Source organism: Saccharothrix ecbatanensis (genome assembly GCF_014205015.1).
GTDB lineage: Bacteria > Actinomycetota > Actinomycetes > Mycobacteriales > Pseudonocardiaceae > Actinosynnema > Actinosynnema ecbatanense.
Window position 1 is genome coordinate 8360050 of sequence record NZ_JACHMO010000001.1, and the last position, 114419, is coordinate 8474468.

General features: G+C 70.9%; 113 protein-coding genes and 2 pseudogenes (2 of these 115 only partly in view). 74 read left to right on the forward strand and 41 right to left on the reverse strand.

The window, feature by feature from the left end; genetic code table 11:
- A protein-coding gene (locus tag F4560_RS37035; RefSeq protein ID WP_184927724.1) for a cytochrome ubiquinol oxidase subunit I crosses the window boundary here: on the reverse strand, positions 1 to 705 show its 5' portion. It extends 462 nt beyond the left edge of the window; only the first 705 of its 1167 coding nucleotides appear in the window; it begins with the start codon at positions 703 to 705; its stop codon lies off the left edge, out of view.
- Between the two features lie 89 nt (positions 706 to 794).
- On the opposite strand from F4560_RS37035, the gene F4560_RS37040 reads away from it, so the two are divergent.
- The 4 genes from F4560_RS37040 to F4560_RS37055 are packed head-to-tail and all read left to right on the forward strand — an operon-like array spanning position 795 to position 2739.
- Positions 795 to 1133, forward strand: a complete 339-nt coding sequence (locus F4560_RS37040; RefSeq protein WP_184927725.1) for a PadR family transcriptional regulator — start codon at positions 795 to 797, stop codon at positions 1131 to 1133.
- Positions 1115 to 1792: a permease prefix domain 1-containing protein gene (locus F4560_RS37045; RefSeq protein WP_184927726.1), complete on the forward strand. Its 678-nt coding sequence runs from the start codon at positions 1115 to 1117 to the stop codon at positions 1790 to 1792. The genes F4560_RS37040 and F4560_RS37045 overlap by 19 nt, the downstream gene beginning before the upstream one ends.
- A 25-nt stretch (positions 1793 to 1817) precedes the next feature.
- On the forward strand, positions 1818 to 2183 hold the full coding sequence (locus tag F4560_RS37050; protein ID WP_184927727.1) for a DivIVA domain-containing protein: 366 nt from the start codon (positions 1818 to 1820) through the stop codon (positions 2181 to 2183).
- Positions 2170 to 2739: a DNA-3-methyladenine glycosylase I gene (locus tag F4560_RS37055; RefSeq protein WP_184927728.1), complete on the forward strand. Its 570-nt coding sequence runs from the start codon at positions 2170 to 2172 to the stop codon at positions 2737 to 2739. The genes F4560_RS37050 and F4560_RS37055 overlap by 14 nt, the downstream gene beginning before the upstream one ends.
- Here F4560_RS37055 and F4560_RS37060 read toward each other — a convergent pair.
- On the reverse strand, positions 2726 to 3505 hold the full coding sequence (locus tag F4560_RS37060) for an enoyl-CoA hydratase-related protein (protein ID WP_184927729.1): 780 nt from the start codon (positions 3503 to 3505) through the stop codon (positions 2726 to 2728). The two genes, F4560_RS37055 and F4560_RS37060, sit on opposite strands and share 14 nt — an antisense overlap.
- Before the next feature lie 13 nt (positions 3506 to 3518).
- Complete coding sequence (locus tag F4560_RS37065) at positions 3519 to 4298, reverse strand: PaaX family transcriptional regulator (RefSeq protein ID WP_184927730.1); 780 nt, start codon at positions 4296 to 4298, stop codon at positions 3519 to 3521.
- A 262-nt stretch (positions 4299 to 4560) separates the two neighbouring features.
- Between F4560_RS37065 and F4560_RS37070 the strand changes: the two genes are divergently transcribed.
- Together F4560_RS37070 and F4560_RS37075 are read left to right on the forward strand one after the other, a co-directional pair.
- On the forward strand, positions 4561 to 4728 hold the full coding sequence (locus tag F4560_RS37070) for a DUF3117 domain-containing protein (RefSeq protein WP_012783412.1): 168 nt from the start codon (positions 4561 to 4563) through the stop codon (positions 4726 to 4728).
- Positions 4729 to 4917: 189 nt separating this feature from the next.
- Positions 4918 to 6384, forward strand: coding sequence for a leucyl aminopeptidase family protein (locus F4560_RS37075; RefSeq protein WP_184927731.1), 1467 nt, complete (start codon positions 4918 to 4920; stop codon positions 6382 to 6384).
- Positions 6385 to 6413: 29 nt separating this feature from the next.
- Here F4560_RS37075 and F4560_RS37080 read toward each other — a convergent pair whose 3' ends face one another.
- Positions 6414 to 7277 carry a DUF4386 domain-containing protein gene (locus tag F4560_RS37080; protein WP_184927732.1) on the reverse strand — a complete coding sequence of 288 codons (864 nt, stop codon included), beginning with the start codon at positions 7275 to 7277 and terminating at the stop codon, positions 6414 to 6416.
- 151 nt (positions 7278 to 7428) lie between these two features.
- Between F4560_RS37080 and F4560_RS37085 the strand changes: the two genes are divergently transcribed.
- Positions 7429 to 8160: a TetR/AcrR family transcriptional regulator gene (locus tag F4560_RS37085; RefSeq protein ID WP_184927733.1), complete on the forward strand. Its 732-nt coding sequence runs from the start codon at positions 7429 to 7431 to the stop codon at positions 8158 to 8160.
- Here the strand turns inward: F4560_RS37085 and F4560_RS37090 are convergent.
- Positions 8142 to 9008: a LysR family transcriptional regulator gene (locus tag F4560_RS37090; RefSeq protein ID WP_246479072.1), complete on the reverse strand. Its 867-nt coding sequence runs from the start codon at positions 9006 to 9008 to the stop codon at positions 8142 to 8144. The genes F4560_RS37085 and F4560_RS37090 overlap by 19 nt on opposite strands.
- Before the next feature lie 56 nt (positions 9009 to 9064).
- Here F4560_RS37090 and F4560_RS37095 point away from each other — a divergent pair, with 56 nt between their 5' ends.
- Positions 9065 to 10378: an MFS transporter gene (locus F4560_RS37095; RefSeq protein WP_184927735.1), complete on the forward strand. Its 1314-nt coding sequence runs from the start codon at positions 9065 to 9067 to the stop codon at positions 10376 to 10378.
- Between the two features lie 1307 nt (positions 10379 to 11685).
- Here F4560_RS37095 and glgA read toward each other — a convergent pair.
- Complete coding sequence (gene glgA, locus F4560_RS37100) at positions 11686 to 12843, reverse strand: glycogen synthase (RefSeq protein ID WP_184927736.1); 1158 nt, start codon at positions 12841 to 12843, stop codon at positions 11686 to 11688.
- A gap of 103 nt (positions 12844 to 12946) precedes the next feature.
- Here glgA and glgC point away from each other — a divergent pair, with 103 nt between their 5' ends.
- Positions 12947 to 14161 (forward strand): glucose-1-phosphate adenylyltransferase, encoded by a 1215-nt coding sequence (gene glgC / locus F4560_RS37105; protein ID WP_184927737.1) that lies wholly within the window; start codon positions 12947 to 12949, stop codon positions 14159 to 14161.
- Between the two features lie 210 nt (positions 14162 to 14371).
- Here the strand turns inward: glgC and F4560_RS37110 are convergent, their stop codons facing one another.
- Both F4560_RS37110 and F4560_RS37115 read right to left on the reverse strand, forming a co-directional pair.
- Positions 14372 to 15214 carry an alpha/beta fold hydrolase gene (locus F4560_RS37110; RefSeq protein WP_376775384.1) on the reverse strand — a complete coding sequence of 281 codons (843 nt, stop codon included), beginning with the start codon at positions 15212 to 15214 and terminating at the stop codon, positions 14372 to 14374.
- Positions 15215 to 15568: 354 nt separating this feature from the next.
- A complete protein-coding gene (locus F4560_RS37115; protein WP_184927738.1) occupies positions 15569 to 16195 on the reverse strand; it encodes an O-methyltransferase in 627 nt (208 codons plus the stop codon).
- Between the two features lie 218 nt (positions 16196 to 16413).
- Between F4560_RS37115 and sigE the strand changes: the two genes are divergently transcribed.
- From sigE to F4560_RS37150, 7 genes and pseudogenes are all read left to right on the forward strand, one after another.
- Positions 16414 to 16989 carry an RNA polymerase sigma factor SigE gene (gene sigE, locus F4560_RS37120; protein WP_184927739.1) on the forward strand — a complete coding sequence of 192 codons (576 nt, stop codon included), beginning with the start codon at positions 16414 to 16416 and terminating at the stop codon, positions 16987 to 16989.
- Positions 16986 to 17594, forward strand: a complete 609-nt coding sequence (locus tag F4560_RS37125) for an anti-sigma factor (RefSeq protein ID WP_184927740.1) — start codon at positions 16986 to 16988, stop codon at positions 17592 to 17594. Before sigE ends, F4560_RS37125 begins: the two co-directional genes overlap by 4 nt.
- Before the next feature lie 259 nt (positions 17595 to 17853).
- Complete coding sequence (locus F4560_RS37130; protein WP_184927741.1) at positions 17854 to 19380, forward strand: S1C family serine protease; 1527 nt, start codon at positions 17854 to 17856, stop codon at positions 19378 to 19380.
- 48 nt (positions 19381 to 19428) lie between these two features.
- On the forward strand, positions 19429 to 19803 hold the full coding sequence (tatB, locus tag F4560_RS37135; RefSeq protein ID WP_184927742.1) for a Sec-independent protein translocase protein TatB: 375 nt from the start codon (positions 19429 to 19431) through the stop codon (positions 19801 to 19803).
- 156 nt (positions 19804 to 19959) lie between these two features.
- Positions 19960 to 20394 (forward strand): SRPBCC domain-containing protein, encoded by a 435-nt coding sequence (locus tag F4560_RS37140; protein ID WP_184927743.1) that lies wholly within the window; start codon positions 19960 to 19962, stop codon positions 20392 to 20394.
- Positions 20384 to 20749 (forward strand): ArsR/SmtB family transcription factor, encoded by a 366-nt coding sequence (locus F4560_RS37145; RefSeq protein ID WP_184927744.1) that lies wholly within the window; start codon positions 20384 to 20386, stop codon positions 20747 to 20749. Before F4560_RS37140 ends, F4560_RS37145 begins: the two co-directional genes overlap by 11 nt.
- A gap of 37 nt (positions 20750 to 20786) precedes the next feature.
- Positions 20787 to 21443 (forward strand): annotated as a pseudogene (locus F4560_RS37150) (DUF899 domain-containing protein); the annotation flags it as partial.
- 613 nt (positions 21444 to 22056) lie between these two features.
- Here the strand turns inward: F4560_RS37150 and F4560_RS37155 are convergent.
- The gene (locus F4560_RS37155; RefSeq protein ID WP_184927745.1) at positions 22057 to 23226 is read right to left on the reverse strand and encodes an Mrp/NBP35 family ATP-binding protein; all 1170 of its coding nucleotides are present in this window, start codon (positions 23224 to 23226) and stop codon (positions 22057 to 22059) included.
- Positions 23227 to 23323: 97 nt separating this feature from the next.
- Here F4560_RS37155 and F4560_RS37160 point away from each other — a divergent pair, with 97 nt between their 5' ends.
- Positions 23324 to 23785, forward strand: a complete 462-nt coding sequence (locus F4560_RS37160) for a MarR family winged helix-turn-helix transcriptional regulator (RefSeq protein ID WP_184927746.1) — start codon at positions 23324 to 23326, stop codon at positions 23783 to 23785.
- A 49-nt stretch (positions 23786 to 23834) separates the two neighbouring features.
- Here the strand turns inward: F4560_RS37160 and F4560_RS37165 are convergent, their stop codons facing one another.
- From F4560_RS37165 to F4560_RS37180, 4 genes are read right to left on the reverse strand one after another with little or no spacing between them, the layout of a single operon-like run.
- A complete protein-coding gene (locus F4560_RS37165; protein ID WP_184927747.1) occupies positions 23835 to 24398 on the reverse strand; it encodes a DUF1003 domain-containing protein in 564 nt (187 codons plus the stop codon).
- A complete protein-coding gene (locus tag F4560_RS37170) occupies positions 24391 to 25644 on the reverse strand; it encodes a magnesium transporter MgtE N-terminal domain-containing protein (protein WP_184927748.1) in 1254 nt (417 codons plus the stop codon). The genes F4560_RS37165 and F4560_RS37170 overlap by 8 nt, the downstream gene beginning before the upstream one ends.
- A gap of 4 nt (positions 25645 to 25648) precedes the next feature.
- Positions 25649 to 26566, reverse strand: a complete 918-nt coding sequence (locus F4560_RS37175; RefSeq protein WP_184927749.1) for an aminoglycoside phosphotransferase family protein — start codon at positions 26564 to 26566, stop codon at positions 25649 to 25651.
- Positions 26563 to 26898 carry a hypothetical protein gene (locus tag F4560_RS37180; protein ID WP_312869697.1) on the reverse strand — a complete coding sequence of 112 codons (336 nt, stop codon included), beginning with the start codon at positions 26896 to 26898 and terminating at the stop codon, positions 26563 to 26565. The genes F4560_RS37175 and F4560_RS37180 overlap by 4 nt, the downstream gene beginning before the upstream one ends.
- A 114-nt stretch (positions 26899 to 27012) precedes the next feature.
- Here F4560_RS37180 and F4560_RS37185 point away from each other — a divergent pair, with 114 nt between their 5' ends.
- The 5 genes and pseudogenes from F4560_RS37185 (at position 27013) to F4560_RS37200 (ending at position 30025) form a co-directional block, all read left to right on the forward strand.
- Positions 27013 to 27972, forward strand: coding sequence for an HpcH/HpaI aldolase/citrate lyase family protein (locus F4560_RS37185; protein WP_184927750.1), 960 nt, complete (start codon positions 27013 to 27015; stop codon positions 27970 to 27972).
- A gap of 43 nt (positions 27973 to 28015) precedes the next feature.
- Positions 28016 to 29098, forward strand: a complete 1083-nt coding sequence (locus tag F4560_RS37190; protein WP_184927751.1) for an AAA family ATPase — start codon at positions 28016 to 28018, stop codon at positions 29096 to 29098.
- Positions 29099 to 29163: 65 nt separating this feature from the next.
- Positions 29164 to 29298: pseudogene (locus F4560_RS45850) on the forward strand (DUF4276 family protein); the annotation flags it as partial.
- Between the two features lie 74 nt (positions 29299 to 29372).
- Positions 29373 to 29756, forward strand: a complete 384-nt coding sequence (locus tag F4560_RS37195; protein WP_281391981.1) for a DUF4276 family protein — start codon at positions 29373 to 29375, stop codon at positions 29754 to 29756.
- A gap of 107 nt (positions 29757 to 29863) precedes the next feature.
- Positions 29864 to 30025, forward strand: a complete 162-nt coding sequence (locus F4560_RS37200) for a hypothetical protein (protein ID WP_184927752.1) — start codon at positions 29864 to 29866, stop codon at positions 30023 to 30025.
- A gap of 48 nt (positions 30026 to 30073) precedes the next feature.
- Here F4560_RS37200 and F4560_RS43835 read toward each other — a convergent pair whose 3' ends face one another.
- Positions 30074 to 30364: a DUF4190 domain-containing protein gene (locus tag F4560_RS43835; protein WP_221483778.1), complete on the reverse strand. Its 291-nt coding sequence runs from the start codon at positions 30362 to 30364 to the stop codon at positions 30074 to 30076.
- Between the two features lie 145 nt (positions 30365 to 30509).
- Here F4560_RS43835 and F4560_RS37210 point away from each other — a divergent pair, with 145 nt between their 5' ends.
- The 9 genes from F4560_RS37210 (at position 30510) to F4560_RS37250 (ending at position 38623) form a co-directional block, all read left to right on the forward strand.
- Positions 30510 to 31706, forward strand: coding sequence for an acyl-CoA dehydrogenase family protein (locus F4560_RS37210; RefSeq protein ID WP_184927754.1), 1197 nt, complete (start codon positions 30510 to 30512; stop codon positions 31704 to 31706).
- Between the two features lie 195 nt (positions 31707 to 31901).
- The gene (locus F4560_RS37215) at positions 31902 to 32429 is read left to right on the forward strand and encodes a YflT domain-containing protein (protein ID WP_033440178.1); all 528 of its coding nucleotides are present in this window, start codon (positions 31902 to 31904) and stop codon (positions 32427 to 32429) included.
- A 205-nt stretch (positions 32430 to 32634) separates the two neighbouring features.
- Positions 32635 to 33882, forward strand: coding sequence for an ABC transporter substrate-binding protein (locus F4560_RS37220; RefSeq protein WP_184927756.1), 1248 nt, complete (start codon positions 32635 to 32637; stop codon positions 33880 to 33882).
- Positions 33883 to 33953: 71 nt separating this feature from the next.
- Positions 33954 to 34862: a carbohydrate ABC transporter permease gene (locus F4560_RS37225; RefSeq protein ID WP_246479077.1), complete on the forward strand. Its 909-nt coding sequence runs from the start codon at positions 33954 to 33956 to the stop codon at positions 34860 to 34862.
- Complete coding sequence (locus tag F4560_RS37230; RefSeq protein ID WP_184927757.1) at positions 34862 to 35707, forward strand: carbohydrate ABC transporter permease; 846 nt, start codon at positions 34862 to 34864, stop codon at positions 35705 to 35707. Before F4560_RS37225 ends, F4560_RS37230 begins: the two co-directional genes overlap by 1 nt.
- A 4-nt stretch (positions 35708 to 35711) precedes the next feature.
- Positions 35712 to 36893, forward strand: a complete 1182-nt coding sequence (locus F4560_RS37235; protein ID WP_184927758.1) for an ABC transporter ATP-binding protein — start codon at positions 35712 to 35714, stop codon at positions 36891 to 36893.
- Positions 36894 to 37150: 257 nt separating this feature from the next.
- Positions 37151 to 38038 (forward strand): SDR family NAD(P)-dependent oxidoreductase, encoded by an 888-nt coding sequence (locus F4560_RS37240; protein ID WP_184927759.1) that lies wholly within the window; start codon positions 37151 to 37153, stop codon positions 38036 to 38038.
- Between the two features lie 55 nt (positions 38039 to 38093).
- Entirely contained in the window at positions 38094 to 38267 is a 174-nt protein-coding gene (locus tag F4560_RS37245; protein ID WP_184927760.1) for a type IV toxin-antitoxin system AbiEi family antitoxin domain-containing protein, read from the forward strand.
- Positions 38249 to 38623: a nucleotidyl transferase AbiEii/AbiGii toxin family protein gene (locus F4560_RS37250; RefSeq protein ID WP_312869698.1), complete on the forward strand. Its 375-nt coding sequence runs from the start codon at positions 38249 to 38251 to the stop codon at positions 38621 to 38623. Before F4560_RS37245 ends, F4560_RS37250 begins: the two co-directional genes overlap by 19 nt.
- On the opposite strand, the gene F4560_RS37255 is transcribed toward F4560_RS37250, so the two are convergent.
- The gene (locus tag F4560_RS37255; RefSeq protein WP_184927762.1) at positions 38582 to 39139 is read right to left on the reverse strand and encodes a sugar O-acetyltransferase; all 558 of its coding nucleotides are present in this window, start codon (positions 39137 to 39139) and stop codon (positions 38582 to 38584) included. The genes F4560_RS37250 and F4560_RS37255 overlap by 42 nt on opposite strands.
- Positions 39140 to 39274: 135 nt before the next feature.
- Here F4560_RS37255 and F4560_RS37260 point away from each other — a divergent pair, with 135 nt between their 5' ends.
- The gene (locus F4560_RS37260; protein WP_184927763.1) at positions 39275 to 40246 is read left to right on the forward strand and encodes a hypothetical protein; all 972 of its coding nucleotides are present in this window, start codon (positions 39275 to 39277) and stop codon (positions 40244 to 40246) included.
- Here the strand turns inward: F4560_RS37260 and F4560_RS37265 are convergent.
- Together F4560_RS37265 and F4560_RS37270 are read right to left on the reverse strand one after the other, a co-directional pair.
- Positions 40243 to 41082 (reverse strand): chromosome partitioning protein ParB, encoded by an 840-nt coding sequence (locus F4560_RS37265; protein ID WP_184927764.1) that lies wholly within the window; start codon positions 41080 to 41082, stop codon positions 40243 to 40245. The genes F4560_RS37260 and F4560_RS37265 overlap by 4 nt on opposite strands.
- A gap of 51 nt (positions 41083 to 41133) precedes the next feature.
- Positions 41134 to 41802: a metallophosphoesterase family protein gene (locus tag F4560_RS37270; RefSeq protein ID WP_184927765.1), complete on the reverse strand. Its 669-nt coding sequence runs from the start codon at positions 41800 to 41802 to the stop codon at positions 41134 to 41136.
- A gap of 106 nt (positions 41803 to 41908) precedes the next feature.
- Here F4560_RS37270 and F4560_RS37275 point away from each other — a divergent pair, with 106 nt between their 5' ends.
- Positions 41909 to 42994 (forward strand): DUF2332 domain-containing protein, encoded by a 1086-nt coding sequence (locus F4560_RS37275; RefSeq protein ID WP_184927766.1) that lies wholly within the window; start codon positions 41909 to 41911, stop codon positions 42992 to 42994.
- A 135-nt stretch (positions 42995 to 43129) separates the two neighbouring features.
- Here F4560_RS37275 and corA read toward each other — a convergent pair whose 3' ends face one another.
- On the reverse strand, positions 43130 to 44209 hold the full coding sequence (corA, locus tag F4560_RS37280; protein WP_184927767.1) for a magnesium/cobalt transporter CorA: 1080 nt from the start codon (positions 44207 to 44209) through the stop codon (positions 43130 to 43132).
- Positions 44210 to 44498: 289 nt separating this feature from the next.
- On the opposite strand from corA, the gene F4560_RS37285 reads away from it, so the two are divergent.
- Positions 44499 to 45005: a MaoC family dehydratase gene (locus F4560_RS37285; RefSeq protein WP_184927768.1), complete on the forward strand. Its 507-nt coding sequence runs from the start codon at positions 44499 to 44501 to the stop codon at positions 45003 to 45005.
- A 68-nt stretch (positions 45006 to 45073) separates the two neighbouring features.
- Complete coding sequence (locus F4560_RS37290; protein WP_184927769.1) at positions 45074 to 46159, forward strand: DUF2332 domain-containing protein; 1086 nt, start codon at positions 45074 to 45076, stop codon at positions 46157 to 46159.
- A gap of 27 nt (positions 46160 to 46186) precedes the next feature.
- Here the strand turns inward: F4560_RS37290 and F4560_RS37295 are convergent, their stop codons facing one another.
- Positions 46187 to 46600 (reverse strand): NUDIX hydrolase, encoded by a 414-nt coding sequence (locus tag F4560_RS37295; protein WP_184927770.1) that lies wholly within the window; start codon positions 46598 to 46600, stop codon positions 46187 to 46189.
- A 143-nt stretch (positions 46601 to 46743) separates the two neighbouring features.
- Here F4560_RS37295 and F4560_RS37300 point away from each other — a divergent pair, with 143 nt between their 5' ends.
- From F4560_RS37300 to F4560_RS37320, 5 genes are all read left to right on the forward strand, one after another.
- Positions 46744 to 46902 carry a hypothetical protein gene (locus F4560_RS37300; RefSeq protein WP_184927771.1) on the forward strand — a complete coding sequence of 53 codons (159 nt, stop codon included), beginning with the start codon at positions 46744 to 46746 and terminating at the stop codon, positions 46900 to 46902.
- Positions 46903 to 46940: 38 nt separating this feature from the next.
- Entirely contained in the window at positions 46941 to 47501 is a 561-nt protein-coding gene (locus F4560_RS37305; protein ID WP_073896001.1) for a PH domain-containing protein, read from the forward strand.
- Between the two features lie 44 nt (positions 47502 to 47545).
- Complete coding sequence (locus F4560_RS37310) at positions 47546 to 48403, forward strand: PHP domain-containing protein (protein WP_184927772.1); 858 nt, start codon at positions 47546 to 47548, stop codon at positions 48401 to 48403.
- Between the two features lie 97 nt (positions 48404 to 48500).
- Positions 48501 to 49340: a RecB family exonuclease gene (locus F4560_RS37315; protein ID WP_312869699.1), complete on the forward strand. Its 840-nt coding sequence runs from the start codon at positions 48501 to 48503 to the stop codon at positions 49338 to 49340.
- Positions 49341 to 49350: 10 nt separating this feature from the next.
- The gene (locus tag F4560_RS37320) at positions 49351 to 49653 is read left to right on the forward strand and encodes a hypothetical protein (RefSeq protein WP_184927773.1); all 303 of its coding nucleotides are present in this window, start codon (positions 49351 to 49353) and stop codon (positions 49651 to 49653) included.
- A 59-nt stretch (positions 49654 to 49712) separates the two neighbouring features.
- On the opposite strand, the gene F4560_RS37325 is transcribed toward F4560_RS37320, so the two are convergent.
- The 4 genes from F4560_RS37325 to F4560_RS37340 form a co-directional block, all read right to left on the reverse strand.
- Complete coding sequence (locus F4560_RS37325) at positions 49713 to 50180, reverse strand: RICIN domain-containing protein (protein WP_184927774.1); 468 nt, start codon at positions 50178 to 50180, stop codon at positions 49713 to 49715.
- 230 nt (positions 50181 to 50410) lie between these two features.
- Complete coding sequence (locus tag F4560_RS37330; protein ID WP_184927775.1) at positions 50411 to 51283, reverse strand: alpha/beta fold hydrolase; 873 nt, start codon at positions 51281 to 51283, stop codon at positions 50411 to 50413.
- 98 nt (positions 51284 to 51381) lie between these two features.
- Complete coding sequence (locus tag F4560_RS37335; protein ID WP_312869701.1) at positions 51382 to 52698, reverse strand: Rv3212 family protein; 1317 nt, start codon at positions 52696 to 52698, stop codon at positions 51382 to 51384.
- A gap of 578 nt (positions 52699 to 53276) precedes the next feature.
- Complete coding sequence (locus F4560_RS37340; protein WP_184929623.1) at positions 53277 to 54944, reverse strand: DEAD/DEAH box helicase; 1668 nt, start codon at positions 54942 to 54944, stop codon at positions 53277 to 53279.
- 352 nt (positions 54945 to 55296) lie between these two features.
- On the opposite strand from F4560_RS37340, the gene F4560_RS37345 reads away from it, so the two are divergent.
- Positions 55297 to 55995 carry a ferritin-like fold-containing protein gene (locus F4560_RS37345; RefSeq protein ID WP_184927777.1) on the forward strand — a complete coding sequence of 233 codons (699 nt, stop codon included), beginning with the start codon at positions 55297 to 55299 and terminating at the stop codon, positions 55993 to 55995.
- A gap of 41 nt (positions 55996 to 56036) precedes the next feature.
- On the forward strand, positions 56037 to 56267 hold the full coding sequence (locus F4560_RS37350) for a DUF3107 domain-containing protein (RefSeq protein ID WP_184927778.1): 231 nt from the start codon (positions 56037 to 56039) through the stop codon (positions 56265 to 56267).
- 87 nt (positions 56268 to 56354) lie between these two features.
- Here the strand turns inward: F4560_RS37350 and F4560_RS37355 are convergent, their stop codons facing one another.
- Together F4560_RS37355 and F4560_RS37360 are read right to left on the reverse strand one after the other, a co-directional pair.
- A complete protein-coding gene (locus tag F4560_RS37355) occupies positions 56355 to 56651 on the reverse strand; it encodes a DUF4873 domain-containing protein (protein ID WP_184927779.1) in 297 nt (98 codons plus the stop codon).
- On the reverse strand, positions 56651 to 57397 hold the full coding sequence (locus F4560_RS37360) for a TetR/AcrR family transcriptional regulator (RefSeq protein WP_184927780.1): 747 nt from the start codon (positions 57395 to 57397) through the stop codon (positions 56651 to 56653). The genes F4560_RS37355 and F4560_RS37360 overlap by 1 nt, the downstream gene beginning before the upstream one ends.
- A 65-nt stretch (positions 57398 to 57462) precedes the next feature.
- Here F4560_RS37360 and F4560_RS37365 point away from each other — a divergent pair, with 65 nt between their 5' ends.
- A complete protein-coding gene (locus F4560_RS37365; protein WP_184927781.1) occupies positions 57463 to 58362 on the forward strand; it encodes an AurF N-oxygenase family protein in 900 nt (299 codons plus the stop codon).
- Positions 58335 to 59240, forward strand: coding sequence for an alpha/beta fold hydrolase (locus tag F4560_RS37370; protein ID WP_184927782.1), 906 nt, complete (start codon positions 58335 to 58337; stop codon positions 59238 to 59240). The genes F4560_RS37365 and F4560_RS37370 overlap by 28 nt, the downstream gene beginning before the upstream one ends.
- 46 nt (positions 59241 to 59286) lie before the next feature.
- Here F4560_RS37370 and F4560_RS37375 read toward each other — a convergent pair whose 3' ends face one another.
- Complete coding sequence (locus F4560_RS37375; protein WP_184927783.1) at positions 59287 to 59949, reverse strand: TetR/AcrR family transcriptional regulator; 663 nt, start codon at positions 59947 to 59949, stop codon at positions 59287 to 59289.
- Positions 59950 to 60087: 138 nt separating this feature from the next.
- Here F4560_RS37375 and F4560_RS37380 point away from each other — a divergent pair, with 138 nt between their 5' ends.
- From F4560_RS37380 to moeZ, 3 genes are all read left to right on the forward strand, one after another.
- Complete coding sequence (locus F4560_RS37380) at positions 60088 to 61071, forward strand: alpha/beta fold hydrolase (RefSeq protein WP_184927784.1); 984 nt, start codon at positions 60088 to 60090, stop codon at positions 61069 to 61071.
- Between the two features lie 91 nt (positions 61072 to 61162).
- On the forward strand, positions 61163 to 62203 hold the full coding sequence (locus F4560_RS37385; protein WP_184927785.1) for a DUF3152 domain-containing protein: 1041 nt from the start codon (positions 61163 to 61165) through the stop codon (positions 62201 to 62203).
- A 105-nt stretch (positions 62204 to 62308) separates the two neighbouring features.
- Entirely contained in the window at positions 62309 to 63481 is a 1173-nt protein-coding gene (gene moeZ / locus F4560_RS37390; RefSeq protein ID WP_184927786.1) for an adenylyltransferase/sulfurtransferase MoeZ, read from the forward strand.
- A gap of 54 nt (positions 63482 to 63535) precedes the next feature.
- Here the strand turns inward: moeZ and F4560_RS37395 are convergent, their stop codons facing one another.
- On the reverse strand, positions 63536 to 64522 hold the full coding sequence (locus tag F4560_RS37395) for a serpin family protein (RefSeq protein WP_184927787.1): 987 nt from the start codon (positions 64520 to 64522) through the stop codon (positions 63536 to 63538).
- Between the two features lie 242 nt (positions 64523 to 64764).
- Between F4560_RS37395 and F4560_RS37400 the strand changes: the two genes are divergently transcribed.
- From F4560_RS37400 to F4560_RS37460, 13 genes are all read left to right on the forward strand, one after another.
- Positions 64765 to 65562, forward strand: a complete 798-nt coding sequence (locus F4560_RS37400; protein WP_184927788.1) for a TIGR02569 family protein — start codon at positions 64765 to 64767, stop codon at positions 65560 to 65562.
- A 152-nt stretch (positions 65563 to 65714) separates the two neighbouring features.
- A complete protein-coding gene (locus F4560_RS37405) occupies positions 65715 to 67688 on the forward strand; it encodes a molybdopterin oxidoreductase family protein (RefSeq protein WP_184929624.1) in 1974 nt (657 codons plus the stop codon).
- Positions 67685 to 69127 carry an FAD-dependent oxidoreductase gene (locus F4560_RS37410; RefSeq protein WP_184927789.1) on the forward strand — a complete coding sequence of 481 codons (1443 nt, stop codon included), beginning with the start codon at positions 67685 to 67687 and terminating at the stop codon, positions 69125 to 69127. Before F4560_RS37405 ends, F4560_RS37410 begins: the two co-directional genes overlap by 4 nt.
- Before the next feature lie 100 nt (positions 69128 to 69227).
- A complete protein-coding gene (locus F4560_RS37415) occupies positions 69228 to 70580 on the forward strand; it encodes an MFS transporter (protein ID WP_184927790.1) in 1353 nt (450 codons plus the stop codon).
- Between the two features lie 119 nt (positions 70581 to 70699).
- On the forward strand, positions 70700 to 73210 hold the full coding sequence (gene nirB, locus F4560_RS37420; RefSeq protein WP_184927791.1) for a nitrite reductase large subunit NirB: 2511 nt from the start codon (positions 70700 to 70702) through the stop codon (positions 73208 to 73210).
- Positions 73207 to 73527, forward strand: a complete 321-nt coding sequence (gene nirD, locus F4560_RS37425) for a nitrite reductase small subunit NirD (RefSeq protein WP_184927792.1) — start codon at positions 73207 to 73209, stop codon at positions 73525 to 73527. The genes nirB and nirD overlap by 4 nt, the downstream gene beginning before the upstream one ends.
- Positions 73524 to 74639 carry a uroporphyrinogen-III synthase gene (locus tag F4560_RS37430; RefSeq protein WP_184927793.1) on the forward strand — a complete coding sequence of 372 codons (1116 nt, stop codon included), beginning with the start codon at positions 73524 to 73526 and terminating at the stop codon, positions 74637 to 74639. Before nirD ends, F4560_RS37430 begins: the two co-directional genes overlap by 4 nt.
- Positions 74636 to 75304: a sirohydrochlorin chelatase gene (locus F4560_RS37435; protein ID WP_184927794.1), complete on the forward strand. Its 669-nt coding sequence runs from the start codon at positions 74636 to 74638 to the stop codon at positions 75302 to 75304. Before F4560_RS37430 ends, F4560_RS37435 begins: the two co-directional genes overlap by 4 nt.
- Before the next feature lie 90 nt (positions 75305 to 75394).
- A complete protein-coding gene (locus tag F4560_RS37440; RefSeq protein WP_184927795.1) occupies positions 75395 to 75703 on the forward strand; it encodes a hypothetical protein in 309 nt (102 codons plus the stop codon).
- On the forward strand, positions 75700 to 76656 hold the full coding sequence (locus F4560_RS37445; RefSeq protein ID WP_184927796.1) for a hypothetical protein: 957 nt from the start codon (positions 75700 to 75702) through the stop codon (positions 76654 to 76656). The genes F4560_RS37440 and F4560_RS37445 overlap by 4 nt, the downstream gene beginning before the upstream one ends.
- Entirely contained in the window at positions 76653 to 77114 is a 462-nt protein-coding gene (locus tag F4560_RS37450; RefSeq protein ID WP_184927797.1) for a YbaB/EbfC family nucleoid-associated protein, read from the forward strand. Before F4560_RS37445 ends, F4560_RS37450 begins: the two co-directional genes overlap by 4 nt.
- Positions 77115 to 77205: 91 nt before the next feature.
- Positions 77206 to 78168, forward strand: coding sequence for a pirin family protein (locus F4560_RS37455; RefSeq protein ID WP_184927798.1), 963 nt, complete (start codon positions 77206 to 77208; stop codon positions 78166 to 78168).
- The gene (locus tag F4560_RS37460) at positions 78165 to 78554 is read left to right on the forward strand and encodes a tetratricopeptide repeat protein (protein WP_184927799.1); all 390 of its coding nucleotides are present in this window, start codon (positions 78165 to 78167) and stop codon (positions 78552 to 78554) included. The genes F4560_RS37455 and F4560_RS37460 overlap by 4 nt, the downstream gene beginning before the upstream one ends.
- Here F4560_RS37460 and F4560_RS37465 read toward each other — a convergent pair.
- Positions 78517 to 78843, reverse strand: a complete 327-nt coding sequence (locus F4560_RS37465; RefSeq protein ID WP_184927800.1) for an MGMT family protein — start codon at positions 78841 to 78843, stop codon at positions 78517 to 78519. The genes F4560_RS37460 and F4560_RS37465 overlap by 38 nt on opposite strands.
- A 142-nt stretch (positions 78844 to 78985) precedes the next feature.
- Between F4560_RS37465 and F4560_RS37470 the strand changes: the two genes are divergently transcribed.
- Together F4560_RS37470 and F4560_RS37475 are read left to right on the forward strand one after the other, a co-directional pair.
- A complete protein-coding gene (locus tag F4560_RS37470; protein WP_184929625.1) occupies positions 78986 to 82144 on the forward strand; it encodes an ATP-dependent helicase in 3159 nt (1052 codons plus the stop codon).
- A gap of 118 nt (positions 82145 to 82262) precedes the next feature.
- The gene (locus F4560_RS37475; RefSeq protein WP_184929626.1) at positions 82263 to 85796 is read left to right on the forward strand and encodes an ATP-dependent helicase; all 3534 of its coding nucleotides are present in this window, start codon (positions 82263 to 82265) and stop codon (positions 85794 to 85796) included.
- Here F4560_RS37475 and F4560_RS37480 read toward each other — a convergent pair whose 3' ends face one another.
- Positions 85797 to 86330 (reverse strand): hypothetical protein, encoded by a 534-nt coding sequence (locus tag F4560_RS37480; protein WP_184927801.1) that lies wholly within the window; start codon positions 86328 to 86330, stop codon positions 85797 to 85799.
- Positions 86331 to 86409: 79 nt separating this feature from the next.
- On the reverse strand, positions 86410 to 86790 hold the full coding sequence (locus tag F4560_RS37485) for a DoxX family protein (protein ID WP_184927802.1): 381 nt from the start codon (positions 86788 to 86790) through the stop codon (positions 86410 to 86412).
- Positions 86791 to 86848: 58 nt separating this feature from the next.
- Here F4560_RS37485 and F4560_RS37490 point away from each other — a divergent pair, with 58 nt between their 5' ends.
- Complete coding sequence (locus F4560_RS37490) at positions 86849 to 88261, forward strand: M20/M25/M40 family metallo-hydrolase (protein WP_184927803.1); 1413 nt, start codon at positions 86849 to 86851, stop codon at positions 88259 to 88261.
- The gene (locus tag F4560_RS37495; protein WP_184927804.1) at positions 88258 to 89325 is read left to right on the forward strand and encodes a potassium channel family protein; all 1068 of its coding nucleotides are present in this window, start codon (positions 88258 to 88260) and stop codon (positions 89323 to 89325) included. Before F4560_RS37490 ends, F4560_RS37495 begins: the two co-directional genes overlap by 4 nt.
- 74 nt (positions 89326 to 89399) lie before the next feature.
- On the opposite strand, the gene F4560_RS37500 is transcribed toward F4560_RS37495, so the two are convergent.
- Together F4560_RS37500 and F4560_RS37505 are read right to left on the reverse strand one after the other, a co-directional pair.
- Positions 89400 to 90803, reverse strand: a complete 1404-nt coding sequence (locus F4560_RS37500) for a sensor histidine kinase (protein WP_312869709.1) — start codon at positions 90801 to 90803, stop codon at positions 89400 to 89402.
- Positions 90800 to 91477 carry a response regulator transcription factor gene (locus F4560_RS37505; protein ID WP_184927805.1) on the reverse strand — a complete coding sequence of 226 codons (678 nt, stop codon included), beginning with the start codon at positions 91475 to 91477 and terminating at the stop codon, positions 90800 to 90802. Before F4560_RS37505 ends, F4560_RS37500 begins: the two co-directional genes overlap by 4 nt.
- Before the next feature lie 959 nt (positions 91478 to 92436).
- Here F4560_RS37505 and F4560_RS37510 point away from each other — a divergent pair.
- On the forward strand, positions 92437 to 92874 hold the full coding sequence (locus F4560_RS37510; RefSeq protein ID WP_184927806.1) for a hypothetical protein: 438 nt from the start codon (positions 92437 to 92439) through the stop codon (positions 92872 to 92874).
- On the opposite strand, the gene F4560_RS37515 is transcribed toward F4560_RS37510, so the two are convergent.
- Both F4560_RS37515 and F4560_RS37520 read right to left on the reverse strand, forming a co-directional pair.
- A complete protein-coding gene (locus F4560_RS37515) occupies positions 92844 to 93749 on the reverse strand; it encodes a neutral zinc metallopeptidase (protein ID WP_184927807.1) in 906 nt (301 codons plus the stop codon). The genes F4560_RS37510 and F4560_RS37515 overlap by 31 nt on opposite strands.
- A 15-nt stretch (positions 93750 to 93764) precedes the next feature.
- The gene (locus F4560_RS37520) at positions 93765 to 94757 is read right to left on the reverse strand and encodes a neutral zinc metallopeptidase (protein ID WP_184927808.1); all 993 of its coding nucleotides are present in this window, start codon (positions 94755 to 94757) and stop codon (positions 93765 to 93767) included.
- A 579-nt stretch (positions 94758 to 95336) separates the two neighbouring features.
- On the opposite strand from F4560_RS37520, the gene F4560_RS37525 reads away from it, so the two are divergent.
- The 6 genes from F4560_RS37525 (at position 95337) to F4560_RS37550 (ending at position 102831) form a co-directional block, all read left to right on the forward strand.
- On the forward strand, positions 95337 to 96980 hold the full coding sequence (locus F4560_RS37525; protein WP_184927809.1) for a DUF2207 domain-containing protein: 1644 nt from the start codon (positions 95337 to 95339) through the stop codon (positions 96978 to 96980).
- A gap of 97 nt (positions 96981 to 97077) precedes the next feature.
- Positions 97078 to 98400 (forward strand): M16 family metallopeptidase, encoded by a 1323-nt coding sequence (locus F4560_RS37530; RefSeq protein WP_184927810.1) that lies wholly within the window; start codon positions 97078 to 97080, stop codon positions 98398 to 98400.
- Entirely contained in the window at positions 98397 to 99785 is a 1389-nt protein-coding gene (locus F4560_RS37535; protein WP_184927811.1) for a M16 family metallopeptidase, read from the forward strand. The genes F4560_RS37530 and F4560_RS37535 overlap by 4 nt, the downstream gene beginning before the upstream one ends.
- Positions 99782 to 100732 carry an NAD(+) diphosphatase gene (gene nudC, locus F4560_RS37540; RefSeq protein ID WP_184927812.1) on the forward strand — a complete coding sequence of 317 codons (951 nt, stop codon included), beginning with the start codon at positions 99782 to 99784 and terminating at the stop codon, positions 100730 to 100732. The genes F4560_RS37535 and nudC overlap by 4 nt, the downstream gene beginning before the upstream one ends.
- Positions 100733 to 100824: 92 nt before the next feature.
- Positions 100825 to 101481, forward strand: coding sequence for a GNAT family N-acetyltransferase (locus F4560_RS37545; RefSeq protein ID WP_312869710.1), 657 nt, complete (start codon positions 100825 to 100827; stop codon positions 101479 to 101481).
- A gap of 147 nt (positions 101482 to 101628) precedes the next feature.
- Positions 101629 to 102831 (forward strand): ROK family transcriptional regulator, encoded by a 1203-nt coding sequence (locus F4560_RS37550; protein ID WP_184927814.1) that lies wholly within the window; start codon positions 101629 to 101631, stop codon positions 102829 to 102831.
- Here the strand turns inward: F4560_RS37550 and F4560_RS37555 are convergent.
- Positions 102828 to 103901, reverse strand: coding sequence for an alkene reductase (locus tag F4560_RS37555; protein ID WP_184927815.1), 1074 nt, complete (start codon positions 103899 to 103901; stop codon positions 102828 to 102830). The genes F4560_RS37550 and F4560_RS37555 overlap by 4 nt on opposite strands.
- A 113-nt stretch (positions 103902 to 104014) precedes the next feature.
- Between F4560_RS37555 and F4560_RS37560 the strand changes: the two genes are divergently transcribed.
- Positions 104015 to 104398: a MerR family transcriptional regulator gene (locus F4560_RS37560; RefSeq protein WP_184927816.1), complete on the forward strand. Its 384-nt coding sequence runs from the start codon at positions 104015 to 104017 to the stop codon at positions 104396 to 104398.
- A 28-nt stretch (positions 104399 to 104426) separates the two neighbouring features.
- Here the strand turns inward: F4560_RS37560 and F4560_RS37565 are convergent, their stop codons facing one another.
- Genes F4560_RS37565 through F4560_RS37575 form a run of 3 tightly spaced genes read right to left on the reverse strand, consistent with a single transcriptional unit; the run spans position 104427 to position 111084 of the window.
- Positions 104427 to 108440 carry a TIGR02680 family protein gene (locus F4560_RS37565; RefSeq protein WP_184927817.1) on the reverse strand — a complete coding sequence of 1338 codons (4014 nt, stop codon included), beginning with the start codon at positions 108438 to 108440 and terminating at the stop codon, positions 104427 to 104429.
- Positions 108437 to 109603 (reverse strand): TIGR02678 family protein, encoded by a 1167-nt coding sequence (locus F4560_RS37570; RefSeq protein ID WP_184927818.1) that lies wholly within the window; start codon positions 109601 to 109603, stop codon positions 108437 to 108439. Before F4560_RS37570 ends, F4560_RS37565 begins: the two co-directional genes overlap by 4 nt.
- Entirely contained in the window at positions 109603 to 111084 is a 1482-nt protein-coding gene (locus F4560_RS37575) for a DUF2397 domain-containing protein (protein ID WP_184927819.1), read from the reverse strand. Before F4560_RS37575 ends, F4560_RS37570 begins: the two co-directional genes overlap by 1 nt.
- Before the next feature lie 51 nt (positions 111085 to 111135).
- Between F4560_RS37575 and F4560_RS37580 the strand changes: the two genes are divergently transcribed.
- Positions 111136 to 112104, forward strand: coding sequence for a cobalamin biosynthesis protein (locus F4560_RS37580; RefSeq protein WP_184927820.1), 969 nt, complete (start codon positions 111136 to 111138; stop codon positions 112102 to 112104).
- Here the strand turns inward: F4560_RS37580 and F4560_RS37585 are convergent.
- The 3 genes from F4560_RS37585 to F4560_RS37595 all read right to left on the reverse strand — a co-directional run bounded on the left by F4560_RS37585 (position 112046) and on the right by F4560_RS37595 (position 114000).
- Positions 112046 to 112852 (reverse strand): SURF1 family cytochrome oxidase biogenesis protein, encoded by an 807-nt coding sequence (locus F4560_RS37585; protein ID WP_184927821.1) that lies wholly within the window; start codon positions 112850 to 112852, stop codon positions 112046 to 112048. The two genes, F4560_RS37580 and F4560_RS37585, sit on opposite strands and share 59 nt — an antisense overlap.
- A gap of 16 nt (positions 112853 to 112868) precedes the next feature.
- On the reverse strand, positions 112869 to 113432 hold the full coding sequence (locus F4560_RS37590; RefSeq protein ID WP_184927822.1) for a DUF1349 domain-containing protein: 564 nt from the start codon (positions 113430 to 113432) through the stop codon (positions 112869 to 112871).
- A 112-nt stretch (positions 113433 to 113544) separates the two neighbouring features.
- Positions 113545 to 114000 (reverse strand): low molecular weight protein-tyrosine-phosphatase, encoded by a 456-nt coding sequence (locus F4560_RS37595; RefSeq protein WP_246479085.1) that lies wholly within the window; start codon positions 113998 to 114000, stop codon positions 113545 to 113547.
- A gap of 82 nt (positions 114001 to 114082) precedes the next feature.
- On the opposite strand from F4560_RS37595, the gene F4560_RS37600 reads away from it, so the two are divergent.
- Positions 114083 to 114419, forward strand: the 5' portion of a protein-coding gene (locus F4560_RS37600; RefSeq protein ID WP_221483782.1) for a hypothetical protein. The gene runs 137 nt beyond the window's last position; 337 of the gene's 474 nt are visible here — the first part of the coding sequence; it begins with the start codon at positions 114083 to 114085; its stop codon lies off the right edge, out of view.

Below are 114419 nucleotides of genomic sequence, written 5' to 3' on the forward strand. Positions count from 1 at the left end.
GAACCCGATCAGCATCGGCGTGGCCAACGCGGTGAGCACCACGCCCAAGCGGAGCGACCGGCGGAAGAAGTCGACCTCGGTGGTGCGCCGGATGAAGTGGTAGGCGCTGACCCCGGTCACGAACACGCCGCCCACGGTCAGCGCGGCGAAGCACACGTGCAGGAACGCCGTCACGAACGTCGGGTTGGCGAGCAGCGCGGAGAAGTCGACCATCCGCAGCACGCCGTCCCGCAGCTCGTGCCCGACGGGGTTCTGGAGGAACGCGTTCGCCATCATGATCCAGAACGCCGACGCGAACGCCGTCAGCGCCACCAGCCAGATCAACGCCAGGTGCGCCCACTTGTTCAACCGGTCCCAGCCGAAGATCCACAGGCCGAGGAACGTCGACTCCAGGAAGAACGCCACCAGCGTCTCCATCGCCAGCGGCGCGCCGAACACGTCACCCGCGAACGTCGACAGGCCCGACCAGTTCAGCCCGAACTGGAACTCCATGACGATGCCGGTCGCGATGCCGAGCGCGTAGTTGACCACGTAGAGCCGTCCCCAGAAGCGCGTCATCCGCGCGTGCACCGGGTCGGCGGACAGCGTGGCCCGCGTCTGCGTCACCGCGACCACCGTCACCAGCCCGAGCGTGAGCAGCACGAACAGGAAGTGGAACGACGTGGTGGTGGCGAACTGGAGGCGGGCCAGTCCCAAGGCATCCATGAGTAGGGAAGTTATATGTAGGCAGGCAACGTAACATCGGGGATGTCCCCGATTCCGACCCCGGTCCGGAATCCGTAAAGTCACCGAACATGAAGTCCGACGCGCTGCGAGGCCACCTCGACGGGCTCCTGCTGGCCACGCTCGACGGTGGCCGGCTGCACGGTTACGCCATCATCGAGGCGTTGCAGCGGCGCAGCGGCGGCGCGCTCGACCTGCCCACCGGCACCGTCTACCCGGCCCTGCGCCGACTGGAGACGGCCGGTCTGGTCGCCAGCGAGTGGAGCACCGTCGGCGGAAGGCAGCGCCGCACCTACCGGCTCACCCAGGCCGGCCGGCGGGCCCTGGCCGCCGAACGCACCGCGTGGCGCGAGTTCACCACCGCGATCGAAGGCGTGCTGGGAGGTGGACCGTGGCCGGCACAGGCCTGATCGACGACTACGTCACCGCGCTGGACCGGCGGTTGCGCGGCCCGGAGCACGTGAAGGACGACCTGCTCGCCGAAGCGCGCGACAGCCTCCACGACGCCGCCGCCGCGCACCGGGACGACGGGCTCGCCGAGGACGCCGCCCAACGCCGCGCCGTCGCCGAGTTCGGTCCCGTCACCGAGATCGCCCGCGAGTACCAGGGCCTGCTCGGCCTGGCGCACGGCACGCGCACCCTCCGCGCGGTGATGCTGGTCATCCCGCTCGTGCACATCATGTGGGAGCTGAACCGCCGGTTCTGGATCGGCGCCTGGAACGACTTCGACGCCCCGCCGCCCGACTGGTACCTGCTGGTCGCCCGCCTCAACGACACCTCGGCGTGGGTCGTGGCCGGCGTGGCCGTGCTCGCGCTGCTCGTCGGTCGGCGGCTCGCCCGGACGGCGGTCAGCACGGTGACCCTGGCCAGGCTCGCGGGCGTGGTCGCCGTCGGCGCGGTCGCAGTCACCGCGTCCGGCAACGTGGCGATCCTGGCCGCCACCGCCTACCTCGACGCGGCGAGGCTGCTCATGTCGCCACCGGTGGCCGCCGCGACCGTCGTGTCGTTCGTCGTGGTGCTCCGGCTGGCCGTACTCGCCCGCCGGTGTGTGGTGTTCTCGTCGGTGTGACCGGCGGATGTGTCACGATCGTGTCGTGACCTCAGCGCTCATCTACATAGTCGTCATGGCACTCGTGGCGGCCGTGGTGTTCCTGCTGGCCGCGCTGGTGTTCGGGCGCGGCGAGGAACTGGCCCCGCTGCCGCCCGGCGCGTCGCCGACCCGGCTCCCGGCCGAGGACGTGACCCCCGACGACGTGCGCGACCTGAAGTTCCAGCAGGTCCTGCGCGGCTACAAGATGACCGAGGTGGACTGGGTGCTCGAGCGCCTGGCCGGCGAGGTCGAGCGGCTGCGCGGCCGGGTCGACGAGCTGGAGGCCGAGCTGGGGACGAGCCCGCAGCTCGAAGCCGAAGCCGAAGCCGAACCCGAGCGGGTGCTGGAGCCCGAACGTGACCCGGCCTGACCTCGCGCGGTGCCCGTGGGGCGAGAGCACGCCCGACTACGTCGAGTACCACGACACCGAGTGGGGCGTCGAGCTGCACGGCGAGACGGCCATGTTCGAACGCATGTCGCTCGAGTCGTTCCAGTCCGGCCTGTCCTGGATCACCATCCTGCGCAAGCGGGAGAACTTCCGGACCGCGTTCGCGGGCTTCGTGCCCGAGGTGGTGGCGGAGTTCGGGTCGGACGACTTCGACCGGCTGATGGCCGACGCGGGCATCGTCCGCAACCGGGCGAAGATCAACGCGACGATCAACAACGCCCGCGCGATCGCCAAGCTGGACGTGCCGCTGGACGACCTGCTGTGGTCGTTCGCCCCCGAGCACCACGAACGGCCCGCCACGATCGCCGACGTGCCCGCCGTCACACCCGAGTCGAAGGCGATGGCCAAGGAGCTGAAGCGCCGCGGCTTCGTGTTCCTCGGCCCCACCACCTGCTACGCGTTGATGCAGGCCACGGGCATGGTCGACGACCACATCGCGACCTGCTTCCGCGCCACCGCCGCCTCTACCGCCCCGTGAAGCCGGGCTTCCGCTTGGCCACGAACGCGGCGACCGCCTCCCGGTGGTCCGCCGTGGCGCCCGCCTCCGCCTGCGTGCGGGCCTCCACCTCCAGCGCCGCCTCAAGCGCGCCGGTGAACGCCATCGCCTCCTTGATCTTGGCGTAGGCGGTGGTCGGCCCGGCGGCCAGCTTCCGGGCCAGCGCCTGCGCCGTGGACAGCACCTCGGCGTCCGGCACGACCTGGCCCACCAGGCCGATCCGCAACGCCTCCTCCGCGCCCACCGGCTGCGCGAGCAGCATCATCTCCATCGCCCGGCCGTGCCCGATCAGCCGCGGCAGCGTCCAGGACGCGCCCGAATCGGCGGTCAGGCCCACGTTGGCGAACGCCATCAGGAACTTCGCGCCCGCGGCGGCCACCCGCAGGTCGCTCGCGAAGGCCAGCGAGGCGCCCGCACCCGCCGCCATGCCGTTCACGGCCGCGATGACCGGCTTCGGCATGCCCACGATCGCCTTGACCAACGGGTTGTAGTGCTTCTCCACCGTGTTCAGCGGCGCCGGGTCGCCCGCCTCCAGCAGCGCGATGTGCTCCTTCAGGTCCTGACCCGCGCAGAACGCCTTCCCGGCGCCCGTGACGACCACCGCGCGCACCTCGTCGTCCTCGGCCGCCTCGACCACGGCCTCCAGGAACCGCTCCTTCAGCGCCAGCGTGAACGAGTTGAACGACTCGGGCCGGTTGAGCGTGAAGGTGCGAACGCCGTCAGCGTCGTCGATGAGGAGTTCGGACACGGGGGACCTCCGGTCAGTGATGGGCAAGGCTGTCGTCGACGAACGCGGCCACCGCGGGCGCGAGGCGGTTGGTGTGCCGGTCGAAGAACTCGGCCGCGTCGGTGCCCGGCCAGTCGGCGGGCAGCAGCTCGCGCGGCAGGCCGGGATCGCGGAACAGGAACTTGCGCCAGGCGTGCAGGAACCGCTGCGACGCCGCGAACGCCTCGGCCGGCGACGTACCGTCCACAGCGGACACCAAGGGCTCCCACTCGGCCACGAACCGGGCGTAGTCGCGCCCCAGCGTCGCCAGGTCCCACGCGCGTGCCGCCAGCTCCGCCGGGTCGCCCTCGTGCTCGCCGAGGAACGTGCTCGCCCGCACACCCTCGCCGGCCAGCACGTCCGCGAGTTCCGGGGAGGGGCGCGGTGCGATCCACGTCACCGGGCCGAGCGCGCCGTAGCCGAGCAGTTGCAGCGAGGAGGCGAGCCGGTCGCGTGCCTCCCGGGCGGGCAGCTCCTCCAGCACCACCACGTGCCACCGACCGTCCCAGGTGGACGGCCGGGTGCGGTAGATGCGGGCCGCCGCCTCGTCCAGCCGCCGTTCCGCGCGGGGTGTCATCGCGTAGCCGGGGCCGTCCGGCAGGCGGACGGGTTCGAGCCAGCCCTGCCGGACCGTGCGCGACACGGCGGTGCGCACGGCGGGCGCGGCGAAGTCCAGCGGCTCCAGCAACCGGACGAGCGCGGCGATCGTCGCGGCGCCACCCCGCTCGCGGAGGTGGCCACCGTAGACGTCGAAGAGCGCGGAACGGGCTCGCACGAGAGCCGAGTCTGTCAGGGCGACCCCGCGACACGCCACAGAGCCGTAAAGGGTCACGACCGGGTGACGATCGGCGGTGGGTACGAAAGTCGTTGGGGCACGGTGATCCTGGCTGTGGTCGGCGGCTTCGTGAAGATCGCCAACTGGCACCCGGCGGGCCGGAAAGATCGGTTCGGTTTCGCTGCCGAGTCCGCATAGGGGAGAATGGGTCCCGTATCCGGCCCTGGTCGGACGGGGAAGATGTTGACGGAGGGAGCACGCGATGGCGGCCATGAAGCCCCGGACCGGCGACGGTCCCCTCGAGGTGACCAAGGAGGGGCGTGGCATCGTGATGCGCGTTCCGCTCGAGGGTGGTGGGCGCCTCGTCGTCGAGATGTCGGCGGATGAGGCCAACGCCCTGGGCGATGCCCTCAAGGCAGCCGCCGGCTGACCAGCCGGACCGAGAAAGCGTCGAGGCCCCGGTTTCCACTGTGGAACCGGGGCATCGCTACGTCACGACGCGCCCGGTCACCCGGGCTTGACAGATCTTGTTCTTGACCGGCCTTGACACCCGTTTATCGGCCTTTATTCGACTTTTTGACCCGTTTTTCGCCCCTGTTCGGCCCTTCGGAGGTCTTCCGTGCGAGCACCCCTGCCCACCCCGCTGGTCACCGTCGAGGTGGCCGACACCCTCCGGCGAGGTGTGCCCGCGGTGCTCGTCGCGTTCCCCGGCGACCCGGTCCGGCTCGGGCCGGGCGCGGAGGACCTGGACGTGGACGTGGCCGAGGTGAGTGGCAAGGCGGGGGCGACGTCCAGGCAGGGGCGGACGTGGGTGGTGGGGGTTGGTGACGGTGCGCCGGGTGACTGGCGCAAGGCGGGGGCGTCGCTGGTGCGGGCGCTGCACGCCGACGCGGAGAAGTCCGGTGGGACGACGTTCGACGTGCGGTTGCCGGAGGACGTGACAGCGGGTGCGGTGGCGGCGTTCACGCTGGGTGCGGCGGTGGGCGGGTACCGGTTCAAGGTGACCGGGGAGGAACCGCCCAAGCGGGTGAAGTCGATGCGCCTGGTGGCCGGGGATCCGGCGTTCGCGGAGGTCGTGCGGAAGGCGAACACGCTGGCGGCGGCGACGTCGTTCAGCCGTGATCTGGCGAACATGCCGTCAAATGTGAAGGATCCGTCCTGGCTGGCCGCGGCGGCGGTGAAGGCCGGGCGTGCGGTGCCGGGGCTCCAGGTGGAGGTCCGGGACGAGAAGTGGCTGGCCGAGCAGCGGTTCGGCGGTGTGCTGGCCGTGGGCGGCGGTTCGGCGCGTCCGCCCAGGTTCATCGAGCTGACGTGGCCGGGGACGGACGCCGGCCAGCCGCACCTGGTGCTGGTGGGCAAGGGCATCACGTTCGACACCGGTGGGATCTCGATCAAGCCGGCCGACGGCATGCACCTGATGCGCACGGACATGTCCGGCGGCGCGGCCGTGATCGCGGCCCTGGTGGGCATCGCCAAGCAGAGCCTGCCCGTTCGAGTGACAGGCCTCGTGCCCGCCGCCGAGAACCACGTGTCCGGCACGGCCTACCGACCGGGTGACGTGATCACCCAATACGGTGGAATCACCACCGAGGTGACGAACACCGACGCCGAAGGCAGGATCGTCCTGGCAGACGCCCTCGCCTATGCCGTTCGCAACCTGAAGCCGGACGTTCTGGTGGATGTCGCCACCCTGACCGGTGCGATGAAGGTGTCGCTGGGTCTGCGCACCGGTGGCCTGTTCGCCACGGACGACGACCTGGCGGCCCGCGTTGCGGAGGCCGGGGTGGAGGTCGGCGAGCGCTGGTGGCGCATGCCGTTGTTGGAGGACTTGGCGGAGGACGTCCGGAGCGACATCGCCGATGTGCGGCAGTGCCCGCCGGGGCCGGGTGGGATTACGGCGGCGCTGTTCCTGCGCGAGTTCACCGGCAATGTTCCGTGGGCGCACCTGGACATCGCCGGTCCGGCGCGGGCGGACAAGGTGTACGACGAGGTGGTGGCAGGCGCGACGGGCTTCGCCGCGCGGACCCTGATAGAACTGGCCGAGACCTACGCCCGCACGCAGGCCTCGGCGAACACGATCGGGTGATCATGGCCCGAAAATGTACGGAAACACCGTTACGGTCCCTCGGTTGAAACGAGGAACCCAACCCGCCGACCACCGCCATCCTGGACATCGCCAGCCCCACCACCACCAGCCCCACCACCACCAGCCTCACCACCACCAGCCTCACCACCACCAGCCGCACCACCGCTCCGAGCCACCGGGAACCCCCGCACGATGAGCAGGACTCCCAAGGCGATCTCGAAGAGCCCACCGGGAACGGCCAGCACCACGCCCACCCCGTACCCGAACACTTCGAGAACGGCACCGACCAGGAAGACGGCGTACCCGGCCAGTCCCCAGACCGCCATGAAGCGCGGCACCAGTCGCGCGCGGAACAGGACTCGGCAGAACACCACGCCGACGATCGCGACGGACATCATCGCGATCTGGTAGCTGTAGTGGTTGCCGGCCACCACGACCCGCGCCACCCCGGCCAGCGCCGATCCGGCGTCTGACCCCGCGTCGGACCCGGCCGCGCCAGCCGCGCCGCCCGCGCTCGCGTGCTCCCGGGCGAGCGGCACCAGGAGCAGCAGGAAGACGACCCCGACCGCCAGCAGCGCCGCCTCCACCGCGCGGCCGATCAGGTAGGCCTGCGCGGAGATCTCGCTGTGCGGCTTCAGGACGGGGAACGCCAGCACGCCGATGCCGACGACGGCGGCCGAGTTGATCAACATCAACAGCGCACCCGCCGCGATCCGCGTCGGGTTGTCGGCGACGTCGGCCAGGTAGTCGGCCAGGTAGTCGGGCAGGTAGTCGGGCAGGTCGCCGCTGCCGCCTCCCGACTCCGCGCCGATCAGGGCGCCGCCTCCGGCGTATGCGACGAACGCCAGCAGGAACAAGGCGCCCATGGTTCGTCCGATGGCTCTCGATGACATGGATCTTCCCTCCATCGCGGGCGATCGGGCCCGTTCCCGTACTTAGTAAGGCGCACGGTAACGTACTAAGTACGAACATGTCACCCGATCGTGTGGCCCAATGGTGTGATCCAGTCGTGTTGCCAGTCGTGTTGCCCAGTGAGGAGTCCGGATGTCCGACCACGTCAGCGACCGAGCACGGGGCGGCCGGGTAGGAGATGGCCGGGCGGCGCTCAGTCGGGAACGGGTGCTGCGCGCCGCCGTCGCGATCGTCGACGCGGGAGGCCTCGGGTCGCTGACGATGCGCTCGCTCGCGGGCGAGTTGGGGGTCAAGCCGATGTCCCTCTACCACCACGTGGCCAACAAGGACGAGATCCTGGACGGGATCGTCGACCTCGTCTTCAGCCAGATCGAGTTGCCCTCACCCGGCGGCGACTGGCGCCGGGAGATGCACCGGCGGGCGACCTCGGCGCGCGAGGTGCTCGGACGCCACCCGTGGGCGATCGGGCTGCTGGAGTCGCGGGCCACCCCCGGCCCCGCGACGCTGCGACACCACAACGCGACGATCGGCACCCTGCGCCGAGGCGGCTTCACGGTGGCGATGACCGCCCACGCCTACGCCCTGCTCGACAGCTACGTGTACGGGTTCGCCGTCCAAGAGGCCGCGCTGCCCTTCCACGGCCCCGACACCGCCGCCGAAGTCACCGAAAACATCGCCCAGCAGCTCTCCGCCGACGACTACCCGTACCTGCTGGAGATGGCGACCGACCACGTCCTCCAACCCGGCAACGACTTCGCCGACGAGTTCGAGTTCGGCCTCGGCGTGATCCTCGACGCCCTCGCCAGGTGGATTCCCGAGGGCGGGGCACCGGGTGGAGCGGGTGCTCAGACGCCCAGCGCGTGATCGCGGAACGCGCGGACAGCCGGTGGGAGAGGGATGTCGGCCACCCAGACCAGGGCGATTTCCCGTGCCGCGCGGGGATTCAGCGGGATTTCCGGGAGGCCGGACGGGGAGTCGGCGTGGGGGAGGAGCGCTACGCCCAGGCCCGCCGCGACGAGGCCCCGGACGGTTTCGGTTTCCTGGCCTTCGAAGGCCAGGGTGGGGGTGAACCCGGCTTCGGCGCACAGGTCGTCGGTGATCTGCCGCAGGCCGTAACCCGGTTCCAGGCCGACGAAGTCCTCGCCCGCCAGCTCCGCCACCCGCACCGACGGGCGACCGGCCAGTCGGTGGCCCGGCGGGACCACCAGGATCAGCTCTTCCTCGCGGAGAACGGCGTGGGCGAACGTGGCGTCGGTGGGCGGCGGCGAGACCAGGGCCAGGTCCACCACGCCGTTGACCAGGTGGTTCAGGATGTCCTGGCGTGAGTTCTGGACCAGGCGGAATCGCACTGACGGGTGGGACTCGCGGAAGCCGCTGACCAGGGCCGGGACCACCGACCTGCCCAACAGGTGGAGGAAGCCCAGCGCTACCTGGCCGCGTTCGGGTGAAACCTCCTCGGCGGCGGCACGGTGGCCGGCTTCCAGGGTCGCCAGCGCGCGGTCCGCTGCCTCGCACAGCAGTCGGCCCGCCCTGGTCAGGCGTACTCGCCGGCCGGATCTCACTACCACCGGCGCACCCAGCGACGTGCCCAGCGCGGCCAACCACCGGCTCACCGTGGGCTGCGGCACGCCTACGGACTCGGCGGCGTGCGTGACGTGCTCGTCCGCGGCCAACGCCCGCAGCACGGCCAGTCTGGGCACCAATTCATCCATCACAGCATCGATTGTGGCAAACCACCGTATTGGACGCATGGATTAGCGTCGTAGACGTGCCCAGTCGCCGTGTTCCGAGCCGCCTCACCACCTCCGTCGCCGCAACCGGACTGGCCACGTTCGCCCTGCTCTACGCGCCGCAGTCGGTGTTGCCCGACATCGCGGCCGAATTCCGCCTCACCCCGGCCGAAGCCTCGCTCACCGTCAGCGCCGCAACGGGCGCCTTGGCTCTCGCGGTCATCCCGATGGCCGCCCTCGCCGACCGCGTCGGCCGACGTCGGGTGATCATCTGGTCAGTTCTCACGGCCGCCGTCCTGGGCCTGCTCCTGCCGCTGGCCCCGACGTACGAAACACTCCTGGCCGCCCGGGCCCTGCAAGGCATCGCCACGGCGGGCGTCCCGGCGACGGCCATGGCATTCCTGGCCCAGGAAGCGAACAAGACGCAGGTCGGCGCGGCCATCGGCGCGTTGGTCGCGGGCAACAGCGCGGGCGGGATGCTCGGGCGGCTCATCACCGGACTGACCACCGACGGCACGTCGTGGCGCACCGCCCTGGCCATCGCCGGCGCGTTCGGCGCGGCCTGCGCGATCACCGCCGCCCTCCTTCTCCCGAAGGGCCGCGACACCGAACGCCGGCCGAGCGCGCTCAAGGGCGCCCTCACCGACCGGGTCCTGCTCTGCCAGTACGCGATCGCGGTCCTCGCGGTGGCGGCGTTCATCTCCGTCTTCAACGTCATCGGCTTCCGCCTCACCACCGACCTGGGCCTGTCCACGGGCATCGCCGCGCTGGCCTACCTCGCGTACGCGGCGGGCAGCACGTCGGCCACTGCGGGCCGCCTCGCGGACCGGCACGGGCGCGCCCGCGTCACGCTCGCCGGGCTGGCCGTCGCCGCCGTGGGAGCCGCGATCACCCTGCCGGACAACCTGATCACCATCGCCGTCGGACTCACCCTGTTCACCGGCGGCTTCTTCGCCGCCCACGCCGTGGCGAGCGGCTGGGTGGGGGCGCGAGCTCCGGAGCACGTCCGGGGGCAGGCGTCGGGCGTCTACCTGTTCGCGTTCTACGTCGGCAGCAGCACCGGCGGCACGGCGGGCAGCGCCGCGTACCAGGCGCACGGCTGGACCGGCCTGGTCGTCCTGATCACGGTGTGGCTGGCGTTGGCGGCGGCAGCGGTTGTCACCGCGCACAGGGTCCAGAGGTCGGAGAGCGGTCAGAAGTCGAGTGGCACCTCCACCGCAGCGCCACCGGTGACCGCGACCGTGCCGAGCTGCGGCAACGTCACCGTCCCAGGCGCCACCGAGAACGTCACCGACCGCACGTCCTCCGGCACCTCGTACACGCCGGCCACCGGGAACGTCTCACCGCCGTAGCGGGCGCCGACCTGCCGCGCCACCTTCCCGTCGGGCAGCACCACGGTCAGCAGACCGGCCGTCTGCCACGACCCGACCACGGTCGGCACCCCGTGCCCCCTGAACCGCAGCTCCAGCAGCGCCGTCCCGGGCTCGGCCGTGGCCAGCTCGTACTGCCCCTCGGACCACACCGGCCGCTGCCGCCCCAACCGCGCCCGGACCACCTCCAGCGACCCGACCTGCTCGGGCGCACCCACCGACACGGGCGTCGACACCGACATCGTCTCCGGCCCGGGAGCACGCCTCAGCACCGCTGGAGCATCGCCGACCACCTGCCCGGACGGCACCGCGACCCGCTGCTCCAGCGACTTCGCCCCCACGGTGTTGAGCACCAGCGCCTCCGGACCACCCGCGCCCGGACCACCCGCGACCGGCACCGTGTAGACGATCAGCACCGTCCCGTCGTCCGGTAACCGGTCCGCCGGCAACGGGTGCCGCCGCCCCGGCACGTCGAGCGCCGGCTCCGGCGGCTGAGGCAGCCAGCGGTGCCACGGCGTCTGCCGGAACGCCAAGTCCGTCTCGCCGTGCCGCAGCACCCGCAGCCGCAGCACCCGCAACGCCACCCCGTGCTCGGCCCGCAGATCGCCCTCCGCCGTCGGCCACACCGCCGGGGACGAGTAGCCCGTCACCTGGAGTTCGAGCTGGTCGTCCCGCACCGTCGCGGACGCCGGGTCGAGCGCCTGGCCCTCGTCCGGCAGCACGGCCAGGAAGTCGGGCCCGGCATTGCCGACGCCCTGGTCGGCCGTCGTCACCCGCCCGTCGGTGCGCACCAGCTTCCCCACCGGCGTGCTCCGCGAGCCCTGCGCGGGCACCTGGGGCGGTTGGACCTCCAGCCGGATCCCGGCCCCGGTCCGCTCGACCTCCTTCAACGGCACCGGCACCCAGTCGGTGGCGGCGGCCGTGCCCGGCACCTGCACGGGACCGCACCACAACCGGGTGTCGACCTCGAACGCCGGTCCCGTCCGGGCGAACCAGCAGCTCACCGCGTCGGTGCCGGTCCGGGCCACGTACCCGAACGACAACGTGTAGCTCAGCTCGGCCTCGGCCCGCGCCTGCAAGCCGGGCGCGTCCAACACCGCGCTTCCGCCCATGGTCAACCCGACCTGCTCGGCGCTGAACGCGGGTGTCGCGCACCCACCGGCCACCAACGCGAGCACGAGCACGAGCCACCGCATGTTGCCCCCCAGTAGTCCCCTCTACTGGTTACATGCGATGGCGGGACTGTGGGGTTGCCAGATATTCATGTGACGGGTGTCACATGGATGGGATCATGCTCCCAAGGCGGCCCGGTACACGGCCACGGTCTGCTCGGCCACCGTCGTCCACGAGAACTCCTCCACCGCCCGCTCCCGCCCCGCCGCGCCGAACGCCGCCGCCCGCTCCGGAGAGCCCAGCACCTCGTTCACCGCGTCGGCCAACCCGACCCGGTACGCCTCGATGTCCTTCTCGTCGTAGTGCACGAGCAGCCCGGTCCGCCCGTGGTCCACGACCTCCGGGATGCCGCCGACGTCGGACGCCACCACGGCCGTCCCGCACGCCATCGCCTCCAGGTTCACGATCCCCAGCGGCTCGTACACCGACGGGCACACGAACACCGTCGAACGGCTCAGGATCTGCCGCACCTCGGCCGGCTGGAGCATCTCCCGGATCCAGAACACCCCCGGCCGCGCCGCCGCCAGCTCCGCCACCGCGAGCCGCGTCTCCTCCGCGATCTCCGGTGTGTCCGGCGCGCCCGCGCACAGCACGATCTGCGCGTCCGACGAGATCCGGTGCGCGGCGGCGACCAGGTGCCCGACGCCCTTCTGCCTGGTGATCCGCCCCACGAACGTCACGAGCGGCCGGTCCGGGTCGATCCCGTGCCGGACCAGCGCGTCGGTCTCGGAAACCGGGTGGTAAGCCGTCGTGTCGATCCCGTTGCGCACCACGTGCACCCGCGCCGGGTCCAACGCCGGGTAGCAGTCCAGCACGTCGGTCCGCATGCCCTGGCTGACCGCGATCACCGCGTCCGCCGCCTCGTACGCGGTCCGCTCCACCCACGACGAGATCCGGTAGCCGCCACCCAGCTGCTCGGCCTTCCACGGACGGCGCGGCTCCAACGAGTGCGCGGTCACCACGTGCGGGATGCCGTGCAGCAGTTTGGCCAGGTGACCGGCCATGTTGGCGTACCAGGTGTGCGAGTGCGCGAGCTGCGCCCCGCCCAGCGCGGCGGCCATCTCCAGGTCCACCGAGAGGGTCGCCAACGCGGCGTTCGCCTGCTCCAGCCCGTGCGCCGGGTTGTGCGCCTTGGCGTCCGCGCGCGGCCCGCCGAAGGCGTGCACGTCCACGTCGACCAGTTCGCGCAGTCTCGGCACCAGGAAACCGACGTGCACCCCCGCCCCGCCGTAGACCTCCGGCGGGTACTCCCGTGTCAGCAGTCCAATTCGCACGCCGCTCACCGTAACCCCGGCGCGGGGGCAGCCGGGTGAACCGGGCGAGTCCGTCTTACTTCGCCGTTGGTGGGCCGGTGCTCACCCGGTTAGTGTCGCTGCTGTGAAAGGGCAACCGCATGTTCTAGGAATTGTCCTCGCCGGTGGCGAAGGCAAACGGTTGTGGCCGTTGACCGCCGACCGGGCAAAGCCGGCGGTGCCCTTCGGCGGTAACTACCGGTTGGTGGACTTCGTGCTGTCCAACCTGGTGAACGCGGGTTTCGTGAAGCTCTGCGTGCTCACCCAGTACAAATCCCATTCCCTGGACCGGCACATCTCGACCACGTGGCGGCTGTCCAACGTGCTCGGCCAGTACGTCACGCCGGTGCCGGCGCAGCAGCGGCTCGGGCCGCGCTGGTACACCGGCAGCGCGGACGCGATCTTCCAGTCGCTGAACCTCGTCAACGACGAGCGGCCGGAGCACGTGATCGTCTTCGGCGCGGACCACGTCTACCGGATGGACCCGGGCCAGATGGTGGACCAGCACGTCCGGACCGGCGCGGGCGTCACCGTCGCGGGCATCCGGGTGCCGCGCGCCGAGGCCAAGGCGTTCGGGTGCATCGACTCCGACGAGTCCGGGCTGATCACCCGGTTCCTGGAGAAGCCGTCGGACCCGCCGCACGTGCCGGGCGACCCGGAGGTCACGTTCGCGTCGATGGGCAACTACGTGTTCACCACGGAGGCGCTGCTGGAGTCGTTGCGGGCGGACGCGGCCAATCCCGACTCGGACCACGACATGGGCGGCGACATCATCCCGATGCTCGTCGGCCAGGGGCGCGCGCACGTCTACGACTTCGCCGACAACGACGTGCCGGGCGAGACCGACCGGGACCGCGGGTACTGGCGCGACGTGGGGACGATCGACGCGTACTACGAGGCGCACATGGACCTCGTGTCGGTGCGGCCGGTGTTCAACCTCTACAACCAGGCGTGGCCGATCCGGACGGCGACGCCGCCGTTGCCGCCGGCGAAGTTCATCGCGGGCGGTAGCGCGGAGGACTCGATGGTGGGGCCGGGGTCGATCATCTCCGGCACGATCCACGGGTCGGTGATCAGTTCGGACGTGGTGGTGGAGTCCGGGTCGGTGGTGCAGGGGAGCGTGCTGCTGCCGGGGGTGCGGATCGGGCGCGGGGCGGTGGTGCGGCGGGCGATCCTGGACAAGAACGTGGTGGTGCCCGACGGTGCGCTGATCGGGGTGGACCCGACGACGGACCGGCAGCGCTACACCGTGTCGTCCGGTGGCGTGACCGTGCTCGGGAAGGGCGTCACGGCGGACTGAGGTGGGCGACTGGGCCGGGGCGACTGGGCAAGGGCCGACCGAGCCCACGACCGACCGAGCCCACGACCGACCGACCAGGACGTAGACATGGACGAACAACTCGGCAACCCGCGGCATGGCACCCGGCTTTCGCGGCGATGATCAGGCGTCGACAACTTGATCTATCTGCCACGAAGGCCTCCCCACGTCAAGATCAGCGCATAGCGCGCTTCAGCCGCTCGAGAGGAACCCCCGGACGAGGTCGGCGAACTGGTCGGGGGCGTCGTGGTGCACGACATGGCCAGTGGGCAACTCGGCCAAGCGCGCACAGCCTGCGCGGCGGGCGATCATCTGCTGGGCGTGCCCGGCGGACAGTTCGTCGCTGCGGGCCCCGCGGACCAGCAGGGTCGGGCAGGCCACCGCCGCCCAGTCATCCCAGTGGTCGCCATTGAGCGCTTTCTGGGACCGCACGGTGTGGTCGATGTCGAAGGAGAACCCCCAGCCGTCGCGCCGGCGGCGGAACGAGCCCGCCAGGTATGGGGCGGCCGGACCGGTGGCCGCCGCCAGGGCCTCGCGCGTGGGGGCGCGGCGTGGCAGCCGCAGGGTGAACCCCCAGTCACAGTCCACCACCGCGCCGATGTCCTCGACGATCAAGGCCGTGACCTGGCCGGGATGCCGGGCGGCGTACTGGTAGGCGTTGACCCCGCCCAGCGAATGGCCCAGCACCGCCGCCGGGCCAACGCCCACATGGCGATGGAACGCCGCGACATCGGCGACATAGCCGTCGCGCCCGTAAGCCGGGGCGCGGTCGGACTCACCATGCCCACGCTGGTCCAACGCGAGCACCCGCCACCGCGGGCCCAACGCCTCGGCCAGCGGCGCGAACACGGACGCCTCGTTGTAATGCCCATGCAAGGCCAACAGTGGAGCGCCCCGCCCTCCGTAGTCCAGAAACGACAACCGCCGCCCTTCGGCTGTGAAGAATCCACGCACGACCCGCACCCTAAAACACCACACCGACATCCCAGTCCGCACGCCAGTCCGCACGCTGCCCATGCCAACATCAACCCGCATAACGCGCCTGAGGCCTCGCCCGTTGAGTTGTCCACAACCAGCTGGGTCATCCACAACCGAGCTCTGATCGCGCGCAATCGCCGGCCACAGCCGGCAAGATCAAAGCAGGGGTCCCCTTGGCGCGAGGACCCCTGCGAAGCTGTTGCCGGGTTGCCGGGTTGCCGGGTTGCCGGGTTGCCGGGTTGCCGGGTTGCCGGGTTGCCGGGTTGCCGGGTTGCCGGGTTGGCCGGTTGTCGGGTCGCCGAGCCGTCCACGTCGAGCGCGTCAGAACCCGTGTCCGGGTCCGGGCGTGTCGACCGACCACTACGGCCAAACCAGACCGGTCACGCCGGCAGGCGAGCCCTCAGCCGACCTTCAGCCGACCTTCGCCGCCACGAGCAGGCCGTCGCCCAAAGGCAGGATCACGGGCACCAGCCGGTCGTCGTCCCGCACCGCCCGCGCCACCTCCCGCATCGCCACCGTGTCCGGATCCCGGTGCGCCGGATCGACCACCCGCCCGTGCCACAGCACGTTGTCGAACGCGAGCACCCCACCCGGACGCAGCAGCCGCACGCCCTCCTCCAGGTACCTCGGGTACTCGGACTTGGCCGCGTCCACGAACACCAGGTCGTACGCGCCGTCGGTCAACCGGGGCAGCACCTCCAGCGCCCGGCCCATGATCAGACGGGTGCGGGACACCGCGATCCCCGCCTCCGCGAACGCCAGCCGCGCCGCCCGCTGGTGCTCCGGCTCCACGTCGATCGACGTCAGCACCCCGGCCGCCGGCATGCCGCTGAGCAGGTACAACGCGCCGACCCCGGCACCGGTGCCGATCTCGACCACGGCCTTGGCCTGCAACGCCGCGGCGAGGAACCGCAACGCCGCCCCGCCGCCGGACCCGATCGGCACGCACCCCAACTCGACGCCACGAGCCCTGGCGGCCGTGACCACGGCGTCCTCGGGCAGGTAGCGCTCCACGTACTCGCGCGTCGGCGCATCCACAGCACGAAGGCTAACGCCGCCGGCGGCAATTCGGGTGAATCTTGCGGCCGATCGGGATTCTCAGGCTGCTCTCAGCCGACTCTCACGATGGTTATAAGAGGACCCGTCAGGCTGGGCACATCGCAAGACCAGCAGGACCAACGGGGAACACGCCGGCCCGGCCGCGCGTTGAACCGTGCAGCAGGGCAGCCAGCCCAGTGGAGGTGCTTAACCGCCCGATGCCAAAGCAGCCGACCGCCGCACTGACCGCGCCCATCGACGACGTGGAGTGGATCCCGCCCTCGTGGGACGAAGTGGTGCGCGAACACGCAGACCGGGTGTACCGGCTGGCCTACCGCCTCACCGGCAACCAGCACGACGCCGAAGACCTCACCCAGGAGACGTTCATCCGGGTGTTCCGCTCTCTCGCGTCGTACAAGCCCGGCACGTTCGAGGGCTGGCTGCACCGCATCACCACGAACCTCTTCCTCGACATGGCCCGCCGCCGCTCCCGCGTGCGCATGGAGGCCCTGCCGGACGAGACCGACCGCATCCCGGGCGACGACCCGACCCCGGAGGAGATCTACGCCGACACGCACCTCGACCCGGAACTGCAGGCCGCGCTCGACGAGCTGCCGCCCGAGTTCCGCGCCGCCGTGGTGCTGTGTGACGTGGAAGGTCTCTCCTATGAGGAGATCGGCGCCACTCTCGGCGTCAAACTCGGTACCGTGAGGAGCAGGATCCACCGGGGCCGCCAGGCCCTGCGGGTCGCACTCGAACGCCGTCGGGGTCTCGTCCAGGAGGACTCTGCATGACCGACCTGCGAGGTTGGCAACTGCCCGAGCAGCACCTGCTGCCCGACGCGGTCGTCGCCTTCGTCGACGGCGAGCTGTCCGCCTCGGCGCACTCCAGGGCGTCCGCGCACTTGGCGCGCTGCCCGTTCTGCGCCGCCGAGGCGTACTCCCAGCAGCAGGCCCGTTCCGCGGTGCGCGCCGCCGACGCGCCGTGCGCCCCCGCCGGGCTCCTGGCCAGGCTGGGCGCGATCCCGCAGGAAGTGGAGCTGCCCAGCGCGCCGGACGGCCTCGCGGTCACGGAGGACGGCCAGCTCGTCACCGTGCAGCGGCCCGACCGGGTCGCGTTCGGCGGCGGTCCCGTGTTGGGCCAGAGCCGCCCTTTCGGGACAGGCGGCGCAAGCCGCTTCGGAGGTAGGCGGGCCCGCCACGGTGCGGGTGTCGTCGTCTCCGGCCTCATGCTCGGCGCCCTCGTGCTCGTCGCACCCGGCAGCGAGGACACCTCGCCGCCGCCCGCTCAGGGCAACACCCCGGAGCCCACGCCGGCCGTCGCGCCGTCGCTGGCGGGCACCAGCCACCAGCAGATGGGCGTGCTGCGCCCCGTGGTGGACCCCGGCCTCGGCCGCTGACCCCCAGCAGCCTGACCGAGCAGGCTGACCCCAGCAGGCCCACGCGAGCAGGCTGACCCTGAGCAGGTTGACCCCAGCCGGCCCGCCCCAGCAGGTTGACCCCAGCCGGCCCGCCCCAGCAGGTTGACCCCAGCCGGCCCGCCCGAACCTGCCACCCACCCGAGCCGAACCGGCCGATGAGGCCCACTGACGGCAACTTCACCGGTAACCGGGCACGATTGACCCCGGACGACCATGGTGTGACGACGTGCGGGGAGCGATGAGCGAGCCAGAGCAGGGCAACGGGATCCCCCGGTCGGGCATTGACGACGGGGCGAACCGCAGGCTCGCACCCCGCCCGCTCAACCGCCCGCCGGTCGACTCCGGCCAGGCGGCCGTGTTCGGCAGGCCGCAGGGCGTTCCGGGCGCGTTCTCCGCCGACCGGCCGAGCCTCAACGGCAACGGCGCCGTCCAGTTCGCGCCACCGCCGCCGGAAGCGCTGTCCACGGCGTTCGGCCGGCCCCAAGGCGACCCGGACACCCGCTTGCAGCGCCCGCCCGTCGACCTGAACGGCGAGCCCGAGGTCGAGCCCGTCTTCTGGGAGGGCAAGCCGGCGGGTGACGCCTGGCGCGACCCGGCCGCGTCGGCCGTCATCGGCCCGCCCGCGGTCACCGAGCAGCCCGACACCGAGACCAAGCCCGAGTCGCCGGCCGGTCCGCAGCTCAGCATCCCCGAACTCCTGTTCGGTCGACGCGTGAAGCCGATGGCCCTGGTCCTGCTGATGGTGGCCGCACTCCTGATCGGCACGGGCGGCGGTGTGGTCGGGTGGCTGCTCGGCCGCGTCGGCAACCCGCTCACCGACGGCGGCGTCACGCTCGCCGAGGTCAAGCCCGGCAAGGAACGCCCGGTCGGCTCGGTCGCCGACATCGCCCAACGCGTCACGCCCAGCGTCGTGTCGATCGAGTTCAAGGGCGCCAACGTGGCCGGCGTCGGCTCCGGCGTGGTGATCGACGGCGAAGGCTACGTGCTGACCAACGACCACGTGGTCGCACCGGCCGTGCAGGACACGTCCGCGAAGCTGACCGTCGTCTTCACGGACGGCAAGAGGGCCGTGGCGCAGGTCGTCGGCCGCGACTCCAAGACCGACCTCGCGGTGATCAAGGTCGAGGTGGACAACCCGACCGTGCTCCAGTTCGGCGACTCGGACGCGTTGGCCGTCGGCGACACCGTGCTGGCCATCGGCTCGCCGCTGTCCCTGTCGAACACCGTGACGGAGGGCATCGTCAGCGCCCTGCACCGCCCTGTGACGGCGGCCGGTGACAACGGCGGCCCGCAGATCACCTACGACGCGATCCAGACCGACGCGGCCATCAACCCCGGCAACTCGGGCGGCGCGCTGGTCGACTCGTCCGGCGCGCTGGTGGGCATCAACTCGTCGATCCGGACCGAGACCGGCGGCTCGGTCGGCCTCGGCTTCGCCATCTCCGGCAACTACGCGCGCAAGGTGTCGCAGGCCCTCATCCGCGACGGCGAGGTCAAGCACGCCGACATGAACATCAACGTGCGGTCGGCGTCGGCGGAGACGGCGGAAGGCGCGCAGGTGCAGAACGTCCCCGAAGGCGGCGCCGCCGACGCGGCCGGCATCGAGGAGGGCGACGTGATCACCCGCGTCGGCGACCGGATGGTGCGCAACGCCGCGGAGTTGACCGTCGCGGTAAGGAACCATGAAATCGGCGAGACGGTGCCGGTCGTGCTGGCCAGGCAGGGCCGAGAGCTGACCGTGCAGGTCACACTGCGGTCCGACTGACGGCTACGCTGGCAGCCAGGGCCAGGGCGCGGAAGGTGGGGCACGCGGGTGTTCGACAGCATCGGTTGGGTTGAAATCCTGCTCATCATCGTCGCGGGCCTGTTCATCCTCGGCCCGGAACGACTGCCGGCGGCGGCCGGCTGGGTCGGCAAGACGATCCGCCAGGTCCGCGACTACGCGACCGGCGCGCGCGAGCAGTTGAAGCAGGAGATGGGACCGGAGTTCGAGCAGCTGCGCAAGCCGCTGGAAGACCTGCGGGAACTGCGGAACTTCGACCCGAAGCGCGCCATCACCAAGCACCTGTGGGACGACGACCCGGCCGACAAGCCGAACGGCCACCCGGTCACGCCCCAGCCGGCCGTGGACCGCGAACGTCCCCTGGCCCAGGGCGAGCGCCCGCCGTTCGACCCCGACGCCACCTGACCCCGACGCCACCTGATCCCGACGCCACATGGCCCGGACGCCACCTGACCGGACGCCACCTGACGCGGTCCGCGCGGGACGAGCACTCCTGTTGACGCAACCCACCGGTTTCTATAATATGGCAACTGACCGGTTGCTACTTGGTGGAGGCTTGACATGGGTTTTCCTGACCGCATCGAACGGACCGTGGACATCACCCGCCCCCCGCGCGACGTCTGGGCGGCGCTGACCACGGCCGAGGGCCTGGGCACCTGGTTGGGCAACCGCACGGCGACGATCGACCTCCGTCCGGGCGGGTTGGCCAACGTCGAGTGGACCGACGGCAACTCGGCCACGCTCAGGGTCGAACGGGTCGAGGAGCCGACGTCGTTCGCCTTCACCTGGAGCATCCACGGCATGCCCGAGGACGACCTCCGCCGCACCTACGTCGAGTTCACCCTCGAACCGGTCGGCACGGGCACCCGGCTGAAGGTCGTCGAGTCCGGTTTCGCCCAGCTGCCCGAGGACCGCCACGGCAAGTCGTTCGAGGCACACAGCGCCGGGTGGACGCACGAGCTGGGTGAACTCGTCGACTACGTCGATGCCGCCTGACGACACCGAGGCGGTCGCCGAACGGGTCTTCACCGCCCTGGCGGACCCGACCCGGCGCTCGATCCTGTCCACCCTCGCCGCCGCGGGCCCGGCCACGGCCACGGACCTGGCCGCCCGCCTGCCGATCAGCCGGCAGGCGATCGCCAAACACCTGGCGCTGCTGTCCGACGCCGGCCTGGTCACGGCCGAACAGGGCGAGCGGCGCCGGGTGCGCTACCGGGTGCGCTCCGCGCCCATGCGCGTCGCGCAGCAGTTCCTCGCATTGCTGGCCCGCGACTGGGACAGCACACTCGATGCGCTGAAGGACCACCTCGAACGGAACTCCGCCGTGCCCATGGCGGATCAACCCGAATAGAACCGAGGACCTCATGTCTGATCAAGCACCCACGACGATGAAGACGCCCCCGATCGTCACGCCGCAGGAGTGGGAGGAGGCGCGCGAACGGTTGCTGGTGAAGGAGAAGGAGCTCACCCGCGCCCGTGACGCGATGGCCGCGCAGCGCCGGCGGATGCCGTGGATGGAGGTGGAGAAGCAGTACGAGTTCGACGGACCAGAGGGCAAGGTGAGCCTGCTCGACCTCTTCGAGGGCCGTCGTCAGCTGATCGTCTACCGCGCGTTCCTGGAGCCTGGCGTGTTCGGCTGGCCCGAACACGCGTGCCGCGGCTGTTCCATGGTGGCCGACCAGGTCGCCCACGTCTCCCACCTGCACGCCCGGAACACCAGCCTCGCCTTCGCCTCACGCGCGCCGCAGCCGGACATCCAGCGGGTGAAGGCGCGGATGGGCTGGACGATGCCCTGGTACACGATCACCAGCGACTTCGACGTCGACTTCGGCGTGGACGAGTGGCACGGCACGAACGCCTTCATCCGCGACGGCGACCGCGTGTTCCGCACCTACTTCATCAACGCCCGCGGCGACGAGGTGATGGGTGGCACCTGGAGCTACCTCGACATCACCGCGCTCGGGCGGCAGGAGGAGTGGGAGGACTCGCCCGAGGGCTACCCGCAGGAGCCGCCGTACCAGTGGTGGAACTGGAACGACGAGTACGGCGACGCCGAGGTCCCCGCGGAGTGGCTGGCCAAGGTCGAGCTGCCGGGAGCCAGGAGCGGTGGCCGGGTCGCATCCAAGCCGGCCGACACCAATACCGCCGACACCGGGTCGGCCGACACCTCACAGGCCGACTCCAAGCCCGCCGACACCGGACAGGCCGGCTGCGGTTGTTCGCAATGATCTACATCGACCGGGTGGCATTCGGGCGGCGTTCACATTGTCCGACCGACTCCGGTGATGAGTGCCTGCGGCCGAAGCGGCGGTTCGGCGTCATCTGATCGTGGTGGGCAGGACAGCACGATCAACCAGACGGGCCGTGGCCGGCCAGATCGCGGGCGGGCACCCGGTGGAGAAGGCCTACACCAGCGAAGACCCGGAAGCCGCCGGCAACGCGCTGGTCGGCCGGTTCTGATCGTTCACTCCCGCGCCGTCACGCGCGGTTCCGCATTCCGTAATTCTCGTATCGCGCCCGAACGCATTCGGTCGCGCGATGCCTGCGTGCGCCGAACCTGATCGTTGTCCGCACCCTCGACGACGATCGTGGTCCGGTAGGAGATTGTTCCGCCAATTCGCCCGGCGCGGGAAATGCGCCGGGCGAATTGGCGCGTTGTCAGCGCCCGGCCGGGGTGACGTTCAGCAGCCGCCCGGCGAGCCCGCGTGAACGGGTCGACAGCTTGCCCGCCACGGCCGTCAGCACCTGGCCGGCGGGCGAGTCGGGGTGCGCCAGCACGATCGGCGTGCCCGAGTCGCCCTGCTCCCGCACCCGCGGGTCGAGCGGCACCTGGCCCAGCAGCGGCACGTCCGCGCCGACGGCCTGGGTGAGCGAGTCGGCCACGGCCTGCCCGCCACCGGCGCCGAACACGTCCATCCGCGTCCCGTCCGGCAGCTCCAGCCACGACATGTTCTCGATGACGCCGGCCACCCGCTGCCGCGTCTGCAACGCGATCGCGCCGGCCCGCTCGGCCACCTCGGCCGCGGCCTGCTGCGGCGTCGTCACGACCAGGATCTCCGCGTTCGGCACGAGCTGCGCCACCGAGATGGCGATGTCGCCGGTGCCCGGCGGCAGGTCGAGCAGCAGCACGTCCAGGTCGCCCCAGAACACGTCCGCCAGGAACTGCTGCAACGCCCGGTGCAGCATCGGGCCGCGCCACACGACCGGCGCGTTGCCCGGCGTGAACATGCCGATCGAGATCAGCTTCACGCCGTGCGCCTGCGGCGGCATGATCATCTTCTCGACCTGGGTGGGCTTGGCGTCCGTGCCCAGCATCCGCGGGATCGAGTGGCCGTAGATGTCGGCGTCCACCACGCCGACGGACAGCCCGCGCGCGGCCATCGCGACGGCCAGGTTCACCGTCACCGACGACTTGCCGACACCGCCCTTGCCCGACGCCACGCAGTACACGCGCGTCAACGACCCGGGCTGGGCGAACGGGATCACCGGTTCTTCGACGCCGCCGCGCAGCGACTTGCGCAGCTCGGTGCGCTGCGCGTCGCTCATCACGTCGAGCTCGACGCGGACGCCGGTCACGCCTTCGAGCGCGGTCACGGCGGCGGTCACGTCGGCGGTGATCTTGTCGCGCAGCGGGCAGCCGGAGACGGTCAGGAACACCGCCACGTCCACTACCCCGTCGTCACCGACCACGACGCCCTTGACCATGCCGAGGTCGGTGATGGGGCGCCGGATCTCCGGGTCCTGCACACCGGCCAACGCCTTCTGCACGTCGTCAACGGAGGGAAGAGTCACTGGAACGCCTTTGGAAGATGTGGTGGGGACCGCCATGCTACGGCGGGCCGTGCCCCTCCAAGCTACCGGTCGGTCACCTCGGATACGGGGGCAGCGCGAAGTCGGTCGCGTGCTTTCCGTAACATCGGTATCCGTGCCGGAAACCGGATCTGCCCGGTTGCCCACCCGTACCGAGCTGGGGGTGTGGCGATCCTTTCTCCGGGCGCACGCGAGGCTCACTCGGATTCTGGAAGCCGAACTGATCGCCGAGCAACGCCTGTCGCTCGCGGCCTACGACGTCCTGGTCCAGCTCGCCGAGGCGCCGCTGTACCGACTGCGCATGACCGAGCTGGCGGACGCCGTGCTCCTGTCCCGCTCCGGCGTGACCAGACTGGTGGACCGCCTCGAACGCGCGGGCCTGGTGCTGCGGGAACGCGCCGACGGCGACGGGCGCGGCGTGGTGGCGGTGCTCACCCAGCAGGGGCTGGACCGGCTGCGCACCGCGTCCGGCACGCACCTCACGGGTGTGGTGCGCCACTTCGCCGAGGTTTTCGACCACAGCGAGCTGGAGGCGTTCGGCCGGACGTGCGACCGGCTCGGCACGGCTGAGCCCTGACCCGAGCCCGACCGCCACTCGGACTCGGACTCCGACTCAGGACTCCGACTCAGGACGAGGACACGTCGCCCTTCACCGAGTCCTTGCCCGGGTTCTTGCCTGGGCTTTTGCCTTCTTTACCGCCCTCTTTGCCCGAGCGCTTGCGATCGCGGTCGCGGTCGCGGAACACGCGCTCCAGCTCGCTGCGCAGGTAGTCGCGGGTCGCCACCTCGCCGACGGCGATCCGCAGCGCGGCCAGCTCGCGTGCCAGGTACTCGGTGTCCGCCTTGGTCTGCGCGGCCCGTGCCCGGTCCTCCTCCAGCGACACCCGGTCCCGGTCGTCCTGCCGGTTCTGCGCGAGCAGGATCAGCGGCGCGGCGTACGCGGCCTGGGTGGAGAACGCCAGGTTGAGCAGGATGAACGGGTACGGGTCCCAGCGCAGCGTCACCGCGAACAGGTTCAGCGTGATCCACACGATCACCATCAGCGTCTGCCAGAACAGGAACTTCCCGGTGCCGAGGAACCTGGCCAGCCGTTCGGAGAACCGCCCGAACGCCTCCGGGTCCAGCGACAGCCGGAACCGGCCTTCCGTGCGCGGCTGGTCGAGCCGTCGGCGCGGCAGCAGCTCAGGCATGGGTCAGCCCCGTCTCGCGCCAGTTCGCCGGCAGCAGGTGGTCCAGCACGTCGTCCACGGTGACCGCGCCGAGCAGGTGGTCGCTCTCGTCCACGACCGGCCCGCACACCAGGTTGTACGCGGCGAAGTAGCGGGTCACGTCGCTCAGCGACGCGTTCGGCGACAACGTGGCCAGGTCGAGGTCGAGGACGCCCGCCACCAGGCTGGACGGCGGTTCCCGGAGCAGCCGCTGGATGTGCACGCAGCCCAGGTAGCGCCCGGTCGGCGTGGCCGTCGGCGGGCGGCACACGAACACCATGCTGGCCAACGCGGGCGTGAGGTCCGGGTTGCGCACGTGCGCCAGGGCCTCGGCCACGGTCGCGTCCGGCGCGAGGACCACGGGCTCGGGCGTCATCAACCCGCCCGCGGTGTCGTAGCTGTACTCCAGCAGCCGCCGGACCGGTTCGGACTCCTCCGGCTCCATCAGCTCCAGCAGCCGGTCCTTCTCGCCCTCGGGCAGCTCGGACAGCAGGTCGGCGGCGTCGTCCGGGTCCATCGCCTCCAGGATGTCCGCCGCGCGCTCGTCGTCCAGGTAGGCCAAGAGGTCCTTCTGGTCCTCCTCGCCCAACTCCTCGATCACGTCGGCGAGCCGTTCGTCGTCCAGCGCCTCGGCCACCTCGTAGCGGCGTTTGAACGGCAGGCTGTGCAGGGCCAGCGCCACGTCGGCCGCGCGCATCGTCTCGAAGACCGCGACCAGGTGCTGCGCGCCCTGCGGCTGGCCCGCCAGCTCGGTCACCGACAGGCCGGTCAGGTCCTCCCAGTGCAGCACCTGCACCGGTCCGCGCCTGGCCAGCCGCCCGGTGCGTTCGCGGACGGCGACCCTGGTCATCCGCCAGTCGCGGGTGCGGGTGGGTTCCATGGCGGCGTCCACCAGCACCGCGGCCCGGCCGTCGGAGAGCGTGACGCGGGCGTCCAGCAGTTCGCCGACGACCAGCACTTCGTTGGTGCGCTGGTGGAACTGGCGCAGGTTGACGGAACCGGTGGCGAGCGTCACCGCGTTCGGTTCGATGGAGGTGACCCGCAGCATCGGCACGAAGATGCGGCGGCGGGTCGCCAGCTCCAGCACCAGGCCGAGGACGCGCGGCGGCTGGCGGTCCACGCGCAGGCCGATGACCAGGTCACGGACCTTGCCGATGGATTCCCCGTCGGGTCCGAACACCGGCAGCCCGGCTAGTTGGGCGGCGAAGACCCGGTTCACGGCGACCACGTGATCAGGTTAGTCCGCTGACCGGTCCACCGCTGCGTTCCACAGTGGACGAGGGCGCCGGGGACGAGGGGTGGAGGGCGCGGGCGATGGCCTCGCACCTCACCGCCGAGTCGGCCGAACCCACGTCCAGGCCCCACAGCCAGTTGTCGACCGCGCGGTAGAACGTCCAGTCGCGGGCGCGGGCGACGTCCAGCCCGGCGATGTCGCACAGCGCGGCGAACCGGTCGCGCAGGCCGCGTTCGCCGTCCATCTCGCCGAACCTGTTCCACAGCAACGGGATCACGCCGAACTCGGGGTCGCCGGCGAGTGGTTTCGGGTCGATCATCACCCACGGCTCGCGGTCGCCGCGCAGCACGTTCTCGTAGTGCAGGTCCTCGTTGACGAGCGTGTTCCCGGCCGATTCGGCGAGCGAACGGCCCAGCTCCTGGGCCAGGTGAACGAACGCGTCCGGCACCGGTCCGCCCAGCGCGGCGTTCTCCTCGGCCAGGTCGTCCGGGATGTGCCGGCGGAACTCCGCGCCGGCCGGGACGCTCAGCCGGCGGAGCAGTCCGCCGGTGACGGCCAAGGCCTCCTCGATCGGCGCGTGGTTCAGCGTGTGGGTGTGGTCGAGGCGTTCGAGGAGGAGCGCGCCGTGCTCGTCGTCGTGGTCCAGCAGTTCCACCACACCCCGGCCGCGCCACTTCTCCAGTGCCAGCGGTTCCTGGCGGGTCTCGGTGTCGAGCCAGGTGAGCTTGAGGACGGCCGGGTGCCCGTCGGCGCGGCGGACCGGGAGGACGACGGCGACGTGGCCGTTGAGCAGGGGGCCGTCGGGGGTGAGGGCCCAGTGGGCGCAGAACTTCGTGGCCAGGGCGGGCAGCCTCGCGCGCCACGCCGGCGCGCCCTCGCCGAGGGTGAGCGCGAAGTCTTCGGGGACGGTGATCACGCGAACTCCAAGCGGTAGACCGATTCCCACTCCGGCCGGGTGTTGAGCCGTGCGGCCTTGAGCGCTTTGGCGGTGTCGTCGTCAGGTTCGGCCAGGTGGGCGGTCGCCGGGGCGTCCACCAGGTGCGAGTGCGTGGTGGGGGAGCGGACGGTCACCGTGCAGGCGACGCCGTCCGCCAGCCCCGGGACCACTTGTTCCGTGCCGCCGACCGCCACCAGCACCGCGCCGTCGCGCCAGAGGGCCCACACAAGCCTCGGCTCGTGGCCGGACGGCTCGACCCAGATCGCGGCGGCTTTGCGCAGCGCGTTGTCCAGCACCTGCTCGATCTCCACCGGTTCAGCCTGCCACGGGCCTGTGAATCGGGACTCACGAAATAGCGGGCGGAACGTGTGCGTGCCACCCTTCGCACAACAGGAGTTACCGGCCGGTACGAGGAGGTACCCACAGTGGTCGACCAGCAGCGTCCCCGTCGCTCGTGTCTGGCCGTGCCCGGCTCGAGCCAGAAGATGATCGACAAGGCTCGCACGCTGCCCGCGGACCAGGTGTTCCTCGACCTGGAGGACGCGTGCGCGCCGCTGGCCAAGCCGGACGCGCGCAAGACCATCGTGGCGTCGTTGAACGAGGGCGGCTGGGGCTCGCGCGCCAGGGTGGTCCGGGTCAACGACTGGACCACCGAGTGGACGTACCGCGACGTCACCGAGGTGGTGGAGGGCGCGGGGGCGAACCTGGACTGCGTCATGCTGCCCAAGGTGCAGACCGCGGAGCAGGTGCACGCGCTGGACCTGCTGCTGACGCAGATCGAGAAGACCATGGGGTACGAGGTCGGCCGGATCGGCATCGAGGCGCAGATCGAGAACGCCCTCGGTCTGATCAACGTCAACGCGATCGCGGTCGCCTCGCCGCGGGTCGAGACGATCATCTTCGGGCCGGCCGACTTCATGGCGTCGATCAACATGAAGTCGCTGGTCGTGGGCGAGCAGCCACCGGGCTACGACGTGGGCGACGCGTACCACTACATCCTGATGCAGATCCTGATGGCGGCCCGTGCGCACGACAAGCTGGCGATCGACGGGCCGTACTTGCAGATCCGCGACGTGGACGGGTTCAAGCGGGTGGCCGGCCGGTCGGCGGCTTTGGGCTTCGACGGCAAGTGGGTGCTGCACCCCGGTCAGATCGATGCGGCGAACGAGGTGTTCAGCCCGAAGCAGGAGGACTACGACCACGCCGAGAACATCCTCGACGCGTACGACTACTTCACGTCCGAGGCGGGCGGCAAGCGCGGCGCCGTGATGCTCGGCGACGAGATGATCGACGAGGCGTCCCGGAAGATGGCCCTGGTCATCTCGTCCAAGGGACGTGCCGCCGGCATGACCCGCACGAACGTGTGGTCGCCGCCGGAGGAGTGACTTCGTGCCGTTCCCCGTCGGTCCGTGGTCGTAGAGTGATCGCGTGACCGACAGGGAGCTGAAGTCCATCGAGATCGAGGGCTACGCCTCGATCCGGTCGGCAACGGTGTCCCTCGGCCGGCTCAACGTGCTGGTCGGCGCGAACGGCGCGGGCAAGAGCAACTTCGTGCGTGTGTTCGAGTTGCTGGGCAGGCTGGTCGAGTCGGATCTCGGCTTCTTCGTCGGCCTGAACGGCGGCGCGTCCGCGCTGCTCAACTCGACTGCCACTCGGCTTCGGCTGGCGCTGACCGGCTCGATAGAGCAGTACGAAGCAGTGCTCGTGTCAGCCAGCGACGACGAATTCATCTTCGCCCACGAATCCGTTGGCTGGGCGGTGCCGGTCGAGGTCGGCCGGGGGAACCGGGAGACGCGTCTCCACGAGACCGCCGAGACGGGGGTCAACCAGGCAGCCTCGGGAATGATCGACTTCCTGCGCGGCTGCCGCGTCTACCACTTCCACGACACGAGCCGGAACGCCCCGGTCAAGCAACTGGTGCCGACGGCCGACAACCTGTCGTTGCGCAACGACGCGGGCAACCTCGCGGCGGTCCTTCTGGCGCTGATCGAAAGTGGGGACAGCGCCGACCAGGCGGCGTACCGGCGGATCGTCGGCGTGATCCGCCAGGTCGCGCCGTTCTTCCGGGACTTCGTGCTGAGCGCGGAGAAGAGCGACAGCGTTCGCCTGCGGTGGCGGCAGGCCGACTCGGATGCCGTGTTCTCCGCCAACCAGATGTCCGACGGCACCTTGCGGTTCGTCTGCCTGGCGACCCTCCTGCTCCACCCGAGGCTCCCGTCGCTGGTCGTGCTGGACGAACCCGAACTCGGGTTGCACCCGTACGCCGTCGTCCAGTTGGCAGGGCTCCTGCGGCAGGCGTCGGTGCGCAGCCAGGTGCTTATCGCGACCCAGTCCGTCACGCTGATGAACCAGTTCGAGATCGACGACCTCATCGTGGTCGAGCGGGTCGACGGCGCCTCCGAGTTCATCCGACCGGATCGCGAACGGCTGGGCGAGTGGTTGAACGAGTACTCGCTGGGCGAGTTGTGGGAGAAGAACCTGATCGGGGGCAGGCCGGGCGGTAGCACGTGACGGGCGCTTTCCGGCGGCTGCACGTCCTGGTCGAAGGACAGACCGAGGAAGTAGTGGTCAACACGGTGATCGGCCCGCACCTGCGGTCGTTCGGATGGCACACCACGTACTCCCTGGTGAAGACCAAGCGGCCCGCGTCGGGGCCCTCCCACAAGGGCGGCATCACCAGTTGGAGGCAGGTCCAGACCGACATCCGGCTGCTGCTCGGCGACTCCAGCCTCGAAGTGCTGACCACGATGTTCGACTACTACGCGTTTCCGGTCGAGAGCCCGGCATGGCCGATCGGCCGTCAGGCGACGTCTACCAGCGGGTTGAGCACGTCGAACGGGCGCTCGCCGCGGCGTTCGGGGATCGTCGGCTTCGTCCGAACCTGGTTCTCCACGAGCTGGAGGCGTGGGTTTTCGCCGCTGCCGACGAACTCGGAGTCCTGCTCGGGGACGAACTGGCTGCGCTGCTGCGGCGCGACGTACTGACCGCAGGCGGTCCGGAAATGGTCGACGACCGACCCGAGACCGCGCCGTCGAAGCGTCTGCTCGCGTACTGCCCGACCTACCTCAAGACGTCTGACGGACCCCTCGCCATCGCAGAGCTCGGGATCGGGAAGTTGCGCGCGCAGTGCCCGCACCTCGACGCGTGGCTGCGGACGCTGGCGGAGTGACTTCGTGTGCCGGTGAGGTCACGGGTGGTGGCCTCACCGGTGAGCATGCACACAAGTCCTGGTCGGGATTGGCGATCAAGGGGTGGGTCCTGTGCATGGTGTTCGCCGTGTCCAGACATCGAACCCCCCGCCGCCGACTGTTCCAGCGTCGGCGTGACGACCTGCTGGAGCGCAGCTTCCGGTCCTGCCCGGCCTGCTCCACGGAAGTCCACGTGTTCGCCGACCTCTGCCGGCACTGCGGCGGCACGCTGGAGTTGCGCGCCTCCTGACCGGACCGGACGGGACGAGACGGGACGGCCTCCTGGGACGGTCAGGGGTCAGCGCGGGAGCGGCATGTCGCCGATCTCCCGGTACAGCCACACGGCCAGCACGACCCAGAGCACGAACGCCAGCGCCCAGAGCACGGTCAGCACCACGCCGATGATCATGCCGGCGGTCGCCATGCCCCAGCCCTCCTCACCGGTCTGCCGGATCTGCTTGCGCGCCACGACGCCGAGCACGATGCCGACCGGGGCGCACAGGACCGCGGTGATCAGTGCGGCGATGGCCATGCCGTTCATGCGTCTGGGCGGGTAGTAGCCGGGCTGCTGGTAGTGCGGGTGCGACATCTCGGTCCCCCTGGCGGTCGATGCGGGCGCACAGGCTATCCCGCTGTTTCGGTTCAGCGGGTGGCGATGAGCACCTTCGTGCCGCGAACGCGCGTTAACCGGTCCATACTCGCCGGTAACCCGAGATCTACGAAGGGAAACCGCGATGGCGCGCCTGGCCCGGACCGCAGGACTGACCGACATCCAGGAGGAGATCCTGTCGACGGTCCGCACCTTCGTGGACAAGGAGATCATCCCGCACGCCCAGGCGCTGGAACACGGTGACACCTACCCGACCGACATCGTCGAGGGCATGAAGGAGATGGGCCTGTTCGGGCTCACCATCCCCGAGGAGTTCGGCGGGCTCGGCGAGTCCCTGCTCACCTACGCCCTGGTCGTCGAGCAGATCGCACGCGGCTGGATGTCGGTGTCCGGTGTGATCAACACCCACTTCATCGTGGCGCACATGCTCAAGCAGCACGGCACGCCAGAGCAGCAGCAGAAGTACCTGCCGCGGATGGCGACCGGCGAGGTGCGCGGCTCGTTCTCCATGTCCGAGCCCGAGTTGGGCTCCGACGTGGCCGCGATCCGGACGCGTGCGACCCGTGACGGCGACGACTTCGTCATCAACGGCCAGAAGATGTGGCTCACCAACGGCGGCACGTCCAACCTCACCGCCGTCCTGGTGAAGACCGACGAAGGCGCGGAGAAGGCGCACCAGAACCTGACCACGTTCCTGGTGGAGAAGCCCGAGGGCTACGGCGAGGTCCTGCCCGGTCTCACCATCCCCGGCAAGCTCGACAAGATGGGCTACAAGGGCGTCGACACCACCGAGATGGTGTTCGACGGCTTCAAGATCCCCGCCGAGCAGGTGCTGGGCGGCACGACCGGGCGCGGGTTCCGGCACATGATGGACGGCGTCGAGGTCGGCCGGGTGAACGTGGCGGCACGGGCGTGCGGCATCGCGTTGCGGGCGTTCGAGTTGGCCATCGAGTACGCCCAGCAGCGCAAGACGTTCGGCAAGCCGATCGTCGAGCACCAGGCCATCGCGTTCAAGCTGGCCGAGATGGCGACCAAGGTCGAGGCCGCGCACCTGATGATGGTCAACGCGGCCCGGCTGAAGGACTCCGGCGCGCGCAACGACGTCGAGGCGGGCATGGCGAAGCTCATCGCGTCCGAGTACTGCGCCGAGGTGACGCAGGAGGCGTTCCGCATCCACGGCGGCTACGGGTACTCCAAGGAGTACGAGATCGAGCGCCTGATGCGCGAGGCCCCGTTCCTGCTCATCGGCGAGGGCACCAGCGAGATCCAGAAGACCATCATCAGCCGGGGCCTCCTGCGCGACTACCAGTCCCGCGGCTGAAGACGGGAGGCCGCGAGCAACCGGCAGCTCGCGGCCTCCTGGCGTGCGGCGGGGCACGGCGGCGTAGCGTTGCCGATGTGGTGCTGCGACAAGCGCCCACATCACGTTCGCGTCAGTTTCGCGCGAACCCGTTTCGCGCTGGTCGCCCGGTGTTGGCAGGATGGGGTAGATCAGCACCGCGAAGAGGTGGTCACCGTGACGAGTTCCTTCTCCGGCCAGAACCGACCCGGGGTGCCGCCCCGTCTCCCCACCCCGCCCACCGGCTGGCCCATCGGCTCGTACAGCACCTACGAGGAAGCGCAGCGGGCGGTCGACTTCCTCGCCGACGGCGACTTCCCCGTCCAGGAGGTCACGATCGTCGGCGTCGACCTCATGCTCGTCGAACGCGTCACCGGCAAGCTCACCTGGGGCCGCGTGCTCGGCACCGGCGCGGCGTCCGGCGCGTGGTTCGGCCTGTTCGTCGGCGTCCTGCTCAGCCTGTTCAACACGAGCCCCGACGCGAGCCTCGGGCCGATCGTCGCGGGCCTCGTCGTCGGTATCGCCTTCGGTCTCATCTTCGCCGCCGTCGGCTACGGCTCGGCGCGCGGCAAGAGGGACTTCCAGAGCGCCAGCCAGCTCGTCGCCGGCCGGTACGACGTGCTGTGCCAGCCCCGTTCCGCCGAACGCGGCCGTGACCTGCTCGCCCAGCTCGCCCTGCGCCCCTCGGACGCCAAGAAAGACTGAACGCCGGAAAGACTCAACGCCACGAAGACTCACGTTTGAAGTTCGACACCATCGGGTAAGGCCGTTCCGGGCTCCGGTGGTTGCGGCACCTGATCACCGGGCCTACGTTCGTTCCACCGGATGGCCTAACAGCCGTCCGGTGGGCACGACGAGGTGCCGGGCGCTGCGGTCTGGCTCCTCCGTTGTCGGGAAGGAGGCAGGACCGATGAGGGGCAAGGGTCATCGGTTGGCCGCCGCAGGGGGCGCCGCGCTGATCGCGACGTCCGTGCTGGCGGGCTGTGGTTCGGGTGACGGCGGGATCACCATCAACGTCTACAAGTACCCGCAGGAGAACTTCCAGACCATCGTCGACAACTGCAACGCGTCCGCCGACGGCTACCGGATCGTCTACCACAAGCTCCCGCGCGAGGCGGACGGCCAGCGCGAGCAGATGGTCCGCCGGCTGGCCGCCGAGGACACCGGCATGGACGTGCTGGGGCTCGACGTCACGTGGACCGCCGAGCTGGCCAAGGCCGGCTGGATCAAGGAGTTCACCGGCCAGGCCAAGTCCCACGTCGAGGACGGCACGCTCGAAACCCCGCTGGAGACGGCCCGTTACGAGGGCAGGCTGTACGGCGCTCCGGACAACACGAACGTCCAACTCCTCTGGTACCGCGGCGACCTCGTACCCACCCCGCCGAAGACGTGGGACGAGATGATCGAGATGGGCTCCCAGCTCAAGGCGCAGGGCAAACCGGGCCTGGTCGAGGCGACCGGCAAGCAGTACGAGGGCCTGGTCGTGCTCTACAACACGCTGGTCAACTCCGCGGGCGGCCGGATCCTGGACGAGAACGGCACCAAGGCCGTGGTGGACGACGGCGCGGTGAAAGCGCTGGAGGTGCTGAAGAAGTTCGCCACCTCGGACGTGGTCGACCCGTCGTTCTCCAACGCCGTCGAGGACGACGCCCGGCTGGCGATGGAGGGCGGCAAGGCCGCGTTCATGCTGAACTGGCCGTACGTCTACGCCGCCGCGCAGAAGGTCCCCGACCTCGCCCCGAACCTCAAGTGGGCGCCCTACCCGTCGATCGACGGCAGCGAGTCCAAGGTCACCGTCGGCGGCATCAACTTCGCCGTCAGCGCGTTCAGCGAGCACCCGGACGAGTCGTTCGACGCGGTGCTGTGCCTGCGCGGCGCGGAGAGCCAGAAGTTCGCCGCCATCAACGACGGCGTGCCGCCGACCATCGAATCGGTCTACGACGACCCCGAGATGGCCGAGCCGTACCCGATGAAGGAAGCGATCCTGGAGACGCTGCGGAACGCGAGCGCGCGTCCGAGCACCCCCGCGTACCAGAACGTCTCCACGGTGATCTCGACGATCCTGTCGCCGCCCGCGGACATCGACCCGCAACGCACGGCGGAACGGCTGCGCACCGAGCTCCAGGACGCGCTCGACTCCAAGGGGGTGCTGCCGTGAGCCACGCGTTGAGGCAACCCGCCGAACCCGCCGAACCCTCCGACGCCGACCAGGTCGCCGGCGAGCCGAAGCTGTCACCCAAGGCGAAAGCCGCGCTGAGCGAGGGCAAGAAGGCCGAACGGCGACTCGGCCTGCTGCTGTGCGCCCCCGCGATCCTCATCATGGCCGCGGTCGCCGGCTGGCCGATCGTCTACTCCGTCTGGCTGTCGCTCCAGCGCTACGACCTCAAGTTCCCGGACCGCACCGAGTTCGTCGGCCTGGAGAACTACGTGACCGTGCTGTCGAACCCGTACTGGTGGAACGCCATGTGGGTGACGGTGCTGATCACGGTGGTGTCCGTGGCGGTCGAGCTGGTGCTGGGCATGGTGCTCGCCCTGATCATGCACCGCACGCTGGTCGGCCGGGGCATCGTGCGCACGTCCACGCTGATCCCGTACGGCATCGTCACGGTCGTCGCCGCGTTCTCGTGGCGCTACGCCTGGACGCCCGGCACCGGCTACCTGGCCGAGACGGTCGCGGGCGGCGACCCGGTGCTCACCGAGAAGATCCCGGCGATCATGGTCGTGACGCTGGCCGAGATCTGGAAGACCACGCCGTTCATGGCGCTGCTGTTGATGGCGGGCCTGGCGCTGGTGCCGGACGACCTGCTCAAGGCCGCCGCGATGGACGGCGCCACGGCGTGGCAGCGGTTCACCAAGGTCATGGTGCCGGTGATGAAGCCGGCGATCCTGGTGGCGCTGCTGTTCCGCACGCTCGACGCGTTCCGCATCTTCGACAACCTGTTCGTGCTGACAGCGGGCTCGCAGGGCACGTCGTCGGTGTCGATGCTGACCTACAACAACCTGATCAAAGGCCTGAACCTGGGCATCGGCTCGACCATGTCGGTGCTGATCTTCATCGCGGTGGCGATCATCGCGTTCGTGTTCGTGAAGCTGTTCGGGACCGCCGCCCCCGGCGGCGACGGCGGGGGGAGGCGCTGATGGCCGGCATCGGCGGAGCCGTGACCACGGGCCGCAAGGCGCGCTGGACCGTGCTCAACGTCCTGGTCGTGGTGTACGCGCTGTTCCCCGTGCTGTGGATCGTGTCGCTGTCGTTCAAGACCAAGGAAACCCTGGGCGACGGCAACTTCATCCCGCGCCAGTGGACGTTCGACAACTACAAGACGATCTTCTCCACCACGGAGTTCGTCCGCGCGCTGGTGAACTCGATCGGCATCGCGCTCATCGCCACCGCCGTCGCGGTCGTGTTCGGCACGATGGCCGCCTACGCGATCGCCCGGCTCGACTTCCCCGGCAAGCGCCTGCTCATCGGGGTGTCGCTGCTGATCGCGATGTTCCCGCAGATCTCGCTGGTCTCACCGCTGTTCGAGATCGAGCGCGGGCTCGGCCTGTTCGACACCTGGCCCGGCCTGATCCTGCCCTACATCACGTTCGCGCTGCCGTTGGCGATCTACACGCTGTCGGCGTTCTTCCGCGAGATCCCGTGGGAGCTGGAGAAGGCGGCGAAGATGGACGGCGCGACGCCGGGTCAGGCGTTCCGCCGGGTCATCGCGCCACTGGCCGCGCCCGGCGTGTTCACCACGGCCATCCTGGTGTTCATCTTCTGCTGGAACGACTTCCTGTTCGCGATCTCGCTGACCTCCACCGAGGCGTCCCGCACGGTGCCGGTCGCGCTGTCGTTCTTCACCGGCAGCTCGCAGTTCGAGGACCCGACCGGGTCGATCGCCGCCGCCGCGGTGGTGATCACCATCCCGATCATCCTCTTCGTGTTGTTCTTCCAGCGTCGGATCGTCGCCGGGTTGACCTCCGGCGCCGTCAAGGGGTGAAGCAATGGCCGAGATCGTTCTGGACAACGTGACCAAGCAGTACCCCGACGGCGCGGTGGCCGTGCGGGACGTCGACATCGAGATCGCGGACGGCGAGTTCATCATCCTGGTCGGCCCGTCCGGCTGCGGGAAGTCCACCACCCTGAACATGATCGCGGGCCTGGAGGACATCACGGCCGGCGAGCTGCGCATCGGCGGCGAGCGGGTCAACGAGCGCGCGCCCAAGGACCGCGACATCGCGATGGTGTTCCAGTCCTACGCGCTGTACCCGCACATGACCGTGAAGGAGAACATGGCCTTCCCGCTGCGGCTGGCCAAAGTGGACGACACGACCGTGGAGAAGAAGGTCCGGGACGCGGCCGAGATCCTGGACCTGACCCAGCACCTGGACCGCAAACCGTCCAACCTGTCCGGTGGGCAGCGGCAGCGGGTGGCGATGGGGCGGGCGATCGTGCGCAGCCCCAAGGCGTTCCTGATGGACGAGCCGCTGTCCAACCTGGACGCGAAGCTGCGGGTGCAGATGCGCACGTCGGTGTCCCGGCTCCAGAAGCAGCTCGGGACGACCACCGTGTACGTGACGCACGACCAGACCGAGGCGATGACCCTCGGCGACCGGGTGGTGGTGATGCGGGGAGGCGCGGTGCAGCAGCTCGGCGCGCCGCAGTTCCTCTACGACAACCCGGCCAACCTGTTCGTCGCCGGGTTCATCGGCTCGCCCGCGATGAACTTCGTGCCGGCGTCGTTGGAGAACGGCATGCTGCGCTCGGCGCTCGGCGACGTTCCGCTCACCGACCGGGTGCGCGGGCTGCTGGAAGGCGCCGACGCACCCCGTGAAGTGATCATGGGGTTGCGGCCCGAGCACTTCGAGGACGCCCGATTGGTGGACGACACCGTTCGCTCGAACGGGGTCACCTTCACCAACCAGGTGGACGTGCTGGAGTCGATGGGCTCGGACAAGTTCGCCTACTTCAACCTTTCCGGTGAACAGGCGACCTCGGCCGAGTTGGCCGAGTTGGCGGCCGACGCGGGCTCGGCCGACGTGCCGGGCGGCGGTGTGTCACTGGTCGCCCGGATTTCCGCGACGTCGTCCGCGGTCGAAGGCGAACCGGCCGAGATCTGGTTCGACGCGGACAAGGTGCAGTTGTTCGACCCGGGGAACGGGCGAAACCTCACATATCGAGCCTGAAAAGGTTGCCGAAGGGCCGTTCACACTCGTCGGGGACGGCCCTTCGTGCTTTCAACGGGGGTTACCGGGCGGTGCCGACCAGTCGGGCGCATCGGCTCGGACGAACTCCGTAGGCCATTCAGCGCAGCAAACGCACACCTCGTCGCAATTGTCCCGCCGATGCCGTCGCCGATCCCCACGCTGGGCGGAGGCGGGGACGACTCCGGCCGTAACGCGCCGGGGCAGGGGAATCCGCCGAGCACAGAGAAGAGCGCGAGATGGGGATTCTTGACGGCAAAGCAGTCGTGATCACCGGGGCGGGGCGAGGTCTCGGTGAGGCCTACGCGATGCACGCCGCGCAGGCGGGAGCGGCGGTCGTGGTGAACGACATCGACGCTGACCTGGCCGAACAGGTTGCCGAGCACATCCGGACCTACGGCGGACGCGCGGTGGCGAGCACGCACACGGTGGCGGATCCGAGCGAGGCCGAGAAGATCGTGGGAATGTGCCTGGCGGAGTACGGCCGGGTGGACGGGCTGGTCAACAACGCCGGGCTGAACTACGAGACCCTGCCCTGGGAGGACGATCCGGAATCGATCCGACGGATCGTCGAGGTCAACCTCCTGGGTGTCATATACACCGGAATGGCGGCGATGCGCGTGATGCGCGAGCAGCGTTCCGGTTCGATCGTGAACATTTCGTCCGGGGCGTTTCTCGGCCAGCGCAAACTCGCCACGTACGCGGCGACCAAGGGCGCGGTGACGTCGCTCAGCTCGTCGTGGGCGCTTGACCTGGAAGGGGAGAACATCCGGGTGAACGCGGTCTGCCCGGTCGCGCACACCCGGATGGTGTGGAAGTCGGAGCGTTCGCTGCGGGCCATCCCCGCCGACCGCACACCGGGCAAGGTCGCGCCGTTGGTGCTGTTCCTGCTCAGCGACGCGGCGGAAGGCATCACAGGGCAGATCATCCGGTGCAACGGGCGGCAGCTGCACCTCGTCGGCCATCCGTACTTCAAGCAGCCGATCCTGGAGAGCGACACGTGGGACTCCACCTCGGTGAAGCGCGCCTTCGACGGCGTCCTCCAGGCCCACCTCGAACCGTTCGGCCTGGAAAAGCGCATCCCACCGCGCCTGCGTGAACTGGTGGAGCCCGGCCAGACAGCCTGAGTACGCGTGGACAAGGGTGTCTCAGGGAACGACTGACCTTGCGACACTCTTGTCCGTGCCCCGGCTGGACGGCCTGCCGCCGACCTTCACCACAGCGACGGCGTTGCGCCTCGGACTGCACCGCCGGGACCTCTACCGGCTGCGGGACGACGGCGAGCTGAACGCCCAGGGCAGCCCGGCGTCGTTGTGCTCGGCTATCCCATCGACACCGTGCTCGCGGAGAAGCTGAGCACCGCGATCGAATTGGGCGAGGCGAACACGCGTGTGCGTGACTACGTGGACGTCTACACGCTGGTCGCTCGGAATGACCCGGACCGCGATGCCGTGCGCACGGCGTTGGGCGCGACGACCGCGCACCGAGGGGTGGAGGTCAGGCGGCTTTCCGAGGTGATCGGGGAATTGGCGGAGCGGCGGGATGGGGCGTACCGGGCGTTCAGGCGGCGGCTCGGCGGTGATGGTGACGGGCTGCCCGAGACGTTCGCCGAAGTGGTCGCCGTCGTCGTGGAGTTCGCCGACTCGCTGGTCGACGGCCCGCCTTCCCCCTCACAGCTCACGGATGACGCGGCAGGGGTTGCCGGCGGCTAGGGCGTGTGGGGGGAGGCTTCGGGTCACCACGCTGCCGGCGCCCACGACGGTGTTCTCGCCGATGGTCACGCCGGGGCAGACGATGACGCCGCCGGCGAGCCACACGTTGTCGCCGATCGTGATCGGGGCGGCGGTCTCCCAGCGTTGGCGGCGCTGTTCGTGGTCCTCGATCGGGTGAAGTGCGGTGAGGAGTTGGGCTCGTGGGCCGATGGAGACGTCGTTGCCGATGGCGATGGGGGCGCAGTCCATCAGGATCGCGTCGTAGTTGACGAAGCTGTTCGACCCGAGGGTGATCAGGCTCCCGTAGTCGCAGACGAACCGCGGCATGATCCAGGAACCCTCGCCGATCCCGCCCAGCAGCTCCCGCAGGACCTCCGCGCGGACGTCGTCCTCGTCGGCACGAGCCGCGTTGAAGCGGTCCAGCAGGCGACGGCAGTGGAGGCGTTCGGCCACCAGGTCCGGATCGTTGTCCCGGTACGGGAGCCCCGCGAGCATGCGCTGTTTGTGATCACCCACGCGTCCCGAGCGTAGCCGAAAACGCCTGGTCGGGCGGATTTCACCTGTTTGCCGACACCTCAACGGCGAAATCGCCGCTGATCACTCCTTCGGGTGATCGCCCGATCGTCGGACCCCCCTGCCACGATGCTGGACATGGGCGCACGCACACCCCGTGTCACGGACTGGCGACTGATCGTGCAGTCGCGGCTGGATCGCGTCCGCGCCGACCTGGCCGCCCTCGGACCGCCGGACCCGCTCGACCAGGAGAGCCAACAGTGGCGTGCGGTGGCGGAGCAGGAGGCCGCTGTCGTCGAGGACATGATCACGCGCGCCGAGTCGCGGTGGAGCGCGGTCGCGTCCTGGTGGTCCGGGTGGCACATCGAGCGCGCTTGGCGGTCGCTGCACGAAGCCGAGATCGCCGTGGTGGCGGCGGGCAACGGGTTCCTGGGGCGGCTGCCCGGCCTGAAAGCCCGCGTCGCGGAGAACCTGCCCGACGACGATCCGCGACGGGTCGCGCTGGAGGAGATGCGGCCGGGCGAGTACCCGCTGGCCATCGAACGCGAACTCGTGGTCGACGCGCTCCGGGCCGCCTTCGACGCGTCCGACTTCGCCCACGCCGGCTCGCGGGCACTGCGGAACAAGCTGATCGCGACCTCGGTGGTGCTGTTCGTGGTCAACACGGTCCTGGGCGTCATCGGCCTGGTCAAACCCGGTCTGATCCCGATGTGCGTCGGCTCGGAGAAGCTGCCCACGGTGTGCCCGTCGGGCAAGGGCGCGGCCGGGACGGACGTGTGGCTGGTCCAGGTGCTCGGCGCGTTCGGCGCGGTGCTGTCGGCCGTCGTGCTGCTCCTGCGGCGACGCCCCAGCCTGTCCCCGTACGTGATGGTCGGCTACCAGGCGCTGATCAAGGTGCTGCTCGGCGCGGCGCTCGCGGTGGTCGGCATCCTCGCCCTCGGCGCCGGTGTGACGACCGGCCTCATCGGCGTGGCCTCCCAGGCCGCCCTGCTGCTCTGGGCCGTCATCCTCGGCTACGGCCAGCAGATCGCGACACGCCTGCTCGACACCTACACCGATCGGGTCATGGACCAGGCCCGCCCGCTGCCCAAGCTGGAGAGCCCGCGCTAGCGGCGCGAACGGAGCGTCGAGATGACGTCCTGGTCCCACCGGTGCGTGCGGATCAGGCGGTAGCGCTCGGCCGCGACCCACATGTACGCCTCGGTCTCCGTCCGGTCGCCGACCAACTCCGCCTGCCGCAGCATCTCCACCACCGGCACGTACTCCTCCTCGTACCAGCGCTTGGCCACCGTCGCCCGGTCCAGGAACGCGCCCTCGTCCTGCATCAGCCGGAACCCCCAAGCCTCCACGTGCTCGCCCAGCTCCGCGTACTCCCACGGGTCCGACAACACCACCGCCGCCCGCGCCTCCCCGCCCAGCGGCACCCGTTCCAGGAACAGCCGCCGGTAGTCCTTCACGATCAGGTCGCCCCGGTACCGGATGCCGTGCGCCGGGATCCGCGTGACGACCTCCGTCACGTACGCGTCGATGACGTCCAGCCCCAACGCGTGCGCGACCGACACCCGGTGGTGCCCGTCGTGGACGAAGTGCAGGTCACCGACCCGGTACACCTCGATCGGCGGCACCGCCTCACCCCGCCGCTGGGCCAGCGCCAACCGCTGCCACCGCTCCCGGACCCGCGCCGACGTGGGCCGGAACCGGCGGTCGAAGTCACGGGTCCGGTCCACGCTGCCGACGATCGAGTCCAGTCGGATCGTCCGCAACCCCAGCCGCCGCTCGCTGAGCATCCCCAGCGACTCCACCACCTCGTGGAACGGCAGCATGATGTTCACGTCGTCCGGCTCCCGGCGCAGCCACGTCGACAGCCGCGACATCACCTGGCGGCGGCGGGCGCGCTGGAAGTCGTTCTCCGCGTCCGCTTTGGGGAAACCGGTGTCACGGCGCACCGCACTCCTCCGATCCGAGCCGATCCGAGCTGATCCGAGCTGATCCGAGCGCTAACCGGGGCGGTCACCAGGCGGGATGTCCAGCACCTTGTAGCCCACCACGTTGACCACACGCGTCGAGTCGAGCATCCGGTCTTCCTTCACGGCGCCGTGCGGGTGGATGTGCCCATGCAGCATCAACGGCGGACGCATGCGCCGCACGGCGTCGTGCAGGCACGCGAAGCCCCGATGCGGCGGATCGGGCTCGTCACCGCAGTCCAGCGGAGGGGAGTGGGTGAGCAGCACGTCCACCCCGCGCCCGTCGCGCAACCGCCGCCACCGCGCGGTCCGCACCACCCGCCGCGCCCGCCGTGCCTGCTGGCGCTCGGTCCACTGGTTCGGCCCGCCGCTGTACCGGATCGATCCACCAAGCCCGGCCACCCGCAACCCGGCCACGTCCACCACCCGCTCGTCCGCGTTCACACCGCCCGCCGGACCGGGCCACCGCGCCGGGATGCCCGCCTTGGTCCACAGGCCCCGGACCTTGGCAAATCCCGTCAGGTCGACGTCGTGGTTGCCCGGCACGAACACGCACGGCCGGTCGAGCGCGCTCGCCAGGAACTCCAGGTAGTCGAACGGCAGGTCGCCGGCCGCGACGATCAGGTCCACGCCGTGCCGGTGCACGCGGTCGCTCCACAGCTGCTCGACGACCTCGTCCGACACCGCGAGCACCTTCGGCATCCACCGAGCCTAGGCGCTGTCGCCGGGCGGGACATCTCGCCGAGGAAAGGGGTGAAAACGCCCTTCTCCTACTGCCGCACAAGGGAAATCGGGTTAGCGTCACGGTGTGCTCGCCGAGTTGTTCCTCGACGCGTCCCGCGCATGCCACGTCCACAGCCCGCTCACCCACTCCCTGCTGGTGTCGGCCGCCGACGACCTGGCGCGCGGGGGCGTCACCGCGCGGGTGATGGCGGGCGCCGAGTGCGACCGCCAAGGCACCGTGCCCGGACTCCGGTTCGCGGGCGCCCTGCACCGGCTGGTCCTGGAGGGGCGCGCGCCGACCCTCGCCAAGCACTACCCGACGGCCGGCGGCAGGCCCGACCTCGACACGCTGTGGGACGACGCCCTGCCGGTGCTGCACGAGCACACCGACGAGCTGCACGCCCTGGTCACGTCCACCGTCGTGCAGACGAACGAGCCGGGCCGCAGCGCGCCGCTGTTCGGCGGCCTCCAGACCGCCACCCACCTGGCCGCGATCGAGGCCGACCGGCGCGCCACGTTCCCGATCCGGCTGCTGGAGGTCGGCGCGTCCGGCGGCCTGAACCTCCGACCGCACCGCATCGCCTACCGCGCGGACGGCGTCACGTACGGCGACCGGCACAGCCCGTTCGTCCTCGACCCGAGGTGGACCGGCCGGCTACCGGTCGACTTCACCCACAACCTGCGCCTGGTCCGGCGGGCGGGCTGCGACGTGAACCCGGTGGACGTGTCCACAGAGGACGGGCGGCTGCACCTGTCGTCGTTCGTGTGGGCCGACCAGGTGGCCCGCTTCGAACGCCTCCAGACCGCCCTGGACCTGGCCCGACTCGACCCGGTCCCGGTCCAGCGGGCGACCGGCCCGGAGTGGCTGGCCGACCAGCTGGCCCGGCCGGAGCGAGACGTGCTGACCGTCGTCTGGCACTCGGTGGTCTGGCAGTACGCGTCACCCGCCGACCGGGCCATGGGCCGGGCCATCCTCGCCGACGCCGCCGCCCGTGCCACCCGGATGGCGCCGCTCGCCCTGCTCGTCTACGAGCCGCGGCGCACGCACATGGCGGACAAGTACGAGTTCCAGCTCCTGCTCAAGCTGTGGCCGGCGGGTGTCTCGCTGCGCCTGGGCACGGGTGTGGGCCACGGCATCCCGTTCTCATGGGACACCCAGCCCTGGAGCTAGCTCTCAGTGGCCGTTGGCGATGAGCACGGTGACTGTGGTGAGCCAGCCGAGCAGGAAGGTGAGAACCCAGAAGCGGGGGTTGGAGAACATTCTGGTCATGTCGGAACATCCCGTCGCGGGAAGGGGAAGGGGGACTCAGAGCCAGCGGTTGCGACGGAATATTCGGTACAGGGTGAGGCAGACGGTGATGATCACCGAGATCACCATGGGGTAGCCGTAGCGCCAGTGCGTCTCCGGCATGTGGTCGAAGTTCATGCCGTAGACGCCGACCACCATGGTTGGCACGGAGATGATCGCCACCCACGCGGCGAGCTTGCGCATGTCCGAGTTCTGCTGGAGCGTGATCTTCGCCAGCACCGCGTTGACCAGCGTGGTCAGCAGCTCGTCGAAGTTGATCACGCGCTCGGACACCTCGGTGAGGTGGTCGTCGACGTCGCGGAAGTACGAGCGCACGTGCTCCGGGATCAGCGGCGTGTAGCCCTCCGCGAGCCGGCGCAGCGGCACGGCCAGCGGCATCACCGCCCGGCGCAGCTCCAGCACCTCGCGCTTCATCAGGTAGATCTGGTCGGCGCTGACCCGGCTGCGCGGCTGGAAGACCAGCGCCTCCATCTGGTCGATGTCGTCCTCGATGTTGTCCGTCACGTCGAGGTAGTTGTCCACCACGTGGTCGGCGATCGAGTACAGCACCGCGGCCGGACCGCTGCGCAGCCGCTCGGTCTCCTCCTCCAGCTCGCGCCGCACCGCCGCGAGCCCTGAGTGGTTGCCGTGCCGCACCGTCACCACGAAGTCCCGGCCGAGGAAGACCATGATCTCGCCGCTCTCGACGATCTCGTTGGCCGTGTCCGGTGACGCGTTCTGGATGTACCGCACGGTCTTGAGCACCATGAAGAGCGTGTTGTCGTAACGCTCCAGCTTGGGCCGCTGGTGGGCGTGCACGGCGTCCTCGACGGCCAGCTCGTGCAGCCCGAACGTGTCCGCGACGCCCTGGATCTGCTCCTCGTCGGGCTCGTGCAGCCCGATCCAGACGAACCCGTCGCCGCGCTTGCGCACTTCCTCGACCGCGTCGGTGTGCGTCCAAAGCCCCGGCAGACGCGCGCCGTCGACGTAAACGCCGCAGTCCACCACGTACGCCGACGGCGACAGCGTGACCGGCGCCGACACGGGGCGTTCCGGGACGCGGCCTCTCAGGCCGCCGAGTGAGGGCAAGCTGGGCACAGGGTCCTCCAGGTGGGGAGCGTCGACTCGACAAACGACGACGGCACGTCCCCGACCGGTACCGCTGGGCCTAGCTGTGGAAAGCCGGCTCCCCGATGAGGACGCGCGAGGTACTCGCAGGATGGGGGTCGTTACTCATCGGTAGTCCTCACCTCCTCGGGTCGGCTGTCCGCGGCGGTGTAGTCGCTCACAGACCAGTTGCCGAGGGTACTACCCCGGTGCTCACACTGTCGTCCCGGTCGAAGGGGTCTTCGATCACACGGGGAACAGCCAGCCAACGGAGGCGTGCGTGCAGTTCGGGCGTTACTACGAGGAGTTCGAGGTCGGCGCGGTCTACAAGCACTGGCCCGGGAAGACGGTCACCGAGTACGACGACCACCTGTTCTGCCTGCTGACCATGAACCACCACCCGCTGCACATGGACGCGCACTACGCGGCGGAGACGACCGACTTCGGCAAGAACGTGGTCGTGGGCAACTACATCTACTCGCTGCTGCTGGGCATGTCCGTGCCGGACGTCTCGGGCAAGGCGATCGCGAACCTGGAGGTCGAGTCGCTCAAGCACATCAAGCCGACCTTCCACGGTGACACCATCTACGGTGAGACCGAAGTGCTGGACAAGACGCCGTCGAAGTCCAAGGACGACCGCGGCGTGGTCTACGTCGAGACCCGCGGGTACAAACAGGATGGAACGGTCGTCTGCGTGTTCCGCCGGAAGGTCATGGTGCCCAAGCGCTCCTACGGCGACGCACGCGGTGGAGAGCAGCCCGGCAGGCCCGAGCCTTCCACCGGCTGAGCCGGCAATCGACCAGGAGCTGGCTGAGCCGGCGATCGGACATCCCGCAATCGGACATAAGGAGTGAAGTGACCTCGCTGGATCTGGTGCGGCAACGACTGGCCGGGTTCGCCCAGCGGGAGGCGCACGGCGTTTCCCCGCTCTACGAGCACCTGGCTTCGCACGCCGCCGACGATCCGGAGGTCGCCGGTCTGCTGACCGCCGCCCCGGAGCGGTTCGCGCACGCGACCCTGCTCCTGGCGGCGGCGCACCGGCTGGTGCAGGCCGAGCCGTACCACGCGCTGTCGAACTACTACCCGTCCCTCGGCGGCACGTACGGCGCGGACGAGAACACGTGGTCGCTGTTCCGCGCCTTCGTGCTGGACCGGGCGGACAAGATGCGGGCGCTGATCTCCAATCGCAGCACCCAGACCAACGAGGTGCGCCGCGCCGCACTGCTCTACCCGGCGCTGGCGCAGGTCAAGGGGCCGGTCGGGCTGCTGGAGGTCGGCTGCTCGGCCGGTCTGCTGCTGGGGCTGGACCAGTACGGCTACCGCTACCAGACCGAGGAGGCCGGGCAGCTGGTCGCCGGACCGGCGAAGGCGGCGCTCGGGCTGCACTGCGCGTTGGAGGCGGCGCCCGGCGCGGAGCTGCCGAAGATCCCCAAGACGGTGAAGGTCGCGGCGAAGGTGGGGTTGGACCGGGCGCCCGCCGACCTGACCGACGAGGACACGTACGCGTGGCTCGAAGCGTGCGTGTGGGCGGACCAGCCGGAGCGGCTGCGGCTGTTCGGCGTGGCCGCGACCGTGCAGCGGAAGTCACCGCCGGAGTTCGTCGTCGGTGACGCGGTGGCTGACCTCGGCAAGGCCGCCGCACGCGTGCCGACGGACCTGCCGCTGGTGGTCCTGACCAGCAACGTCCTGCCGTACGTGCCGGGGGAGGAGTTCGTCCGGGCGCTGCGGGCGCTGGACCGGCCGGTGTGGTGGTTGAGCCACGAGGGGTACGCGGCGGGGCTGGTCCACGTCCTGCCGGGCCGGGACGACCTGCGGCCCGGCCCGGACGAGCAGGCGTTCGGCGTCGTGGGGCTGGTCCGGTTCGAGGACGGCGAGGTGCGGTCGGCGCGGGCGTTGGGCAAGACGGCGCCGCACGGTCAGCGGTTGACCTGGTTGCCGTGATCGTGTCGCCTGATCGGGCGAAGTTGATCAGCTCCGGGGTAGTTGATCCCACGCCTTGAGGGTGTCGTGGAGCATCTCGACCAGTGGAAGTGTGGCCAAGATCGCAGCGTCGGCCCAGCAGGCATCCGATGCGTCGTCCCCCGCTCGGAGCACGCCGGATCGCACCTGGCAGGCGTAGTCGTGGATCTCGTACCGGCCCCGTGGCGCCGGACGGGTGACGGTGCCGATCAGCGCCCCCACTGTCACGGAGAGTCCGGTTTCCTCCAGGAGTTCCCGCACAATTGCGGTCTCGTCGGACTCGCCGTGCTCGACTCGGCCACCTGGCAAGGACCACAGTCCCTCACCTGGGGGATTGCCGCGACGCACGAGCAGCAGTCGCCCGTTCGAGTCATGCGCGATGCCCCCGACGCAGCGGATCGCGGGCTCCCGTTCGGCCGTCACGATCACGAAGCGTAGTCACACCGGGTTGGCGGTGCAGCACGCTGACCCAAGTGCGGTACAAATCTCCCGACGTGTCGCGGAGTGCGGTACAACGGTTTTCACTGGCGCCAAACGGGTGCGGTAGCGAACGGGAGTTGATCACCGTGAATCTGAAGAAGATTCTCACTTTCGCCGGGGTCGGCTTGGTCCTGTTCTTCCTCATCGCGGAACCTGAGCAAGCGGCCGGACTGGTGCACAACATCCTCGACACCCTCCGGACGGCTGCTGAGGCGCTCATCACCTTCGTGAAACAATTGTTCTGAGTCGCCCGACTCCTCCCCCACGGCGAGAGGTCGCAGGCATGTTCGCACCACGTGACCCCGACGAGTACCTGCTCCCCACGGAGCGTCGGGTCATCCGGGTACGCAGGCACTGGAGCAGTCTGCTCTGGGATCTCCTCGAAGCAGGCGCTCTGCTGGCCGGCGCGATGATGATCTCGTACCTGCTGCCGGACAACGCGGGGATCATCCAGAACATCCTCTGGTACGCCTCGCTGTTCGTGCTGCTCAGGCTGGCCTACTTCGTCATGGAGTGGTGGGTGGAGCGGATCGTCGTCACCGACAAGAGGTTCATGATCTCCTCCGGGGTGTTCGAGACCAAGGTCGCGATGATGCCGATCAGCAAGGTCACCGACCTGACCTACGAGCGCTCGGTGCTCGGGCGCATGTTCGGCTTCGGCACCCTGGTCGTCGAGTCGGCCGGTCAGATCCAGGCGTTGAACCGGATCGAGTACCTGCCGAACCCCGAGGAGGTCTACGACGCCATCTCGGAGTTGACCTTCGGTGACAAGAAGGCCCAGGCGGAGCGGTTCTCGATGATCAAGGCGCAGCGGGCGGCCCGCGGCAAGAAGATGGTGCCGTAGGGCGGGCGGCGAGTGGGCGGAGTGCCGTAGTAGAGACTGGCGGGGTGCGCATCGACCTGCACACCCACTCGACCGAGTCCGACGGCACCGACACGCCCGCGGAGTTGGTGGCGGCTGCCGCCGCTGCCGGCTTGAGCGCGGTCGCGCTCACCGACCACGACACCGCCGCCGGCTGGGCGGAGGCGGCCGACGCGCTGCCACCCGGCTTGAAGCTGGTGCGTGGCGCGGAGCTGTCCTGCGCGTCCGACGACGGCCGGGGTCGGGTCATCACCGTCCACCTGCTCGCCTACCTGTACGACCCCACCTCGCCGGCGTTGGTGGAGGAGCAGTTGCGGCTGCGCCTCGAACGACGGCACCGGCTGCGCCGGATGGCGGAGCGGATGGTCGAGGACGGCTTTCCGATCGACCCGGACGAGCTGATGGCGGCCATGCCGACCGACGCGCCCGCCGGACGTCCGCACCTGGCCATGGCGTTGATCCGGGCCGGTGTGGTGAGCACGGTGAACGAGGCGTTCGCCCGCTACCTGACCGGCGGCCGGTACTACGTGCCGCGGACCGACACGCCCGTGGCGCGGGCCATCGAGATGATCACCGAAGCGGGCGGGGTGACGGTGCTCGCGCACCCTTTCGCGGTGTCCCGAGGGCCGATCGTCACCGACGAGGTGGTGGCGGACCTGGCGGGCCTCGGGTTGGCCGGCGTCGAGGTGGACCACCCGGACCACGACCTCCCGACCAGGGTGCGGCTGCGCCGGCTGGCGGGGGAGTTGGGGCTGCTGCCCACCGGGTCCAGCGACTACCACGGCACGAACAAGACGGTGCGGCTCGGCGCGGAGACCACGTCACCGGAGGTCTTGGACGCCCTGGCGGATCGGGCAACCGGGTGCAAGATCCTCGTCGGGTGAACGCGAGGTCGCGTCGATCGACCTCCAGGCGACCGAGCCCGCCGTCTGCGGAGCAGCGGCCTCCAGCACTGTCGGTGGGCATCGGTAGCTTGAACCCGTGCAGGAACAGTTGGGGTTCGACTTCGGCGCGATGCCGAAGAAGCTGGTGCGGGTGACGCCGGCGAAGCTCGCCACGTGGGCCGACTGCCCGCGTCGGTTTCGCATGGCCTACCTCGACCGGCCGTCGCCGCCGCGCGGTGGGGCGTGGGCGCACAACACCCTCGGCGCGGTCGTGCACAACGCGTTGAAGGCGCTGTTCGACCTGCCCGTCCAGCGGCGCACCCCGGAGCAGGCCGTGGCGCTGCTGCACCGGCAGTGGAAGAACGAGGGCTTCAAGGACGCCGAGCAGGCGGGCGTCTACCGCGATCGGGCGGTCGGGTGGGTGCGCGACTACGTCACCGAGATCGACACGTCCATCGAGCCGGTCGGCATCGAGCGGTGGGTGTCCACGCCGACGTCCAAGATCGTCGCCGAGGGCCGGGTCGACCGGATCGACCTGCGCGACGGCGAGCTGGTGATCGTCGACTACAAGACCGGGCGGCACGCGCTGACCGTGGACGACGCGCGGGGTTCGCAGGCGTTGGCGCTGTACGCGCTGGCGGCGCGGCGGACGTTGCGCAAGCCGTGCCACCGGGTGGAGCTGCACCACCTGCCGTCGGGCTCCGTGGCGGTGTGGGAGCACACCGAGGAGAGCCTGGCGCGGCACGTGACGCGAGCCGAGGAGGCGGCGGACGAGTTGGCGCTGGCCACCGACACCCTCGCCGCGGGCGGCGACCCGGAGATCCTGTTCCCGCCGCGCACCGGGAACCAGTGCACGTGGTGCGACTTCCGGCGTTCCTGCCCTGAGGGTCAGCGGGCGTCACCCGCGATCGACCCGTGGGCGTTGCTCGCGCCGTAGAGTTGGCCGGGTGACGATCGTGGACAGCGGACCCGAACCACGCCTGGCGAGGCTGTGGCGCGGCGTCAGCGGCGCACTGGCCGTCGGCTTGGTGCTGTTGGCGTTGGTGATGATCGGCGTGCAGATCTACGCCGGCGCCCGTGACCTGCCGGGCCCGGGGTTCGACGTGGTGGCGGGTCATGTGGCGGCGGCTGTCGCGGCGGTGGTGGCCCAGGTGGTCGCGGACCGTCGCAAGGGCTGGCTGGTGGCCGTGTGCGGGCTGGCGGTCGTGCTGCTGGTGGTGGTGACGCTGTGGGTGTTCTGGTGGGCGTGACCTCGCGCTGACCGGGCACGTCGGCAGAACGCGCCTGCCGACGTGCCCAGCGGCCGTCGTCAGTAGCGGATGTACCAGCGCTGGTCGCTCCGGTCGGGGTCGCAGTCCCTCAGGAGCAGCTGCCTCTTGGAACCGTCGTGCGTGACGCACAGCCCGGTCTCGTAGAGTTCGATCATCGTGGCATTGGGCTGGTCCAGGCCGAGCCACCGCTGGTCGGCGTAGCCGGTGCAGCGCCTGCCCACGACCTGGTCGTTCTCCGCGGTCGCGCAGAGTTTGTCCCGTTCACTCCTGAGCATGGTGCCGTCGCCGGAGACCTCCCACATCTGGTTCGCCCCCCCGTGGTTCGGATAGGCGATGACCGGATAGCCGTCCCAATTGGACTGGTCCCACACATCGCCCGGCCGGGTCACGCTCTCGATCATGACCACGTGTTGTCGGGCGTCGGCCTGGTCGGCGATGGCCGTCGGCGCGATCACCAGTGCCGAGGCCGCCACGAGGGTGGCGGTGAGCACTCGTCGGAACGTCATTTGCCTTCCCTTTCCCTGTCGGTGTTCGGGTGCACCCTCAAGTAGAAGCGCCCAACTGGGCTGCGAGCAGCGAAAACACCCATCGATGGAGGCAAATGACACGGTCAGGCGAGCTGACGTCGCGCCGGTCACATGGCGTGGGCGAGGACCCCCGACGACGCGCACGATGATCGTCCGAGTGACGCCGATGGCCGGACGTCGCGGTGGTGAACCCGTGAACCCGTCGCCGGTCAGCTGAGCCAGGCGCGCCAGGTCGGCAGGAGCGTGGCCAGCAGGGCGTCCGGGGCCTCGGTGTTCGGTGAGTGCATCACGCCGGACAGCACGGCGAAGTCGGCGTCCAGGCGTTCGGCCATGTCCCGCTGGCTCGCCGCGGACCAGGAGTCGTCGAACTCACCGCACACCACCAGGCACGGGATGCCGGACGAGCGCGCGACGCGGGCCAGTTTGGCGACCAGGTCCGGTTCCGTGCGCAGCGCCTCGCCCATGCCGAGCAGGCCGACGGGCGACGAGCGGACGAACCGCTCGTGGTAGAAGTCCTTGAGTTCCTGCGGGATGAGCTGCCAGCGCGGGTTCAGCGCATGGCGGGCCTCGTGGACCTGCTGTGACGCTTCGACGCCCTGTTCGCGGAGCACGATCTCGCCGTAGTCGAGGGCGGTGCGGCCTTCGCCGGGCGGCAGTTCGGACGGGCCGGACGCGAGGAGGGTCAGCCCCGCCACGGGCGCGCCGGCCAGCACCGCGCCGCGGGCGACGAGTCCACCGAACGAGTGACCCAGCAGCAGCACGCGCCTGCCTTCGGTGGTCAGCTTCGCGACCAGGTCGGCGATCACCGTGCCGAGGACGGCGGGCCGGTAGTCGGATTCCACCATCGGGCCGACCGACTCGTACTGGCCGGGCAGGTCGACGGCGACGACCTCGATGCCGGCGTCGGCGATCGGGTCGATCAGCGGGGCGAAGTCCTCTTTGGATCCGGTGTAGCCGGGTACGAGGAGTGCGGTGGCGCCGAGGTCGAGTCCGGCGGCGGGCGCGCGGAGGGCGGCGATCGGGCCGTGCCGACCGGGCAGGTCCACGCGTTCCGCGCGGTGCGGGCTGAACTGCGAGTGCACGTCTCGCAGTCTGCCCCACCGGCCGCGCGGGCGCTGGCGCCTTACCGCAGTGCTCGCTTGGTGTTCACCGGGCTTCGCGGTGTGCCGCTCTTGGCCTCTTACCGGAGTGCGACGAGCGTGTCGCCGCGCTGCTCCAGCACGATCGGCCCTTCGGTGGCCATCTCGATCGGCCCGGTGTAGCCGTCGCGGTTGACCGGGATCGCGCCGACTTCCTGGCCGGTGACCTGGTCGAGCACCTTCAGCCCGTCCGCGACCGGCAGCAGCAGGTGGCCGGCGAGCGTGGTGCCCGGGCCGCGGGTGTCGTCAGCGGTCCACAGCGGGTTCAGCTCGACCGGCGACAGCGCGATCGTCTTCGACCCGGTGAACCAGTAGATGTTCGCGGTGCTGGTGAAGGTCGACGCCACCCGGCCGGGCGGGTCGCCCGCGAGTTCGTCGGCGCTGACGTCGACCGGGTACGTCGCCACGAGTGAGCCGGTGTCCGCGTCGAACACCACGATCCGGCCCGGCACGGCCACCGCGACCCGGGTCGCCGTCACCGCGATCACCCGGCTGTTCTTCTCGCCGGTGACCGTGGTGCTGATGACCTGCGGTTCGTCGGACTTCTCCGGGTTCGGCTTGAGCACCGTGATGCGGTCCGACGGGTCCAGCGCGGGGCAGCGCTCGATCAGCGCGATCTTGCCGCCGGTGACCGCGAAGGAGCCGTACGTGCAGCCGGTGCGGGGCTGCTTGTTGGGGTTCACGATGGCGCGCAGCGTGCCGTACTCCAGCGAGCGGACCAGGTCGTCGCGGCGGTAGACCTCGACGAAGTCCTCGCCGGTGGTGAGCACGTGCGAGCCCTCGTTCAGCAGGCGGGTGCCGGGTTCGGCGTCGCCGTTGCGCTGCGGGCCGCGCTTGCCGGAGCCGATTTCAAGGGTGGTGACCTCGGAGCAGTTGGTCCCCTTGGTGTGCACCGCGAACACCCGGCCCCAGGCCGCGGTGACGGTGCACAGGGGCCAGTCGCGGGAGTAGCGCCAGCGGACTTCGCCGCTCAGCGCGTCGCGGCCGACGACCTCGCCACCGTCGCCGGTGACGACGACCGAGTCGAGGTTCACCGGGACGGGCGTCGCGTCGCTGGGCGCGCGCCAACTCTCGGACAGCGACGGCGGCATCGTGGTGACCGGGATCAGCGGGGTGACCTCGGCCGGGCCGGTCTGGCTGACGGTGTTGCGGGCGTCACTGGTGAGCCACAGGAGCAGGCTCGCCACCAGCACCCCGACCAGGACCAGGGCGAGGCCGATGAAATCGCCCCTGGTGCGCCACGACCGGGCCGGCAGCGGTTCCGGGGTGTCGTCGTCCCGCGGCTCGACGGGCTCTGCCAGGACGTCCTCGTCCAGCATGACCTGCCCGTTCGACTCCGCCTGTTCCGGCTGGCCCACTGCCCGGCTCCCGATGGTCGGTGATCTATCGCGTTCGTCTGGCGACATGCTGCCACCACGGGGAAGAGGTCGGTGTGAGGCGGCGGCGGGTTCTGCTTCGGGCTCGCCGTCGCCGCGTGTCATCGCCCGTGTCGTCGTGCCATCCGCCGGGTGCCATCGCCCCCGTGTCGTCGTCCGTGTCGTCGTCCCGCGCGGTGGTCCCCGCGCGGTGGTGCCGGCGTGGCCGTCGTGCGTGGTCGTCGTGCGTGGTCGTCACGCGTGGTTGTCCGGGGTGGTCGTCCCGCGTGGTCGCCCCGTCCCGGCCGGGTCCCTGGTGCCGACCCGGCGGGTGGGTCGGGTTCAGGAGTAGCGGCGGGGTGGTTCGGGGCGCCTCGTTCTAACCGAGGTACGAGAACAGTGTTTCCGTACATTTTCGGGCCATGATCACCCGAAAGTGTGGGCACCGGGCCAGGCAGCGCTCGGATCCGCGCTGCCCACCACGACGACTGTTCCGCACCAGTGTTCCGTACCTGACCAGTGTTCCGTACTCGCCCGTACTCGGCGATCTTTCCCACGCGATCTGGCCTGCGCGATGTTCCCTACTCGGCGGAAGCGGGCTCGCCCGACTCGCCGTTGCCCGTCGTGCGCCTACGCCTGCGCCTGCGCGGACGGTCGCCCTCGGCCGTCGACGGCTCGGACGACGACGCCTCGGCAGAGGCCGGCGCACCGGCGGTCACGTCGGCCGACGCCTCGGACGGCTGACCGCCCTCGGGTGCCACACCCGCACGGCTCCGCCTGCGCCTGCGCGGACGGGTGCCGCCTTCCTCGCCCGAACCCGAGCCCGTGGTGCTGCTACTGCTGCCGGCGCTGGAACTCGTCTCCGGCGCGGGCGCGGCGTCGCCGCCTGCCCGACCGGTGCGCTTGCGCTTGCGGGTCTTCTTGTCGCCCTTGAGGTTCTCCTCCGGCTCGGCGCCCAGGCCCGCGCGCGTGCGCTGACCCATCGGCAACCGCCCGGACGAACCGGACGGGATGTCCAGCTCGGCGAACAGGTGGTCCGACGTCGAGTACGTCTCCACCGGCTCCGGCTTGCCCAGGTTGAGCGTGTCGCTGATCAGCTTCCAGCGCGGCATCTCGTCCCAGTCCACCAGCGTGACCGCGACACCCGTGCGCCCCGCGCGACCCGTGCGGCCGATGCGGTGCACGTAGGTCTTCTCGTCCTCGGGGCACTGGTAGTTGATTACGTGCGTGACGCCCTCGACGTCGATGCCGCGGGCCGCCACGTCGGTGGCCACCAGCACGTCGATCTTGCCCGAGCGGAACGCCCGCAGCGCCTGCTCACGCGCGCCCTGCCCGAGGTCGCCGTGCACCGCCGCCGCCGCGAAACCGCGCTCGACCAGGTCGTCCGCCACCTTCTGCGCGGTGCGCTTGGTGCGGGTGAAGACCATCGACAGACCGCGCTCACGGGCCTGCAACGCGCGGGCCAGCAGCTCCAGCTTGTCGAGCGCGTGCGCCCGGTAGACGAACTGCTCGGTGCGCTCGTGGATCGCGCCCGCGTCGTTCTCCTCGGCCCGCACGTGCGTGGGCTGGTTGAGGAACGTCCGCGCCAGCGTGATGATCGGGCCGGGCATGGTCGCCGAGAACAGCATGGTCTGCCGCTCGTCCGGCACCATGCGCAGGATCCGCTCGATGTCCGGCAGGAAGCCCAGGTCCAACATCTCGTCGGCCTCGTCCAGCACCAGGTTGCGCACCTTGCCGAGCACCAGGTGGCGCTGTTCGGCCAGGTCCAGCAACCGGCCCGGCGTGCCGACGACCACGTCGACGCCCTTGCGGAGCGCCGCGATCTGCGGCTCGTACGGCCGGCCGCCGTAGATGGCCAGCACGCGCACGTTGAGGTGCTTCGCCGCGTCCGTCAGGTCGTGGGTGACCTGGAGGCACAGCTCACGCGTCGGGACGACGACGAGCGCCTGCGGCGTGCCGTCACCGGGCACGATGATCCGCTGGAGCAGCGGCACGCCGAAGCCCAGGGTCTTGCCCATGCCGGTGCGGGCCTGGCCGATGACGTCGTCGCCGGCCAGCGCCAGCGGGAGCGTCAACTCCTGGATGGCGAACGTGCGGTGGATGCCCGCCTCGGCCAGGGAGCGCACGATCTCCTCGCGCACACCCAGCTCGGCGAACGTTGGGGATTCGTTCTTGACCGGGGCGTCGGCCACGAGCGGGTGCGAGGTGTCCTCTTCGGGCACACCCGCCTCGCTGTGCTCCAAGGCCACCGGGTCGATATGTGTCTCTTCGTTCGTCGCGGTCAGGGTGATCGCCTCTCTCGTACCAGCGCGCACGGCCTGTACGGGCCGCTCGACCGCGTCCACCGCCACTCGGCCGTCGCAAGGGGCCGGGCGGGTGTCGCGGGAGGGCCAGCGAGGTATGCGCGCACCCTCTCCTGGCGGCACGGTGCCGCCGCAGTTCAGCCTTCGGCACCGCTGCGAGCCCCCACTGGGCCGCGCCGCGCCGGGCGTCAACTATCGAGTCTACCCGCCGCTTGGTCCGATCGTGCTGGAACGCGAGGTCGACTGCGGTTTCGCGTGCCTGGGGTGTAGCGCAGGACACGCGACTAGGCTCGTGGGCATGAGCGACCCAGGAGTGGATCGAGCGGCGGCTCAGGCGGTTGCGGTGGGTGGGGAAGGCCCGTTGGCCGAGGGCATCGTGGACCTGCTGGGCGCGCTCGCGTACGGCGAGCTGTCGGCGTTCGACCGGATGGCCGAGGACGCCCGCAGTGCTCCCACGCTGGCCGGACGGGCCGCGTTGGCGCAGATGGCCGCGGCCGAGATCGGGCACTACGCGCTGCTGGAGCGGTACCTGGGCGACCGCGGCCACTCGATCGAGGAGGCCATGCGGCCGTTCGCCGTCGGGTTCGACGCGTTCCACGCTTCCACCGCGCCGCGGTCGTGGTCGGAATCGCTGGTCAAGGCGTACGTCGGGGACGCGCTGGCGGCGGACTTCTACCGCGAGGTCGCCGAGTGGCTGGACGAGCCGACCAAGGAGCTGGTGCTCGCGGTGCTGGCCGACACGGGGCACTCCGCGTTCGCCGAGCGCGAAGTCCGGGCCGCCTGCGCCGCCGATCCGACGTTGCGCGACCGGCTCACGTTGTGGGGTCGCCGGCTGCTCGGCGAGGCGTTGACGCAGGCCCAGTACGTGGTCGCGGAACGGGACGGGCTGGCCGAGCTGATCGTGCGCGGCTCGGGCGACCTGGCGGGCATCGCGGCGCTGTTCCGCCGGCTGCAACAGAGCCACACGAGGCGCATGACGGTGCTCGGGCTCGGCTAGGGTTGGGTTTCGAAAGCATTCAACGCCGCACGGAGGTCAGCGTGGAGGTCAGGGTCGGGATCGCGGACAGCCCGCGGGAGCTCGTGGTGTCCAGCGGGCTCACCCCCGAAGAGGTCGAGTCGCAGGTCGCGGACGCGCTGAAGGCGGGCACGGGGCAGCTCGTGCTGGTCGACCAGAAGGGCGCCCGCTACGTGGTGCCCGCGGCGCGCATCGCGTACGTGGAGATCGGTCCGAGCGACGCCCGTCGGGTCGGTTTCGTCTCCGGCGACTGAGCGTCCGAGCGGCCGGGCGAGCGCGGCTCTCCGGAACACGGGAAGGGGCACCCGATCGGGTGCCCCTTCCGCATTTCTCGCCCTTGGTCAGCCGACCGTGAACGGCGGGGTCGAGATCCCCGCCACCCGGTAGCGCGACCAGGGATCGCGGTCGGTCAGCGATCCGGTCGCCGTGCCGTCGGGGGTGCGCAGCAGCGCGGTCCGCGCACCGCCCTCCACCAGCTCGGTGACCTGCTCGTTGGCGCCGACCCGGCCGTACCAGTGGTAACGGCCGTCAATGGGCTGGAAGTAGCCGCGCAGCTCGACGTCCACCGGCACCTCCCGCTCGTCGAACACCAGCACGGCGGTGCCCGTGTACCCGTCCTCGTGGTGTTCCTCGGACATCAGGCCTCCTCGGCGTCTGCATCGGGGTCGACGAGCCGCAGGCGGGGCTCGTCCAGGGGAACGGCTCCCGGGAAGTCCATGGTCAGCGGCGCGTCCGGGTCGAGTTCCACGCCCGCGGAGCGGAGCAGTCCGTCGATGGCGTGCCAGATGATCGTGGTCAGGTAGCCGCTCAGGCTGGCCCGCGTCATCGACTGCCGGTCCAGCCACCAGTCGCCCGCGTTCTGCACCATGCCGACCAGCGCGTGCGCCCACGGCTCGGCGCCGCCGGAGTCCATCCCGAACCCGCGCAGGTAGTCGCCGAGCAGCCGGGCCAGGGCCGCCGCGATGAGCTGCTTGTCCTGGTCGACCACGTCCTGCTCGACCGGCCGGTCGGTGAACGACTTGCGCACCACGAACCGGTACAGGTTGGGGTGCTCCTCGATCACCGACAGGTACGCGTCGACGATGCGCTTGATCCGGACGCGGAGCGGGCCTTCCTCCGCGATTGCCGGGCCGAGCCGGTCCATCAGCATCTCGGTGCCGCGCTGACCGACCGCGAGGTACAGGTCGGACTTGTCGGCGAAGTGCCGGTACAGCACCGGTTTGCTGACGCCCGCCTCGGCGGCGATCTCGTCCATGCCCACGTCCGCGCCGTGCTTGGCGACCGCGCGGACGGTGGCCTCCACGAACTCGGCGCGCCGCGCCTCGCGGTGTCCCTTCCACCGCTCGCGGCGTGCGTCCGTCCCGCCCTTGACAGTTCGTGCCATGTCACGCACGCTACCAGAAGTAACCGTTACCTCAAGTTACACATACTGAACCGGGGAGGGACCCGATGACCAGGACCTTGAAGGTCGCGGATCGTGAGAAGACCGCGGAACGCCTGCTCAACTCCTCGGCCGACAAGTTCTACGACCCGGACGTGGACATCGACTGGTCCGCGCCTCTGGTGGACGGCCTGCGGTACACCCCCGAGCACCGGTGCTCGCTCTACGGCACCGAGCTGTGGGACCGGATGAGCCCGGAGCAGCGGATCGATCTCTCGCGGCACGAGGTCGCCAGCATCGCCAGCGTCGGCCTGTGGTTCGAGATCCTGCTGATGCAGATGCTGCTGAAGGAGGTCTACCGCTCCGACCCGACGACCAAGCACGCGCAGTACGCGCTGACCGAGATCGCCGACGAGTGCCGGCACTCCACCATGTTCGCGCGGATGGTCGAACGGATCGGCTGCCCGGCCTACGGACCCAGCCGGCGCGTCTACCACCTGGGCAAACTGCTGCCGGTGATCGGCTACGGGCCCGCGCTGTACGGGTCGATCCTGGTCGCCGAAGAGGTCCTGGACCGGTTGCAGCGCGAGGCGATGGTCGACGAGACCGTGCAGCCGCTGGTGCGCATGGTCAACCGGATCCACGTGCTCGAAGAGGCCCGGCACGTGCGGTTCGCCCGCGAAGAGGTCGTCCGGGGCATGGAGAAGCTGACCAAGAAGGAGATGGCCTACCAGCGGTGGCTCATCGCGACGACGGCGATGTTCATCACCCGCTCGATCGTCAACCCGGAGGTCTACGCGGCCGTCGGGCTGGACAAGGACGAGGCGCACAAGGCGGCGGTGACGAACCCGAACTGGCAGGAGACGATCCGCTGGTCGGGTGAGCGGATCATGAAGTTCCTGGACGAGGTGGACCTGGTGGGCAAGCCGGGGATGCGGGCATGGCGTCGGTCGTTCCTGCTCGGGTGAGCGGCCGGGCGGACGCGCCATGGGCGGTGGACCACCGGTTCGTGACGTCGGACGGCACGGCGCTGCACGTCGTGGACACCGGGCCGCGGGACGCGGAGCTGACGACCGTGCTGCTGCACGGCTGGACGTTGGACCACACGTCGTGGGACCTGGTGGCCGAAGGGCTGCCGGGCCGGGTGCTGCGGTACGACCACCGGGGTCACGGCGGGTCGGGGCACGCGCCGGCCGGGTCGGCCACCATCGCGCGGTGCGCGGACGACCTGGCCGAGCTGATCGAGGCACGGGTGCCGACCGGGCGGATCGTGCTGGCCGGGCACTCGATGGGCGGCATGACGATCATGGCGTTGGCCGAGCAGCACCCCTCGCTGCTCGACCGCGTCGCAGGCGTCGTCCTGGTCGCCACCTCTTCGGGTGAACTTGCCGGGTCGACGCTGGGGCTGCCGATCGCGGTGGGCCGGGCGGTCACGGCGGGGGAGAAGGCGGTCAACCGGCGGATCGCGCGGCTGCGGCGGGCGGAGCTGCTGCGCCGGACGGAGATCGCGCGGCCGGGGGTCAGGTGGCTGCTGTTCGGCAAGCGGCCGTCGTGGCGGCACGTCGCGGCGACGGCCGGGATGGTCGGCCGGTGCCACCCGGTGAGCATGGTCGGGTTCCGCGACTCGCTGGACCTGCACGACCGGCGCAAGGCGCTGGCCGAGTTCGCCCACGTCCCGGCGGTGGTGCTGGCGGGCGCGGAGGACAGGCTCACGCCGTTGTCGCACGCCAGGGTGCTCGCGGAGGAGCTGCCGCACGCCGAGCTGGTGATCTACCTGGGCGCCGGCCACATGCTGCCCTTCGAGAGGGCGGGGGAAGTCACAGCACACGTTCGCGCATTGCTGTGACTACGAAATGGGGGCCGTCGTCGGGGACGGCCCCCATTTCGTGTGTTCAGTGCTGGGACTCCGGGTGCTGCAACGGGAAGCCGCCGCCGATGCCGCGCCAGGCGAGGTTCGAGATCAGGGCGACCGCGTCCTCTTTGGCCAGCTGTCGGTCGTCTGCCAGCCACGCACGGGCCGTGACCTGGGACAAGCCGACCAGGCCGACCGCCAGCAGTCGCGCCCGGTGCTCGTCCAGGCCCGCGTCGGCGGTGATCGTGTCGGTGATGGCCTCGACGCTGTCCGTCGTCGCGCGCTCGACCGCACGCGCCACCGCGGGCTCGCTGCGCAGGTCCGACTCGAACACCATCCGGAACGCCTGGCCCTCGCCGTCCACGAAGTCGTAGAACGCGGCGACCGCGGCCTTCACCCGCTGCTTGTTGTCCGTCGTGGACGCCAGCGCACCGCGAACGCGGTTCACCAGCTCGTCCACGTGGGACTCGAGCAGCGCCATGTAGAGCTCGAGCTTGCCTGGGAAGTGCTGGTAGAGCACAGGCTTGCTGACTCCCGCGCGTTCGGCGATCTCGTCCATCGCCGCGGCGTGGTAGCCGTTGGTCACGAACACGTCCTGCGCCGCGGCCAGCAATTGGGCACGTCGAGCGGTGCGTGGGAGCCGTACACCCCGCCCCGCCGCGCCGCCGTGGTGCCCGACCGCAGTCTGGGCCGTCTCCGTCATGGTGCCTCCAGCCAACCAACTCATCGCGGAACCGGAAAGGGGTTGCCCTCACGGCTCGTCGGCAACCTTACTCGCTGGTAGCAGCGTTCTGGGAAAGCTTCCCGTTTCGTAGGACGCCCGGACAGGCATCCTTGGGTGGTGACCGAGACGCTGGAGGCGCGCAGAACCGCCATCACCCACGTGCCCCTGTCCATCGCGCCGCTACCGCCGTTGGACACAACGATCGAGCCCTGGCCTGGTGACTACGTCGAGCTCGCCGGTCACCGCGTGCACGTGCGGCGCACGCCCGGACCAACCGGCTCCACCGCCGTCTACGTGCACGGACTGGGTGGTTCGTCGACCAACTGGACCGACCTGGCCGCCCAGTTGCGCGAGCACGTCGACGGCCACGCGCTGGACCTGCCGGGGTTCGGCCGGTCCGAGCCGATCGACGGCTACGACTTCCGGATGGCCACCCACGCGCGGGTCGTGATCGAGTACATCGAGTCGCTCGGCCGCGGCCCGGTGCACCTGTTCGGGAACTCCATGGGCGGCGCGATCACGTTGATGGCCGCCTCCACCCGTCCCGACCTGGTGCGCACCCTGACCCTGGTCTCGCCCGCCGTGCCGGACCTGCGGCCGAGCCTGCGCCGGGTGTCGGACCGGCGGCTGCCGCTGGCGTTCCTGCCGGTCGTCGGCCCGCGGGTGCGGGAGCAGTTGGCCGCCGTGACGCCGCGTGAGCGCACTCACCAGATGCTCCGGCTGTGCTTCGCGGAGCCCCACTCGGTGCCGCCGCACCGGATCGCGCAGAGTGACCACGAGTACACCGAGCGGTCCGCGCAGGCGTGGGCGGGCAACGCGCTGAGCCGCAGCACGATCGACCTGATCCGCACGTGGCTGGTGCCGCGGTCCAAGTCGATGTGGCTGCTGCCGCCGAAGATCGCCGCCCCGACGCTGGTGGTGTGGGGGACCGAGGACCGGCTGGTCAGCGTGCGCAAGGCGCCCAGGGTGGCCCGGCTGATCCCGCGTGGACGGCTGCTCGTGCTGCCGCGCACGGGGCACGTGGCTCAGATGGAGCGGCCGGTGTCGGTGGCACGTGCCGTGGTGGGCATGTGGGAGGCGGTCGAGCGGCGGGCGTGGTGACGATCAGTGACCCGGGCCGGTCGGGTGGGTCGGTGCCGCGCTGGTCACCTGGAATCCGCCACCTGGGTGCGGTTGTGGCACCCTGGTTGCCGTGAACCGGACGTCGCAGGGCGAGCGTGACGCGCCGCCGTCCGCTGATGACCGGCCGCCGCTATCCGAAGACCGCTATCGCCGCGGCGCGCGCCGGACCGGCGCCGAGCCGCTGGCCGCGTCATGGGAACCGGCCGGCCCCAGGCACCGAAAACGCCGCACGGGCGTGCGTGGGATGGTCGCGAGCTACGGCTGGCGGATCTACGCCGTCCCCGTGCTCCTCGTGCTGACCGCCCTGGTCGTGCTGGACACCGCCGCGCCGACGACCGGCAACGAGCTGGCGGGCACCCCGACCGACACCGGCACCGCCGCGCCCGGGCCGACGTCCACCTCCGGTCCGCCCGAGGCGACCGAGAAGCCGCCGCCCGAGATCGACCTGAAGAACTTCCCGACCGCGCAGCTGCCGGACGGCCCGAAGTTCTCCGAGCAGGGCGCGGGCACGTTCGCGGTGATCCCGGGCACCACGCCGCAGGCGGGCAACGGGAGGCTGTACCGGTACGCCGTCGCGATCGAGGACGGCGTCGAGCCGGGCGACTACGGCGGCGACCGCGAGGCGTTCGCCCGGACGGTCGACGGCTTCCTGGCCGATCCGCGCAGCTGGGTCGGCACCGGCACGGCGGCACTGCAACGGGTCCCGGCCGAGGGTGACGACGTCGACTTCACCGTCGCGCTCACCACGACGAACACCGCCCACTCGCTGTGCGGGTTCTCGATCCAGTTCGAGGCGTCGTGCTGGCACCGGCCGAGCGGTCGGGTGATCATCAACACGGCCCGCTGGGTGCGCGGCGCGAAGGCCTATGGCAACGACATCAGCGGCTACCGGACGTACGCCATCAACCACGAGGTCGGGCACGCCCTCGGCAACGGCCACGTGGGCTGCGCGGCCGACAACGGCTTCGCCCCGGTGATGATGCAGCAGTCGTTCGGCGTGGCGAACGACTACGTGGCGCAGCTCAACTCGGTGCCCGGCGGCGACCGCAGCGCCGTGCCGGCGGACGGCAAGGTCTGCAAGCCCAATCCATTCCCCGTAGCACCGCAGTAGTACAGGGCCGTCCCGCGCCTTGGGACGACTTCCCATCGGGGAAGACGGACGGGCAGGCTGGCGTTGTCCGTCTGTACAGGACATGTTTCGTCGAGGAGGACTCAGATGGCGCTTCCGCCGCTCGTGGAGCCCGCAGCGGAGCTGACCAAGGAGGAAGTCGCGCGGTACAGCCGCCACCTGATCATCCCGGATGTCGGGGTCGACGGGCAGAAGCGGCTGAAGAACGCGAAGGTCCTGGTCGTCGGCGCGGGTGGGCTGGGCAGCCCGGCCCTGCTGTACCTGGCCGCGGCGGGTGTCGGCACGCTGGGCGTGGTCGACTTCGACATCGTCGACGAGTCGAACCTCCAGCGGCAGGTCATCCACGGCCAGTCCGACATCGGCAAGCCCAAGGCCGAGTCGGCGCGGGACTCGGTGGCCGAGATCAACCCGTTCGTGAAGGTGGTGCTGCACCAGACCCACCTGAACTCGGAGAACGCGCTCGACATCTTCCGGGACTACGACCTGATCCTGGACGGCACGGACAACTTCGCCACCAGGTACCTGGTCAACGACGCCGCCGTGCTGCTCGGCAAGCCCTACGTGTGGGGCTCGATCTTCCGGTTCGAGGGCCAGGTCAGCGTGTTCTGGGAGGACGCGCCGAACGGCCAGGGCCTGAACTACCGCGACCTCTACCCCGAGCCGCCGCCGCCCGGCATGGTCCCGTCGTGCGCCGAGGGCGGCGTGCTGGGCGTGCTCTGCGCGTCGATCGGCTCGATCATGGTGACCGAGGCGATCAAGCTGCTGACGGGCATCGGCGACCCGCTGCTCGGCCGGCTCATGGTGTACGACGCCCTGGAGATGTCCTACCGGACCATCAAGATCCGCAAGGACCCGGAGAGCATCAAGATCACCGAGCTGATCGACTACGACGCGTTCTGCGGTGTGGTGTCGGACGACGCCCAGCAGGCCGCGGCGGGCAACACGATCACGCCGCTGGAGCTGAAGCAGAAGCAGGACGCCGGGGACGACTTCCTCCTGGTCGACGTCCGCGAGCCGCACGAGTACGAGATCGTGAAGATCCCGGGCTCGGTGCTCATCCCGAAGGACCGCATCCTGTCGGGTGAGGCGCTCGCGGAGCTGCCGCAGGACAAGCAGGTCGTGCTGCACTGCAAGTCCGGCGCGCGTTCGGCGGAGGCGCTGGCCGCGTTGCACAAGGCCGGGTTCAAGGACGCCGTGCACGTGGGCGGCGGCGTGCTCGCCTGGGCCCGTGAGGTCGACCCCTCACTGCCGACGTACTGATTTTCACGCACGAGACGCCGGGGTGGCCCTTCACGGGCCGCCCCGGCGTTCGTTTTACGGCTCGGTCACCTCGGCCAGGAACAGCAGCAGGCCGGTGGCGCGGTGGCGGACGGCCAGCAGGAACGGCCGGTCGAACCGCACCACCAGGGCCTCTGCCGGGTCGTGCCCGCCCATGGTGGCGAACATCATCGTGGCCGCCGCACCTTCGACGCCTTGCTCGTCGACCGCGAGCGTCGCCTGGTGCAGGACTTGCTCCACCATCAGCCACGAGTCGAACAGCGGTCCGGCGCCGAGTGCGCGCAGTTGGCCGGTGAGCTCGGTGGCGGCGGTCAGGTCCACCTTGGGCAGGTACAGGTCGACCTCGGTGGACCGCACGCCCGTGAGCAGGTCGGCGAACGCCTCGCCGTCGAGTTCCGACGTCGCCGGCGGTGAGTCGGACCGCAGGGCGATCACGTCCATCGCCTCGTCGCACGGGATGAGCACGGCCTGCCAGCCTTGACGGGCGGCGTAGCCGAAGGTGCCGACCCGGTGCATCGTCGGCACCATCCGCTTGCCCGAGGGCGTGCGGAACTTGCGGGGACGGGTGTCGTCAGCGGGGAATTCCTCGACCCACGCGGCCTTGGCGTGCAGGGCGTTGACCAGCACGGCGAGGGTGCTGGGCGTGATAGCGCCAGGCGGGACGGCCTCGGGGATCAAGCCCCGGGTCAGCTCCGCCACGACCTTGTTGATCTCGACGTGCGCGTTCTCGTCCAGCACGAGCCGCCGGACGTCGGGGTGGTCGGCCAGCGGTCCGGACGGGTCGACCCAGATGGTGTCGGTCGACGTCACAGCGTCGTCGCCGGCCGCGATGGCAAGCAGCTTCGAGACCTGTCCGACGTCGGCGCCCAGCACCTCGGCCACGGCGGGTCCCGTGTCCTCGCCCGCCACGTCGGTGGCGCTGCACAGCGCCGCGGCCACCGAGAACGGCGACCAGCACCGGTTGCCGGCGGGCAGCTTGCGGTGCAGGGCTAGCGCAAACGCGGCGTGCGTGGCGTCGGTCACAAATAACTCCTTGTGTGAGGTCGCGTCGATCGTTCGCGGCTCATTTTCCGGCGATCACGCTTTTCGATCGTCGGAAAATGGGGCGCGAGCGGTCGACTCCGGGGCGACCGCGCCCGCCGTCTGCGGAGCAGCGGCCATCCAACCCAGACCGCATAACTGCGGTTAGGCCGAACGCGTGGACACCACGCGTTTCGGCGTGGGAGGTCCACCAACGGAAGGCCGGGTGCAGGTAGCGTGCCGGCGTGACCCCATCCCCGGAGCCGCCACCGTCGCACGTGCGCGCCGCTTTCGGCGCGCGGGACGCCGAACCGGAGTTGATCGACGGCGGTCCGGTGTGGCGGTGCGGGGACGCGGCCATCCGCCCGGCGGGCAAGCCGGCCGAGGCCACCTGGGTCGCCAAGACGCTCGACACCCTGGACGTCGACAACCTGCGCGTCGCCCGTCCCCTGAGGTCCACCGACGGCCGGTACGTCGTCGGCGGCTGGGCGGCGACCAAGTACCTGTCCGGCCGCGCCGAGCCCCGGCACGACGAGGTCGTGGACGTCGCCGTGAAGCTCCACCGCGCGACCGTCGAGCTGCCCAAGCCGCGGTTCCTGGACGCGCGCGCCGACCTGTTCGCCACCGCCGACCGCTGCGCGTGGGACGAGGAGCAGGCCGACCTCGACCCGGACCTGGGCGGCCGGCTGTTCGAGTTGTGCGCGGCCTACCGCAAGCCCGTCACGGCCAAGCCCCAAGTCGTCCACGGCGACCTGTTCGGCAACGTCCTGTTCGCCGGTGACGCGGCCCCCGCGATCATCGATTTCGCCGCCTACTGGCGTCCCGGAACGTACGGCGCGGCGGTCGTCGTGGTCGACGCGATGGCCTGGGGTGGCGCGGATCACGGCATCCTCCAGCGCTGGGCGCACCTGGAGGAGTGGCCGCAGATCCTCCTGCGGGCGACCCTGTTCCGCCTCGCGGTCCACGCCCTGCACCCCCGTTCGAGCCGACAATCTCTCGTCGGGCTGGAGCGGATGGCCGCCCGGGTCGTCGAATCACTGTGACCTCACCCTCAGCGCAGGCGTGCTGAGCAGTCAAGTTCGCGTGGACGAAACATCCCGCGTTTTGCCGTTAACAGGGTGTTCTTACCGTCAGACGCGTGACCGACTCCCCCAGAATCGACACGCACTGCCCGTACTGCGCGCTCCAGTGCGCGATGACGATCGAAAACGGCAGGGTGTCGCCGCGGGAGTTCCCGACCAACCGCGGCGGCCTGTGCCAGAAGGGCTGGACGTCGGCAGAGCTGCTGACGTCGCCCAAGCGGCTGACCACACCGCTGGTCCGCCGGGACGGTGAGCTGCGCCCGGCGTCGTGGGACGAGGCGCTGGACCTCGTCGCGGACAAGCTCCGCGAGCTGCGGGAGGTCCACGGTCCGGACTCGGTCGGCGTGTTCGGCGGCGGCGGGCTGACCAACGAGAAGTCGTACCTGCTGGGCAAGTTCGCCCGGGTCGCGCTGGGCACCTCGCAGATCGACTACAACGGCCGGTTCTGCATGTCCAGCGCCGCGGCGGCGGGAATGAAGGCTTTCGGGCTTGACCGGGGCATGCCGTTCCCGGTCACCGACTTGGACAACGCGGGCGCGATCCTGCTGGTGGGCGGCAACCCGGCGGAGACCATGCCGCCGTTCGTCCAGCACCTGCGCAACGCCGAACTGATCGTCATCGACCCCCGCCGCACCGCCACCGCGGAGCTCGCGACCCTGCACCTCCAGCCCGCTCCCGGCACGGACCTGGCCCTGGCCCTGGGCCTGCTGCACACCGCCGTCGCGGACGGCTACCTGGACAAGCAGTACCTGTCGGACCGCACCACCGGCTTCGACGACGCCTGGCGCATCGCCGCGACGTGGTGGCCGGAACGGGTCGAACGGGTCACCGGCGTGCCGGTCGCCGACCAGCGGGCGGCGGTGCGCATCCTGGCCGAGGCCGCCAACGCCTACATCCTCACCGGCCGCGGCACCGAGCAGCACGCCAGCGGTGCGGACACCGTGTCCGCTTGGATCAACCTGGCGATGGCGCTCGGCCTGCCGGGCACGAAGGGCTCCGGCTACGGCTGCCTCACCGGCCAGGGCAACGGCCAGGGCGGGCGCGAGCACGGCCAGAAGGCCGACCAGCTCCCCGGCTACCGCAAGATCGACGACCCGGCGGCCCGCGAGCACATCCAGGGCATCTGGGGCGTGGACGACCTGCCCGGACCCGGCCGTTCCGCCTACGAACTGCTCGACGCCCTCGGTCAGCCGGACGGCCCGAAGGCGCTGCTGGTGTTCGGCAGCAACGTGATCGTCTCCGCGCCGCGCTCCCAGCACGTCGCCGATCGGCTCAAGGCGCTGGACCTCCTGGTGGTGGCCGACCTGGTCCTGTCCGACACCGCCGCGGTCGCCGACGTCGTGCTGCCGATCACGCAGTGGGCCGAGGAGAGCGGCACGATGACCAACCTCGAAGGCCGCGTCCTGCTGCGCCAGGTGGCCGTCGCGCCGCCCGAGGGCGTGCGCAGCGACCTCGACGTGATGCAGGGTCTCGCCACCCGGCTCGGCCAGCCCGCCGAGCGGTTCCCGACCGAGCCCGAGGTGGTGTTCGAGGAGCTGCGCCGGGCGTCCGAGGGCGGTCTGGCGGACTACTCCGGCGTCACGTACGAGCGGCTGCGCCAGGGCGAGGCGCTGCACTGGCCGGTGGTCGAGGAGAGCACCCCGCGCAACTTCCTGGACCGCTTCGCCCATGCCGACGGCATGGCGCGGTTCATCCCGGTCGAGCACCGCGGGCCGGCGGAGCTGCCGGACGCCGACTACCCGTTGCAGGCCACCACGGGCCGGGTGCTCCAGCACTACCAGTCCGGCGCGCAGACCCGGCTGGTGCGCGAGCTGAACCAGGCCGAGCCCGAGGCGTACGTGGAGGTCCACCCGGACACCGCGGTCCGCGCCGGTCTCGGCAACGGCCAACTCGCCGCGGTGGTGTCGCGGCGCGGCCGGACCCTGGCGCGGGTGCGCTGCGTGCCGTCGATGCTGATCGACGTGGTGTTCCTGCCCTTCCACTACGCGGGTGACGGCCGGGCGAACCTGCTGACCAACCCGGTGCTGGACCCGACGAGCCGGATGCCCGAGTTCAAGGTGTGCGCGGTCCGATTGGAGTCGGTATGAGGAACGTTGTCATCGTGGGCTACGGCATGGCCGGCGCCCGGCTGGCCGACGAGATCCGCCGCCGCGACCCGAAGGCGGAACGGGTCGCGGTGACCGTGCTGGGCGACGAGTCGCACCCCGCGTACAACCGGGTGCTGCTGTCCAGCGTGGTGGCCGGGTCGCTGACGCCGGAGGCCGTGCGGCTGCACGACCCGGAATGGGCCGCCAGGCACCACATCGACCTGCGGCTGGGCGGTTCCGTCAGCAAGATCGACCGGACCCGGCGGGTCGTGCACGTGGACGACGACGAGGTGCCGTACGACTCGCTGGTGCTGGCCACCGGCGCCCGGTCGTGGGTGCCGCCGACCGACGGGCTGCTGGACGGCAACGGCACCCTGGCGTCCGGCGTGGTGGCGTTCCGCTCGCTGGACGACTGCGCCCGGATCGTGGACAAGGCCTCACCCGGCACGCCGGTCGCGGTGCTCGGCGGCGGGCTGCTCGGGCTGGAGGCCGCGCGTGGTCTGGCCGGTCGGGGCTGCCTGGTCACGGTCGTGCACCCGGTCGGGCACCTGATGGAACGGCAGCTCGACCCGGGCGCGGGCCGGGTGCTGGCCACCACGTTGCGGGGCCTGGGCATCGAGTTCCGGCTCGGCGTGCTGGCCACCAAGTACACGCCCGGCGAAGGGCTGGAGCTGAACGACGGCACGCACGTGCCCGCCGACCTCGTCGTCGTCTCGGCGGGCGTGCGCGCGGAGACCGGGCTCGCCGAGCAGGCGGGCATCGACGTCGACCGGGGCGTCCTGGTGGACGACGCGCTGCGCAGCAGCGACCCGAGGGTGCACGCCATCGGCGACTGCGCCCAGCACGTCGGCACGGTGTCCGGCCTGGTCCAGCCCGCGTGGGAGCAGGCGGCCGTGCTCGCGGACCGGCTCACCGGCGCCGCGCCGGCCGCCCGCTACTCCGGGACCACCGTCGTGACCAGGCTCAAGGCCCGTGACGTCGATCTGGCCGCGTTGGGCGACGTGCACGTGGGCGTCGACTCGGCGGACGACGAGGTGCTGTGCTTCCAGGACCCGGCGCGCGGCCGTTACGCGAAGCTCGTGCTGCGCGGGGACAAGGTCACCGGCGCGATCGTCATCGGCGCGCCGGACGCGGCGGCGGCCATCACCCAGCTGTTCGACCGCGGCCTGCCCGCGCCGACCGACCGGCTCGCGCTGCTGCTGGGTCGCGCGCTGCCCGCCGAGAACGAGGCGAGCCCGGCCGACCTGCCCGCGTCCGCGGTCGTGTGCAGGTGCAACACGGTCAGCAAGAGCCAGTTGGTCAGCGCCTGGCGTGGCGGCGCGAAGACGGTTTCCGCGATCGCGGAGGTCACCCGGGCGAGCACGGGCTGCGGCGGCTGCAAGGACGCCGTCTGCGGAATCGTCGACTGGCTGGCGGCCTCACAGCCGCAGTCGGCGTGATGTGCGGTGGTGTTGCCGGCGGCGACACCTGCCTGAACGTCGGGGTAACGGACCGTTCTTACGGTTCCGGCAACGGGAAATCGGTGTCCGGGAGGGTCCAATGAGCACAGTGGTGGAGACCGAGAGCGTGACGCCGCAGGCGAAGCGGCGTGGTCGGTGGATCGACAACTGGGAGCCGGAAGACCCGTCGTTCTGGGAGACGACCGGCAAGAAGGTGGCCCGCAAGAACCTGATCTTCTCCATCCTGGCGGAGAACCTGGGCTTCACGGTGTGGAGCCTGATGAGCATCGTCGTCGTGAGCCTCGGCTCCGTCGGCTTCAGCTTCAGCGTCGGCCAGACGTTCTGGCTGCTGATCGTGCCGAACCTGGTCGGCGCGGTGCTGCGCATCCCCTACACGTTCGCGGTGCCGAAGTTCGGCGGCCGGGCGTGGACCACGATCAGCGCCGCGCTGCTGCTGATCCCCTGCACGATGCTGGCGATCGCGGTGGCCGATCCGAGCACGCCGTACTGGTTCTTCCTGCTCACATCGGCCGCGATGGGCTTCGGCGGCGGCAACTTCTCGTCCTCGATGGCGAACATCTCGTTCTTCTACCCGGAGGGCAAGAAGGGCCTGGCGCTCGGCCTCAACGCGGCGGGCGGCAACCTCGGCGTGGCGATGGTGCAGCTGGTCGTGCCGATCATCATCTCCCTCGGCACGGGCATCAACCTGGCCTACGCGGCGCTGTTCTGGATGCCGTTCGTCGTCATCGCCTCGGCGTGCGCGTGGTTCCTGATGGACAGCCTCACGCAGGCCAAGCCGGACGGCTCGTCGTACAAGAAGGCGATGTCGAACAAGCACACGTGGGTGATGTCGTTCCTGTACATCGGCACGTTCGGCTCGTTCATCGGCTTCTCGTTCGCGTTCCCGTCGCTGATCAAGCTGAGCTTCGTGGAGTACAAGAGCTTCGTCGCGCTGGCGTTCCTCGGCGCCCTCATCGGCTCGGTGAGCAGGCCGTTCGGCGGCTGGCTGTCGGACCGGTTCGGCGGCGCCCGGATCACCATGGCGGTGTTCCTCGGCCTGGCGGTCGGCACGGTCGGCCTGCTGATCAGCATCGAGACCCGCAGCTTCGCGCTGTTCTTCAGCGCGTTCATCGCGCTGTTCGTGCTGGCCGGCGTCGGCAACGGCTCCACCTACCGGATGATCCCGGCCATCTTCGCCGCCCAGAGCGACGACGTGCGTTCGGCGAAGCGGCAGGCCGCGGCGGTGGTCGGCATCGCGGGCGCGATCGGCGCGTTCGGCGGCGTGCTGGTGAACCTGGTCTTCAAGTTCTCGCTGGAGGGCAGCAAGACGCTCGCCCCGGCGCTGACCGCGTTCCTCGTGTTCTACGGCCTGTGCATGGCCACCACCTGGTGGTTCTACATGCGTCGCAGGGTCTTCGCGCGGCGTCCGAGCCTCGCATATGCCGGTGTGTGACACACACAACGCTCTGAAGTGCGGCGTGAGGCTGCTTTAACACCTGCGCAACATTCGCGACCTTGGCACGACACGGTGCCCGGTGAGCATTGACCCGGGCAGAAGGAGGGGTTGGTCCCATGACGCGAACGCTGGTAGTCGCCGGTCACGGCATGGTCGGTCACCGGCTCGTGGAGGCCCTCCGCGAGAAGGACGTCACCGGCCAGTGGCGGATCGTCGTGTTCGCCGAGGAGTCCCGTCCCGCTTACGACCGCGTCGCGCTGTCGTCCTATGTGGACAGCTGGGACGCGGGCTCGCTGAGCCTCCCTCCGCACGACGACACCGTGGAACTGCGCCTGAACGACCAGGTCGTGCACATCGACCGGGACGCCAAGGTGGTGCGCACGACGAGTGGTCGGGTGCAGCCGTACGACGCGCTGGTGCTGGCCACCGGCTCGGTGCCGTTCGTCCCCCCGGTGCCGGGCCGTGACCTGCCCGGATGTCACGTCTACCGGACCATCGACGACCTGGACGGCATCCGCGCCACGGTCGAGTCGGCGCGCGGCGGCGGCCGGCACGCGGGCATGGTGCTCGGCGGCGGCCTGCTCGGGCTGGAAGCCGCGAACGCGTTGCGCGGGATGGGCATCTCGCCGCACGTGGTCGAGCTGGGCCCGCGCCTGATGCCGCTCCAGGTGGACGAGGGCGGCGCCGGGCTGCTCAAGCGGCTGGTCGAGAAGCTGGACCTGACCGTGCACACCGGCACGTCCGCGTCGTCCATCGAAGAGGACCGCGGCCGGCTCATCGCCAAGCTGTCCAACGGCGTCGAGCTGGACCTGGACGTGGTGGTGTTCTCCGCCGGCATCCGGCCGCGCGACGAGCTCGCCCGCTCGTTCGGCCTCGAGGTCGGCCCGCGCGGCGGCATCGTGGTGGACAAGGCCTGCCGCACGTCCGACCACGACATCTACGCCATCGGCGAGTGCGCCAACCTCGACGGAATGGTGTACGGACTGGTCGCTCCCGGGTACTCCATGGCCGAAGTGGTGGCCGACCGCCTGCTCGGCGGCGGCGCGGAGTTCCCCGGAGCCGACATGTCCACCAAGCTGAAGCTGCTCGGCGTGGACGTGGCCTCGTTCGGCGACGCCCACGCGAAGGAAGAGGGCGCGCTGGAGGTCGTCGTCAACGACGCCGTCGCCGGCACCTACGCCAAGCTCGTGGTGTCCGACGACGCGAAGACCCTGCTCGGCGGCATCCTCGTCGGCGACGCGTCCAAGTACACGTCGCTGCGGCCCCTCGTCGGGCGTGCCCTGCCCGGTGACCCGGTGGCCCTGATCGGGCCGGAGGGCGGCGTCGAGCTGACGCTGCCGCACGACGCGCAGGTGTGCTCGTGCCACGCGGTCACCAAGCAGCAGATCGTGGACGTGGTGAACTCCGGCGACGCGGTCGACGTGCCGGGCATCAAGGCGTGCACCAAGGCGGGCACCGGCTGCGGCTCGTGCGTGCCGATGCTGAAGAAGCTGCTGTCCGAGTGCGGTGTCGAGCAGTCCAAGGCGCTGTGCGAGCACTTCGACCACTCCCGCGCCGAGCTGTTCGAGGTCGTCCGCTCCACCGGCATCACCACGTTCACCGACCTGATCACCCGGCACGGCCGCGGCCTCGGCTGCGACATCTGCAAGCCCGCCGTCGCCTCGATCCTCGCGTCGCTGGACAACGGGCACGTGCTGGAGGGCGAGCAGGCCACCCTCCAGGACACCAACGACCGCTTCCTGGCCAACATGCAGCGCAACGGCACCTACTCGGTCGTGCCGCGCATCCCCGGCGGCGAGATCACCCCGGAGAAGCTGATCGTCATCGGCGAGGTCGCCCGCGACTACGGGCTGTACACCAAGATCACCGGCGGGCAGCGGATCGACCTGTTCGGCGCGACCGTCGACCAGCTGCCGGCGATCTGGAAGCGCTTGGTGGACGCCGGTTTCGAGTCCGGGCACGCCTACGGCAAGGCGCTGCGCACGGTGAAGTCGTGCGTCGGCACCACGTGGTGCCGGTTCGGCGTGCAGGACTCGGTGTCGCTGGCCATCGAACTGGAACTGCGCTACCGGGGCCTGCGGTCGCCGCACAAGCTCAAGTCCGCCGTGTCCGGCTGCGCGCGCGAGTGCGCCGAGGCGCGGGGCAAGGACTTCGGCATCATCGCGACCGAGAACGGCTGGAACCTGTACGTCGGCGGCAACGGCGGCTTCACGCCCCGGCACGCGGACCTGATCGCGTCCGATGTGGACACCCGGACCCTGATCAAGCTGATCGACCGGTTCCTGATGTTCTACATCCGCACGGCGGACCGGTTGCAGCGCACCTCGACCTGGATCGAGTCGCTGGAAGGCGGGCTGGACCACCTGCGCGACGTCATCGTGGACGACAGCCTCGGCATCTGCGCCGACCTGGAGGCCGCGATGGAGAAGCACGTGGACAACTACGCCGACGAATGGCGTGGCGTGCTGGAGGACCCGGAGAAGCTGTCCCGCTTCACGTCGTTCGTCAACGCGCCCGACACGCCCGACCCGACGATCTCGTTCCGTGAAGAGCGCGGCCAGAAAGTGCCGGTCTTGTTGGGTGTTCCCGCTTTCGGTGAGGCGGAGAGTCCGGAGGTTTCCCGATGACACCTGTGTGCGAGTTGAGCGCCCTTCGGCCCGACCAAGGGGTGGCGGCCCTGCTCCCCGACGGTTCCCAGGTGGCGGTGTTCCTCACCTCGGCCGGGACCGTGCACGCGTTGGGCAACATCGACCCGTTCAGCGGCGCGGCGGTGATGTCGCGCGGGATCGTCGGCGACCGGGGTGGCGTGCCGGTGGTCGTGTCGCCGGTCTACAAGCAGGCGTTCGAGCTGACCACCGGCAAGTGCCTGGACGACCCCTCGACCGGGGTGCCGGTGCACCCGGTGGTCGTGACCGACGGCATCATCCAGGTCGGGTCACCGTGAACGCCGCCCCGCTGGCCGGGTACACGGTCGGTGTGACCGCCGCCCGGCGGGCCGACGAGCTCTCGGCTTTGCTGGAGCGCAAGGGCGCGACCGTGCTCCAGGGTCCCGCCATCCGGATCGTGCCGCTGCCCGACGACGCGGAGCTGCTGGCCGCGACGAAGGCCGTGGTGGAGGAGCCGGTGGACGTCGCCGTGGCGACCACCGGCATCGGCTTCCGCGGCTGGGTCGAGGCGGCCGAGGGCTGGGGTCTGGGCGCACGGCTGCTGACCCGGCTGTCGGGGGCGCACGTGTTGGCGCGTGGGCCGAAGGCTCGGGGTGCCGTGCGTGCCGCCGGTCTGGTGGACGCGTGGTCGCCGGAGAGCGAGAGCAACGCCGAGTTGCTGGACTACCTGATGCGTGCCGGTGTGTCGGGCAAGCGCATCGCCGTGCAGCTGCACGGCGAGCCGCTGCCGGAGTTCACGTCGACGCTGCGCGCGGCCGGCGCCACGGTCGTCGAGGTGCCGGTGTACCGGTGGACGGGCCCGTCCGACCCGGCGCCGTTGGAACGCCTGCTGGAGGCGGTGCTGGCGGGTCAGGTGGACGCTCTGACGTTCACCAGCGCCCCCGCCGCGGCTTCCGTGCTGCGGGTCGCGGACGCTTCTGGGAAGCTGTCGGAACTGGTTTCGTTGCTGCGCCGGGAAGTCCTGGTCGTCGGCGTCGGCTCGATCACCGCGGGGCCGTTGGTGGCCGCCGGTATCCCGGTGGTGCAGCCCGCCCGTGCGCGCATCGGCGCGTTGGCGCGTGAGCTGACCCTCGAACTGCCCGCGCGGGCGACCCGGCTGCGGATCGCCGCCCGTGACATCGAACTGCGCGGCCAGGCCGTGGTGGTGGACGGCGAGCTCCGCCCCGTCCCGCCCGCGCCGATGGCTGTGCTCCGGGTCCTGGCCGCCGCGCGTGGTCGGGTCGTGTCCCGGCGCGAGCTGTTGGCGGCCCTGCCCAGCGGCGGCGAGGAGCACGCCGTGGAAACCGCGATCGGCCGCCTCCGCACCGCGCTCGGTGAGCCTCGCATGGTGGCGACGGTCGTGAAGCGCGGTTACCGACTGGCCATGGACCCTGCCGGAGTGGCTGTATGACGCTCGTCCTCGTCGCGCACGGCACCCGTGACCCCGCCGGGGCCGTGGTGGTGGAAGAGATCGCTTCCCTGGTGAGCGCCCGGCTCGGTGGTGTGCCGGTGCGCGTCGCATACGCCGACGTGCGCCAACCGGACGTCACCGCGGTGCTGTCGTCGATCTCCGGGCCGGCCGTCGTCGTGCCCGCGTTCCTGGCCGCCGGGTACCACGTCCGGGTGGACATCCCGGCGCAGGTCGAGGCGTCCGGACACCCGGACACGGTCATCACCGACCCGATCGGCCCGGCGCTGCTGCCCGCGCTCCTGGCCCGCCTGACGGAAGCCGGCTGGACTCCGGGCGACTCGGTCGTCCTGGCCGCCGCCGGTTCGTCCGACCCGCGTGCGCTGGCCGACGTCCGCGCGGTCGCCACGGCGTTGTCCCACCGCGTCGGCGGCCCGGTGACCATCGGCTACGCCGCCACCGCCACCCCGCACATCTCGGACGTCGTCGCCTCCGCGTCCGGCCGCGTGGCGGTCGCCTCCTGGCTCCTCGCCCCCGGCCTCTTCCACCAGGCCGTGGTCGCCTCCGGCGCGGCGGTCGTCGCCGCTCCCATCGGCGCCCACCTGCGCGTGGTCGAAGCGGTCCTCCTCCGCTACTACGAGGCCCGCTGCTTCCAAGACGTCGCCTGACCGAGGACTCGACCGACGGCCTGAACCCAAATCTCCTGCGGACGATCACGGACCGTCGCTACGGTGGCCGTGAATCCGACAGGAGGACCCATGGGCGATCAGTTCTCGGTTCAGTTGGAACAACTCGACAGCGTGGCAAACAAGCGGCTGCCCGGCATGGCGAACACGCTGGCGGAGGTGCTGGCGAACCTCAACCGGGCGATGGAACAGGCGCCGGGGGCGTTCACCAACCACCCGTCAAGCGATCGCGACCTGTTCCAGGGCACCCGGAACGACTTCCAGGTCACCACGGACTTCCTCCAGCAGGTGTTGCAGGACAACGTGGGCAACCTCGAACTCGCCTCGAAGGCGCTCCGTGAGATCGCGTCGCGGTACCGGCAGGCGGACGGTCAGGGATGAGCGGCTACGACGAGTGGGTCGACAACGCGTTCGGCCAGCGCGACCACCTGATCGCTCTCGGGCGCGAGAACGACTCGTACGGGATGATGCCGTTCCTGAGTCCGCAGATCAGTTCGCTGTTCGACGCCTTCGTGTGCGGTGACCCCGATCGCGTCGAGGAGATGGTCGGACACCTGACCGAGGCCAAGTACGTGCTGGCCAAGGACCTGCGTGAGCACCTGGGCGGCGCGCAGCAGGACATGGAGGGCTGGGAGGGCGACGCGGCCGACGACTTCCGCGACTTCCTGCTCAAGCTCGAAGACGCGATCAACCTGTTGGCCGACTGCGTCGACGCGCTGATCGTGATCCTGCGCTCGTGCTCGGCCGTGGTGCTGGCCATGCGCAACGACGCCCTGGACCTGGTGGACCTGGCGCTGCGGGGCATCGAGGAGGCGGGCGCGGACGACTGGAAGGTCGCGCTGACCGTGGTGGGCGCCGTGGCCGGGGTGCTCGGCACGATCGCGAGCGTGGGCACCGGCACACCCGCGCTCCTCGCCGTGATCAGCGTGATGGGCAGCGCGGTCAGCGGCTCCGCGGGCGTCGCCGGCGCGGTGATCGACGCGAGCAGCGAGATCGGCGTGCTGGACGACATGGTCAAGGCCGGCGAGAGCATGATCGACCAGGTCGGCGTCCAGCGCGACGCGGTCGAAGTCGGCATCCGCGAGCTGGCCACGTTCGTGTCCGGGGCCAAGCTCGCCGAGGTCCGGCCGGAGCGGCCGGTGATCATCACGGCGCCGTCGTTCGACCCCGGTTCGTTCGGGCTGTCCGACGAGGACCAGGGGTCGCACCCGAGGCCGACGGACAAGACCGACCTGGTGCCCGAACCGAGACGCCGTGCGGACGGGCCGTACGACAGGCCCGGAGGCGTGTTCGACCCGGACCGTGACCGGTACGAGGAACAGGGGCCGGCGTGAACTCCTCGGAGGAGCTGAACCGACGTGCGGCCCAGTTGACCGAACAGGCGGCGCACCTGTACTCCCGCGTCCACCGGCGCAACGAAACTCTCCGCGCCGCACGGGAACGCGCCATCGCGGCGACCGGTGAGGCGTCGTCCCCGGACGGGTCGGTGCGCGTCTCGGTCGACGCCGGCGGGATGCTGACCGGGCTGGAACTCGCGCCGTCCGCGCTGGGCCAGGACCCACGACGGCTCGCCGCGCTGGTGGTGGGGATCGCGCAGGAGGCCGCCGGCCGGGCGCGTGCGGCGGTTCGAGACGTCTACACGCCGTTGCAGAACGAGGGTGTGGTGCGGGAGGCGCCCGTGCTGCTGCCCGAACCTCCGACGCGACCTCCGACGCCTCCGCCGCCGTCATCCCGACCCCAGCCGCGCGACGCGGACTTCGACGGGCCCGTCATGCGTGACGAGGGCTGGTAGCGCGCTGCCGCTCGCGGAATAGTTGAGGTTTCAACTAGGTTGACGAGGGTGAGACCGCTGAACCAACGCGGTCAGGCCCAAGGAGGCAGCCATGCCCGCCGTCACCGCCGACACCCTGACCCTGCCCCGTCTTCCCGAACTGCCCGAAGCCGCCACGGCGTGGCGCAAGGTGCGGAAGGTCGTGCGGGCGCAGAAGTTCCTCGAAGGCGAGGGCTTCCAGGTCCGCCGTCCGTTCCCGGGCGTCGACCTGGCGCTCGCGGACCCGTTCCTGCTCCTCGACCACATGGGCGCCGTCGAGTACGGCCCCGGTGAGGCGAAGGGCGCGCCGTGGCACCCGCACCGCGGCTTCGAGACCGTCACGTACATGATCGACGGCGCGTTCGTGCACGAGGACTCGACCGGCGGCGGTGGGCTGATCACCGACGGCGACACGCAGTGGATGACTGCTGGTAGTGGGCTGCTTCATTCCGAGCTGCCCTCGCAGGACCTGGTGGCCAAGGGCGGTCTGCTCCACGGCGTGCAGCTGTGGGTCAACCTGCCGAAGGCCGCCAAGTGGACGCCGCCGCGTTACCAGGACATCAGCGCTCAGGACACCAAGCTGCTGTCCAGCGACGACGGTGGCGCGCTGGTCCGCGTCATCGCCGGTGACGTGGCGGGCTACCGCGGGCCCGGCATGACGCACACGCCGATCACCTACCTGCACGCCACGCTCAGCCCGCACGCCCGCCTGACCCTGCCGTGGCCGACGGACTTCAACGCGATGGTCTACGTGTTGTCCGGCCGCGGCACGACCGGCGCGGAGCACCGACCGCTCGAAGAGGGCCAGTTGGCCGTGTTCGAGCACGACGGCGCCGCGCTGACCATGAAAGCCGACACGACGTGGGACGTCCTGATCCTGGGCGGCCTGCCGCTTGACGAGCCCGTCGCGCGCTACGGGCCGTTCGTGATGAACACGCGCGCCGAGATCCTGCAAGCCATCGAGGACTTCCAAGCCGGGCGACTGGGCCGCACACACGTCCCGCACGTCACCTCAACAGACGAGGAGCTGTCATGACCGACGTCTTGGAGCTGCTGCGCAAGGGACGTGAGTTCCGTGCGGCGGGCGACCCGAGCAGCGCTGCCCGTTACCTGGTCCAGGCGGCGGAGGAAGCGCCGCGCGACCGGACCGTGCTGACGGAACTGGCGTTGGCGCACTTCCAGTCCGCCGCGCTGGGGAAGGCGGAAGGTGTGCTTCACACCCTCGTCGAACTCGACCCGTCGGACGGCTACACCCGACTGCTGCTCGGCCGCACGCTCAGTCGGCAGAGCAGGAACGACGAGGCGTTGCCCCAGCTGCGCCTGGCCGCCGCGCTGACCCGTGACGCCGAGGTCGAACGTGAGGTGGCGCGGGTGGAGGCTCGGGTCACCAGAGAGCGGGAGGCTCCTCAGCCTTCTCCTTGACCGCGTCTTCCCAGCGGTACGTGCGCAGGTCGACCTTGCCCCCGTCGGCCACCACGCCTTCTTCGCGCAGCAGTTGGAGCTGCTGGTCGGCGATGTGGGGCGCGCACGTGCCGTTGGCGCGCAGCACCCGGTGCCACGGCAGGTCGTGCCCGTCCTGGTTGAGGACGGCGCCGACCAGCCGGGGTGACGGCGCGCGGGCGATGTCGGCGACGTCACCGTAGGTCGCCACCCGTCCGCGCGGGATCTTGCGCACCACCGCGCGGATCATCTCGTGCAACTCTTCGTCCACGGGGACAGCTTTCCATGTCAGTCGGCGATGCCACACGCCGCGAGGTCGCGAACGATCGACTTCCAGGCGACCGAGCCCGCCGTCTGCGGAGCAGCGGCAATCCAACATTGTCGGGGGTGCGTGGTTCTATGCATCCGTGGCAGTGAAGAGGGCGCCGTTGTTGGTGCGCCGGGTGCGGCAGGAGGAGCCCCGGCGTGAGTGGGACGCGCCCGGCCGCGCTGTGTTCGACCACGTCGGTGGGCCGTTGCGGGTGCTGGGCGGCCCTGGCACTGGCAAGTCGACGTTGCTGGCCGAGGTGGTGGCGCACCGGGTGCTGCACGGCGGTGTGCACCCCGAGAACGTGCTGGTGCTCACTCCGAACCGGCGCGCAGCGGAGTCGATGCGGGCGCACATCACCCGGCTGCTGACCGGCGCGGCCGACGAAGGTGCGTTGCCCACGACCCAAGAACCGCTGGTCAGAACCGTCCACTCGTACGCCTTCGCCGTGCTCCGGGCGCAGACCGTGCACAACGGCGAGCCCGCCCCCCGGCTGCTCTCCGGCCCGGAGCAGGACGCGGTGGTCCGCGAACTCCTCGCCGGTGACGCGAGCATGGGCGCGCCCAAGTGGCCCGAGCGGCTCAGGCCCGCGTTGACGCTGCCCGGCTTCGCCCACGAGCTGCGCGACCTGATGCTGCGTGCCACCGAACGCGGGCTCGCCCCGGAGGACCTGACCGAACTGGGCCGCAAGCACTCCCGCGAGGAATGGGTCGCGGCCGGCATGTTCGCCACCCAGTACGAACAGGTGAACCTGCTGGCCAGCAGCGGGCAGGGGCATGCGCCGTCGTTCGACGCGGCGGAGTTGGTGGGCAGCGCGCTGCTGGCGTTCCAGACCGAGCCGGACGTCCTGGCCGGCGAACGGCGGCGCGTCCGGCACCTGCTGGTGGACGACGCGCAGCACCTCGACCCGTTGCAGTTCGAGTTCATCCGGGTGCTGGGCGAGGCCGCGCAGGAATTCATCCTGGCGGGTGATCCTGATCAGTCGGTGTTCTCGTTCCGCGGCGCCGATCCGACGTTGCTGGCCGAGGCGGACGGGCCGGCCGTCGTGCTCACCACCGGCTACCGGATGGCGCCGGAGATCCGGGCCGCGGTGGGTCGGCTGGCGGCACGACTGCCCGGCGCGTCCCCGACCCGAGCGGTGTCACCCGTGGACGGCGAGGGGAACGTGCAGGTCAGGCTGTTCGCGTCCGCCGCTCAGGAAGCGGGCTGGGTGGCGGACCAGCTGCGCCGCGCGCACCTGATCGACGAGGTGCCGTGGTCGCACATGGCGGTGGTCGCGCGGTCGGCGACGAGGTCGTTGCCGGTGCTGCAACGCGCGTTGTTGGCGGCGGGCGTGCCGGTGGCCGTGCCGCGGGACGAACTGCCGTTGGCCAGACAGCCCGCGGTGATGCCGTTCCTGGCGTTGCTGCGCTGCGCGGCCGTGCCCGGCACCCTCGACGAGGACACCGCGGCGATGCTGCTGTCGTCACCCCTGGGCGGCGCGGACCCGTTGGCACTGCGGCGTTTGCGGCGCGGTCTGCGTCGGCTGGAGCTGGCCGCAGGGCGTGACCGGCCGAGCGGTGAGCTGCTGGTCGAGGTGATCGAGTCGGACGACCGGCTGGCCGCGCTGGAGGACGCCGAGGCGTTGCCCGCGCGGCGGATCGGCGGGCTGTTGCGCAAGGCGCGCAAGGGGATCGCGGACGGGCTGACCGTCGAACAGGTGCTGTGGGAGCTGTGGCAGACCACCGGCCTCGAACTGCGCTGGGTGGCGCAGTCGGCCCGCCGCGGCACGGTCGGCATGCAGGCGGACCGCGACCTGGACGCGATCGTGGCGTTGTTCGAGGCGGCGGCGAAGTACGTGGACCGGCTGCCGGGCTCGAGCGCCGAGGGTTTCGCGGACTACCTGGCCGCTCAGGAGATCGTGGGTGACACGCTGGCGGCGTCCGCGCCGACCGGTGAGGCCGTCTCAGTCCTCACCGCGCACGCCGCCGCCGGTCGGGAGTGGACGGTCGTGGCCGTGCCGGGCGTGCAGGAGGGCAGCTGGCCCGACCTGCGGCTGCGTGGGTCGCTGCTCGGCGTCGAGCGCATGGTCGACGTGGTGGCGGGCATGTCGACGGAAACGGTGTCCGCGGTGGCGCCGATCCTGGCCGAGGAACGCCGGCTGCTGCTCGTCGCGGCGAGCCGGGCCCGGCAGACGTTGCTGGTCAGCGCGGTGCGCGGGGAGGACGAACAGCCGTCGCGGTTCCTGGACGAGATCGAGGAGCTGTCCACCGACGAGCCGGAGCGGCCGACGTTCACCCCCGAGCGCGGGCTGGTGCTGGCCGAGCTGGTCGGCGAGCTGCGGCGGGTGGTGTGCTCGGAGGACGAGCCGATGGAACGGCGCGAACGCGCGGCCGTCCAGCTGGCACGGTTGGCGGCCGAGGGCGTGCCGGGGGCGCACCCGGATTCCTGGTACGGCTTGGCGGACGTCACCACGGACAGTCCTTTGTGGACCGAGGAGCACACGGTCAGCGTGTCGCCGTCCACGGTGGAGATCCTGGCGAAGTGCCCGCTGAGGTGGGTTGTGGAGCGGCACGGCGGGCAAGACCCGGCCGAGCTGGCGTCGATCACCGGCACCCTCGTGCACGCGTTGGCGCAGGCCGCCGCGACGGGCGCGGACGAGAAGGAACTGCGGGTCAAGCTGGACGAGGCGTGGGCCGCGGTGGACGCGGGCGCGCCCTGGTTCTCCAGACGCGAGCGGATCCGGGTGGAACGGATGCTCGACACGTTCCTGGCGTGGCTGGCGTCCAGCCGTGCCCAGCTGACCCAGGTCGCGGTCGAGGAGGAGATCTCGGTCGAGGTGCCCAAGCAGGAGGGCGGGCCGTTCCTGCGGGTGCGCGGCCGGGTCGACCGGCTGGAGACCGACCGGGAGGGGCGGCCGGTCGTGGTGGACGTGAAGACCGGCAAGAACCCGGTGACCAAGGAGGAGGCCAGACAGCACCCGCAGCTGGCCGTCTACCAGCTCGCGTCGGCGCTGGGTGGCTTCACGCACCTCGGGCTCGGCACCGATCCGGGCGGCGCGCGGCTGCTGTACGTGGCCAAGGAGAACAAGAAGACCGGCGCGACCGAGCTGGAACAGGCGCCGCTGGACGAGCAGGGCGTCCGGGTCTGGCTGGAGGCCGTGCAGCTGGCCGCCGGTTCCAGCGTCGGCCCCGAGTACCGGGCGGCGGAGAACGCGGACTGTGATCGCTGCCCGGCCCGCACGTCCTGCCCGGTGCACTCGTCCGGCCGGCAGGTGAGCCACTAGGGGAGGTCTGACCAGGGATTACTGTGGCGGCCTGCGGGTCGCCGAAGCAGGCGCGGCCCGACAACGGAGAATGCGGGACGTGGTCGTGCCGAGCGGGATCGAACGTGCGGGTGAGCCGATGGCGCTCGCCGGTCCGTTCGAGGTCGCCGAAGCGCTGGGCCTGCCCAAACCCACCCCTGAGCAGGCGGCGGTCGTGTCCGCGCCCACCGCGCCGGCGCTCGTCGTGGCCGGCGCCGGGGCGGGCAAGACCGAGACGATGGCCGCCCGCGTGGTCTACCTGGTGGCGAACGGCTTCGTCACGCCCGAGCGGGTCCTCGGCCTGACGTTCACCCGCAAGGCCGCGCGGCAGCTGTCCGACCGGGTCAGGCTGAGGCTGCGCCGGCTGGGCGGCTCACCGCTGCTCGACCGGCTCGACCCGAGCGGTGAACGGCGTGCCGCGGTGCTGACCACCGAGCCGGTGATCCTCACCTACCACGCGTACGCGGGCAGGCTCGTCGGCGAACACGGCCTGCGGCTGCCCGTCGAACCGGGCGTGCGGCTGCTCACCGAGACGGCGGCGTGGCAGCTCGCGCACCGCGTGGTGTCGACGTGGGCGGAGGACATCGACACCGACAAGGTGCCCGCCACCGTCACCGGCTACCTGCTCGCGCTGGCCGGTGAACTGGGGGAGCACCTGGTCGAGCCGGGCGCGCTGCGCGAGCACGCCGAGTGGCTGTGCAACGTGATCGAGTCCGCGCCCAAGACGAAGCGGCAGGGCGACGGCATGCCGCAATCGTTGCAAGCGGTGATCAACGCCCAACGCCTGCGCGTCAACCTGCTGCCGCTGCTCGAGGCGTACCAGGCGCGCAAGCGGCGGGAAGCGGCGATGGACTTCGCCGACCAGATGTCCCTCGCCGCACGGCTGGCGTCCGAGCACCCGGAGGTCGTGCGCGGCGAACGTGAGCGCTACGGCGCCGTGCTGCTGGACGAGTACCAGGACACCGGCCACGCGCAACGCGTTCTGCTGCGTGCCCTGTTCGGGCGCGGGGAGCCGATGGCCGTGACGTCGGTGGGTGACCCGGCGCAGGCGATCTACGGCTGGCGTGGCGCGTCGGCGGCGAACCTGCCGCGGTTCGTGCACGACTTCCCGCCGGCGAGGAAGTTCGGGCTGCTGACCAGCTTCCGCAACCCGCCCGAGGTGCTGGCGCTGGCCAACGCCGTCTCCGCTCCGTTGCGCGCCATGGGTTTGGACGTGGACGAACTGCGTGCCCGTGAGGGCGCCGGTCCGGGTGACGTGCGGGTGGGCCTGTTCAACGACGTGCGCGAAGAACTGGACTGGGTGGCCGACACCGTCGCCGCGCAGTGGGAGGCGCACCTCGACACCAGCGACGAGCCGCCGACCGCCGCGGTGCTGGTGCGCCGGCGTTCGGACATGGCGAACATCGCGGCGGCGTTGCGGGAACGCGGGCTGCCGGTCGAAGTCGTCGGCCTCGGCGGTCTGCTGGACGAACCTGAAGTACGTGACCTGACCAGCGCCCTGCGCGTCCTGGTCGACCCGTTGGCCGGCACCGCCGCCGCCCGGCTCCTCACCGGCTCACGCTGGCGGATCGCCGCGTTCGACCTGGCGGCGCTGTGGACGCGCGCCCGTGACCTGGCCGGCGCGCCGAGCCGCCAGTCCGTGGTGGACGACCCGCTGGCCGTGCTGGCCGACGCCCTGCCCGGTGAACACGCCGAACTGGCCGGTCTCGCGGACGCGTTGGACGACCCGGGCGACCCGACCGCGTACTCCGCCGAGGGGTACCGCCGGATCCGTCGGCTGGGCGCGGAACTGTCGGCGTTGCGGCGACGCCTGGACCAGCCGTTGCCCGAACTGGTCGCCGACGTGGAACGCACCCTGCTGCTGGACATCGAGGCGATGGCCCGGCCGGGCGGCGTCGGCCGGGCGCACCTGGACGCGTTCGCCGACGTGGTGAACGACTTCGCCGCGGCCAGCCCGTCGGCCACCCTGCCCGCGCTGCTCGACTACCTGTACACCGCCGAACAGGCCGAGGACGGCCTCGAACCGGGCGAGGTGGAGGTGGCCGAGAACCGGGTGCAGGTGCTGACCATGCACTCGGCGAAGGGCCTGGAGTGGCACATCGTCGCCGTGCCGCACGTGGTGAAGGACGTGTTCCCGGGGCGGAAGAAGTCGTCCAGTTGGCTGCGTGCGGTGGCCGAGCTGCCCGCCGACCTGCGTGGTGACGCCGAGGACCTGCCGAAGCTCCGCATCGCCCCCGGCGCCAACCGCAAGGAGGTGGAGGAGGCGCTGACCGGGCACGAGGACGACTTCGACGCCCGGCGGCTGGTGGAGGAACGGCGGTTGCTCTACGTCGCGCTGACCAGGTCCGAGCACAGTTTGTTGGTGTCGGGGCACTGGTGGGGCGAGACGGGGGACAAGCCCAAGGGGCCGTCGGCGTTCTTGACAGAGATCCGGGAGTCGGTGCTGGCCGCCGATCACCCGCCGGCCGACATCGCGCACTGGGCGGCACGTCCGGCGGAGGACGAGCCGAACCCGTTGGCGTCGCAGACGAAAACCGCGCAGTGGCCCACCGACCCGCTAGGCAAACGCCGTGCGGCCGTCGCCGAGGGAGCCGAACTGGTCCTGGCCGCCCTCGACCGCCACCTCACCACCCCTCCCGCTCCGCCCACCCCGCTCGCTCCACCCGTCCCGTCCGACGACCTGCCCCCCGAACCGCCCGACTTCGAGCCACCACCCGACCCCCAGGACCACGACCCGCGCGAGTCGAACACCCAGGCCCCGCGAGTCGAACACTCAGGCCCCCCGAATTCCACATTCGAGGACCCCGAATCGGACGTGGAGCCCGGGTCGGACGCGGAGTCCGGGTCGGACGTGGAGCCCAGGTCGGACGTGGAGCCCGAGCCCGAACCGGAGTCCGAGCCCGGGTTCGAGGTAGAGGTCGGGTCCGAATTCTCAGGGTTCGAGGTGGAGCCTGAGGACGACCCCGACGGCTGGGCACGGGATGTCGATGTGCTTCTCGCCGAACGCGCCGCCGCGGCCGACCGTCGGGAACGCGTCCTCCTCCCCGACCACCTCTCGGTCAGCCAACTGGTCGAACTGGCCGCCGACCCGGACAGCCTCGCCCGCCGCCTGCGCCGCCCCCTGCCGTTCCCGCCCAACCCGCTGGCCCGCCGCGGCACGGCGTTCCACACGTGGCTGGAGCAGCGGTTCGGCGCGAGTCGCCTCTTCGACCTGGACGAACTGCCCGGCGCGGCCGACGAGGGCGCCGCACCGGACGCCGACCTCACCCGACTCCAGGAGGCGTTCCTGGCGAGCCGGTGGGCCGACCGCGTCCCGCACGACGTCGAGGTGCCGTTCGAAGCGAAGATCGACGGGCTGTCCGTGCGCGGCCGGATGGACGCCGTGTTCGCCGACGACGACGGCGGCTGGACCGTGGTCGACTGGAAGACCGGCGCCGTGCCGGACGACGACCGCCTGCCCGCGTTGTCGGTGCAGCTCGCGGCGTACCGGCTGGCGTGGGCGGCGTTGACCGGAACACCGGTCGAGAAGGTGCGGGCGGCGTTCCACTACGTCCGCCAGGACCACACGCTGCGCCCGGCCGACCTGCTGGACGCCGACGGCCTGCGCGAGCTGGTCCGTTCCATCCCGAACTAGCTAGCTGTTCACCCGCGCGTGTGCCGGGACTTCCTTCAACACCCGGTCGTAGAGCACTTCCAGCAGCCAACGCCCGAACAGCGACGGGCCGAACTCGGTCGACCGGTCCTCCGGCGGCACCATCAACTCGGCCACACCGGACGCGTCCACCCCGACCACGCCGATGCCGTAGTAGTCCAGCTCGATCAACGGCCACGACTGCGGACCCTGCGGCGCGGGCAGCACCACCGAGCACGGCGCGAGCGTCATCAACGTCCCGCACGACTGCAAGGCGCGGTCCACCGTGGACTCACCGACCAGGACCCCCACCAGCTCGACCGCGGGCACCGGCAGCTGGTCGTACGCGGCCGGCTCGAACCACGAGCGGAACCAGGACGGGTCCGCCTGGGGCGGCCAGCCGTTCGCGCTGCGCCACTCGTGCACGTCGGCACGGACCCGCACGACAGCCGACACCTGGTGACCAAGCACGGCGACGTCGGGAACGACGATGCCGCGCCAACCCAGCGCCGACGCGGCAAGGAGGAGCGGTTGCACTCGGGCATCCTAGGACTTGTTGCGGGTTCAATGACAGTCCCTCGGGCGCGCTGGGTGTCGAACCCAGTGCCGAGAGTGATCAGCTGGTTGAGCGCCCTACGCGCAGGGCCCACACGATGAGCGGCAGTTGGAGTGGCAACCGACCGTAGGCGACGGCCTTCACCTTGGGTGACTTCATCCGGTGGTCGTAGGCCATCTTGACGTTGGCCGGGAACACCGCCGCGAAGAATCCCGCCGCCAGCTTTCCGCCGACACCACGTGTGCGCGGCACGGCCACCGCCGCGGCCAGCGCCAACTCGGTGATCCCGGACAGGTACGTCCAGGTCCGAGGCTCGCCCGGCAGCACGTTCGGCACGATCGCGTCGAACGGCTTCGGCTTCGCGAAGTGCGCAACCCCGGAGGCGCCCAGCAGCCCCGCCAGCGCGAGCGCCGACCAGGTGCGGGAACGAGTGGGTTCCATGGGACCACCCTGTCATGTCGACCACCACGCTGCGCTCTCAGGGTTATCCTCCCGCATCGTGAGCGGTGATCCCGAAACTTCGGAACATGCCGAGCGTGCCGCCGTGGCCGCGTTCGCCGACGACTTCCTGGTCGGCCTGCGCGAATGGCTGACCATCCCGTCGATCGGCGCCGACCCGGCGCACCACGGTGACGTGAGAGCTTCCGCGCAGTGGCTGGCCGAGGCTTTGCGGCGCGACGGTTGGCCCGATGTCCGGGTCTGGGACGAGGGCCCCGCACTCCCCGCTGTCTACGCGTGCTGGCCCGCCGCTTCGCCGGAAGCGCCGACCGTGCTGGTCTACGGCCACCACGACGTGCAGCCGGTCGACCCGGTCGAGCAGTGGCACCACCCGCCGTTCGAACCGACGCTGATCGGCGAAGAGCTGTTCGGACGGGGTGCGAGCGATGACAAGGGGCAGGTCGCGATGCACCTGCTCGGGCTGAAGGCGCACCTCGCGGCGACCGGCGCGGCACAGCCCGCGGTGACGTTGAAGCTGTTGATCGAGGGTGAGGAGGAGTCCGGTTCGCCGCACCTGACCCGGCTCCTCGACCAGCACCGCGACGACCTCGCGTGTGACTTGGTCGTGTTCACCGACACGCCGCTGTACGGGCGTGACGCGCCGACGATCTGCACCGGCCAGCGCGGGGTCTACGGCGCGGAGGTGGTGTTCACCGGTGGGACGTCGGACGCGCACTCCGGGCGGATCGGCGGCAGCGTGCCCAACCCGGCGACCGCCATCGCGCGGTTGGTCGCGGCCCTGCACGACTCCTCGGGGCGGGTGCAACTGCGGGATTTCTACGCCGATGTGACAGAGCCGACGGAGGCCGAACGCGTCGACTACGCCGCGTTGCCGTTCGACGAGGCGGTGTGGCTGGCGAACGCGGGCGGCGCGCAGGGGCTGGCCGGCGAGCCCGGCTGGTCCACGTTGGAACGGGTTTGGGTGCGCCCCACCGCCGAGGTCAACGGCATCCACGGCGGGTACACCGGGCCGGGTCTGAAGACGATCGTGCCGGCGCAGGCGTCGGTGAAGCTGTCCTTCCGGCTCGTGCCCGATCAGCGACCGGAGCGGATCGCGGACGCGTTGCGCGAGTTCGTCCTCCAGCACACGCCGGACGGGCTGCACGCCGAGGTGATCTCGCGCGGTGACGGTGTGCCGCCGTATGCGGTGGACGTGTCCCACCCGGCGGTGGGCGCGGTGCGTGACGCGGTGCAGGCCGTGTTCGAGGAGCCGGTGAGGTTCAGCCGGACGGGTGGCTCCGGTCCGGCCGCTCTGCTGCACGGCTGGCTCGGGGTGCCGGTCGTTTACCTCGGCGCGACGTTGCCGGATGATCGCATCCACGCGCCCAACGAGCGCGTCGTCGTCCCACTGCTGCTCCGCGGCGCCGAGGCGGCAGCCCGGTTGTGGCGGCTACTCCCGGAGAGGTTGTCATGATCCGCCGATTGCATCCCGGCGAGGCGTTGGCCAGCCGGCCGGGGCACTCGCTGGTCGGTGTGATCAGGATGCCGGACGTGGTGCAGAGCCCTGTCCGGGCGATCCTGAAACGCGTCATCGGGGCCCTCACCGCGTTGATCGCGGCCGTCCTGATCGTCTACTTCGACCGTGACGGCTACCGTGACGTCAACGGCGACGGAATGTCCTTGTTGGACGCCGTGTACTACGCCACGGTGTCGCTGTCGACCACCGGATACGGTGACATCGCGCCCGCCAGTTCGTCGGCCAGGCTCGTCAACGTTCTGGTGATCACCCCCTTGCGGGTGCTCTTCCTGATCGTCCTGGTCGGTACGACCCTCGAAGTGCTCACCGAGCGTTCGCGGCAGGCGCTGCGCATCCAGAAGTGGAGGACCAAGGTGCGGGACCACGTGGTCGTCGTCGGGTACGGCACGAAGGGCCGGTCCGCGGTCAGCGCCCTGATGGGCGATGGGGCGGAGCCGGGTTCGATCGTCGTGGTCGACACCACGCAGGAGGCCTTGGACGCCGCGTCCGCGATCGGGTTGGTGACCGTGCACGGGTCGGGAACCAGCAACGACGTGCTGCGCGTTGCCGGCGTGCCGCGGGCGCGGGCCGTGGTCGTGGCGGCGAACCGTGACGACACGGCGGTTCTGGTGACGCTCACGGCTCGTGAGTTGGCGCCGAAGGCCCAGATCGTGGCGTCGGTGCGGGAGCGGGAGAACGAGCACCTGCTGCGCCAGTCCGGTGCGGACTCGGTCGTGGTGTCCAGTGAGACGGCGGGCAGGTTGCTGGGCATGGCGACGGCCACGCCGTCCGTGGTGGACATGGTGGAGGACCTGCTCACGCCGGATGCCGGGCTGGCCATCGCGGAACGTGACGTGGAGCCGGCCGAGATCGGTGGGTCGCCGCGGCACTTGCCGGACATCGTGCTGGGCGTGGTGCGCGACGGCAAGCTGTACCGGGTGGACGCTCCGGAGGCGGACGCGGTGGAAGCGGGTGACCGGCTCCTCTACGTCAAGAAGGTCACCCCGCCGAAGGAAGCCTGAACGCTCGTCGGCCATGACGCCTCGGCCGGGTTCGAGGTGGGCACACGCTGCGTGCCTGGCGGCGCCTGCCGGGCTCACTCCGCGAGCGGGATGCGCACCAGGAAAGCTGCTCCTCGGCGCACGATTCTCTCGTCCGCGCCGGCTGTAGCGGTTTCCGCGCCCTCGCCCGCACCTGTATCGGGGTTCGGGTTCGGGTTCGACGAGGCGGTGCCGTGCGGGGCGCCGTTGTGATACCAGCCGCCGACACCGACGTCGGCCGGTGCGACGCATGACAGTTCGCCGCCGTGTGCCCGCACCACACCGCGCGCGATGGGCAGCCCGAGCCCCGAACCCCCGGAACGCTGGTCCCTGGCCTCGTCCAGCCGGACCAAACGGTCGAAGATTCGTTCGCGGTTCTCCGGCGGCACGCCCGGCCCGTCGTCCGACACGACCAGCAGCGCGAAGCTGCCCGCCGTCGACACCGACAACCGCACCCGACCCGTCGGCCCGGTGGCTTGGCGGGCGTTGTCGGCCAGGTTGGCCAACACCTGCGCCAACCGTTGCGGGTCGCCGGAGACGAACGTCGGCTCGCCTTCAGCGGCGATGTCGAAGTCGGGCGCGAGCAACTGCGTCCGCCCCACCTCGGCCTCGGCCAACGCCAGCAGGTCCACCTGCTCGCGGTGAAGTTCGAGACCGGCCTCGATCCTGGCCAACGCGAGCAGGTCGTCCACCAGCCGCCCGGCCCGCCGCGACTCCCGCACGAGCAACAGGTTCAACCGCTCCCGCTCCTCCGCGGTCGCGGTCTGCATCAGTGCCTCGGCCACCGCCTGCACGCCCGCGATGGGCGTCCGCAGCTCGTGCGCCGCGTCGGCGACGAACCGCTTCGTCCGCTCCTCCGATCCCTCCAACGAGTCCAGCATGTCGTCGAACGCGGCAGCCGTCCGGCCGAGTTCGTTGTCCGCCCGCGACGGGTTGAGCCGGTGCCCCCGGTCACCGCGGGCGATCGAGCGGGCCAGTGTGGTCATCGTGTCCAACGGCGCCAAGGCCCGCTGCACCACCCACACCATCGCCGCGGCCGTCACCGCCAAGGCGCCGAACCCGACCACCATCAACAACCGCCGCAACCGCGTCTGCGCGGCGGCGATCATGGATTCCGCGGCGTACATCGTGATCTTCGACCCGTCGATCAACTCCCGGCTGAACTCGTTCGCCACCTTCCCGTCCGGCGCCTGCCCGAACACCGTGCCGTCGGGCATGACCAGCAGGACCTCCACGCCCCGGCCTTCCAGCCGGCGCACCAGATCCGCCCCGCGCACCCGCTGCTTCACCAGTTGCTGCGCCACTCGCGACTTCTCCAGCAACGCGGTGTCGACGTCCCGTTTGGACTGGGTCGCGAACAGCGCGTCCACCGACAACACGACTCCGATCAGCACCACGCCCAGCACGCCGATCGCGGAGAGCGTGACCCGCCGGCGCAGCGAGACGGTCCGCAGGCTCACGCGTCGTCCGCCCTGAGCACGTAGCCGAGCCCGCGCACGGTGTGCAGCAACCGCGGACCGTGCTCCTCCAACTTCCGGCGCAGTGCGCTGACGTGCACCTCCACCAGGTTCGGGTCGTAGTCCTCGTAACCCCACACCGCGGTGAGGATCTGGGTCTTCCCCACCACCCGCCCGCGCTGCGCGGCCAGGTACCGCAGCAGCCGCAGTTCGGTGGCGGTCAACTCGACCGCCACGTCGCCCCGCAGCACCACCGCCGAATCGGCGTCCACCACCAGGTCGCCGATCTGCAAGGTGGACGGCGTCCGTCCCAGCCGCCGCAGCACCGCACTGACCCGCGCGACCAGTTCGGCCAGCACGAACGGCTTCACCACGTAGTCGTCCGCACCCCGATCGAGCCCGCGCAGCCGATCGGACACCCCGTCCCGGGCGGTCAACATCACCACCCCGGCCCCGCTACTGCGCCGGATGACCTCCAGGAGCATGAAGCCGTCCCGACCGGGCAGCATCACGTCGAGCACGACCAGATCCGGGCGGAACCGGGCCAACTCGCCCTCCAGCTCACGTCCGTCCGGACGGACCTGAACCTGGTAGCCCGCGCCCCGCAGGGCGGAGCTCACCGCGGCGCCAATCGCCTCCGCGTCCTCGATCACCAGCACTCTGGCAGCAGTCGACACCTCCACATTCTGCGTCTCGGCGCGTGTCACGGGGGCAATTCCCGGTGGCAGGTCATTGCGAGCCGGGGTTCTGGGCCGGCCTCCACCGCTGTCGGCGCGAACTGGGAGGAGGCCGGTGTCCACAGGAGAACGGCGGACTCGTCGTTCTCGGTCGGGGTGTTGGGCCGTGGGCGTGGGGTGCGGGCCGTGGGTGTGCGGCGTGGGTGTGGGCCGTGGGTGTGGGCCGTGGGTGTGGGTGTGCGGCGTGGGTGTGGGCCGTGGGTGTGGGCCGTGGGTGTGGGGGTGGGGCGTGGGTGGCGGGCGTGGAGTGTGGGGTGGCGGTGGGCCGGGCGTGTGGCGCGTGTGGCGGTGGGTCGGCCGTGTGGCTCGGGTGGCTGTGGGCGTGTAGGCGGGTGGCGATCGACCGGGCGGCGCTTGGCGGGCTGGGTCGCGCTGTGGCCAGTCCGTGTTGCGTTGTGGACGGTGGTGGTGTGGACGGTGGCGGCGGTCGGCCCCGGGGGCGCGTTCGGCGGGGACTGAAGGGCTACCCGCCTGGCGGTGGGGCGGGGCCGGGTCGTCTTGGCCGGATTCGTCTGCGGACTCGGGCTCGGGTTTGAACTCGGGTTCGGGTTCGGGGTGGCCGGATTCGGTGGCTTCGCCCGTGTGCCGTGCCGCTCCACCACGGCGAGCCGACCCAGGGCCGGGCATCTCGGCACCGCGCTCGGTAAGGCATCCGGCGGTGGGTCGGCGGGCGGGTGGGCTCGGTGACCTTGGAGGTGACCTTGGAGGTGACCTTGGCGGTGAGCTTGGCGGTGAGCTTGGCGCCGACTTTCGGGGTGGCTTTCCGGCTGAAGTCCATGGCTCCAGTGTCGAACAGGCGTTCGAGGTGTGCAAGATCACGATCGAGTGATGTTTCAGGCTGCGGAGAACAGTCGTCGCCCGCACGACAACCGGCCACTCCGTCTGCGACCATCCACGCTGTGGCGGTTCCGCGAAGCCCGGTCGCATGGGCGTTGGTGCTGCTGGTCGTGGGCCTCGCGGGCGTCGCGGCAGCGGTCGCGTTGTGGTGGCCGCGAACGTCCTCCGAGGTCCACCGGGTCGCCGCTACCGTCGTCACCCCCGCATCCTGCGGCGACCCGGACGCCTACGACCGGGTCGAACTCAAGATCGACGACCAGACCCACACCGCGAAGCTCGACGGCTGCGGCCACCAGCGGAACGAGGTGGTGGAGGTCGTCGTCCCCGCAGACACCAGCGGCGAGTTCACCGTGCAGGCAGCCACCACCACGCCCGAGGGCATGCCGCTCGAAACCAGGCTGACCGTGATGCTGATGTGCCTGAGCGGTCTCGCCGGCGGCCTCTACGCCTACCTGTGGACCGCGCGCGGTCAGCCGACGGCTTCCGCCGAAGCCGCGTAGGTGTTGCACGACGACGTGACGCCCGTGGTGAACCCGTGCGACGCCCACACACCCTGGTTGTCCGGGCTGCCGTGCGCGTTCTTCTCCGGCGGTTCCTCCATCGCGTAGTGGAAGTCCTCCGCCGCCTCCTCGGCCAGCCCCGGCCCGATCGACCCGGACGCCGCCACCAGGAACATCCCGGCGAAGCAGTTCGCCTGCAACTCGATCCGCCGCGACATCTCCAGGCCCGCCGGCGTCTCCTCGCCCGCGTCCACGATCTTGCTGTCCGCCGCGCGCAGCATCCCCGTCAACGCCTGCACGTGGTGCCCGTACTCGTGCGCCAACGTCGCCAGGTGGGACCCCGCACGGTCACCGCCACCGTTGTCACGCAGCCGCTGCGTGGGCATGTAGATCGTCCTGTTGCGACCGCAGTAGTACGCGACCGCCTCGCTCTCCGCGGGCGCCGTGCCGCACGGACCGTCGGTCAGGTCCGGCGCCGTGTCCAGCGCGGGCGGGTCGAACGGCAGGTTCGCCTGCACGAGCGCCGGCTGCCACGCCTGGTCCAGGCACGTGACCCCGGCCTTGTAGTACGCCGACAGCTCCGGGTCCGACAGCCCGAACACCGGCAACGCGCACGTCACCGAAGGCAACCGGGTGGGCGTGACGAGTAGCGGGTGGTCGGCCAGCCGGTGCACCGCGCGCGGCCTGGGCGGCTCGGCCGGCGTGGATTGCGCGACCGGCGATCCGGCGTCCGGTGCCGCCACCGCCCGGCCGTTGATCCGCCGGGTCGTTTCGAGCTGCGTGATCCCGCCGAGGCCCAAGACGCACAACACGATCAACGAGAACACACCGATGAGGACGATCGGGTTGTTCTTGGGCTCCTCGGGCGTGTGCACGGTCCTCCAGTCGGGTCAGCTGACGTCCGCCGCGCTCGCTACCCAAGTGTTGCACGCGCTCGTCTCGTTGTTCTTAAAGCCGTGGTTCACCCACGCAGAGTTTCGCTCGGGCGAGCCGTGGTCCCGATTGGGGTAAATCGGGTAGTCACCACGGTTACCGGCGTCCGTCAGCGCCACCGAGATGACGTCCGCGGGGATCGCGCCGTGCGACAGGGGCGCCAGCGTCATGCCGCCGAAGCACGTCGCCTGGAGCTCCTTGCGCCGGTTCAGGTCGAGGCCTTCCGTGGTGTCCCAGCCGCCCTTGTCGTACTGGGCCTGGCCGGACGCGCGCAGGATGCCGGACAGCCACTGGACGTGGTGGCCGTACTCGTGCGCGAGCTGCCCGAGGTACTTGCCTGGGTGGTTGGGGTTCGCCGCGCCCTGCTCGTTCGCGTAGTGGTTCGGCGTCCAGTAGATCGTGCCGTCGCAGTACATGGCGGTGCGGTCCGGGCCCATGGAGCCGCACGTGTTGGTGATCTGGGACGTCACCATGACCAGTTCCACTGGCTGGTACGGCAGGTTCGCGCGCTGGAACGACGGCTTCCACATCGCCTCGATGCACGGCAGCGCGGCCCGCAGGAACCGGTCCTGGCCGGCGGGCGAGTAGTCCATGCCGGGCAGCGGGCAGCCTTCGATGTTGAACGCGCCGAGGCCCGCCGCGTGGATCGGGTTGTCACCCAGCGCGATGACGGCCTTGGGGCCGGCCTTCGGCTCGCTGGTCGACGTGGAACGCCTGCTGCTCGCCGTCGTGGTCGTCGTGGTGGTGGTGCCGGTTGTCGTCTTCGTCGTCGGCTCGGGCGTGTACGTGTAGCTCGCGTACCCGGCGGTGCCGGAATCACGTGCCTGGTCGGAGCCCCTGTTCGCGGCGATGATGCCGATGGCGGCGATGGCGACCACGAGGAAGCCGATCATCAGCAACGCCACCACCGGGCCGCCGCTCTTCTTCTGCGGCATCGGCGGGTACGGCATCGGGGGTGGACCCCAGCCGGGCGGCTGTCCGGGCGGCGGGCCCCAGTTCGCGGGCGGTGGCTGAGGGGCGGCCATCGGCGGCGGATTCGAGGGGGCCTGCTGCGGCCAGGAGCCCTGGCCGGGCCACGACGGCTGCTGGTGGGGTTGGGCACCGGTCTTCGGGTACTGCTGCGTCGGTTGGGGGCCGGTCTGCGGGTACTGCGCCGGGGACTGCTGGTGGGTCTGGGGGCCGGTCTGCGGGGACTGCGTCGGCTGCTGGTGGGGCTGCGGCCCGGTCGGGGGGTACTGCTGCGTCGGCTGCGGACCGGTCGCCGGGTACGGCGTCGAGGGCTGCTGCGTCGAGGGTTGCGTCGGGGGCTGCTGCGCAGGCCACTGGCGGGTCGGTTGGGGCTGCTGGGCCGGTGGGGTTTGGTGTGGTTGTCGGGGGTGCAGAGGGGCTGGCATCGGCGGCGGCCCGACCGGTCGTGGTGGCGGCCAGCCACCCGGCGGCGGTGGTTGCGTCATCGCTGGTGGTCCCCCATATCGCGGATGCCCGAATCAGCACAAGAGCTTAGGGGAACTCCGCTATTCTCCGCGGCCGTGTTGAAAAACTGGGGAGCGGCTGCCATCTGCGCGGTCGCGCTGTGCGCGGGCAGCGGCACAGCGGCGGCGCAACCGAGCAGTGCGGCCGGTCTGCCAGGGACGGTCGGCGCCGACGTGCGGCTCAAACTGGAGCGCGACGGCAGGCTGAGCGTGACCGAGGTGGTCACCGTCCCCGAGGGCGCGACGGCCAACCGGGTCGTCCCGCTCCGCGTCCCGGTCGCCGACCACCGGGATCGCGTGTTCGAGGTCAGCGACGTGACTGTCGAGGGCGAGGGCAAGGGCACGGCTACAGCATCGGCCGACGAGCTGACGATCGCACTACAAGCCGGCACATCGACGGTCAAGTACTCGGTAGTGGGAACCGTCGCCAAGATCGGTGACACGCTGGAGTTGCGCTGGCAGCCCGCGAGCGGCTGGGACACCGCGCTCGACTCGGTGAAGGTCTCCGTGATCACGCCGGACGTGCCGAAGTCGGTGAGCTGCCTGGCCGGTGAGCCCGGCACGGCCAAGCCGTGCACCAGTGCCGACCTGGGCGACGGCCGCGGCGTGCGGGCGACCGAGATCAGCCTGGGCGCCGGTGAGCGGATCGACGTGACGGTCGGCTTGCAGGAGGGCGCCGTGCCCGCCAACGCGCGGGTGGAGGAGACGTCCGGGCTGCTGGCGGCGTTCGCGCTGACACCGGCGACCGGCGCCGGGCTCGGTGGGCTGGTCCTGCTGCTGCTCGCCGGCGGGACGGCGCTCTGGTACCTCCGCGGCCGTGACTCGCGTGCGTTGGGAGGTGCCGTCGGACCGGTGAACGTGCTGGTCACCGACGGTTCGGGGCGGATGGCGTTCGCCTCTCCGGACGGCGTGCTGCCAGGTCAGGTGGGGACCGTGGTGGACGAGCACGTGGACGTGGTGGACGTGACCGCCACGATCGTGGACCTCGCGGTGCGCAACTACGTGTGGATCGAGGAGGTCGACGGGCACGACTGGCGGTTCGTGCGGCGCAACCCGGCCGACCCGTCGTTGTCGGGGTACGAGCGCGCTGTGTACGAGGCGTTGTTGCCCGACGGGGTGGACGTGGTGCTGCTGTCGGAGCTGCGGGGCAGGCGGATCGACCTGTCCCGGGTGCGGGACGCGCTGTACGTCGACGTGGTGGCGAAGAACTGGTTCGCCCGGCGGCCGGATGCCGAGCGGAACCTCTGGTGGTGGGCCGGGGTCGGGCTGGGCGTGGCCGGCGTGGCGCTGACGGTGGTGTTGGCGCTGATCGGGGCGGCGGCGTTGTTCGGGCTGGTGGCCGTGGTCGCCGGTGTGGCGTTGGCCTTGGGCGCGCGCTCGATGCCGGCGCGGACCAAGCGGGGCAGTGCGCTGTTGGAGCACGTGCGCGGGTTGCGCGGGTACTTGCAGACGGCGACTCCGCAGGACATCCCGGACGGCGACCGGGAGATGGTGTTCTCGCGCTCGCTGCCGTACGCGGTGGTGTTGGGGGAGACGGAGCGGTGGTTGGCGACGTTCGCCGGCACGCGGCCGGGGCTGTACTGGTTCGGCGAGGCGGAGGAGGGCGGTGACCTGCGGCGGTTCGCGCAGCGGTTCCCGACGTTCCTCGGGGCGCTGGACGGCGTGCTGGCCCAAGCCGGACATTTGAGATCGCTCGGATAAAAACCGGACCAGGTCGTTCGCGTTGGGCGTAGCGGGAGGTCGTGGGGGCCGGGTGACCATCGAGCCCGGTGTCGGGGTCAACCCGTAGGCTGCGTGCATGGCGCTACCCGAACTGCACAGGTTCACGCTTCCCAACGGTCTGCGGGTGGTGCTCGCACCCGATCGCAGCGCCCCGGTCGTGGGGGTGAGCGTGCACTACGACGTGGGCTTCCGCTCCGAGCCCGAGGGGCGGACGGGGTTCGCGCACCTCTTCGAGCACCTCATGTTCCAGGGCAGCGAGAGCCTGGAGAAGCTGGCCCACTTCCGGCACGTGCAGTCGTCGGGCGGCACGTTCAACGGGTCCACCCACCCCGACTACACCGACTACTACCAGGTGCTGCCGTCGGCGGCGCTGGAGCGCGCGCTGTTCCTCGAAGCGGACCGCATGCGGGCGCCGAAGATCACCGAGGAGAACCTCCGCAACCAGATCGACGTGGTGAAGGAGGAGATCCGGCTCAACGTCCTCAACCGACCGTACGGCGGGTTCCCCTGGATCCTGCTCCCGCCGGTCCTGTTCCAGACCTTCCCGAACGCGCACAACGGCTACGGCGACTTCACCGACCTGGAGAACGCCACGGTGGACGACTGCGCCGCGTTCTTCGACACGTACTACGCGCCGGGCAACGCCGTGCTGACGGTGGCCGGCGACTTCGACCCCGAGGGCGCGAAGGCACTCGTCGAGAAGCACTTCGGCGACGTGCCCGCCCGTCCGGTGCCGGTCCGGCCGTCGTTCGCCGAGGCAGCGCCGAAGGGCGAGATCCGCGCCGAGCACACCGACAAGCACGCGCCGATGCCCGCCATCGCCCTGGGCTACCGCATCCCGGACCCGGTGACCGAGGTGGACGCCTACCTCAGCTACCTGGTGCTGGCTGGTGTGCTGACCGACGGCGACGGGTCGCGGCTCCAGCAGCGGCTGGTGCACCAGGACGCGATCGTGGTGGACGTCGGCGCCGGGTGCGGTCTGTTCGGGCCGTTGGAGGCGCGCGACCCCGACACGTTCAGCATCACCGCGATCCACCCGCCGGAGATCACTTCCGAGCAGGTCATCGCGGCGGTGGACGAGGAGCTGCTGCGGCTGGCCGAGGAAGGGCCGAGCGAGCAGGAGCTGGCCAAGGTCACCGCGCGCTGGGTGTCGACCATGCACCGCGAGCACGACCGGCTGACCAGCCGGACGCTGGGGCTCGGGTCGGCCGAACTGCTGTTCGGGCAGGCCGAGCTGCTGTACGAGCTGCCGGCGAAGCTGGCCGCCGTCACCACCGACGAGGTGGCCGCGGCGGCGAAGGCGCTGCGTCCGGACGCGCGCGCTGTGCTGCTCCTCAAGCCCGCCCAGAGCGTTGAAGAGAACGAGACCGCACAGACTGCCGACGGAGGTACCGAGTGAGCGCCCCGACCAAGCACCGCAGCGCCGAGGAGATCGGCCGTACGGCGCTCGGGCCTCGCCCGTTCCCGGAGCTGGGCGAGCAGCGGGCCGCCGCGGACATGGAGACCGTCGACACCACGCTGGCCAACGGCCTGCGCGTGATCGCGGTGCGCCGGTCGTCGGTGCCGATGGTGGAGGTGCGCCTGCGCATCCCGTTCGGCGACCCGGCCTCCAGCAGCGTCGGCTCGACCCACTCGGCGCGCGCCGAGGTGCTGGCGAACACGATCCTCACCGGCACCGCGACCCGCAGCCGGGTGGACGTGGACACCGAGCTGGCGCTCGTCGGCGGCGAGCTGGACGCGGTGGTCGACCCGGAGCGGCTGGCCTTCTCCGGCAACGCGCTGATGTCCGGTTTCGACACCGTGCTGGACGTGCTGCGGGACGTGCTCACCGGCGCGACCTACCCGGCCGGCGAGGTCGAGCGGGAGCGGGCGCGGCTGGTCGAGCGGATCCGGTTGGCGCGGTCGCAGCCGAACGTGATCGCGCGGGAGGCGTTGCAGCGCCACCTGTACGGCGACCACCCGTTCGCCAAGGAGATGCCGGAGGCGGACGAGGTCGCGGCGGTGTCCCAAGAGGACGTTCGCGCGCTGCACTCGACGGCCGTGCTGCCGCGCGGCTCGGTGATCGTGGTCGTGGGCGACATGGAGCCGGACGCGGCGGTGCGCGCGGTCGAGGGCGCGTTGGGCGGCTGGACCGGTGAGGGCACCGCGGTGACGTTGTCGCCGTTGCCCGTCGTCCAAGGCGGTGACGTGGTGCTGGTGCACCGGCCCGGCGCCGTGCAGTCGCAGATCCGGCTGGCCGGGCGCGGCCTGGTGCGCACCGACGAGCGGTACCCGGCGATGCAGCTGGCGAACCTGGTGTACGGCGGCTTCTTCTCCTCCCGGCTGGTGGAGAACATCCGCGAGGACAAGGGCTACACGTACAGCGCGCGCTCGCACTCGGAGTTCACGCCGGGTGGGGCGACGCTGCTGGTGGACGCCGACACGGCGAGCGAGGTGACGGCGGCGGCGCTGCTGGAGACCAGGTACGAGCTGGGCCGGATGGGCCTGGTGCCGCCGTCGGAGTCCGAAGTGGACACCGCGCGCCGGTACGCGATCGGCTCGCTGCTGACGGCGACGTCGTCGCAGGGCGGGCTGGCGTCGTTCCTGATGAACCTCGCCGGCCTGGGCCTGGACATCGAGTGGTTCACCGGGCATCCCCGCCGCTTGGCGGCCGTCACCGTCGAGCAGGTCGCCGCGGTGGCGCTGGAGTTCTTCGCGCCGACCGCGTTCACCGGCGTGCTGGTGGGCGACGCCGATCTGCTGGCTCCGCAGCTGCGGGCGTTGGGCGGCGTGACCCTGCCGTGAGTTTCGAGCTGGTGGAGCTGCCGGCCCTCTCGCGGTTCACCGTGGACCGGCGGGAACCGTTGCGTGGTGACGCACAGCGCATCGCGCAGTTGTGGCCGAAGTCCCGCGTCATCACCGTGGACGCGCAGGGCCGCACGCTGGTGGCCGACCAGGCGTCGCGCCTGGTCGACCACCCCGCCACGGAGTTCGGCGACGGTCCGCCGGACACCTCCGTGCTCCTCGGCGAGCAGGACGGCGTGGCGTACTGGGCCGTTCCGCTGACCGAGGACGAGACGGACGTCAATGCGCCCACCGGTCGGGCGTGGAGCGGGCCGGAGCTGACGGACGAGCCGCAATGGCTCGATCTGCGGGCGTGCGGCGCGATGCTGGACGACACCGGCGCGGGCCTGTTCACGTCGGCGGTGGCGTTGTTCCACTGGCACCGTTCGGCGAAGTTCTGCGCGGCGTGCGGCGGGCAGACGGACTCCATCAAGTCGGGGTGGGCGCGGGCCTGCGAGGAGTGCGGGCGCGAGGAGTACCCGCGCACCGACGCGGCGGTGATCTGCCTGGTGCACGACGGCGCGGACCAGGTGCTGCTCGCCCGTGGCGAAGGGTGGCCCGAGGCGCGCTACTCGGTGCTGGCCGGGTTCGTCGAGGCCGGCGAGTCGCTGGAGGCGTGCGTGGCGCGGGAGATCGAGGAAGAGGTCGGCGTCCAGGTCGGCGCCATCCGCTACCTCGGTAGCCAGCCGTGGCCGTTTCCCCGGTCGTTGATGGTGGGGTTCGAGGCGGTGGCCGACCCGACCGAGCCGCTGCTGCTCGCGGAAGGCGAGATCGCGCAGGCACGGTGGGTCAGTCGGGCCGACGTGAGGCAGGCGCTCGCCGAGCCGGGCAGCGTGCCGGACCTGCTGCTCGCGCCGGGGGCGTCCATCGCCTACCGGATGATCCAGTCGTGGGTGGCCGCGGGCTGACCGGATTTGCGCCGATGGGAAGTTCTTCGGGGTGGTTCGGCGGTCAGGCGGGGTCGTCGAGGTCGAGGACGCAGCCGTGGCAGGATCGTGGCGTGATCGATTTCTGGACTCCGGCGGCCGAGTCGCGAACCGGCCAGGTCGTCGCAGAGTGGGTGTGGGGCTGGGCGTTGTCCCGCAGCACCCCGGATCCCGTCACGGAGCCCGACGGCTACCGCATCGACGTCGGGTTGCCCGGACACCAGGTGCGCTACGTGCTGCTGGACCCGAGCTCGGTCCGCCCGCGTGCCGCCGATCTCACCGAACCCGGCACCTGGCTGAAGGTCTGCGGTTCGCCCGAGCAGGTGCGGCCCGGACTGAGCTCCGGGTGGACGATCGGTGCGCCGGAGTACCTGATGAGCACCGAGTTGAGGACACACCCGCCCATCACCCCGCCGGATCCCTACACCGTGGAACTGCGCAGTATCGGCGACCTGCACGACGCCGTCGTCCGAACCGCCGGCGGCGGGTGCGCGGCGAAGGGGCGGGTCGCGGTGCGCGGTCGCGCCGCTGTCATCGACATGGTGAAGACCGACCCCGCGCACCGCAGGCGCGGTCTCGGCAGCGTCGTCATGTCCGAGTTGTCGCGCGCCGCCTCGGCCCGCGGTGCGGTGCGCGCCGTGCTGGTCGCCACCGGAGCAGGGCTCGCGTTGTACCAGAAGCTCGGGTGGACGGTCGAATCACCGATCACCGCCGCGCATCTGGCGGCTTAGCGGTCGCTTTCGGAAGTTCTTGGCGCGGCGCACCTGGCTGAGCCCGGAAAACAGTTTAAGTCACCAGCATTGCGCCTTGCCGTGCGCAACCGACTAACGTCGGGACTTCGACACGCCCGTGTGGCGGCCGTACGTTCCACTCGCCCGATGGGGGTCGCCGTGCACCGCAAGCTGACCGTGCGCGACCTGCGTGCCGCCAACCGCGCGCGGGTGTTGCGCGCGCTGTACTTCGACCAGCCGCGCAGCCGGCAGGAGATCGCGGGCGTCACCGGGTTGAGCCAGGCGTCGGTCAGCACGGTGGTCGGCGAACTCATCTCGGACGGTGTGGTGGTCGAGGCCGGGCAGGTCGACTCGGACGGCGGCCGGCCGCGGGTGCTGCTGCGGGTCAACCCGGCGTTCGCGGCGGTGGTGGGTGTCGACGTCGGCGAGACGCACGTGCTGGTCGAGGTGTTCGACCTGACGTTGCAGCGCTTGGCCGAGGCGACGTTCCCGATGGAGCCGGACGTGCACTCGGTGGACGACGTGGCGCGGCGGGTGTTGGAAGGGCTTGATCGCTGCCTCGCCGACAGCGGCGTGGGTGACGTGCTCGGGGTCGGCATCGGCGTGCCCGGTCAGGTCGAACACGGCTTGGTGTACGCGCAGACCGTGGGCTGGCACGGTGTCGCGCTGGAACGGATGCTCAAGGACGGCACGGACCTGCCGCTGTTCCTGGACAACGGCGCGAACACGTTGGGGCAGGCGGAGGTCTGGTTCGGCGCGGGCCGCGGCACGGGTGACGCCGTGGTGGCGTTGATCGGGTCGGGCGTCGGTGCGAGCGTCATCGCGGGCGGCGCGCTGTACCGCGGTTCGTCGGGTGGCGCGGGGGAGTGGGGGCACACGACCATCGCGCTGGACGGCCGTCCGTGCCGGTGTGGTGCGCACGGCTGCCTTGAGGCGTACATCGGCGCGTCGGCGGTGGTGGACCGTTATCGCGCGGTGAAGTCCGATGTGCCCGCCGAGCAGGAGGCCGCGTTGGCGGCGCTGGTAGCCGATGGCTCACGCGAAGCCCGGAACGTCCTCGCCGAGACCGCCCGGTACACCGGGGTCGGGATCGGGAACCTGATCAACCTGTTCAACCCGTCCCAGGTGATCGTCGGCGGCTGGGCCGGGCTGCTCCTGGGCCCGAGGATCCTGGACGACGTGCGCGCCGAGGCCGCCCGCCACGCCCTGCACCGGCCGTTCGAACAGGCGTCCATCACGTTGTGCGAGCTCGGTCCCGAGTCGGTCGCCTTGGGCGCGGCGACCCTGCCGGTGGCTGAATTCCTCGCCGCAGGCGGTGTCCGCCGCCGCGCCCCCATCGGAGTGATCTAGGCGGTGTGCTGGTACGCCGGGTACGTGAGGTAGCCGGCGTCGCCGCCTTGGTAGTACGTGTCCGGGTCGACGGGCGCGATCGGGACGCCGGTGCGGAGCCGTTCCACCAGGTCGGGGTTGGAGATGAAGGCACGGCCGAAGCTGATCAGGTCCGCGCCCAGGCCGAGCCAGTGGTCGGCGGCCGTCCGGTCGGTCTGCTTCGGACCCATCGGAACCACCGGGTTCATGATCAGGGCGCCGGGCCACGCGCGGCGCAGCCCGATCAGCACCTCCTCGTCGGCCGTCGCCTCCAGGTGCACGTAGGCGAGGTCGAAGCGGGCGAGTTCGGCGAGCAATGCCGCGTACAGCTCCGGAATCCCGGTCTCCTCGACGCCCCAGAACGTGCCGCCGGGCGAGAGCCGGATCCCGGTGCGGGCCGCGCCCACGGCGTCCACGGTGGCGGCCACCGCCTCGACGGCGAAGCGGATGCGGTGGGCGACCGATCCGCCGTAGGAGTCGGTGCGCAGGTTGGCGTTGGACGACAGGAACTGCGAGATCAGGTAACCGTTCGCGCCGTGCAGCTCGACCCCGTCGAACCCGGCGTCGACGGCGCGGCGGGCGGCCTCACCGTACGAGCGGGCGTGTTCGGGCACCTCGGAGGTGTCCAGAGCGCGGGGGACCGGCGCGGGCTGTGGTCCGTTCGGGGTGAAGACGTCGCCCACGGCGGCGACGGCGGACGGCCCGACCGGCTGGAGACCGGTGGTGTCGGGGTGCGAGACCCGGCCGCCGTGCATGATCTGGGCGAAGATGCGTCCGCCGTTGGTGTGCACGGCGTCGGTGACGGGTCGCCAGGCGGCCACCTGCTCGTCGGTGTGCAGACCCGCGGTGCCCGGGTTGGACTGCCCGATCAAGCTGGGTTGCACGCCCTCGGAGACGATCAACCCCGCGGTGGCGCGCTGGGCGTAGTAGGCCGCCATCGACGGGGTCGCGAGGCCTCCGGCCGCGGCGCGGACCCGGCTCATCGGAGCCATCACGACCCGGTTGGGCAGGGTCAGCTCGCCGAGGCGGTAGCGGTCGAACAGCGTGGTCATGTGGGGACTCCCTCGTACTCGTCGAGGCCCGCGAAGGGCCCTACGAGTACGCTAAAACCTGACATCAATGTGAGGGGCAAGCCATGCGGTCGGGGTCACAGTCGGGAGAGCGGATGCGGATCGGCGAGCTGGCGGCGCGGGCCGGGGTCAGCGTCCGTTCGCTGCGGTACTACGAGGAACAGGGTCTGCTCACCAGCACCCGCAGCGCCGGCGGGCAGCGGCACTACACGGAGTACGACGTCGAGCGGGTCGCCTTCGTCCAGCGCCTGTACGCGGCCGGGCTGTCCAGCCGCACCATCATCGAACTGCTGCCGTGCATCGACTCGCCCAGCGACGAGAACTCGGACGCCGCGATGGAGCGCATGGCCAAGGAGCGCGACCGGCTCTCCGCCCACATCGAGGAGCTGCTGCGCACCCGTGACGCGCTGGACACCCTGATGGCCACGGCCCAAGCCCACCGCGACGCCCGCCGCGTCTCCTGCAAGGTCCCCGCATGACGGGCGTGTGCCAGTAGGGCGTGTGCCACTAGGGATCGACGCGGTCCAGGGCGGCGCCGTCCCAGGTGGTCTGGGTGCACGCGACGCCGCGACCGTTTCGGGGCCTGAGGACGTCGTAGATGTGCATCCGCGGGATCTTGTCGGAGACGCCCCAACCGCTGGGCCAGGTGATCACCCAGTCCATGTCGAGGTCCACCAGCAGGCCCAGCATGCGGGCGATCGTCGGGTCGTCCAGCCGTTCGAACGCCTCGTCCAGCAACACCAACCTCAACGGCGAGAAGTCACCGCTCACCGCGTCGTAGAACGAAGCCGCGGCGGCGAACAGCGTCACGTACGAGATCAGCCGCGTCTCACCGGACGACAGCTGGCGGAGGCGGCGTTCGCGCGGACCGCCGTCCGGCGCGGTGTCGGCCACCGTCACGGTGAACTGGTGCCACGTCCGGTAGTCCAGGGCACGGGACAGGACGTCCGCGTAGTTGCCGCTGTGCCGGTCCCGCTCTTCCTCGATCCGCTCCGTGAACACCCGTCGCAGCGTCGCGTCCTGCTCGGGCGTCCGCTCCGCGTACGGCAGGCGGACCAGCGTCAACGCGTCACGGGTCGCCTCGTCCAGCGCCGCCGAGTGCTTCCACGCCAGCTTGACGTGCACGCCCTGGCTGGACCGCGCCCGCGACAGCACGCCGTTCATCCGCTTGCACAGGTCCTCGGCCACCGCGATCTGCCCGCGCAACCACTCGGCCAGGTCCCGGATCAGGTAGTCGGCGAAGATCACCTGGTACTGGCTGTCCAGCAGACCCCGCTGCTCACCGAGCTTGGTCGTCACCTGCCGGGCCGCCGCCGCGACCGGCCGGGCGCCTTCCTCGCCGCTGACCATCACCGTCAGCAGACCCGCGTGCTGGTCGGCGGTGATGTCGTGACTGCCGGCCAACGACGTCTGCAACGTCTGCAACTTGGCGATCACGGTCGCCTCACCCGCGCCGCGCCGGTCACTCCCGACCAGCGCCTCACGCACCGACGGCACGTCCACCGGCCCGTCCGGCAACGCGGCGGCCAGCACACCGGGCGCGTCGACGGTCGCCTTGAAGTGCTCCGCCGCACGTGCCGCCACGTCCTGCGCCGACGCGAGCTGCTCCGCCGCCGTCTCGATCTGCGCCTTGAGCTTCGCCGCCTCCTCCCGCGCCGACGTGACGTCCTCCCGCACCCGCTTCAGGTCGGCCCGGATCTCCACCCGTGAACGCTCCACAGTGGACAGCTGCTGGGCGATCTCCCGTGCCTCGCCACCGATCGCGTCGGTCAGCTCGGCCAGCGTCGACGCCTGCGTCCCGTAGTCCCGGCACCGCGCCTCGGCCTCGGACTCGGCGGCCACCCGGTCGTCCACGGCCGCGTGGTAGCGGTGCGTCGCGTCGGTCAGGTCCCGCACGGTGGCCTGGCACTGGCGCCGCAGCACGTCACCGAGCCGGTCCGCGATCCGCTGGGCCTCGGCCGCGTCACTCTGCGCGCTCCGGAGCCCTTCGGTGTCTGCGGGCAGCTCCGCGTCACTCGCCTGCCGAACCACCGCGGCACGTGAAGCCTCGTAACGTGCTTGAGCCGCTTCCAACTCCGTGCGCAGCTTCTCCGCGTGCGCAGCGGCACGGTCGGCCGTCTGTCGCGCGGTGTGGAGCCGCCCGTGCCGCGCGAGCAGGTCCCGGTCGGACGGGAACCGGTCGACGTACTTCTCCCACTCCTCGACCAGACCGCGTGCCGCCAGCAGGTCCGCCGCCGCGGCGCCCAGTTCGCCCCGCAACGCCGACAGCTCGTCCTCCAGCTCGGCGATCCGCCGCTGCCGGGCCGCTTCCCGGGCCCCGGCGCCGATGAACTCGGCCATCTCCTTGCGCCAAGCACCCGCCAGCACGCCCGCCTGCCACCGACCGTCGACCGACACCGCGAACGCGCCTTGGTCGAGCGACACCGACGCGAGCAGCTTGGCGACCACCGCCGGAGGCACTGGAGAGTCGACGGTGGGAACCAGAACGGACGCCAGTGACGGCCCGGTCACCGGATCCGCAGCCAAGGCAACGACGTCACCGTCCACCACACCCGACGGCCCGACCCACGCGTCCAACAGCCCGGACGCCTCAAGAGCCGCCTCCAGGCCCGCGCGCTGCTCGACGTCCACCGCTGGCTGGAAGTCCACCAACCGGTAGAACGGCGCACCCGTCGACGGATCACGGTCGGCCGACACGAAACGCCCACGTGCGGGCACCTGCGCCGTACCCGACCGGAGACCGGTCAGCTCGGCGTCCCGCGCGTCGATGGTCCGGCTCAGCTCGGCGTTCCGCTGCCCGATCGCGTGCGCGCGCTCCCGTGCGGAAGTCACCAAAGGCCCGACCCACTCACGGGCCGCACCGGCCAACGCCCGCGCCGTGGACGGGTCCACCGACGTGGGCAGGGCCAGCGTGCCCGACGGCCGGGTCGGCCCGGCGTCCTGCCACGCCTCCACGTCGGCCAGCCACGCCTGCGCGACCTCGGCCAGCTCCTGCGCCTCCTGGTTCCGCAACGCCGCCGCCTCCGTCGCGGCGCGCTGGGTGTCCCGAGCGGTCAGGCGGAGGGCGTCCACCTCGCGTTGCGCGGTATCCAACTCGGCCGCCTGCGCCGCCAACGCGAGCGCCAACGCACCCCGTTGCCGAGCCGAAGACGCGATCGACGACGTGCGCGACACGAGGTCGTCCAACGCCGGCTCGTCCAACCCGGGCTCGTCCGACCCGGGCGGCACCCGGCGTTCGATCGGCAACGGCTCTGCTTCCGGGTCAGGCTTGGCCCGCACCTGCTCCGTCCGCACCACTGCGTCCAAAGTGGACACCCGAGGGATGTCCGGCACCGCGGCGGGCGAGAGACCGGCCGCACGCAGGTGGTGGCGCAGCGGCTCCACCAGCTCCTCCGCCGTGCCCAGGTCCTCGGCCAACCGCCGCAGGAGCCGCAGCACGCCGTCGACCGCGCCGTCCTCCTGCAACCGCTGCTTGTTCGCCATGTCCAACGCCGCCACGGCGGACGAACGCTTCTCCGCCACCAGCTTCTCGCGCGTCTGCAAGTCCTGGAGGTCGCGGAACGCGGGCAGCTCCTTCAACGCCCCGATGGTCTCCTCGGCCCGCTGCTCACCGGCCTCCAGCTCCGACAACGACTGCTCCGCCGCCGCACGTGCCGCCAACGTCCCCGTCAAGGACGCCGACAGCCGAGCCGAAGCCCGTTCCAGCTTCCGCACACCGTCCTCGGCCGCGCCCCACCGCTCGGCCGCCGCACGCAGCCCGCCGAACGCGTAGTCCGAGTACGTCTTCAGGAACGTCCCCAGCGCCGCGTCCGCCGACGACAGCCGGGTGATGTTCTCCCTGATCGACTCCAGGTCGTCGAACGACGTCGCCAGCTGCTCGACCATCACCTGGTCCAACGGCGGCAGCGCGTCGGACAGGATCTGCTCCAGCTGCCCTTCCAGCACCTTCAGCCCGACGTCCGGGTTGCGCAGCGTCCGCTGGAGGTGCAGCAGGTCGCCGTACCGGGCCGCGGGCACGCCGTACACGGTCTCCGCCACGCGAGCCCGGAACGCCGCCTCCTCCAGCACGCAGTCCGCGCCGACCAGGTCACGCAGCTGCACCGGCCCCAACGGCGTCCGCTCCGCACCCACCAGCGCCAGGTCGTGCCCCACCCGGAGGGGCGTGATGAACCGCCACGAGTCGGTGATCGCCTGCGACGTCTTGGACGCCTTCACACCCAACCCGCAGGTCAGGAACTCGCCGTCACGCTCCAGCTCCACCCACGCGTACCCGATGCGGTTCGGCCCGCCGTCGTAGTCGTCCAGCATGAGCCGCCGCAGAGACACCGTGTCGAAGCCCTTGGAGCCGACCTGCCGGAGGTCGCCGTCGAGGCACAGCGGCAGCAGCAGCTCCAGCGTGCGCGACTTGCCGGACCCGTTGGTGCCCTGGAAGATCGCGCGCCCACCGGAGAAGTCGAACGTCTGCTCGGTGTACTGCCAGATGTTGACGATGCCGCCCCTGTGCAGCCGCCACCTGTTCACGCGGTCTCCTCATCGAACAACGACCAGCTCGGCACTTCCGGGACGACGACGGGCTCCGCTTCACGTTCCGGATCGCCGTCGGGCTCCGGTATCCAGCGGTGCGCGGCGGCGTTGAGCAGCCACCCGTCGTCGGTCCGTACCGCCAACCCCATGCGGCGCAACAGTTCCAGCACCTCGTCGGTCAGCCGGTCCAGGTCTTCGGTGAACTGCTTCGACCACGCGGCCGGGTAGTCCTCCACCAGCCGACCGCACACCTCGCGCAACTCCTCGCGCACGACCACGTGCCGGCCGTCGGGGCGCGGGTCCGAGCCCAGCACCTCCGGCAACGCCAGCAACGCGATCCGCGCGACCGTGGACGTGCCGGGGAAGTACAGGTCGGTCAGGTAGTCCTCCGGGTCGGCGGCCAGCACGCCTTCCACTCGGCACTCGGTGTACAGCCCGAAGCACGTCTCCAGCAGCGCGGACTCCTTGCGCTGATTGCGCCGCAGCCAGTCCGCCTGCTCGGCCGGCAGGTCCGCGTACAGCACCACCGGGTTCTCCACCAGCTTGCGCCGCACCGCGTGCTCGACCCCGCGCGGACCGGGCCGGGCGGCCAACTCGACCAGCCGATCAGGTGACGTCGCCTCGGCCACCGGACCGGTGAGCAGCTGCCCGAGCAGGTCGGTGTCGATGGTGATCAACGCCTCGGCCTGCGCGTCCACCGTGCCCTCGGTCTCGTGCAGCACGCCCAGCGACACCAGGTGCCGCAACGCCGCCGTCAACGCGCGCCGGTCCGCCACGTCGTCCACGACGGTGATCCCGGCCTCGGCCGCCGCCGCACGGATGTCCGCCACCAGCCGCGACAGCAGCGTCTGCCGCCCGATCCCGGTCAGCACCGCCATCGTCAACGCCACGTACGCGTACCCGCGCGGGGACATGCCGAGCACGCCACGCGAGTCGTCGGCGCCCGGCCCGGACTTGTAGAGCCGGGCGAACCGCCGCTCCACCACCAGCCGGTACCCGAGCGTGCGGGCGAACAGGTCCTGCAACGCGGCCCGGTGCCGGTAGACCAGCGTCAACAGCTCGCCGTCCGGCCCGTCCGCGCGCAGCAACGGCCGCCGCAGCAGGGTGCGGGCGCACCGCACCACGTTCGCGGCGTCGATCTCGGAGAGGTCGTCGAACATCAGTCGAGCACCAACGTCGAGTCGTGCAGCGTCAACGTGCCCGCGGCCGAGTGGATCTGTGTCGCCTGCCCTCGGGCGTGCGCGACGGTGACCCGCAGGCCGCGCACCGGGTCCGTCGCCGAGCCCGGGTCGGACGCCGTGTCCCGCTGAGCCATCGCCAACGTCAGCAGCTCGCACAACACCCCGAGCGCCTCACCGGACAACGTCGTCTCGGCCAGCCGGGGCGCCGCCGCCGCCAGCTCGGCCACCGACGAGGCCCGCCGTTCGTCCGCCTCCCGTGCCTCGGCCAGCAGCGACTGCTCGGTCATCGGGTCGTCCAGGATTCTCGATGTCCGCCCGCGCGCGCCCCGGTCACCGCGGCTGCGCACGCTCACCGTGACGTCGACCACCGGCCCGTCCCGCCACGGCGTGCGCTCGTTGTCGCTGTCGTGCTCGGGCGCTGGGGAGACGTGCCGGGCCGAGTACAGCCCGAACGCCGCCGCGTACAGCTCGTTCGCCTGCTCACGTGACCCGGAGTCGAACCACGCGGCGAGCTTCAGCAGCTCGGCCCGACGGCTCGGCAGCAGCCCGCCGCCGGACGTGGCCCGCTTCACGCTGGCCAGCAGCGACCCGATCGCCCGTGCGGTGGCCTCGCGCAACGCCGTCACCTGGCTCGGCCGGCCGGGCCGGTCCACGAACCAGTCGGTCAGCTCCTGCCAGTCCTCGGCGGAACGCCCGCGCGCCCGTTCGACCTGCTCGCCCAGGTCGGCGCGGCCCAGGAGCCGCAGCAGCTCGGACCGGGCGGAGTTCACCCGGGCCAGGGCGTCCGCGATGGCCGGGGTGTGCCGCAGCACGTCCTCCACGACCATCTGGATGTACTCGACCAGCAGGTTCCGGAACCCGGAGATCTCCTCCGGCGCGAGGTGGTGCCGCGTCACGACCTGGCCCAGGTAGGCGTAGAAGTCGCGCACGGTCGCGGCCAGCTCGGCGTGTTGCAGGAACAGCGTGGTGACCTGCTCGGCCAGCACCTCGCGCGGCCGGCGACCGCCGCTGATCAAGGCCTCCGACAGCGACTGCCCCAACTGGCCGAGACCGCGTTCCACGGCGGGCAGCAGCTCCCGGGACACCTCCCGCGCGCCCTCGGGCACGCGCAGCAGCTCGTCCACGTCGCGCTGCACCCGGACCGCGAGCTTGCTGACCTGGTAGCGCACGCTGCCGTGCTGGAACTCGGCGATGCTCGACGCCACCACCTCGCGCCGGCCCTGGACCAGGTTGCCCCACTCGACCAGCTGCCGGAGCCGGTTGATCACGTTCTCGATGCGCGACTCGCCCGGCTCGACCCGGCCCTGCCGCTCGGCGCCGGCCAACGCTCCCGCGACCTCGCCCGCGGACAGGTCGGCCAGCAGCGTGGACGTGAACAGCCGCATGATCGCCAGGTACGTGCGCTGGTGATCGCGCGCGTCCAGGTAGGCGTAGAGCTTCAGGCGGCCGGCTGGTTCCACGGTGGGCCACCCTAATGCGGCGGTCCGACACCTGCGGGCTACCGTGCCGGTGTGAGTCTGGGGCGGGCGGTGGGGTTGGTGCTGGGCGTGGCCGCCGACGCGGTGTTCGGCGACCCCCGCAAGTATCACCCGGTAGCGGGATTCGGGCGGGCGGCGACGGCGCTGGAGCGCAAGCTGCACCGCGACAACAAGGCGGCCGGCGTCGCGCACGCGGTGGTGCTGGTCGGCGGCACGGTGCTGGCCGGTGTCGCGGTGGAGCGGCTCGGCCGGCGCAGTCCGGTGGCGCAGGCGCTGACCACGGCCGCGGCGACGTGGATCGTGCTCGGCGGGTCGTCGCTGGCCGACGAGGGCACCGCGATGGGCCGCGAGCTGGACGGCGGCGACCTCGACGCGGCGCGCAAGCGTTTGCCCAACCTGTGCGGGCGTGAGCCGCTGAAGCTGGACACGCTGGGCCTGGCGAAGGCGACCGTCGAATCCGTCGCGGAGAACACGTCCGACGCCGTGGTGGCGCCGCTGTTCTGGGGCGCGGTCGCGGGCGTGCCGGGCCTGCTCGGCTACCGCGCGGCGAACACCTTGGACGCCATGGTCGGCCACCGCAACGAGCGTTACCTGCGGTTCGGCTGGGCCGCGGCACGGCTGGACGACGTGGCGAACCTGCTGCCGTCGCGGCTGGCCGCACTGCTCACGGTGGCGGGCGCGCCGGTCGTCGGCGGGTCCGCCGGTGAGGCTTGGAGCACGTGGCGCCGTGACGCGGCGGCGCACCCCAGCCCCAACGCGGGTCAGGTGGAGGCGGCGTTCGCGGGGGCGTTGGAGGTCCGGCTGGGTGGTCGGACCGTGTACGCGCACGGTGCGGAGGACCGGCCGGTGCTCGGGCACGGGCGCAACCCCGACGCCGGTCACGTGACGCGGGCGGTGGAGCTGTCCCGGGTCGTGGGCGCGTCGGCGGCGGCCGTGAGCGCGGTCATCGCGCTGGTGCGGCCTCGTCTTCGGCGAGCTGCTCGGCGACGGACCTCCGCCTGACCTTGGTCTTGCCCTCGTCCTGTTCGCGCAGCGCGCCGCCGGGCCGGACCTCGCGGACGGTGAAGTAGAGCCAGCCGGCGAGCGCCATCGCGCCGAACGCGATCCACTGCAACGCGTAGGAGAAGAACGGTCCCGCGTCGAGCTTCGGCAGCGGCAGCGACTCCTCCACGCCGGGCTGGCCCTCGGTGAGCTGGAAGTAGCCCGGCCGGATCTCCAGCCCCGCCGCACGCCCGACCACGGCGGAGTTCACCGAGTAGACCTGGCGGTGCTGGTCCTCCTGGAACGCGTCGCGCTGGTCCGACTCTTCGCGCCTGGCCAACGCGACCAAGGTGACTTCGTCGGTCGGCACGGCCTTCAGCTCGGGCACCTTGATGCCGTTGACGGGCCGCACGTAACCGCGGTCGACCAGCACGATCGGCCCGCCGGTCAGCTGGAACGGGGTCAGCACCTCGAACGCCGCCTCACCCTGGACGGTCCGCAGCCGTGCCACGGCCTGGCCCTCGGGCAGGTAACGGCCGGTCAGCGTCACGCGCTGCCACTCGACGTCGGCGTTCGGCCGGTCGAGCAGCGTGGTGACGGGCACCGGATCGGTGCCGACGGACGAGGTGACCGCGTGGTTCTGCGCCTCGCGCTCCGAGTCGCGGTTGAACTGCCAGGGCGCGAGCAGCGTGAAGCACGCGCCCGCGAACACCCAGACCACCAGCGTCAAGGCCAGCCAGCCGGGTTGCAAAAGGAACTTCAACCGCACAGGACCACGGTAAGCCCTAGGCCGTTGTGATCTGCACCCGGTCGAAACGCGCGGTGAAACCGGGACCGGTCGGAGCCGCCGCCATCACGCCCACCAGCGCCTCGACGTCGGGCGGGAAGTAGGCGAGGCGCAGCATGGTCGTCGGCTCGGCGTCACCCATGCCGTAGCGGACGGTCACCGCGTCGCCTTCGCGCACGGCGGAGATCGTCGCCCGCCGCACCGGGCCGCCGGGCACCACGGACCAGTCCGACAGGTCGCGCGTGACGACCGTGCTGACCTGGAACTCGTCGTCCACCAGCTCGACGCCCGCCTTGATCCAGTTCTTGCCGTCGATCCACAGCGCGATGCCGGCCTGGTCGTACTGGGCGGCGTAGTCGGCGGTGAACGAGGCCACGATGGTGAAGTCGCCGGTCAGGGGCACTCCGAGCACGTGGCCGCTGTCGCGGACGTAGCCGTAGTGCGTGGTGTGCCAGAAGTCGGTGTCCGGGTCGCTGGTGATGGTGAGCCCGTCCTGGTCGCTCCAGGTGCGGGGCTCGTTGAGCCACCGCCAGTCGTCGCGGTCGAACGCCTTGATCCCCATACGGGGCATCATGTCAGCGAACGCGCCGCAGACAACGCCCGTTGCGCGTAACCGCGACCGAACAGCGGCAGTGAGCCCGGTCGTCGTCGCCACGGCGTCACAGCCGTTCGGGTCACAGCCGTTCGCGCACCCACGCCAGCAGACCCGGCACCGCGCCCTCGACCATCTCCACCACCGCGTCGAACCCGGCCTTGTCCCCGTAATAAGGGTCCGGCACGTCCACCCCGCCCGCCTCCGGGTCGAACGAACGCAGCAGCCGCACCCGCTCCGGATCGCCGATCATCCGCCGCAACGCCCGCGCGTGCCCCGAGTCCAACGCCACCAGCAGGTCCGCGTCGAGGTGACCCTCGTCGACCTGCGCCGCCGCGTGATCGGTCGGGTAGCCGTTGTCGGCCAGCGACTGCTCCGCCCGCGGGTCGGCGGGGTCGCCCGCGTGCCAGCCACCGGTGCCCGCGCTGGTCACCTTGACAAGATCGCCCAGCCCGGCCCGGCGCAGGTGCTCGCGGAATATGATCGCGGCTACGGGGGAACGGCAGATGTTGCCGGTGCAGATGAACGAGACGGTCAGCGTCACGGCAGGTGAGTCTGCCAGGTGCGCGGGGCCCGGGTCCTCGCCACTCGAATCGACCGGCGTCTCGTGGGGGGTCCGCATGTCGGGGGTGCTGGTCGGTGTCGTCGTGCTGCTCGTGGCGGCCATCACTGCCGCGGCTCTGGCGGTGTTACGCCGCCGGTCGTGGCCCGAGACGCCCGCGTTCGCCCGACCACGCCCCGTGACGTCGCCCGGCGGACCTGCGCACGACCCGAACGCCGGATTCTTCACCCACCGCGCTTTCCTGTTCCGGAAAAGGCATTTCTTCGTCGGCACGGGCTGTCCGCCGGCCCTCGTCGCCGATTTCCGGTCACTCGACGTGTCGCGTCGGGAACAGCCTGTGCGCATTGCCCGGCACGGCATTCGCACGTGGTGGTGGTACCGGGACGAGTTCTATC

Coding starts and splice junctions, on each gene's coding strand:
- F4560_RS37145 (WP_184927744.1), top strand. CDS start 20,384: ATGCCGCCTGACGACACCGAGGCGGTCGCCGAACGGGTCTTCACCGCC.
- F4560_RS37365 (WP_184927781.1), top strand. CDS start 57,463: ATGACCAGGACCTTGAAGGTCGCGGATCGTGAGAAGACCGCGGAACGC.
- F4560_RS37440 (WP_184927795.1), top strand. CDS start 75,395: ATGGGCGATCAGTTCTCGGTTCAGTTGGAACAACTCGACAGCGTGGCA.
- F4560_RS37040 (WP_184927725.1), top strand. CDS start 795: ATGAAGTCCGACGCGCTGCGAGGCCACCTCGACGGGCTCCTGCTGGCC.
- F4560_RS37550 (WP_184927814.1), top strand. CDS start 101,629: ATGGGGGTCGCCGTGCACCGCAAGCTGACCGTGCGCGACCTGCGTGCC.
- F4560_RS37495 (WP_184927804.1), top strand. CDS start 88,258: ATGATCCGCCGATTGCATCCCGGCGAGGCGTTGGCCAGCCGGCCGGGG.
- F4560_RS37230 (WP_184927757.1), top strand. CDS start 34,862: ATGGCCGGCATCGGCGGAGCCGTGACCACGGGCCGCAAGGCGCGCTGG.
- F4560_RS37260 (WP_184927763.1), top strand. CDS start 39,275: ATGGGCGCACGCACACCCCGTGTCACGGACTGGCGACTGATCGTGCAG.
- F4560_RS37570 (WP_184927818.1), bottom strand. CDS start 109,603: ATGTTCGACGACCTCTCCGAGATCGACGCCGCGAACGTGGTGCGGTGC.
- F4560_RS37445 (WP_184927796.1), top strand. CDS start 75,700: ATGAGCGGCTACGACGAGTGGGTCGACAACGCGTTCGGCCAGCGCGAC.
- F4560_RS37530 (WP_184927810.1), top strand. CDS start 97,078: ATGGCGCTACCCGAACTGCACAGGTTCACGCTTCCCAACGGTCTGCGG.
- F4560_RS37375 (WP_184927783.1), bottom strand. CDS start 59,949: ATGACGGAGACGGCCCAGACTGCGGTCGGGCACCACGGCGGCGCGGCG.
- F4560_RS37460 (WP_184927799.1), top strand. CDS start 78,165: ATGACCGACGTCTTGGAGCTGCTGCGCAAGGGACGTGAGTTCCGTGCG.
- F4560_RS37475 (WP_184929626.1), top strand. CDS start 82,263: ATGGCGCTCGCCGGTCCGTTCGAGGTCGCCGAAGCGCTGGGCCTGCCC.
- F4560_RS37235 (WP_184927758.1), top strand. CDS start 35,712: ATGGCCGAGATCGTTCTGGACAACGTGACCAAGCAGTACCCCGACGGC.
- F4560_RS37080 (WP_184927732.1), bottom strand. CDS start 7,277: ATGTCATCGAGAGCCATCGGACGAACCATGGGCGCCTTGTTCCTGCTG.
- F4560_RS37195 (WP_281391981.1), top strand. CDS start 29,373: ATGGCCGATCGGCCGTCAGGCGACGTCTACCAGCGGGTTGAGCACGTC.
- F4560_RS37125 (WP_184927740.1), top strand. CDS start 16,986: ATGACCGACCTGCGAGGTTGGCAACTGCCCGAGCAGCACCTGCTGCCC.
- moeZ (WP_184927786.1), top strand. CDS start 62,309: ATGGCGCTTCCGCCGCTCGTGGAGCCCGCAGCGGAGCTGACCAAGGAG.
- F4560_RS37345 (WP_184927777.1), top strand. CDS start 55,297: ATGAGCGACCCAGGAGTGGATCGAGCGGCGGCTCAGGCGGTTGCGGTG.
- sigE (WP_184927739.1), top strand. CDS start 16,414: ATGCCAAAGCAGCCGACCGCCGCACTGACCGCGCCCATCGACGACGTG.
- F4560_RS37370 (WP_184927782.1), top strand. CDS start 58,335: ATGGCGTCGGTCGTTCCTGCTCGGGTGAGCGGCCGGGCGGACGCGCCA.
- F4560_RS37240 (WP_184927759.1), top strand. CDS start 37,151: ATGGGGATTCTTGACGGCAAAGCAGTCGTGATCACCGGGGCGGGGCGA.
- F4560_RS37405 (WP_184929624.1), top strand. CDS start 65,715: ATGACGATCGAAAACGGCAGGGTGTCGCCGCGGGAGTTCCCGACCAAC.
- F4560_RS37085 (WP_184927733.1), top strand. CDS start 7,429: ATGTCCGACCACGTCAGCGACCGAGCACGGGGCGGCCGGGTAGGAGAT.
- F4560_RS37435 (WP_184927794.1), top strand. CDS start 74,636: ATGACGCTCGTCCTCGTCGCGCACGGCACCCGTGACCCCGCCGGGGCC.
- F4560_RS37520 (WP_184927808.1), bottom strand. CDS start 94,757: ATGCCGTACCCGCCGATGCCGCAGAAGAAGAGCGGCGGCCCGGTGGTG.
- F4560_RS37305 (WP_073896001.1), top strand. CDS start 46,941: ATGTTCGCACCACGTGACCCCGACGAGTACCTGCTCCCCACGGAGCGT.
- F4560_RS37070 (WP_012783412.1), top strand. CDS start 4,561: ATGGCGGCCATGAAGCCCCGGACCGGCGACGGTCCCCTCGAGGTGACC.
- F4560_RS37270 (WP_184927765.1), bottom strand. CDS start 41,802: ATGCCGAAGGTGCTCGCGGTGTCGGACGAGGTCGTCGAGCAGCTGTGG.
- F4560_RS37360 (WP_184927780.1), bottom strand. CDS start 57,397: ATGGCACGAACTGTCAAGGGCGGGACGGACGCACGCCGCGAGCGGTGG.
- F4560_RS37590 (WP_184927822.1), bottom strand. CDS start 113,432: ATGGGGATCAAGGCGTTCGACCGCGACGACTGGCGGTGGCTCAACGAG.
- F4560_RS43835 (WP_221483778.1), bottom strand. CDS start 30,364: ATGTCGCACCCGCACTACCAGCAGCCCGGCTACTACCCGCCCAGACGC.
- F4560_RS37210 (WP_184927754.1), top strand. CDS start 30,510: ATGGCGCGCCTGGCCCGGACCGCAGGACTGACCGACATCCAGGAGGAG.
- F4560_RS37140 (WP_184927743.1), top strand. CDS start 19,960: ATGGGTTTTCCTGACCGCATCGAACGGACCGTGGACATCACCCGCCCC.
- F4560_RS37560 (WP_184927816.1), top strand. CDS start 104,015: ATGCGGATCGGCGAGCTGGCGGCGCGGGCCGGGGTCAGCGTCCGTTCG.
- F4560_RS37110 (WP_376775384.1), bottom strand. CDS start 15,214: ATGCGGGTTGATGTTGGCATGGGCAGCGTGCGGACTGGCGTGCGGACT.
- nirB (WP_184927791.1), top strand. CDS start 70,700: ATGACGCGAACGCTGGTAGTCGCCGGTCACGGCATGGTCGGTCACCGG.
- F4560_RS37555 (WP_184927815.1), bottom strand. CDS start 103,901: ATGACCACGCTGTTCGACCGCTACCGCCTCGGCGAGCTGACCCTGCCC.
- F4560_RS37415 (WP_184927790.1), top strand. CDS start 69,228: ATGAGCACAGTGGTGGAGACCGAGAGCGTGACGCCGCAGGCGAAGCGG.
- F4560_RS37485 (WP_184927802.1), bottom strand. CDS start 86,790: ATGGAACCCACTCGTTCCCGCACCTGGTCGGCGCTCGCGCTGGCGGGG.
- F4560_RS37165 (WP_184927747.1), bottom strand. CDS start 24,398: ATGCCTGAGCTGCTGCCGCGCCGACGGCTCGACCAGCCGCGCACGGAA.
- F4560_RS37090 (WP_246479072.1), bottom strand. CDS start 9,008: ATGGATGAATTGGTGCCCAGACTGGCCGTGCTGCGGGCGTTGGCCGCG.
- F4560_RS37410 (WP_184927789.1), top strand. CDS start 67,685: ATGAGGAACGTTGTCATCGTGGGCTACGGCATGGCCGGCGCCCGGCTG.
- F4560_RS37325 (WP_184927774.1), bottom strand. CDS start 50,180: ATGACGTTCCGACGAGTGCTCACCGCCACCCTCGTGGCGGCCTCGGCA.
- nirD (WP_184927792.1), top strand. CDS start 73,207: ATGACACCTGTGTGCGAGTTGAGCGCCCTTCGGCCCGACCAAGGGGTG.
- F4560_RS37455 (WP_184927798.1), top strand. CDS start 77,206: ATGCCCGCCGTCACCGCCGACACCCTGACCCTGCCCCGTCTTCCCGAA.
- F4560_RS37130 (WP_184927741.1), top strand. CDS start 17,854: ATGAGCGAGCCAGAGCAGGGCAACGGGATCCCCCGGTCGGGCATTGAC.
- F4560_RS37220 (WP_184927756.1), top strand. CDS start 32,635: ATGAGGGGCAAGGGTCATCGGTTGGCCGCCGCAGGGGGCGCCGCGCTG.
- F4560_RS37355 (WP_184927779.1), bottom strand. CDS start 56,651: ATGTCCGAGGAACACCACGAGGACGGGTACACGGGCACCGCCGTGCTG.
- F4560_RS37155 (WP_184927745.1), bottom strand. CDS start 23,226: ATGGCGGTCCCCACCACATCTTCCAAAGGCGTTCCAGTGACTCTTCCC.